The 115,343-nt window shown below is 61.8% G+C and carries 96 protein-coding genes (1 of these 96 running past the window's edge); 54 read left to right on the top strand and 42 right to left on the bottom strand.

From position 1 onward, the window contains the following. Positions 1-14, top strand: partial view of a nucleoside hydrolase gene (locus EOB59_RS01480; RefSeq protein WP_164895546.1) — the end only. 934 nt of this gene lie to the left of the window's left edge; the window shows 14 of its 948 coding nt (coding positions 935-948); its start codon lies off the left edge, out of view; its stop codon occupies positions 12-14. A gap of 185 nt (positions 15-199) precedes the next feature. Here the strand turns inward: EOB59_RS01480 and EOB59_RS01475 are convergent, their stop codons facing one another. The 5 genes from EOB59_RS01475 to EOB59_RS01455 are packed head-to-tail and all read right to left on the bottom strand — an operon-like array spanning position 200 to position 4,661. Beyond that, a complete protein-coding gene (locus EOB59_RS01475; protein ID WP_128287471.1) occupies positions 200-739 on the bottom strand; it encodes a prepilin peptidase in 540 nt (179 codons plus the stop codon). 1 nt (position 740) lies between these two features. Next, positions 741-1,280, bottom strand: coding sequence for a tetratricopeptide repeat protein (locus tag EOB59_RS01470; RefSeq protein ID WP_128287470.1), 540 nt, complete (start codon positions 1,278-1,280; stop codon positions 741-743). A gap of 54 nt (positions 1,281-1,334) precedes the next feature. Beyond that, complete coding sequence (locus tag EOB59_RS01465; RefSeq protein WP_128287469.1) at positions 1,335-2,285, bottom strand: type II secretion system F family protein; 951 nt, start codon at positions 2,283-2,285, stop codon at positions 1,335-1,337. Between the two features lie 19 nt (positions 2,286-2,304). After that, on the bottom strand, positions 2,305-3,237 hold the full coding sequence (locus tag EOB59_RS01460; RefSeq protein ID WP_245486497.1) for a type II secretion system F family protein: 933 nt from the start codon (positions 3,235-3,237) through the stop codon (positions 2,305-2,307). A 35-nt stretch (positions 3,238-3,272) separates the two neighbouring features. Beyond that, complete coding sequence (locus EOB59_RS01455; RefSeq protein WP_128287468.1) at positions 3,273-4,661, bottom strand: CpaF family protein; 1,389 nt, start codon at positions 4,659-4,661, stop codon at positions 3,273-3,275. 530 nt (positions 4,662-5,191) lie between these two features. On the opposite strand from EOB59_RS01455, the gene EOB59_RS01450 reads away from it, so the two are divergent. The 10 genes from EOB59_RS01450 to EOB59_RS01405 all read left to right on the top strand — a co-directional run bounded on the left by EOB59_RS01450 (position 5,192) and on the right by EOB59_RS01405 (position 13,390). Continuing rightward, on the top strand, positions 5,192-5,410 hold the full coding sequence (locus EOB59_RS01450) for a Flp family type IVb pilin (RefSeq protein ID WP_128287467.1): 219 nt from the start codon (positions 5,192-5,194) through the stop codon (positions 5,408-5,410). Positions 5,411-5,501: 91 nt separating this feature from the next. Next, positions 5,502-6,530 (top strand): Flp pilus assembly protein CpaB, encoded by a 1,029-nt coding sequence (gene cpaB, locus EOB59_RS01445; protein ID WP_127807806.1) that lies wholly within the window; start codon positions 5,502-5,504, stop codon positions 6,528-6,530. A 53-nt stretch (positions 6,531-6,583) separates the two neighbouring features. After that, complete coding sequence (locus EOB59_RS01440) at positions 6,584-8,029, top strand: type II and III secretion system protein family protein (RefSeq protein ID WP_128287466.1); 1,446 nt, start codon at positions 6,584-6,586, stop codon at positions 8,027-8,029. Between the two features lie 4 nt (positions 8,030-8,033). Beyond that, the gene (locus tag EOB59_RS01435) at positions 8,034-8,306 is read left to right on the top strand and encodes a hypothetical protein (RefSeq protein WP_245486495.1); all 273 of its coding nucleotides are present in this window, start codon (positions 8,034-8,036) and stop codon (positions 8,304-8,306) included. 71 nt (positions 8,307-8,377) lie between these two features. Continuing rightward, positions 8,378-9,907, top strand: coding sequence for a pilus assembly protein TadG-related protein (locus tag EOB59_RS01430; protein WP_127807809.1), 1,530 nt, complete (start codon positions 8,378-8,380; stop codon positions 9,905-9,907). Positions 9,908-9,912: 5 nt separating this feature from the next. Further along, entirely contained in the window at positions 9,913-10,434 is a 522-nt protein-coding gene (locus EOB59_RS01425) for a TadE/TadG family type IV pilus assembly protein (RefSeq protein ID WP_245486494.1), read from the top strand. 2 nt (positions 10,435-10,436) lie between these two features. Further along, positions 10,437-11,072, top strand: coding sequence for a TadE/TadG family type IV pilus assembly protein (locus tag EOB59_RS01420; RefSeq protein WP_127807811.1), 636 nt, complete (start codon positions 10,437-10,439; stop codon positions 11,070-11,072). Beyond that, positions 11,069-12,232: an AAA family ATPase gene (locus EOB59_RS01415; protein ID WP_127807812.1), complete on the top strand. Its 1,164-nt coding sequence runs from the start codon at positions 11,069-11,071 to the stop codon at positions 12,230-12,232. Before EOB59_RS01420 ends, EOB59_RS01415 begins: the two co-directional genes overlap by 4 nt. After that, positions 12,216-12,806 (top strand): L,D-transpeptidase, encoded by a 591-nt coding sequence (locus tag EOB59_RS01410; RefSeq protein WP_128287464.1) that lies wholly within the window; start codon positions 12,216-12,218, stop codon positions 12,804-12,806. The genes EOB59_RS01415 and EOB59_RS01410 overlap by 17 nt, the downstream gene beginning before the upstream one ends. After that, positions 12,803-13,390: a hypothetical protein gene (locus EOB59_RS01405; protein WP_128287463.1), complete on the top strand. Its 588-nt coding sequence runs from the start codon at positions 12,803-12,805 to the stop codon at positions 13,388-13,390. The genes EOB59_RS01410 and EOB59_RS01405 overlap by 4 nt, the downstream gene beginning before the upstream one ends. A 44-nt stretch (positions 13,391-13,434) precedes the next feature. Here the strand turns inward: EOB59_RS01405 and EOB59_RS01400 are convergent, their stop codons facing one another. The 6 genes from EOB59_RS01400 to EOB59_RS01375 all read right to left on the bottom strand — a co-directional run bounded on the left by EOB59_RS01400 (position 13,435) and on the right by EOB59_RS01375 (position 19,416). Continuing rightward, positions 13,435-13,968 (bottom strand): hypothetical protein, encoded by a 534-nt coding sequence (locus tag EOB59_RS01400; RefSeq protein WP_128287462.1) that lies wholly within the window; start codon positions 13,966-13,968, stop codon positions 13,435-13,437. A 59-nt stretch (positions 13,969-14,027) separates the two neighbouring features. After that, positions 14,028-14,942 carry a sugar ABC transporter permease gene (locus EOB59_RS01395; RefSeq protein WP_127395315.1) on the bottom strand — a complete coding sequence of 305 codons (915 nt, stop codon included), beginning with the start codon at positions 14,940-14,942 and terminating at the stop codon, positions 14,028-14,030. Positions 14,943-15,047: 105 nt separating this feature from the next. Then, the gene (locus tag EOB59_RS01390) at positions 15,048-16,343 is read right to left on the bottom strand and encodes a sugar ABC transporter substrate-binding protein (RefSeq protein WP_128287461.1); all 1,296 of its coding nucleotides are present in this window, start codon (positions 16,341-16,343) and stop codon (positions 15,048-15,050) included. Positions 16,344-16,438: 95 nt separating this feature from the next. Beyond that, positions 16,439-17,269 carry a carbohydrate ABC transporter permease gene (locus EOB59_RS01385; protein ID WP_013530271.1) on the bottom strand — a complete coding sequence of 277 codons (831 nt, stop codon included), beginning with the start codon at positions 17,267-17,269 and terminating at the stop codon, positions 16,439-16,441. Next, the gene (locus EOB59_RS01380) at positions 17,266-18,441 is read right to left on the bottom strand and encodes an ATP-binding cassette domain-containing protein (RefSeq protein WP_128287460.1); all 1,176 of its coding nucleotides are present in this window, start codon (positions 18,439-18,441) and stop codon (positions 17,266-17,268) included. The genes EOB59_RS01385 and EOB59_RS01380 overlap by 4 nt, the downstream gene beginning before the upstream one ends. Positions 18,442-18,615: 174 nt before the next feature. Next, entirely contained in the window at positions 18,616-19,416 is an 801-nt protein-coding gene (locus EOB59_RS01375) for an SDR family NAD(P)-dependent oxidoreductase (RefSeq protein WP_128287459.1), read from the bottom strand. Between the two features lie 165 nt (positions 19,417-19,581). Between EOB59_RS01375 and EOB59_RS01370 the strand changes: the two genes are divergently transcribed. The 6 genes from EOB59_RS01370 (at position 19,582) to EOB59_RS01345 (ending at position 26,003) form a co-directional block, all read left to right on the top strand. Further along, a complete protein-coding gene (locus tag EOB59_RS01370) occupies positions 19,582-20,442 on the top strand; it encodes a DeoR/GlpR family DNA-binding transcription regulator (protein WP_127329125.1) in 861 nt (286 codons plus the stop codon). 39 nt (positions 20,443-20,481) lie between these two features. Continuing rightward, the gene (locus EOB59_RS01365) at positions 20,482-21,282 is read left to right on the top strand and encodes a BtpA/SgcQ family protein (protein WP_023809131.1); all 801 of its coding nucleotides are present in this window, start codon (positions 20,482-20,484) and stop codon (positions 21,280-21,282) included. 162 nt (positions 21,283-21,444) lie between these two features. Continuing rightward, complete coding sequence (locus tag EOB59_RS01360) at positions 21,445-22,965, top strand: FGGY-family carbohydrate kinase (protein WP_128287458.1); 1,521 nt, start codon at positions 21,445-21,447, stop codon at positions 22,963-22,965. Further along, positions 22,965-23,594, top strand: coding sequence for an HAD family phosphatase (locus EOB59_RS01355; protein WP_128287457.1), 630 nt, complete (start codon positions 22,965-22,967; stop codon positions 23,592-23,594). Before EOB59_RS01360 ends, EOB59_RS01355 begins: the two co-directional genes overlap by 1 nt. Before the next feature lie 154 nt (positions 23,595-23,748). Continuing rightward, positions 23,749-24,735 (top strand): sugar kinase, encoded by a 987-nt coding sequence (locus tag EOB59_RS01350; protein ID WP_127395308.1) that lies wholly within the window; start codon positions 23,749-23,751, stop codon positions 24,733-24,735. Further along, positions 24,735-26,003: a D-tagatose-bisphosphate aldolase, class II, non-catalytic subunit gene (locus EOB59_RS01345; protein WP_128287456.1), complete on the top strand. Its 1,269-nt coding sequence runs from the start codon at positions 24,735-24,737 to the stop codon at positions 26,001-26,003. Before EOB59_RS01350 ends, EOB59_RS01345 begins: the two co-directional genes overlap by 1 nt. A gap of 57 nt (positions 26,004-26,060) precedes the next feature. On the opposite strand, the gene EOB59_RS01340 is transcribed toward EOB59_RS01345, so the two are convergent. Further along, positions 26,061-27,407: an FAD-binding oxidoreductase gene (locus EOB59_RS01340; RefSeq protein ID WP_128287455.1), complete on the bottom strand. Its 1,347-nt coding sequence runs from the start codon at positions 27,405-27,407 to the stop codon at positions 26,061-26,063. A gap of 175 nt (positions 27,408-27,582) precedes the next feature. Here EOB59_RS01340 and EOB59_RS01335 point away from each other — a divergent pair, with 175 nt between their 5' ends. Then, positions 27,583-27,885, top strand: a complete 303-nt coding sequence (locus EOB59_RS01335) for a hypothetical protein (protein WP_128287454.1) — start codon at positions 27,583-27,585, stop codon at positions 27,883-27,885. Positions 27,886-28,113: 228 nt separating this feature from the next. Here the strand turns inward: EOB59_RS01335 and tssH are convergent, their stop codons facing one another. Then, on the bottom strand, positions 28,114-30,894 hold the full coding sequence (tssH, locus tag EOB59_RS01330) for a type VI secretion system ATPase TssH (protein ID WP_128287453.1): 2,781 nt from the start codon (positions 30,892-30,894) through the stop codon (positions 28,114-28,116). A 312-nt stretch (positions 30,895-31,206) separates the two neighbouring features. Between tssH and tssA the strand changes: the two genes are divergently transcribed. The 18 genes from tssA to EOB59_RS01240 are packed head-to-tail and all read left to right on the top strand — an operon-like array spanning position 31,207 to position 51,258. After that, positions 31,207-32,379, top strand: a complete 1,173-nt coding sequence (gene tssA, locus EOB59_RS01325; protein WP_128287452.1) for a type VI secretion system protein TssA — start codon at positions 31,207-31,209, stop codon at positions 32,377-32,379. A 6-nt stretch (positions 32,380-32,385) separates the two neighbouring features. Then, a complete protein-coding gene (gene tssB / locus EOB59_RS01320) occupies positions 32,386-32,925 on the top strand; it encodes a type VI secretion system contractile sheath small subunit (RefSeq protein ID WP_128287451.1) in 540 nt (179 codons plus the stop codon). 3 nt (positions 32,926-32,928) lie between these two features. Beyond that, entirely contained in the window at positions 32,929-34,434 is a 1,506-nt protein-coding gene (gene tssC / locus EOB59_RS01315) for a type VI secretion system contractile sheath large subunit (RefSeq protein WP_023809141.1), read from the top strand. Between the two features lie 47 nt (positions 34,435-34,481). Beyond that, positions 34,482-34,943 carry a type VI secretion system tube protein TssD gene (tssD, locus tag EOB59_RS01310; protein ID WP_027035516.1) on the top strand — a complete coding sequence of 154 codons (462 nt, stop codon included), beginning with the start codon at positions 34,482-34,484 and terminating at the stop codon, positions 34,941-34,943. Further along, positions 34,930-35,685: a type VI secretion system baseplate subunit TssE gene (gene tssE / locus EOB59_RS01305; RefSeq protein WP_128287450.1), complete on the top strand. Its 756-nt coding sequence runs from the start codon at positions 34,930-34,932 to the stop codon at positions 35,683-35,685. Before tssD ends, tssE begins: the two co-directional genes overlap by 14 nt. 1 nt (position 35,686) lies before the next feature. Continuing rightward, positions 35,687-37,561, top strand: coding sequence for a type VI secretion system baseplate subunit TssF (gene tssF, locus EOB59_RS01300; RefSeq protein ID WP_128287449.1), 1,875 nt, complete (start codon positions 35,687-35,689; stop codon positions 37,559-37,561). Further along, on the top strand, positions 37,525-38,592 hold the full coding sequence (gene tssG / locus EOB59_RS01295; RefSeq protein ID WP_127380217.1) for a type VI secretion system baseplate subunit TssG: 1,068 nt from the start codon (positions 37,525-37,527) through the stop codon (positions 38,590-38,592). Before tssF ends, tssG begins: the two co-directional genes overlap by 37 nt. Further along, the gene (tagH, locus tag EOB59_RS01290; RefSeq protein WP_128287448.1) at positions 38,589-40,061 is read left to right on the top strand and encodes a type VI secretion system-associated FHA domain protein TagH; all 1,473 of its coding nucleotides are present in this window, start codon (positions 38,589-38,591) and stop codon (positions 40,059-40,061) included. The genes tssG and tagH (EOB59_RS01290) overlap by 4 nt, the downstream gene beginning before the upstream one ends. Before the next feature lie 3 nt (positions 40,062-40,064). Further along, the gene (tssJ, locus tag EOB59_RS01285; RefSeq protein WP_023809147.1) at positions 40,065-40,517 is read left to right on the top strand and encodes a type VI secretion system lipoprotein TssJ; all 453 of its coding nucleotides are present in this window, start codon (positions 40,065-40,067) and stop codon (positions 40,515-40,517) included. Between the two features lie 39 nt (positions 40,518-40,556). Beyond that, positions 40,557-41,891 carry a type VI secretion system baseplate subunit TssK gene (tssK, locus tag EOB59_RS01280; protein ID WP_023809148.1) on the top strand — a complete coding sequence of 445 codons (1,335 nt, stop codon included), beginning with the start codon at positions 40,557-40,559 and terminating at the stop codon, positions 41,889-41,891. A gap of 4 nt (positions 41,892-41,895) precedes the next feature. Beyond that, positions 41,896-43,218: a type IVB secretion system protein IcmH/DotU gene (gene icmH / locus EOB59_RS01275; protein WP_128287447.1), complete on the top strand. Its 1,323-nt coding sequence runs from the start codon at positions 41,896-41,898 to the stop codon at positions 43,216-43,218. 1 nt (position 43,219) lies between these two features. After that, on the top strand, positions 43,220-46,756 hold the full coding sequence (tssM, locus tag EOB59_RS01270; protein ID WP_128287446.1) for a type VI secretion system membrane subunit TssM: 3,537 nt from the start codon (positions 43,220-43,222) through the stop codon (positions 46,754-46,756). Continuing rightward, positions 46,738-47,277, top strand: coding sequence for a type VI secretion system-associated protein TagF (gene tagF / locus EOB59_RS01265; RefSeq protein WP_128287445.1), 540 nt, complete (start codon positions 46,738-46,740; stop codon positions 47,275-47,277). Before tssM (EOB59_RS01270) ends, tagF begins: the two co-directional genes overlap by 19 nt. Before the next feature lie 3 nt (positions 47,278-47,280). Beyond that, entirely contained in the window at positions 47,281-48,180 is a 900-nt protein-coding gene (locus EOB59_RS01260; RefSeq protein WP_128287444.1) for a DUF4150 domain-containing protein, read from the top strand. A 25-nt stretch (positions 48,181-48,205) separates the two neighbouring features. Next, a complete protein-coding gene (locus EOB59_RS01255; RefSeq protein WP_128287443.1) occupies positions 48,206-48,634 on the top strand; it encodes a hypothetical protein in 429 nt (142 codons plus the stop codon). Next, entirely contained in the window at positions 48,635-49,126 is a 492-nt protein-coding gene (locus tag EOB59_RS01250) for a hypothetical protein (protein ID WP_128287442.1), read from the top strand. A 3-nt stretch (positions 49,127-49,129) separates the two neighbouring features. Next, entirely contained in the window at positions 49,130-50,218 is a 1,089-nt protein-coding gene (locus EOB59_RS01245; RefSeq protein WP_128287441.1) for a DUF2169 domain-containing protein, read from the top strand. Then, entirely contained in the window at positions 50,206-51,258 is a 1,053-nt protein-coding gene (locus EOB59_RS01240; RefSeq protein ID WP_128287440.1) for a hypothetical protein, read from the top strand. The genes EOB59_RS01245 and EOB59_RS01240 overlap by 13 nt, the downstream gene beginning before the upstream one ends. A gap of 56 nt (positions 51,259-51,314) precedes the next feature. On the opposite strand, the gene EOB59_RS01235 is transcribed toward EOB59_RS01240, so the two are convergent. From EOB59_RS01235 to tssI, 3 genes are read right to left on the bottom strand one after another with little or no spacing between them, the layout of a single operon-like run. After that, on the bottom strand, positions 51,315-52,478 hold the full coding sequence (locus EOB59_RS01235) for a hypothetical protein (RefSeq protein ID WP_128287439.1): 1,164 nt from the start codon (positions 52,476-52,478) through the stop codon (positions 51,315-51,317). Positions 52,479-52,488: 10 nt separating this feature from the next. After that, positions 52,489-52,914, bottom strand: a complete 426-nt coding sequence (locus EOB59_RS01230) for a DUF6484 domain-containing protein (RefSeq protein WP_127383510.1) — start codon at positions 52,912-52,914, stop codon at positions 52,489-52,491. 7 nt (positions 52,915-52,921) lie between these two features. Next, positions 52,922-55,249, bottom strand: coding sequence for a type VI secretion system tip protein TssI/VgrG (tssI, locus tag EOB59_RS01225; protein ID WP_128287438.1), 2,328 nt, complete (start codon positions 55,247-55,249; stop codon positions 52,922-52,924). A 247-nt stretch (positions 55,250-55,496) separates the two neighbouring features. Between tssI and tagH (EOB59_RS01220) the strand changes: the two genes are divergently transcribed. The 8 genes from tagH (EOB59_RS01220) (at position 55,497) to EOB59_RS01185 (ending at position 69,991) form a co-directional block, all read left to right on the top strand. Continuing rightward, positions 55,497-56,543, top strand: coding sequence for a type VI secretion system-associated FHA domain protein TagH (gene tagH, locus EOB59_RS01220; protein WP_128287437.1), 1,047 nt, complete (start codon positions 55,497-55,499; stop codon positions 56,541-56,543). Between the two features lie 303 nt (positions 56,544-56,846). After that, positions 56,847-58,340 (top strand): type VI secretion system protein TssL, long form, encoded by a 1,494-nt coding sequence (gene tssL / locus EOB59_RS01215; protein WP_128287436.1) that lies wholly within the window; start codon positions 56,847-56,849, stop codon positions 58,338-58,340. Between the two features lie 22 nt (positions 58,341-58,362). Next, positions 58,363-61,878, top strand: coding sequence for a type VI secretion system membrane subunit TssM (gene tssM, locus EOB59_RS01210; protein ID WP_128287435.1), 3,516 nt, complete (start codon positions 58,363-58,365; stop codon positions 61,876-61,878). 159 nt (positions 61,879-62,037) lie between these two features. Continuing rightward, positions 62,038-62,820: a protein phosphatase 2C domain-containing protein gene (locus EOB59_RS01205; RefSeq protein WP_128287434.1), complete on the top strand. Its 783-nt coding sequence runs from the start codon at positions 62,038-62,040 to the stop codon at positions 62,818-62,820. After that, complete coding sequence (locus tag EOB59_RS01200; RefSeq protein WP_128287433.1) at positions 62,817-65,294, top strand: serine/threonine-protein kinase; 2,478 nt, start codon at positions 62,817-62,819, stop codon at positions 65,292-65,294. The genes EOB59_RS01205 and EOB59_RS01200 overlap by 4 nt, the downstream gene beginning before the upstream one ends. Positions 65,295-65,399: 105 nt before the next feature. Beyond that, positions 65,400-65,810 carry a DUF1036 domain-containing protein gene (locus tag EOB59_RS01195; RefSeq protein WP_164895545.1) on the top strand — a complete coding sequence of 137 codons (411 nt, stop codon included), beginning with the start codon at positions 65,400-65,402 and terminating at the stop codon, positions 65,808-65,810. Continuing rightward, complete coding sequence (locus EOB59_RS01190) at positions 65,807-68,164, top strand: M23 family metallopeptidase (protein ID WP_128287432.1); 2,358 nt, start codon at positions 65,807-65,809, stop codon at positions 68,162-68,164. The genes EOB59_RS01195 and EOB59_RS01190 overlap by 4 nt, the downstream gene beginning before the upstream one ends. A gap of 213 nt (positions 68,165-68,377) precedes the next feature. Beyond that, positions 68,378-69,991 carry a caspase family protein gene (locus tag EOB59_RS01185; protein WP_127321071.1) on the top strand — a complete coding sequence of 538 codons (1,614 nt, stop codon included), beginning with the start codon at positions 68,378-68,380 and terminating at the stop codon, positions 69,989-69,991. 37 nt (positions 69,992-70,028) lie between these two features. Here EOB59_RS01185 and EOB59_RS01180 read toward each other — a convergent pair whose 3' ends face one another. Next, positions 70,029-70,565: an OmpA family protein gene (locus EOB59_RS01180; protein WP_127321072.1), complete on the bottom strand. Its 537-nt coding sequence runs from the start codon at positions 70,563-70,565 to the stop codon at positions 70,029-70,031. A 161-nt stretch (positions 70,566-70,726) separates the two neighbouring features. On the opposite strand from EOB59_RS01180, the gene EOB59_RS01175 reads away from it, so the two are divergent. Continuing rightward, complete coding sequence (locus EOB59_RS01175) at positions 70,727-71,359, top strand: hypothetical protein (protein ID WP_245486493.1); 633 nt, start codon at positions 70,727-70,729, stop codon at positions 71,357-71,359. Here the strand turns inward: EOB59_RS01175 and EOB59_RS01170 are convergent. The 3 genes from EOB59_RS01170 to EOB59_RS01155 all read right to left on the bottom strand — a co-directional run bounded on the left by EOB59_RS01170 (position 71,341) and on the right by EOB59_RS01155 (position 76,846). Further along, complete coding sequence (locus EOB59_RS01170; protein WP_128287431.1) at positions 71,341-72,585, bottom strand: caspase domain-containing protein; 1,245 nt, start codon at positions 72,583-72,585, stop codon at positions 71,341-71,343. The two genes, EOB59_RS01175 and EOB59_RS01170, sit on opposite strands and share 19 nt — an antisense overlap. 7 nt (positions 72,586-72,592) lie before the next feature. Beyond that, entirely contained in the window at positions 72,593-73,699 is a 1,107-nt protein-coding gene (locus tag EOB59_RS01165) for an OmpA family protein (RefSeq protein ID WP_128287430.1), read from the bottom strand. Between the two features lie 597 nt (positions 73,700-74,296). After that, on the bottom strand, positions 74,297-76,846 hold the full coding sequence (locus EOB59_RS01155) for a caspase family protein (protein WP_128287429.1): 2,550 nt from the start codon (positions 76,844-76,846) through the stop codon (positions 74,297-74,299). Positions 76,847-78,036: 1,190 nt separating this feature from the next. Here EOB59_RS01155 and EOB59_RS01145 point away from each other — a divergent pair. Then, positions 78,037-79,428, top strand: coding sequence for a phospholipase D-like domain-containing protein (locus EOB59_RS01145; RefSeq protein WP_245486492.1), 1,392 nt, complete (start codon positions 78,037-78,039; stop codon positions 79,426-79,428). Between the two features lie 86 nt (positions 79,429-79,514). On the opposite strand, the gene EOB59_RS01140 is transcribed toward EOB59_RS01145, so the two are convergent. The 10 genes from EOB59_RS01140 to EOB59_RS01095 all read right to left on the bottom strand — a co-directional run bounded on the left by EOB59_RS01140 (position 79,515) and on the right by EOB59_RS01095 (position 91,611). Then, the gene (locus EOB59_RS01140) at positions 79,515-80,555 is read right to left on the bottom strand and encodes a sensor histidine kinase (protein ID WP_127329069.1); all 1,041 of its coding nucleotides are present in this window, start codon (positions 80,553-80,555) and stop codon (positions 79,515-79,517) included. Continuing rightward, positions 80,552-82,039 carry an ATPase domain-containing protein gene (locus tag EOB59_RS01135; RefSeq protein ID WP_127329067.1) on the bottom strand — a complete coding sequence of 496 codons (1,488 nt, stop codon included), beginning with the start codon at positions 82,037-82,039 and terminating at the stop codon, positions 80,552-80,554. The genes EOB59_RS01140 and EOB59_RS01135 overlap by 4 nt, the downstream gene beginning before the upstream one ends. 286 nt (positions 82,040-82,325) lie before the next feature. Continuing rightward, the gene (locus EOB59_RS01130) at positions 82,326-83,069 is read right to left on the bottom strand and encodes an amino acid ABC transporter ATP-binding protein (protein WP_127807823.1); all 744 of its coding nucleotides are present in this window, start codon (positions 83,067-83,069) and stop codon (positions 82,326-82,328) included. After that, entirely contained in the window at positions 83,066-84,040 is a 975-nt protein-coding gene (locus EOB59_RS01125) for an amino acid ABC transporter permease (protein ID WP_127332355.1), read from the bottom strand. Before EOB59_RS01125 ends, EOB59_RS01130 begins: the two co-directional genes overlap by 4 nt. A gap of 56 nt (positions 84,041-84,096) precedes the next feature. Further along, positions 84,097-84,930, bottom strand: a complete 834-nt coding sequence (locus EOB59_RS01120) for a transporter substrate-binding domain-containing protein (RefSeq protein ID WP_128287427.1) — start codon at positions 84,928-84,930, stop codon at positions 84,097-84,099. Positions 84,931-85,195: 265 nt separating this feature from the next. Further along, the gene (locus EOB59_RS01115) at positions 85,196-86,023 is read right to left on the bottom strand and encodes an alpha/beta hydrolase (protein ID WP_127811247.1); all 828 of its coding nucleotides are present in this window, start codon (positions 86,021-86,023) and stop codon (positions 85,196-85,198) included. Between the two features lie 2 nt (positions 86,024-86,025). Then, entirely contained in the window at positions 86,026-87,102 is a 1,077-nt protein-coding gene (locus tag EOB59_RS01110; RefSeq protein WP_127807824.1) for an LLM class flavin-dependent oxidoreductase, read from the bottom strand. A 27-nt stretch (positions 87,103-87,129) separates the two neighbouring features. After that, entirely contained in the window at positions 87,130-88,641 is a 1,512-nt protein-coding gene (locus tag EOB59_RS01105; protein WP_127807825.1) for an aldehyde dehydrogenase, read from the bottom strand. Positions 88,642-88,663: 22 nt separating this feature from the next. Next, the gene (locus EOB59_RS01100; protein ID WP_128287426.1) at positions 88,664-89,641 is read right to left on the bottom strand and encodes a flavin reductase family protein; all 978 of its coding nucleotides are present in this window, start codon (positions 89,639-89,641) and stop codon (positions 88,664-88,666) included. Positions 89,642-89,817: 176 nt separating this feature from the next. After that, positions 89,818-91,611, bottom strand: coding sequence for a helix-turn-helix domain-containing protein (locus EOB59_RS01095; protein WP_127807827.1), 1,794 nt, complete (start codon positions 91,609-91,611; stop codon positions 89,818-89,820). Between the two features lie 163 nt (positions 91,612-91,774). Between EOB59_RS01095 and EOB59_RS01090 the strand changes: the two genes are divergently transcribed. Further along, complete coding sequence (locus EOB59_RS01090; RefSeq protein WP_128287425.1) at positions 91,775-92,356, top strand: amino acid synthesis family protein; 582 nt, start codon at positions 91,775-91,777, stop codon at positions 92,354-92,356. 799 nt (positions 92,357-93,155) lie between these two features. Next, on the top strand, positions 93,156-93,473 hold the full coding sequence (locus tag EOB59_RS01085) for a metalloregulator ArsR/SmtB family transcription factor (protein ID WP_164895544.1): 318 nt from the start codon (positions 93,156-93,158) through the stop codon (positions 93,471-93,473). A gap of 188 nt (positions 93,474-93,661) precedes the next feature. Here EOB59_RS01085 and EOB59_RS01080 read toward each other — a convergent pair whose 3' ends face one another. Then, complete coding sequence (locus EOB59_RS01080) at positions 93,662-93,961, bottom strand: DUF1236 domain-containing protein (RefSeq protein ID WP_127266845.1); 300 nt, start codon at positions 93,959-93,961, stop codon at positions 93,662-93,664. 489 nt (positions 93,962-94,450) lie between these two features. Between EOB59_RS01080 and EOB59_RS01070 the strand changes: the two genes are divergently transcribed. The 3 genes from EOB59_RS01070 to EOB59_RS01060 all read left to right on the top strand — a co-directional run bounded on the left by EOB59_RS01070 (position 94,451) and on the right by EOB59_RS01060 (position 96,997). Next, positions 94,451-94,828, top strand: a complete 378-nt coding sequence (locus EOB59_RS01070; protein WP_127397593.1) for a low affinity iron permease family protein — start codon at positions 94,451-94,453, stop codon at positions 94,826-94,828. A gap of 806 nt (positions 94,829-95,634) precedes the next feature. After that, positions 95,635-96,378, top strand: a complete 744-nt coding sequence (locus tag EOB59_RS01065) for a DUF4142 domain-containing protein (RefSeq protein WP_127380194.1) — start codon at positions 95,635-95,637, stop codon at positions 96,376-96,378. Between the two features lie 22 nt (positions 96,379-96,400). Continuing rightward, entirely contained in the window at positions 96,401-96,997 is a 597-nt protein-coding gene (locus EOB59_RS01060; protein ID WP_127398531.1) for a general stress protein, read from the top strand. A 297-nt stretch (positions 96,998-97,294) separates the two neighbouring features. On the opposite strand, the gene EOB59_RS01055 is transcribed toward EOB59_RS01060, so the two are convergent. The 9 genes from EOB59_RS01055 to EOB59_RS01015 form a co-directional block, all read right to left on the bottom strand. Then, positions 97,295-99,067 (bottom strand): SLC13 family permease, encoded by a 1,773-nt coding sequence (locus tag EOB59_RS01055; RefSeq protein WP_127398529.1) that lies wholly within the window; start codon positions 99,065-99,067, stop codon positions 97,295-97,297. A 308-nt stretch (positions 99,068-99,375) separates the two neighbouring features. After that, complete coding sequence (locus EOB59_RS01050) at positions 99,376-100,452, bottom strand: ABC transporter ATP-binding protein (RefSeq protein WP_127396177.1); 1,077 nt, start codon at positions 100,450-100,452, stop codon at positions 99,376-99,378. Beyond that, positions 100,449-101,249 (bottom strand): ABC transporter permease, encoded by an 801-nt coding sequence (locus tag EOB59_RS01045; RefSeq protein ID WP_127320395.1) that lies wholly within the window; start codon positions 101,247-101,249, stop codon positions 100,449-100,451. Before EOB59_RS01045 ends, EOB59_RS01050 begins: the two co-directional genes overlap by 4 nt. A gap of 1 nt (position 101,250) precedes the next feature. After that, entirely contained in the window at positions 101,251-102,111 is an 861-nt protein-coding gene (locus EOB59_RS01040; protein ID WP_127320394.1) for an ABC transporter permease, read from the bottom strand. A gap of 59 nt (positions 102,112-102,170) precedes the next feature. Next, a complete protein-coding gene (locus EOB59_RS01035; RefSeq protein WP_127397116.1) occupies positions 102,171-103,175 on the bottom strand; it encodes an ABC transporter substrate-binding protein in 1,005 nt (334 codons plus the stop codon). 59 nt (positions 103,176-103,234) lie between these two features. After that, positions 103,235-104,704, bottom strand: coding sequence for an aldehyde dehydrogenase (locus tag EOB59_RS01030; protein ID WP_127397115.1), 1,470 nt, complete (start codon positions 104,702-104,704; stop codon positions 103,235-103,237). Positions 104,705-104,714: 10 nt separating this feature from the next. After that, on the bottom strand, positions 104,715-105,752 hold the full coding sequence (locus tag EOB59_RS01025; RefSeq protein WP_127319049.1) for an LLM class flavin-dependent oxidoreductase: 1,038 nt from the start codon (positions 105,750-105,752) through the stop codon (positions 104,715-104,717). Continuing rightward, on the bottom strand, positions 105,749-107,557 hold the full coding sequence (locus EOB59_RS37135; RefSeq protein ID WP_128287424.1) for an alpha/beta fold hydrolase: 1,809 nt from the start codon (positions 107,555-107,557) through the stop codon (positions 105,749-105,751). Before EOB59_RS37135 ends, EOB59_RS01025 begins: the two co-directional genes overlap by 4 nt. After that, on the bottom strand, positions 107,550-108,137 hold the full coding sequence (locus EOB59_RS01015; protein WP_127268589.1) for an amino acid synthesis family protein: 588 nt from the start codon (positions 108,135-108,137) through the stop codon (positions 107,550-107,552). Before EOB59_RS01015 ends, EOB59_RS37135 begins: the two co-directional genes overlap by 8 nt. A gap of 132 nt (positions 108,138-108,269) precedes the next feature. Between EOB59_RS01015 and EOB59_RS01010 the strand changes: the two genes are divergently transcribed. After that, entirely contained in the window at positions 108,270-108,947 is a 678-nt protein-coding gene (locus EOB59_RS01010) for a GntR family transcriptional regulator (RefSeq protein ID WP_127268588.1), read from the top strand. A 1,223-nt stretch (positions 108,948-110,170) separates the two neighbouring features. Further along, positions 110,171-110,761 (top strand): FAD-dependent oxidoreductase, encoded by a 591-nt coding sequence (locus EOB59_RS01000; protein WP_245486491.1) that lies wholly within the window; start codon positions 110,171-110,173, stop codon positions 110,759-110,761. Positions 110,762-111,147: 386 nt separating this feature from the next. Here the strand turns inward: EOB59_RS01000 and EOB59_RS00995 are convergent, their stop codons facing one another. Both EOB59_RS00995 and EOB59_RS00990 read right to left on the bottom strand, forming a co-directional pair. Beyond that, positions 111,148-111,483 carry a metalloregulator ArsR/SmtB family transcription factor gene (locus EOB59_RS00995; protein WP_245463759.1) on the bottom strand — a complete coding sequence of 112 codons (336 nt, stop codon included), beginning with the start codon at positions 111,481-111,483 and terminating at the stop codon, positions 111,148-111,150. Beyond that, positions 111,467-112,342: a DNA ligase gene (locus EOB59_RS00990; protein WP_128287422.1), complete on the bottom strand. Its 876-nt coding sequence runs from the start codon at positions 112,340-112,342 to the stop codon at positions 111,467-111,469. Before EOB59_RS00990 ends, EOB59_RS00995 begins: the two co-directional genes overlap by 17 nt. 1,682 nt (positions 112,343-114,024) lie before the next feature. Here EOB59_RS00990 and EOB59_RS00985 point away from each other — a divergent pair. After that, on the top strand, positions 114,025-114,318 hold the full coding sequence (locus EOB59_RS00985) for a helix-turn-helix transcriptional regulator (RefSeq protein WP_127319055.1): 294 nt from the start codon (positions 114,025-114,027) through the stop codon (positions 114,316-114,318). The last annotated feature ends 1,025 nt before the right edge of the window (positions 114,319-115,343 follow it).

Below are 115,343 nucleotides of genomic sequence, written 5' to 3'. Positions count from 1 at the left end.
TGCTGCGGGATTGAACGGAGCGCAGCGGCGCAGGCAGCGTCAGACGATAGGAATTTTTTCTTGACTCGCTGCACTCAGCTATGGTACATTTTTGCCTATGGTGCTGATTTGCGCCAGTGACCCGCCGCACAGGCGGGTTTTTCGTTGATGCTCTGTCAAATCTCCCACGCGACGAATTCAGCCGCGTGAGATGTCAGGGTCAGTTGAGCTGGTTGAGGATTCCAGAGCTGCTCGTGACCATCAAACTCCTGTAGATCAGGAACGCCAGCGTACAGATCGCGGCCAGCGAGATCGGCACGCCGAATGGCACCACGCCCTTGCGGTCCAGATGCTGGACGACAAGCCGAAAAGCACCCGCGGGCAGCATGAACGGGTTTTTCACGATAACCGCGGTGGCCAGGGCGAAAACCAGAAGCAGCACTGAAAACACCGCGAGGGCGCTGCCGCTGATCAGGAATGGCACGACGGCCAGCAGCTTGACATCGCCGGCGCCGATCTTGCGCAAGACCCAGAAGGGTAAGAGCGCAACGAACAGCAGAAGGCCGGCGAGAGCACTCAGCCCCATGTCCCACCACGAGCCGGACTGGAGCGACAGCAGCAGCAGGCCCCCGGCGCCCAGGCAGAGCAGCAGCAGCACGTCGCGATTGGAAATCTTCTGCGTCTTGAAGTCGATCCAGCCAATCCTTGCCAGCAGAGGGATGGCAAGCACCTTCAGCAGCAGCGCCTCGACGAGCAGCATGCTAGCGCTCGACGTTCTGCACGCTTGACGACAAAAGCTTCAGATTGTTGGCGACGGTCGGGTCGTTGGGCGCCAGTTCGTAAGCCTTGAGGAAGTTCGAACGCGCATCCTGCAGCTTGCCGCGCAGCAGGTAGGAATAGCCGACATTGTTGTAATATTCGGGCGTCGCGCCGACCAGCTTGAAGGCCTTGGCATAGGCCTTGTCGGACAAGTCGAAGCGGTGGATCCGGTCGGTGCAGGCGGCCAGTCCCATCCAGGCGTTACCATCATTGGGCGCCAGTTGCGTCGCCTTGAAGAACAGAGCGCCGGCATTGCCGTAATTTTCGGCACGGAACTGATTCTTGGCTTCGGCAACGGCCTGGTCCGAGGCATAGTATTCGACGTCGCTGACCGTTTTCAGCCCATCGAAAGCATCGCCAAAAGACGTCACGTCGCCCTTCGACGGCTCGTTGGTGCGAACGACACCGTCAGTGGCGTCCGTCTGGCAGCCGGCAAGCAAAACCGTCAACAGGCAGAACGCCGCCGCGATAGCCCTCTTCATACAGATTCCCCCAAGGGTCCCGGACCTCATATTAGAATCAGATCATACACGCAATTAGAAGATAATGCCCCTCATGCGGATGATCACCGGTAGCATGATAACCATCATAACCACAGGGAAGATACAAAGCCCCAACGGAATCATCATCTTTACCGGTAGAGAATTGGCGCGTTCCTCCGCACTCAGAATTCTCTGGCCACGCATCTCGGCGCTATAAACACGCAAGGCATCGGTGAGGCTGGTGCCGAGTTCTTCCGATTGACGGAACAGGACAGCCAATGCCCGCGCCTCGTCAAGTCCGATGCGATCCGAGAGTTCGCGCAGCGCTTCCCGCAACGGCTTGCCAGCACGCAACTGCAGATTCATGATCGACAGCTGTATTCCCAGCCATTTGTGGGTGGCGGCCATTTCATGGCTGACGCGTTCGACTGCCCCCTCCAGGCTCATGCCGGCATCGGCGCAGGTGATCATCATGTCCATGAAGTCGGGGAAAGCCCGGCGATAGATCTGTTTCTGGCTGCTCTCGAAACGGTCGAGCAGAATGGCGGGAAGCACGATGCAGGCGAGGCCGAACACGGCAGAACCAGCAAAGGTGATGAAACCTGGCAGGTGCGGCGGCAGAACCCGTGACAGGAGTGCATACATCGCCAGAAAACCGACGCAGACCGCGGCAAGGCGGCACAGCGTATAAATCAGCGGTGCGCTTGATTGATAAAAGCCGGCGCGAAACAGCTTCGCTTCCAAAGCGTTTGGCTCATCGCGCTCTTTCTCCATCGACTTGAAGTAGGCATCGACCGGCCGTTGCGCCGCAAGCTTGGCAAGCTGGTCTTGTCCGAGCATCGATCGGCGGTCTGTAATTCCTTCGCCCATCAGGCTCTGCGCGACTAGCTTTCGTGTCTGCAGAGCCGGGAGAAAGATAAGCGCACCGAACAGGAAGAGGGACACCGCCGCCACAAAGACGGCAATGGATACCAAGAAGCCCAGGTCCTGAATGTTCGAAAACAATTTCTTTCGTCGCTCCCGGTCAAAAATCGAACGTAACCATCCGGTACATGATGAAGTCGCCAAGCAGCGCCCACAACCCAAAAATCAGGAATATCGGGAAGATGAGCGGGTTGCTCCAGACGGCTCCGTAGTAGGCCGGGGCAAGGATTTGAAGTGCGAAGAACATCACAACAGGAAACAAGGAGATGATCCACGCGGAGACGCGACCTTCGGCCGAAAGCGCCCTGATTTTCATTCGTAGTTTCTGTCGTTCACGCAGAACCGAGGAAAGATTGGCCAGAATTTCGGTCAAATTGCCGCCCGTCTTGGCCTGGATCGACAGCGATACCGATAGCAGTTGAAGGCCCTCGAAGCCGACCCGCTGCGAAAGCTTTCGCACGGCCTGCTCGATGCTGAGACCAAAGGTGATCTCATCGGAGACGATGCCGAACTCGGTGCCGAGCGGATCGGGCATTTCGCGCGCGACCAGACCGATCGCGATCGAAGCCGGATGTCCGGCGCGCAGCGAACGAACGATCATGTCGAGCGCATCCGGAAGCTGTTTGGCAAATTTCCGAATTCGCTTGTTGCGGGCGCGCCGGAGGACGAGAAGCGGCAGGACAAGCCCTACGACCAGAAAGATAAGAAGCGACGCTAAGGCCGAAAAATTGAAGAATACCAGCAGCAGCGCCATCGCCAGCCCTGCGAGCAGAAATGTTGCGGCGAAGGTCAGGGGATTCCCGGTGATGCCGGACTGGGTATAGAGCCTGTTCAGCCAGACCATACCGAAAAGAAAATCGCCGGAGTCCGTGAGCCCGCGCTCTCGCAGCAATCCCTGCAACGTTTGTTCGGCCGGGACGTCGCCAGCGAGCCGCTTCAATCGGCGATTGACTGCTAGAGACCGGGAGCGGCGGCCGGCAAAGGAAAGATAAAAGGCTTCGCCGGCGAGAATGACCGAGGCTGCCGCCAGCATGTAGATGAAATAGAGCAGAGCTTGACCCGTCGGCATCAGAGGGCAACCTGCGGGTTGAAGGCGTCCTTGGCAAAATGGTGCCCCAGCGTCGCGGCCTCCGGAGCGAAGCGCGGACGAACGCCGGTGGCGCGAAAATCTCCGATGACCTTGCCCTCGGCTGTCACCTCACGGCGGACGAAATGATAGATTTCCTGGAGCTGCACGACATTACCCTCCATGCCGGTCAGTTCCGATATGGAGGTGACACGCCGGCCGCCGTCCGAAAGACGCTGTGTCTGGACGATGATGTCGATGGCGGAGGCGATCTGCGCGCGGATTGACTCATGCGTCATCGGCATGCCGGCCATGCCGACCATCTGCTCCAGCCGCGAGATCGCATCGCGCGGCGTGTTGGCATGGATTGTCGTCATCGAGCCTTCGTGGCCGGTGTTCATCGCCTGCAGCATGTCGAAGGCTTCCTCGCCGCGCACCTCGCCGACGATGATGCGATCCGGCCGCATGCGAAGCGCGTTCTTCAGCAATTCGCGCTGGCGCACCTCGCCCCGACCCTCGACATTGGGCGGGCGTGTCTCCAGCCGGCCGACATGCGGCTGCTGCAATTGCAGCTCGGCCGCATCTTCGATGGTGATCAGCCGCTCCTTCGAGGGGATGTAGCTCGACAACGCATTGAGCAAGGTGGTCTTGCCGCTGCCGGTGCCGCCCGAAACCAGGATCGATTTGCGCGCCTGCACGGCGATCCGCAGCAGCTCGATCATCGGCGGCCGGATGGAATTGAAAGCCATCAAACGTTCGAGCGAATAGGGATTCTTGGAGAATTTGCGGATTGACACCAGAGGGCCGTCGACCGAGACCGGCCGCACCGCAATGTTGACGCGCGAACCGTCTTCCAGCCGCGCATCGACCATCGGCGAAGATTCATCGACACGCCTGCCGATGGCCGAAACGATCTTGTTGATGACCCGCAACAGATGCGCCTCGTCGCGGAAACGGATTGCCGTCTCTTCAATCATGCCGCGCCGCTCGATGAAGACGCGCCTGTGGGTGTTGATCATGATGTCGGTGATCGAATCGTCCTTGAGCAGCGGTTCGATCGGCCCGAGACCCAGCATCTCGTCTGCGGTGTCGCTGGTCAGTTGGTCGAGTTCGCGCGCGTTAAGGGGAACGGTGCGACCGCGCACGAACTCCCGCACGATGGGGCGGATCTCATTCAGAATCTCATCCTTGGAAGCATTTTCAAGCGCGGTCAGATTGAACCGATCGATCAAATGGCGATGCAGCTCGACCTTGAGCGTCAAGAAATCGTCGCCATGCGATTCAATATCAGCGGCTGGCGAAAGAGCCGGAGCAACAGGCTGCACCGCCAGCTGATCGGTCTTTGCCGCTACCTGCTGTTCGCCAGGCCCCTTGATGAACCGCCCCAACATAGTCGCTTATACTCCCCCTAGTCCCTCATTAGCGGAAACTAACTGTTAACCACGGGAGGCACAAGCGCCCAGGTGGCTGTCGTACCCTCAATACTTTCTACATAGTTAAGATCAGAAGCCTGTAATAACGGCCTTATTTGGTGCAGCTGCCGGTTCGTGGTCAGAGCGTCGGCATCGCTTTCCAGCCTCGTCCGATTTTGGGGCCAAAACCGCCCGGAAGACACCGATAAACCCTTAGATATAAAGGAATATGCATTATTACTAATGCTTCCTCAATCCTGCCACATCCGCGGCCAAATTGTGAACGAATGGTTAAGGCGCTTGAAAAATGAAAGGAATCAAGCTGTTGTCTACATCCGGAACTGTAATATTCTTTCCGAATCATGTACATGAAAGTTAAGGAACCCTTAATCTCGTTTGACTCTGCGTTTTCTCGGGACCTAGGATCGAGATGACGGGGGATGCTTGGGTATGGATTTCATCCTTTGCTCTGTCTCGTCGGGTTCCAACCTCCAAAGGGAGAAATTGACATGAACAAGCTCATGACGATGACCCGGCAGTTCCGCGACGATGAGAACGGCGCTGCCATGGTCGAATATTCCATCCTTATCGGCATCATTGCCGTCGCCTCGATCATGACTGTCCTCGCCATCGGCGGATGGGTGAACGGCAGATTCGCCGGTCTCTGCACCGCGCTGGAAGCATCGACAGTTGGTGGCTGCAACGCCGTCACCGGTATCGGCAGCTGATTAGTTTGTGGATCTCAGGCCCGGACCAGATCCGGGCCTGAAATCACTCAGGTCACTTCGGTCGTTCTGCTGCCTTTTTGGGGTTTGGGCTATGCGCGCCAACACACTTATCATGATCGTGCTCGCCGGCGTGTTCGGGGTCCTGGCCGTGGTTCTGGTCAATATCTGGCTGGCTGGCCAGCGAAGCGCCATGGCCCAATCGGGCGCCATCCAGAGCAGCACAGTCGTCGTTGCGGCAATGCCGCTGAAGTTCGGCGATGCGCTGAGCGCGGATAAATTACGCGAGGTCGCTTGGCCTGCGGGTGCGGTTCCGGCCGGGGCGTTCAAGACAACGAAAGACCTGTTAGCTGGCGACGGCGCCAAGCAGGCACTGCAAGCGATAGGTGTCAATGAGCCGATTCTTGCTACCAAGATTACCGGCCCCGGCCAGCGCGCCACGCTTTCGGCGGTGCTCGGCGAAGGCATGAAGGCCGTGTCCATTCGCGTCAACGATGTGCTCGGTGTCGCCGGCTTCGTCTTCCCCGGCGACCGTGTCGATGTGCTGCTGACACGCACGGTGCGGGGTGATGATGGACAAGACAGGAGTTTTGTCGACGTGCTGCTGCAGAGCATGAAGGTGCTCGCCGTCGACCAGGTGGCCGACGAAAGCAAGGACAGCCCGACGGTGGTGAAGTCCGTGACGCTGGAGGCCAGCACCAGGGACGCGCAGAAGCTGACGCTGGCGGCCGGCGCCGGCCAATTGTCGCTGGCGCTGCGCCAGGCCGCAGCCAGCAAGGGCGAGACGACCGAGCGGGTGACGCTTTCCGACCTGACAGGCGAAACGCCGGCAGATGTCGCCGCAAGGCAGGCCGAACTCGACAAGAAGGCTGCAGCGGAAGCCGAGGCCGCGGCCGAGCGCAAGCGAGCCGAAGACAAGCTCGCGGGATTGGCACAGGCCGTGGACCGGGTGGGAAGTCAGCTCGACCAGTTGAGCAAGGTCAAGCCGGCTCCGGCCGTCGCGGCGCCGGAAGTCGTTAAGGAAGTGGTCAAATATGTCACACCCGAACCACCGGCGCGTGCTACTGTGGGCGTTTTTCGGGGCGTGAAGCTTGAAACATACGACGTGCCGCGACAACAATAACAGAGTGCGGCGAAACGGAACGAACTGCCGCCGGCAGCAAGTGGGGGACGGGGATGCGGGGATCTTGGTTAGAGATAGCGACGGCCGCGTTGTCGTGCATGGCGGCGCTGTTGCTGTCGAGCCTGGCGGCCGGTGCGGCCGACCGCTTCATCGACGTGTCGACCCCTGCCGTCCATCGTATTTTCCTGCCAATGTCGCAATCGGTAACGATCCAGGTCAGTGCCAATCTGGGTGACATCGTCGTCGGCGACGAGAAGATAGCCGACGCGCAGCCAATGACCGACCGCACGCTTTATGTCATTGGCAAGGGCGCCGGCACCACCACCGTCAACCTCTTTTCGACGGACAAGCGCTCGCTCGGCGCACTTCAGATCGAGGTCGGCGTCGATGTCAGCGACATGGCGCAGGCGATCCGCCAGGTGGCGCCCAAGTCGCGCATCGAAGTCGGCTCGGTCAATGGCAGGGTGAGGCTTGGCGGTCATGTCAAGGACGGCGCCACACTGGCGGCTATCATGGCGGTTGCGCAGCAATATGGCCCCGACGCCGTCATCAACTCCGTCATCGTCGACGACAGCCAGCAGGTCAATCTGGAAGTGCGCGTGCTGGAAGCCAAGCGCAACACCGGCCGCGACCTCGGCGTGTCGATCAAGAGCACGAACGGCAGTGGCACGACCCGTACCGGTACCGGTGTTGCTGCCGTCGACGAGGACGGACTGGTGCTCGGGCCGGGTGGCCTGCTCAGCGGCCTCCTGTCCAACTCGGCGCCCTTCGGAGCGCTGATCACGCGCGTCATCGACAGCAACATCAAGGTCGATCTGATCATCGAGGCGCTCGAGTCCAAAGGCGCGGTGCGTATGCTCGCGAACCCCAACCTCACCACGCTTTCCGGCGAGCAGGCCAGCTTTAACGCCGGCGGCGAAGTGCCTATCCGCACCCTCGACAAAGACGGCGAGATAAGCATCGTGTACAAGCAATTCGGCGTCAATCTGCTGTTCACGCCAGTCGTACTCGACGACGGCAAGATCCATATGAACCTGGCGCCGGAAGTCAGCGACCTGACCGGCTTCACCACCGCCGGCGACCCGATCTTCACCAACCGCAAGCTGGCAACCGTCGTCGAACTGCGCGACGGCCAGAGCTTCGCCGTCGGCGGGCTTCTTTCGAGCAAGACGACCAAGCTCCAGGACCAGGTGCCGTGGCTCGGCCAGGTGCCTGTCATCGGCACGCTGTTTCGCAGTTCGAGCAACCAGAAGGAAGAAACCGAGCTGGTGGTGATCGTCACGCCGCATATCGTGCGACCGGTGAAGCCCGGCGAGCAGCTGGCGACACCGTTCGACAAGACACGGCCCGCCAACGATCCGGAATTCTTCGTGCTCGGCCAGCTTGAAGTGACCAAGGACATGGTCCGCAAATATGAACTGGGCGAAGGCGTCACCGGCCCCTATGGCCACATGCTCGACTTCAAATCGAAGGACAAGATGCTCTATGTCAAGAAATAGCGGCTTGATCCTCATCCTCTGCGCCGGCGCGCTGTCGGGCTGCGCCGCGGACTATCTGAACCACTATGATTCGGTGACCCTGGCCGCCGGCGACACGCAGAAATTCAATTCGATGCTGCAAACGGTCGACCCGCTCAACCCGGCGTCCCGGAACACACATATCGAAGGCGACGGCGCGCGCGCCGCCGCTGTTGCAAATAACTACAAAATTCCACCACCACCGCCGCCACCACCAGCGATCACGGTCAATGTGGGTGGGTCGGGTGTGACGCAGTGAACTGAACGGAAGGATGCGGAGGGCGCCGGGCATGCGAGGGGCTCTGGCGCAAGAAAGCAGAGAGTAAGGTCATGTTGGGGACCATTCGTGCCTTCTGGAATGATCAGAGAGGAATAGCGCTCATCCTCGTCAGCATCACGCTGCCGGCGATCATCGGCTTTTCGCTGCTGGCGATCGACATGAGCCGGGTCAACAATTTGCACAATGATTTGCAGAAGGGCGCCGACAGCTTTGCACTTGCAGCGGCAGCCGAACTGGACGGAAGCAGCGGAGCCTGGGGGCGGGCCGAACGCGCCATGGACGTGCTTGTTCGCAATGAGAGCCAGTTCTCTACAGCAGGCCCAAGAATCCTATTGGCCGGCCAACCGGGAGGCACACAGCGATGCAATAGTGCCGAAAGTATCTCCTGGTGCTTTCTGAAAGCTATCCCTGCCGCGGACGGCACTCAGATAACAGTCGCCAACCAGGCGACTTATCTCGCGGACGCCGATCCCGCCGTGGGGGAAGGGCAAACGCGGTTCATCCAGGTGACTGTCACGCCGACTGGCTTTGATGCAATCTTCCCGGCTTCCTTTTTGTCGTCCGGCGCCAGCAACAGCTTCAACGTGGGGGCAGTCGCCGTCGCGGGCTTCACCTCTGGGGTCTGCGATTTCACGCCTGTCTTTATGTGCAACCCTTATGAGATGGTGAACGGGACCAATTCGGCGGGCGGATTTACATTGGCGCAGGCCGTTTCTGACCCGGTCGTGCATCGTCGGTTGATCGAACTGAGGAAAGTCGGTAGCGGGGCCGCCGCCGGGCCAGGTAACTTCGGCTTTTTAGAGCCCCCGTCAGGTGTGGGAAACGGCGCCCAAGCTCTTGCGCAAACCATCGCCACATCGAAGCCAATTGGCTGTTACAGTTCTGCGAGCGTCTCGACCAAGACGGGTCAGAACGCTGGCCCTGTGCAAGACGCCTTCAACGTCCGTTTTGGGATTGGAGCCGGAGGCACCTTCAATAGCCCCGAATACGGTCCTTCCGCGAATGTCCGAAAAGGGGCAAAACAGGTCAAAGGCAGCGTAAACCAATGCCCTGCCATGAACCAGCTTTCGTTCACGGAGGCTGGAACAAAGGGCCTTCCGCGCGATGCGACAACTCCCTATCAGGGGGGCCGTATGGGCGACGGAAATTGGGATTTCGCCGGCTATTGGAGCACCAACTTCGGTTCCGCTGCCTATCCATCTTCATGGGATACGACCAAACCGACGCGCTATGAGGTTTACCGTTACGAGATATCAGCCGGGTTAGTGGGCACCGCGTCGACAGGTGGAGAGCTCGGAACACCGTCGGCTGGTTGCCAACCACCTGTCACGTCGGTGGACCGGCGTCTGCTCTATGGTGCAATCCTGAACTGCAATGCACTCGAAGCTGCAGGCAAGGATTTGTCCGGGCATAGTACCGATCTGCCGGTCGAAGCCTTCGGCAGCTTCTTCCTTACGGAACCGGTCATGTCAGCGTCGGATGATGCTTCCGTGATGGTTGAACTGGTCGACATCACCGGTCACGATGGTCAGAATACGCTTGATAATTTCCTCCGCGACGAAGCCCAGCTTTACCGGTGAGGATGATGATCGCAACGCTAGGCCATCATCTCAATAGATTTCAACGCGATGGGCGCGGCACAGCGCTCGTCGAAATGGCGCTGATCGCGCCGCTGATGCTCATGTTGTCGGCAGGCGTGTTCGAGTTCGGAAATCTTATCCACGAAAAGCTGCTAATGGAGGCCGGGCTTACGGATGGTGCCCGTTTCGCCGCACGCTGCAACAGCAAGTTGTATACCGATGCCGGGCTGGCGGCAATCGACTGTGCGGGCGTTGCAACAAACATCGCGGTATTCGGCAACGCGACTGGAACGCCACCCGCGCGTCTCATCGGCTGGAAGAAATCGGATGTCACGGTGACCTTGAACAACAAATGCCAAGAGGCCGTGGTGGCCGGCGTGACCAAGTATCGCTCCACGACGACACAAGTCTGCGTCGTCCGCGCGGTCGGCACCTACCCATACACCGGGATCGGGATGCTCTCGATCATCGACGTCGGCCCGATTATCCTCGGCGGCCTTCACGAGGAGCGGCTAATCCGGTTCTGATCATGATGAGGAGCTTCGCAAAATCCGAGGACGGCGCGGCGATGGTGGAGATGGCGATCGTAACGACTCTGCTGTTTACGCTTGTGCTCGGCTTCGTCGATTTCGGTTATGCGCTGTATCAATGGAACGCGGCGACAAAAGCCGTTCAGCTCGGCGCCCGTCTGGCGTCGATCTCCGATCCGGTTGCAACCGCGCTTGCGACAGCCGGGCCGACGACGACACCGGGCGCTCCGGTGGTGGCGGCCGCCTATGGCCCATTCGTCTGTACATATACCTCTGGGACCGGAGGTTGCACCAACGGCGGCGCCTTCAACGCCGCCAATTTCAGCCGGATCTTTCGCGGCGACACAGCGGTTACCAACGACGACGCCTGTCCTGCTTTGGCGGCAAATCAGCGGCCCGGCATGTGCCATTTCTTTCCGCGCCTGCACCGCGACAACATAGTGGTCACCTACAGCGCCACAGGCCTTGGCTATCAGACCCGGTTGGGGGGGCCGGTGCCGACAATTACCGTTAGCCTGAAGACTATCGACTTCGAGTTCTTCTTTCTGGGCGGACTGCTTGGGTTCGACAATCTCACAATGCCCTCCATGCTGAGCACGGTCACGGGCGAAGATCTGAAGAGTACCGCGTCATGAATGCCATCGACACCAAGGTTACGCCGACCAAGCGCAAGCAGGTGGCGCTGTTTTCGTCGGATCCGAATTTCAAGCGCGATGTGGCGACGCGGCTCGATGCGCTGGCGATCTATGACGTCAGGGTTTCCGAGACGAGCGACTTTCTCAAGGGGCCGCCGGCGGATACGCGGCCAGGCATCGTCATCCTCGATCTCGGCAATGGCGAGTTGCTCGGCAGGCCCGGCATCGTCGAGGCGCGCGCGCTGTGGGCCAGCGTGCCGCTGATCGCGGTTTCCGACGAGCTGAGCTCGGAGCAGACGCGTGTGCTGGTGCGCATGAACGCCTCGGACTGGCTGCACAAGCCGCTCGACGGCAAGGAGCTGCTCAATGCGGTGACCTTCCACGACACCGGCAACCAGGGAACGAAGAGCCGGATCATCACCTTCATCAGCGCCAGCGGCGGCGCCGGCGCGACGACGCTGGCGTTGTCGGCGGCCGAATTCCTGGCGTCGAAATCGGCCGAGCGCGCAGCGTCCACCTGCCTCGTCGACCTCGATTTCCAGAGCGCCAATTGCGGCGCCTATCTCAATTTGTTCAACCAGTTCGACCTTGCCGGCATCATCGGCCAGCCGGAACGGCTCGATGTCGAATTGATGGATGTCATCAAGCTTTCGCGCCCGTCCGGCCTCACCCTCTACGCGTTCGAGCGGCCGCAACTGCCGTTCGAGCCGCATGGCAGCGATTTCGTCTTCCGGCTGCTCGACCTCGTCGCCTACCGCTTCGACGACATCGTCATCGACCTGCCCAATCTGGAAACGCCCTGGCACGATTCCGTGCTGTCGACGAGCGACGAGATCTTCATCGTGTTCGAACTCAATGTCGCGTCGCTGCGGCAGGGCAAGCGGCTCTACAAGAAGATCCGCGAGCTGCGCGGCAATGCGGTCAGCATCACGCTGGTCGCCAACAAGCACAAGCGCAAATGGTTCGGGAACCATTTTTCGCGCAGCGAGCTCGAAAAGATCTTCAAGGCGCCGCACATCAAGTCGGTCGCGCTCGACAACGCGCTCCTGACCGATGCGCTGAACAGGGCTATCCCGCCTTCCGAAGTGGATGGGCGGGCGCGCTTCAACAAGGATCTGAAGCGGATGTTCAAAGAGCGGCTCGATGACGCTGCCCGATAGATATCGGATCGCCCCGAAGCTCGCCGGCGCCTGCGTGCTCGGCGTGGCGCTGGCGCTGTCCGTCCACGACTTCGCCGAGGCGCGATCAGCGCTTTCGGAGCGGCCGCCGCTGCCGGCGATGGGACCCAGCCTGCGCAAGGCCGTTGCCTTCGCGACCGCCGAGCAGCCGGGCACGATCGTCATCCGCAAGGACGAGAAGGCGCTTTACCTGGTGACCCGCCAGGGCCAGGCGCTGCGCTACCAGATCAGCGTCGGGCGCGACGGGTTCGGCTGGACCGGCATCGTCAAGGTCGGGGCGAAGACCGAATGGCCGGAGTGGCGCCCGCCGCAGGAAATGCGGGCCCGCCAGCCCGAGCTGCCGAAAATGGTGCCCGCCGGCCCTTACAACCCGCTCGGCGCAAGGGCGCTCTACCTGTCGCGGGACGGGCGCGACACGCTCTACCGCATACACGGCACCAACGACCCGTCGGGTGTCGGCTTCGAGGGGACATCGGGCTGTTTTCGTCTCACCAACACGGATGTGATCGATCTTTTCAAACGCGTCGCGGTCGGCGCAAAGGTGGTGGTCCAATGACGATGATCAGCGAACCGGACATGCCGGCGATCGATATCGGAAACCAGGAACAGCGCGAACCGGTTGCCACCGAGAAATTCAGCAAGGCAAAGACGATCGGCGTCATCGTCGCCGGTGGCGCGCTTCTGATCACCGGCATCAACATGGCGGCCGCGGTCTATCTTTATCGGGGCATGAGCGACCTGCGTTTCGTCGAAGCGCGGCTGGAGCAGCTCGGCGCGTTCGAGCAGCGGATCGCGGCCCGGCTCGACACGGTCAACAACGGTTTTCAGAGCCGGTTCGAGAAACTGGACAGCCAGTTGCAAGGCAGCTTCAACGAGATCGATGCCGGCATTGCCCGGCTGGGGCAGAGTATGCCGGTCGCCGGCGGCGAGGCCATGCCGGGCGCGGAAGAACCGTCCGAGATCGCCACCAGCACGCTGGCGCAAGCGCCCGAGGCCCTCGACGGCGAGAGCGAACCCGGCGTCATCGAAGCGCCCGCACCCAGGAGGAGAATCGCGTCGGCGTCGCCCCCTGCCCCAAGCTCCAACTACCAGCGCATCCAGCAGCCCGACGGCAAGGTCTATTATCGCCGGATCAACTAGACGCGGCAGAGCCCGGAGCGGGCGGGTTGCAGGTGGCGATCGGTTTACAGATCGCGCTGCAGCGCCAGGATGCGGATGGCCCGGACGGACCGCTCCCGCGCCTCAGTGAGGAAGGCGATGTGGCAGTAGGCACAGGCCACGATGCCAAAAAGCAGCACCAGGCTGTTCTTCAAGGTGAAATCGACGGCCAGCGAATATGGAAGACCCTTGGGCGAGGTGAATTCGGCAATCGTGCTTGCCGTTTCCGAATGGCTGCCGACGGCGATCATCAGGCCAGCGAAAATCAGGGCGACGTGGTTGGCGAGGAACGAGGATGCCGATCTTTTGGCGTGGCATGCCACCCAGCAGACGATCGCTGCGGCGGCAAGAATGACGGCGTCGATAGCCATGGAGCTGCCCAGCCAGACATCGACCTGCTGCCAAAGCACCGTCGACAGAGGGCGCAGTTCAAGCCATATCCACCATGCGGTGGGGCTGGCTGGATAGGTGCCCAGCAACAAGGTCGCCATGCGCTCCCCTGCCAGGACCGCCAGAATGAGAAACGGAAAGGCGAAAAGCAGAAGCGGCTTGCGTTTCATGTTCCCTCGACAATCTGCAAGCCAGGATAGGCCGTATAGATTGCTCAAGGCTTAACAGCCTACTTACGGCCCTCTCCCGATTGCGAGCGTTCGAGGACGGCAAAGAAGATCACGGTGAGCAGAAGGACGATCAGCAGCAGCACGAACGCGGCGGCCGCGCCTTCGTTGAGCGAAAGGCCGAGAAAGGCACGGCGATAGGCAAAGAAGCTCAGCACTTCGGTCGCGTTGCCAGGCCCGCCCTTGGTCAGGACATAGGGCAGATCGTAGGTCCGGAACTCGTTGATCAGCTGGATGATGATGGTGATCGCCGCGACCGGCCGCAGCATCGGCAGGGTGATGTAGAAGAATTGCTGCCAGCCGCGTGCGCCGTCCACTTCAGCCGCCTCATAGGGATCTCGCGGCAAAGCTGCGAGCCCCGCGGCGAGGATCAGCACGACGAAGGACATTTGCTGCCAGATGTCGATCGCCGCCATCGTCCAGAGCGCCATGCCTGGCGTGCCTAGCCAGTCGAGGCGCGGCAGGCCGAACGTTTCCATCAGATGATTGGCGATGCCGAGATTGGGCTGGAGCAGCATGCGCCAGATCAGGGCGACGCTGATCGGCGACATCGCCATGGGAATGGTCAGAACCGCGAAATAGACCGGCTTCATCCGGACCGTCCGGTTGAGCATCAGGGCAATGCCGAGCCCGATCACGAACTCGCCGACCACCGTCACCGCCGAATAGCGCACGGTGAGCCAGAGCGCGTTCCAGAACAGCTCATCACCGATCATCGAGGCGAAATTCTTGAACCCGACAAGCGGCAGAAGCTGCGGCTTGATCAAGGTCATCGAGGAAATCGAGAGGATGCAGGCATAGGCCAGCGGAAAGCCCATCACGATCGCCAGCAGCAACAGGCCGGGCAAGGCAAAGGCCCAGCCGGTCCGCCACTCGCGGCCACGGGCAGCCCATCCTTTTTTGATCGCATTGTGCATCGTGGCCGAGCCTTGGTCGGTTGCTGATCTCGTCAAGATCCGGGGTCTGACAAGATCCGGCGCGGCTGGCACCGCCGCGCCGGATCTCCTTGCCGAGCCGGACCGCTATTTGTCGAGGAGCCCCTGCAAGCCGTCGGAAGCCGCCTTCAGCGCCGCGTCCGATGTCGCCTGGCCGCCAGCCGCCAGCGAGAGCTGGGTACCGAGCAGATCCTCGTATTGCGCCGAATAGGTGAAGATCGGAAACGACTTGCCGGTCGCCACCACATCCTCGGCGGTCTTGTAGAAGGGATATTTCGCCAGCACCGCCGCATCGGCATAGACATCGCTGCGCACCGGCGCGTGGCCCTCGAGCGCGCGCTTCACCGAAACATCCTTGCTCTGCACCCACTGGATGAAGGTCCATGCGGCTTCCTGCTCTTCCGGCGACGTGTTCTTGGGAATGCCCCAGCCCCAACCGCCGCTTTCGCCATGGCCACCCGGCATCACCGACAGGCCGACCTTGCCGGCGACCGTCGGACACTTCACGGCATCGTCCATCTGCGGCAGCATCCACCAATAGGTGACCATGCTGAAGGCGGAACCGCTGCACATCAGGCGCATGGTGTCATCGAGTGTCGCCGATATGGCACCCTGCTGGGCGCCATGCTGGATGTTGTCGACATAGAGATCGAGCGCCTTCTTGGCCTCTGCCGTGTCGAGGCTCGCCTTGCCGTCGGCATTGAGATAGCTGCCGCCGGCGGAGAACAGGTAGTTGGAGAATTCCATGCTGTTGGGATCGCCGCGCTGGCCCTGCATCGCGGCTCCGGCGACGCCGGCATTGGCCTTCATAAATTTGGAAATCGCCACATAGTCGTCGAGGGTCGTCGGCAAAGCGAGTTCCTTGCCGGTTGCCGTCTTGTAGGCGGCCTTGAGCTTCTCGTCGCCAATCAGGTCCGTGCGGTAGAGGAGGCCCATCGAGTAGTTGTACATGGGCACCAGGAACAGCTGATCCTTGGTCCGGCCGAGCAGGTCAAGCGTCGAGGGAATGAAGGGGCCTAGATCGTATTTGGATTTCTCGACGAAGGGTTTCAGATCGGCGAGCCAGCCGGCGGCCGGAAATTCGCCGGCCCACAGGAAGTCGACCTCGAGCACATTGTAGTAGCTCTGCGGCGCGGTCAGCTGGGACACCAGCTTGTCGTGCATGTCGGGATAGCCGATCTTCTCGAACTCGACCTTGATGCCGGTCTGCTTCTCGAATTCGGGCAACAGCGCTTCGATGATCTTGGTTTCCGGCACGTCCTCCATCAAGGCGTGCAAGGTGATGGGCTCAGCCGCCCTGGCCGGAAGCGATGCACTGACAACAGCTGCCCCGCTCACGGCCGTCATCAGCATTTTGATCAAGGTCTGCTTGTTCCAAGTCATAACTCTCTACTCCTCTTTCCCTCTGGACGCGGCGGTGATCCCGTCACGATTTCATAACCGGCTAGCGAGCCATGTCGGCTCTCGGAGCGGCCGGCCTATTTCACGCTGCCGAACGTCAAGCCCTGGACGATGAAACGCTGGATGAAGCGGGAAGCCACGACCAGCGGCAGGATGGCAAGGACGACGCCGGCAGAGACCTTGGCGATCTGGACGCCGTTCGAGGTCTGCAACGCGGCGAGCGCAACCGGTATGGTCGCCGTCTTCGGCCCGCTCAAAACCAGGGCAAACAGAAACTCATTCCACGCCAGGATGAAGCCGAGGACGCCGGCGGCCGCGATACCGGGCATCGACACCGGCAGCACAATGCGCCAGAAGGCGCCCCAGGCGGTCGCGCCGTCGGTCATCGCCGCCCACTCCAGATCGACTGGAATGCCTTCGAAGAAGCCCATCAGGATCCAGGTCAGGAAAGGCAGGTTGAGCGCGGCATAGACGATGATCAGCCCGGTCAGCGAATTGCTGAGCTCCAGGCTTCGGAACAGCGTGAAGGTCGGCAGCACCAGCGCCACGGGCGGCAGCATTTGCGTCGCCAGAACGGCAAAACGCGCCCACCGACCGCCCGTACGGAAACGGGCGAAGGCATAACCGGTGGTGGCGGCAAAAGGCAATGCGAGCAGAACCGAGCCGAGCGCGACGATCAGGCTGTTGAGGTAGGACTGACCGAAGCGGCTCGACAGGAGCGCCGAATAATTGTCCGTCGTAAAGGCCGGCATCAGCTCGTTGCTGTAGGATAGCTGCTCGGGCACGAAGCTCGTCCGCAGCACCCAGAGCGGCGGCAGCAGCACGATGGCGCAAACGACAATCAGCCCGAAATGCAGGCCGAAGCGGCGACGAAAGGCCGGCCGCTCGTTTCTGTCCATGCTGGTCATCGAGTGGCCCCCATGAGGCTCGGCCGCGCGATCACCAGTTCGGTTTCGGGATCAAACAGGTGCATCGGCAGCGGGTCGATGTAGAGTTCGACGATCGAGCCGACGGGCGCCGTGAAATAACGGCTCAGGCGGGCGGCGATCTCCAACGGCTTGCCGCCTCCGGCGGGGTGGGCATCGTCCGTGCCGGTGGCCTGACCGGCAATCTGGCCGATCAGGACGTTCTCGGCGCCGAGAGCTTCGACGGCCACGACCCGTACGGAAATCTTTTGCCAGTCCGGCTTGTCGGGGCTTTCGTGGAAATCCTCGGCCCGCACGCCCAGAATGACGCGGCGCCCGACACGCTCGCCATAAGCGTTGCGGTGGCGGGCGGGGACGGCAAGCACGGCACCACTATCGGTCAGGACGGAGAGCCCTTCGCCAGGTGCGGCCTGAAGCGTGGCCGGAATGAGGTTCATCGGCGGCGTCGCCAGGAAGCGCGCGACGAAGGTGTTGACCGGGTCGGCATAGACTTCAAGCGGCCGGCCGGCCTGGACCAGGCGACCATCGCGCATGATGCATATGCGATCGCCCATGGTCATGGCCTCGACCTGGTCGTGCGTGACATGGACGATGGTGCGGCCGAGGCGTCGGTGCAGCTTGACGAGTTCGAGCCGCATCTCGGCACGCAGCTGCGCATCGAGGTTGGACAGCGGTTCATCAAGCAGGAAGGCCGCCGGTTCGCGAACGATCGCCCGGCCAAGCGCGACACGCTGACGCTGGCCGCCCGAAAGCGCTGCCGGCTTGCGGCCGAGAAGATTCTGCAAACCGAGCAGGTTCGCGGCGTCGGCAATCTTGGCATCGATCACTGCTGCGTCGGTGCCGCGCATCTTCAGCCCGAAAGCCATGTTCTGCCACACCGACATATGCGGATAGAGCGCGTAGCTCTGGAAAACCACCGCGACGTTTCGGTCGCGCGGCGCGACATTGGCGACGCTCTTGCCACCGATGCGAAGATCGCCGGAGGAGATACTCTCCAGGCCGGCAATCATCCGCAGCGTCGTCGACTTGCCGCATCCCGACGGGCCGAGAAAGATCACGAATTCGCCATCGGGAATGGTGAGATCGACCTCATGCACCCCGTAATTGCCATTGCCGTAGAGCTTGGAAACGCGATCGAGCTCGATAGACGCCATAGACATTCCTCATGAACCCGTCTGACCCGGCTGTACGCCGAAGGCCGAAGTCGAGCGAACGGTCATCTTAGAGAACAAAATGTAACATTGAAAGCCTGCCTTCTGATCATATGTGTTCACTTTTTTGGATGGCGCGTGCCAGCATCAGGATCCGGTTACAGCCGCCAAAAGCCGTCAGGTCATGTAGACGCCGCCGGTCACGTTGACGCCCTGGCCAGTCATGAAGCGGGCTTGATCCGAGCAGAGGAACACGACGACGTCGGCGACATCCTCCGGCAGTTCGAGCCGGCCGAGCGGCGTCTGCGCGATATAGTCGGCGACCACCCGTTCGGGCGTGACCTGCCGCAGATGCGCCTCCCATTCGACTTCGCGCGATTGCATGCCGGTCTTGACGAACCCCGGGCAGACGGCATTGACGCGGATTCCCTTTGGCGCGAGCTCGCGGGCAAAGGCCTGCGTCCAGCCGAGCACGGCGAACTTGGATGCCGAATAATGCGCCAGGAGCGGCGCACCGACCTTCGCGGCAAGCGAGGCGGTGTTGACGATGCAGCCCGTGCCTTGCTTGACAAAATGCCGTCCAGCGATCTGATTTGCGAGGAATACCCCGCGCGCATTGACCGAGAAGTTGAAGTCCCACTCCTCGTCGGTCAGATCGAGCGCGTGCTGCATGGTGGACACGCCGGCATTGGCAATCAGGATATCGCAGTCGCCTAGCGCTTCCAGCACAGTGGCAAAGGCCGCCTCGACGGAATCGCGACGGCGAACATCGACCGTGACGGCGGCGGCACCGCCGCCAATCTCCTCGGCCGCCTTGCGCGCCGCGTCGGGATCCAGATCGCCGATCGCCACGGCGACACCCTGCCGCGTCAGGGCGGTCGCGATCGCGCGACCGATCCCCGCGCCGCCACCCGTCACAAAGGCACGCTTGCCCGCGAGTTCGGCAAGCACTGGAGGAATGACGGAGGCAGCCGGCATGGTCGTATTCTCTCTGCTTGGTGGCGGAACGCGTTCTGTTAATATCGAGATGCATACCAATAAATTCGAACACTGCAAACATATTTTTGTTTGAAAATGTTTGATCATGCGGTAGAGTTGAAGTTGCAGACCGCTTCGTCAGCGGCTTACCCACCGGATACATCGATGGCCGACGACACCGCCTCTCCTCTATCGTCCACGCATGGCGCACCGCGTGATGCCGACCGTCAGCGCCTTCTCGCGCACGATCGACAGGCACGCATCCTGGCTTTCCTGCGCCGCACGGGGTCGCTCACCGTCGCTGCGGCAGCGGCCGAACTCGCCGTTTCCGACATGACGATCCGCCGCGATCTCGTCGAACTGGAACGCGAGGGCAGGCTGGTGCGAATCCATGGCGGCGCGATCGAGGCCGAGAACCCGCCGCTGGTCGCCATGGACAGTGAGGAGCCGAGTTTCGATTCGCGCTTGCGCCAGCGCCGTGACCCGAAGGCCGCGATTGCCGCCGCCGCGGCCGCCTTGGTTTCGGGATACCGCACGATCGCATTGGATGTCGGCACCACCACCTATCTGATGGCCGAGCACCTCAAGGACCTTCCGCACGCCAAGGTGTTCACCAACAGCCTCAGGATCGCGGCGGCGCTGAACGGCGGTGTGCCCGAAGTCTATGTTGCCGGCGGCCGCGTACGAGCCGACGAGATGTCGACCGGCGGACCCGCGGCCATCGCCCAGTTCGAGGCGCTGTGGTTCGATGTCGCCGTGATCGGCGTCTCCGGCATCACGGCGGACGGCCTCTTCGACTATTCCTTCGATGATACCGATATGAAGCGCGCCTATCTCAGACGCTCAGGCACCAAGATCGTGCTCTGCGATTCCGCCAAATTCCTGCGCATGTCGCTGGTGCGGATAGCGCCACTGTCGGACGTCGACATCCTCATCACCGATGCCGAGCCGCCGGCCAAGATCGCCGCAGCGCTCGCCGCGGCCAAGGTCGACCTGCGCATCGCGCCGCCGCTGACGCGCGACTGAGGCGCAACATTTTCACTTTATCCCCAAGGAGACGACTCGATGGTATTTGAATTTTTCGGCGACAAGAAGAAGGCTGTCATCTCGATGGCACATATCGGTGCCCTGCCGGGAACGCCCCTCTATGATGCCGATGGCGGCCTCGACAAGCTGATCGATGGCGTGCTCTCCGACATCCGCAAGCTGCAGAGCGGCGGCGTCGATGCCATCATGTTCGGCAACGAGAACGACCGCCCCTATGTCTTCAAGGCGCCGCCCGAAGGCATTGCCGCCATGACCGCGATCGTCCAGGCGGTGAAACCCGAGCTGAAGGTGCCGTTTGGCGTCAATTATCTCTGGGACCCGACTGCCAGCGTCGCGATCGGGGCGGCCACCGGAGCCCGTTTCGTGCGCGAGATCTTCACCGGCCTGTTTGCTTCCGACATGGGCCTGTGGGAGCCCGATTGCGCCGCCGCCTCGCGCCTGCGGCACAATCTTGGCCGCGACGACATGAAGCTTCTCTTCAACATCAATGCAGAGTTCGCACACTCGCTCGACCAGCGTCCTATTGAATTGCGCGCCAAGAGCGCGGTGTTCTCGTCGATGGCCGACGCCATCCTCGTTTCCGGTCCGATCACTGGCCAGCCGGCCGACCAGTCCCACCTGCGCAGCGTCTGCGAGACGATCAAGGACGTGCCGGTCTTCGCCAACACCGGCGTGAACATCGACAATGTCCGCGATGTCCTTTCGCTGGCGAGCGGCGTCGTGATCGGGACCCATTTCAAGATCGATGGCAATACCTGGAACGCCGTCGACGGCGATCGGGTCAAGCGCTTCATGGACGTTGTCGCCACTTTGCGCTGAGGACGGCTTCCACGGCGATGCCGGCCATCGCGCCGGCTCGCGGTGATCATATCGATCGTTGCGGGCCGGCGTCCGGAATGATCGACTGGTATCGAGCAGCGGGACACGACGAGGCAGACAGGTTCGCCCGCCTGCCCTTCCCGGCATTTCAATGGATTCGACATGGCGTTCGTTCTCGGTCTCGATATAGGCACCACCTCGACGATCGGCATTCTGATCCGGCTTCCCGATCAGGTGCTGGGCCTCGCCTCGCGCCCCGTCACGCTGCATTCCGAGCATGCGGGCTGGGCCGAGGAAGATCCCGCGCAATGGTGGACCAATGTCCGCGACATCGTGCAGGAGTTGCTGAGGACCAGCGGCATCAAGGCCGAAGAGATCGTGGCGATCGGCACCACCGGCATGCTGCCGGCGGTCGTTCTTCTGGACGAGCAGGGCGAGGTGCTGCGACCGAGCATTCAGCAGAGCGACGGCCGCTGTGGCGCCGAAGTGGCCGAACTGCGGACCGAATGCGATGAGGCGGCTTTCATCGCCAAGGCCGGCAACGGCATCAACCAACAGCTGGTCACCGCAAAGCTGCGCTGGATAGAGCGTCACGAGCCGGAGGTGTTCAGCCGCATCGCCACCGTTTTCGGCTCCTATGACTATATCAACTGGCGCCTCACCGGCGAACGTGCGGTCGAGCAGAACTGGGCGCTGGAGGCCGGCTTCGTCGATGTTTCGACGCACCGGATCGACGACGATCTGGTGGCGCTCGCTCACATACCGCGCTCGGCCGTGCCACGAAAGATCGCCTCGCATGAGATCCTCGGCTCCGTCTCGGCGAAGGCCGCGGATGAGACCGGCCTGATGGCGGGAACATCTGTCGTCGGTGGTGCGGCCGACATGATCGCTTCCGCGCTCGGCGCCGGAGTTGCCAAAGCAGGCGATGTCCTCCTGAAATTCGGCGGCTCGGTCGATATCCTGATCGCCACCGATCAGATCAAGCCAGATCCCCGCATGTATCTTGATTACCACCTGGTGCCGGGCCTGTTCATGCCCAATGGCTGTATGTCGACCGGCGGCTCGGGCCTCAACTGGTTCGTACGCAATTTCGCCGGCGGCGAGATGGCCACGGCACAGGCCGATGGTATTTCGATACACCAGCGGCTCGATGCGCTGGCGGCAGAGCGTCCCGCCGGTGCCGACGGCCTCACCGTCCTGCCCTACTTCCTCGGCGAGAAGACGCCGATTCATGATCCAGCGGCTCGTGGCGCGATCGATGGGCTGACGCTGTCGCACGATATCGGCCATGTCTGGCGCGCTTTGCTCGAGGCCTATGCCTTCGCCATCGCGCATCATATCGAGGTGCTCAACGACATGGGCCACCGGACCGAGCGCTATCTCGCCTCCGACGGCGGCTCAAGCAGCAAGGTCTGGATGCAGATTGTCGCGGATGTCCTGCAAAAGCCGGTCCAACGCCTGACCGGGCACCCCGGTTCTTGCATCGGCGCTGCCTGGACGGCGGCGATCGGCGTCGGCCTGACCGACGACTGGTCGGGCGTTTCCGGTTTCGTCAGCTTCGCCGACCGGCTCGATCCCGACCTGCGCAAGGCTGACATCTACCGCGACGGCTATCGCCGCTATCGCGATCTTTATGCGCGCCTGTCGGCTCATGGCGCGACCAGAGCGGGATCGTCATCGTGATGTATCGCGCCGTCGCCTGGGACATCGACGGAACGCTGATCGACAGCGAGCCGTTGCATCATCAATCTCTCCTCGCCGGCTGCAGCAACTGGAACGTCGATCTTGACGACCTGCCCGACCAAGCCTTTCGCGGCATCCATATGGGCGACGTCTGGACAATGCTGCGTCCGCGTCTCCCGGGCGGGCTCGACCAGGCGGAGTGGCTCGCCGCTATCAATGCCCACTACGTCGCGAACCGGGCGAACGCCGTCCCGATCCCCGAGGCGGTCGAGACGATTCGGACCCTGGCTGACCGCGGCGTCCCGCAGGTCTGCGTCTCGAATTCCGGCCGGCAAGTCGTCAATGCCAATCTCGATGCGCTCGGCGTGCTCGACCATATGAGTCTCACAATCAGCCTCGACGACGTGTCGGCCGGCAAGCCCGACCCCACGCCCTATCGCGAGGCCTGCCGGCAGCTCGCCATAGCTCCAGGGTCGGTGGTGGCCGTGGAAGACAGCCGCACCGGTACCAAGGCAGCACGGGCCGCCGGTCTGTTCGTGGTCGGCTATCTCCCCAGCGGCGTCCTGCTCGGCGACGTCGATCTCAGCACCAACCGCCTGTCGTCGATCCTGGACCTGTTTCCCGGCTGAGGGTTTGCGCGTCGTTCCAAGTGTGCGCTTGACCATGCATGCAGGTTTGTAGCGTGATGGCAGCTGATCGATTCACATCGATCCGGTAGGAACTCCTCTTGCGCCTCGGCGTCGTGAAACCGCGAACGACACCACACCCAGGATTGGACGCTTGATGAACGACCTCCCCCAAACACTTGCAGCGGACTCGCTCGGGCCAACCGTGACGATTGGAGAAATCCTGGTAGAGATCGTCGCGAGGCAGACGGGCACCGGCTTCCGGGAACCTATCGACCTCATTGGTCCCTTTCCGAGCGGCGCGCCCGCCATCTTCATCGATCAATGCGCACGTATGGGCGGAGCGGCCGCAATGGTGGGCGTGGTCGGCGACGACGATTTCGGCGTCGTCAACATGGAGCGCCTGAAGCGGGACGGCGTAGACACTTCAGCCATCGCTGTTTCCCCGGATTATCCGACGGGCAGCGCCTTTGTTCGCTACCGCACGGACGGAAGCCGCGATTTCGTCTACAACATCGCCAAATCCGCCGCCGCCCGACTGGAATGGAGCCCGCAGGTCGAGGCGCTGATCGCGCGTTGCGGGCATATCCATGTCATGGGAACGGTGTTCGCAAGTCCCGCAGCCTGGGCGATCACCGAACGCGCGATCCCGCTGATCAAGGCACGCGGCGGCACGATGTCGCTCGATCCGAACCTGCGCAAGGAACTGCTGGCGCACGGCCAGACCGAGGAGAAATTCGCCGGTCTGGTGGACGAAGCGGACCTGCTGCTGCCGTCGGGCAATGAATTGTTCCTGGCCGCCGGCACGGACGGGGAGGAACGCGCGATCGAGGCGCTGTTCAGACGAGGGGTCAAGGAGATCGCCGTGAAGCGCGGCGAACATGGCGCGTCAGCCCGTCAAAGCACCGGAGCCCGCGCCGATTGCCCCGGCCTCATCGTCGAGGAAACGGACCCCACCGGCGCCGGCGACTGTTTCGGCGGAGCCTATGTCGCATGCCGGCGGCTGGGGATGGCGCTGCAGACGGCGCTCGAATTCGCCAACGCGGCAGGGGCGCGCAACGTCACACGCCTCGGTCCCATGGAGGGAGCCGGCACGCCGGCCGAGCTGGAGGATTTCATGGCAAGAACGGCGAGAAGAAATTGATGCGTGTGGCGATCGAAGATTTGCCGGCCCTGCACAGGGACGGGAAGAAAATCGGGGTGACCTCTGTGTGCTCGGCGCACCCGCTGGTGCTGAAAGCCGCACTGCGCCACGGGCGGGAAACCGGCACCACCGTCCTGATCGAGGCGACGTGCAATCAGGTCAATCATCTGGGTGGTTATACGGGCATGACGCCGGCCGATTTCGCGGCGATGGTGGAAGCGCTCGCGGCAGCCGAGCAGTGCCCGCAAGAGCTGATCGTGCTTGGCGGGGATCATCTCGGCCCCAATCCCTGGAAAGACCGGCCCGCCGAGGAGGCGATGGCGCAGGCCGGGACGATGATCGATGCCTATGTCCGCGCCGGCTTCCGCAAGATCCACCTTGATGCCTCGATGGGCTGCGCGGGTGAACCGGCGGCGCTAGACGACCACACAGTGGCCGGGCGCGCGGCCAGGCTGGCAGGCGTCGCGGAGCAGGCGGCAGCGCAGAGCAGCGGGGCAAGCCCGGTTTACATCATCGGCACGGAAGTGCCGCCGCCCGGCGGCGCCGATCACACATTGGATGCGATCACCCCGACCAGTCCGGAGGCGGCTCGCCAGACACATGCCGTTCATGCCCAGGCATTCCACACCGCCGGGCTTGAAAGCGCATTTTCCCGCGTCATCGGGCTTGTGGTGCAGCCGGGCGTGGAGTTCGGCAACCAGAATGTGATTTTCTACGATCGGGCAAAGGCCCGCGACCTGGCGGCAACCCTCGACAGATTGCCGTCGCTCATTTTCGAAGCCCATTCGACGGACTATCAAGGTGAGAGGCCGTTGCGTGAACTCGTCGAGGACGGCTTCGCCGTCCTCAAGGTCGGACCCGAGCTGACCTTCAAGCTGCGCGAGGCGCTGTACGCGCTCGACCTGATCGCTTCCGACCTGGTGCCTGGCTATGGCGAGCGGCCGCTTTACCACGCAATGGAAGAGCTGATGCAAGGCGCCCCCAAGAATTGGGCAAGCCACTATCATGGCAGCGATGCCGACAAGCGGACGCTGCGCCACTACTCCTATTCCGATCGCGTCCGATATTATTGGGCGATCCCGCAAGCCCGTGCCGCCTGCAACCGTCTCTTCGATACCTTGTACGGCCGCAAGGTGCCGGTGACGCTGTTTCTCCAGCACCTGCCTTCTGCAGTCACATGGGCTGACCGCGCCTGCGACGTCGAGGAGATCGCGATCGGTCACGTCCGGCGGAGCATCGAGGCCTACGCCGGGGCATGCGGCACCTGAGATCCTCGTCCGGCACTTCAAGGCCAGAGCGGATGGCCTGGCGGGCGGCAGGAACGCTTACAGCGATGGCCCCAATCGGATCGGACTGCCGTCGCTGAAACGGGATTGACGGAACCTGTAGAGATTGTGCCCGGTCTCGTTGCCTTGGACGAGGTCGGACAGCACACGGCCGATGCCGGGTCCGATGCCGAAGCCGTGACCACTCATCCCGGTCGCTATGACGAGACCTGGGATCGCAGCGGCGCGATCGACGATGGGCACGACATCGGGCATCGCATCGATCATGCCCGCCCAGCTCGCCTTGATCGGCACAGTCGTGAACTGAGGGAAAAGCTCCCTGAACCCGCGGTCGATGGCGCGAAGCGCCGACGTCTCGGGAGCGGGATTGAGGACCCGCATCCGTTCGAAAGGGCTTTCTTCATCCGCGTTCCATCTGCGCGGCGTCGACCAGCCATCCGGGTATCCTCGCGGCGCGGCCGGCACGTAGCGCGTGCCGAAGGGATTGGCCATCAGGGCGCTGAAATATTTGCCCGCGTGGCGAAATGCGTCCGGCCCTATGTAGAGTTGGCTGCTGCCTCCCGATGCGAGCGTATACCCGCCATCCTGCCTGCGCCGGAAAGCGATGCGTTCATCCGCGGCGGCACCGGTGTGGATTTCCGGCATCGGTGCTGTCGCGGCGACGGTCGCCCTGACGCTGAGCTGTGGAATCGAGATGCCGTGGGCGCGCAGAAAGAGCGACGTCCACGCGCCGCTGGCGACGACGACGCTCGAGGTCGCGATGTGCCCTTTCTCGGTCCAGACGCCACTGATGCGTCCCGCGGAGATGTCAAGCATACGTGCCGCGCAATTTTCGATGATCGTCACACCTTCGCGGGCCGCCAGGCGAGCAAGCGCGGGCACCGCGACCCAAGGTTCCGCCCGCATGTCCGATGGGGTGATCATTGCGCCTTTGAACGGTCGCGACATGGCAGGGATCAGGCTTGCCAACTCACCTTGATCGAGGAGACGCGTGTCGACGCCATGAGCCTGGGCAATCTCGAGAAACTTCGCGAAACCGGCCATCTCCTTGTCTGTCCGCGCAAGATAGGTAACGCCCGTCTGCTTCAGTCCTATGTCCTCGCCACATTCCTGCGCCAGTTGCCGCCAGAGGCGCTGCGCTTCGATGACGATCGGCAGTTCGTCGGCATCGCGGCCCTGCTGCCGGATCCAGCCCCAATTGCGCGAGGATTGCTCGGCGGCGATGCGGCCCTTTTCCAGCAGCGTCACCGAGACGTTCCGTCGCGCCAGGAACAGTGCCGTGCTCACGCCAATGACCCCGCCGCCGATGATCACGACGTCCGAAGTCTTCGGCAGGGGATGCTGGAACTGGATCGAGGTGGCTTCGGTGAAGGGGAAGATTGTCAAAGAGCACCGTCCTTCTTGGTATGCTGCGGCGACATCCGGTCCACGCTGGCAGCGATATCTGGGCAGCGATATCTGGCCGCCGTGAAATGTCGATACCACGCGAGGAGATTGATCGTCAGCTAGTGCTTGCCGACAAGGACGGCGGCAGATCGCGGGTTTGGAAGAGCCCTGGACAATGAGTCCTGAAACCGCCGGCCTGGCGAGTGTTGCAAGCAGTTCCCGAGAAATCGTTGGCGAGCATGCTTATTCGCAGGCCGGCCCAACTGGTCTGAACCTTGAGCGCGAAGGCCGGAATGCAATAGGTATCACAAAACCGCCAAAATGGCTCAAGGGCCAGAGCAATTCCGTAAAATCGTCCAACCAATCAATTACTTACAGGAAAAACCCGATGGTACCGTTGGCTGGGATCTATCCCCGCATCAAGCTATTGTTTTTATTATTTTTTTTCTGCTCCAACGTCCGATTTGTATCACAATAGGTATCACAATCTGTAGCACCTTCTCCGCGACCCTTGGATGCCTTCGCCCACAGCGGCCGCAGCGCGTTTGACGCCCACTCGCAAATCCGGTGTCGTGGCAGGTAAAAGAATACCGTCATTCTTCTAACCGATTGCGTCATACGAGTTCACCGCCACCGGCCGCTCCCCGGCTAGTCGCTCAGCTTGCCTATGCACGAAGAAGCCGAAGCAAACCGTCATCAACATTCCTTACTCGAAGGAATAGGTGAAGCCCTCCTTGGAGGCGCCGACGGTTACCCTTGTCATCCTTTCGCCCTCGAGCGAGCGGTTCAGCACGCCGCGGCTCAATTCCGGCAGCAGCGTGTTTGTCAGGATGGCATCGATCATCCGCCCGCCGGATTCGATCTCGGTGCAGCGGGCCTTGACTAGGTCCATGACGCCATCGCCGATCACCAATTCTGCGTCGTTGGTCGCACGCAGCCGGCGAGCGATCTTGGCAAACTGGTGACGGGTGATCGCTTCGATCATCGAATCCGAGAGCGGATAGTAAGGAATGGTCACCACCCGGCCAAGAAAGGCCGCAGGGAAGACCTTCAGCAACGGGCTGCGCAGCGCGGTGTCCAGATCGTCGAGCCCTGCCCGCAGCGTGCCATTCCTGGTCCGATCCATGATGACTTCGGAGCCGACATTCGAGGTGAGCAGGATCAGCGTGTTCTTGAAATCGATGCGCCGGCCCTCGCTGTCGTCCATCATCCCCTTGTCGAAGACCTGGAAGAAGATTTCGTGCACGTCAGGATGCGCCTTCTCAACCTCGTCGAGCAGGATCACCGAATAGGGTTTGCGGCGGACCGCCTCGGTCAGGATGCCGCCCTTGCCGTAGCCGACATATCCGGGCGGCGCCCCCTTCAAGGTAGAGATCGTGTGCGCCTCCTGGAACTCGGACATGTTGATCGAGATCAGGTTCTGCTCGCCGCCGTAGAGCGTCTCGGCCAAGGCCAATGCGGTTTCGGTCTTGCCAACGCCCGAGGGGCCACAGAGCAGGAACACGCCCACCGGCTTTTCCGGCGCGCCGAGCCCGGCGCGGCTGGTCTGCACACGCTTGGCAATCATCTCCATGGCGTGATCCTGGCCGACCACGCGTTCGGACAGAGTGCTGGCCAGCCGCAGCGCTTTTTCGGTCTGGCTCGACAGCATCCGCCCCGTCGGGATGCCGGTCCAGTCCTGAACGACCGCCGCCACGGCGTTGCGGTCGACCGACGGCAGGATCAGCGGCGTCTCGCCTTGCGCCTCGGCCAGTTCGACCATCAGTTCGCGCAACCGGGTGAGATCGGCGGCCGGATCGGGTGGAGGGGCATTGGCAGCCGCCGGTGCCTCCATATTGATTTTGGCCGTTTTGGTCTTGGGCGTTTCGACCTTGGGCAGCGGAGTCTCAACCGAGTCCGCGCCTGCTGTTTCGCTATTGGTCTCCGGCGTCTCCACCGCATCGAGCGGCACACCTTCGCCGCGCAGCCTGGCGCGCAGTTCAAGTATTTCGGCAACGAGTGCCTTTTCCCGGTCCCAACGCTCCTGTGCGGCGGCGAGCATGACTTCGGTTTCGGCTAACCCGGTGTCGACCCGTGCCTGCCGGTCGCTCACCTCGATGCCGATCGCGGCCTCGCGACCGATGATGCCGCGCTCGACCTCCAGCGCTTGGCGTCGGCGCATGATGTCCTCGACCTCCGCCGGCGTGGCGTGCTGCGATATGGCGACACGGGCGCAAGCGGTGTCGAGAAGGCTCACCGCCTTGTCAGGCAATTGCCGCGCCGGGATATAGCGATGCGAGAGACCAACCGCCGCCTCGATCGCCTCATCCAATATCTGCACCTTGTGGTGCTGTTCCAGAACGCCGGCGACACCGCGCAACATGAGAACGGCCACCGCCTCGGACGGCTCGTCGATCTTGACCACCTGGAAACGGCGGGTCAGCGCCGGATCCCTCTCGATGTGCTGCTTGTACTCGGCCCAGGTCGTTGCCGCGATCGTGCGCAGTTCGCCGCGCGCCAGCGCCGGCTTCAGCAGATTGGCCGCGTCGCCTGTTCCAGCCGCGCCGCCAGCGCCAATCAAGGTGTGAGCCTCATCGATGAACAGGATGACCGGCGTTTCGGAAGACTGCACCTCATCGATGACTGCCTTCAGCCGCTTTTCGAACTCCCCCTTTACGCTTGCACCCGCCTGCATCAATCCGACATCGAGCATGCGCACACTGACCCCTTGCAGTGTCGGCGGCACGTCGTCCGCAGCGATACGCAAGGCAAAGCCCTCGACGACCGCGGTCTTGCCGACCCCGGCCTCACCGGTCAGGATCGGGTTGTTTTGCCGGCGTCGCATCAGGATATCGACGATCTGCCTGATCTCTGGATCGCGGCCGACAACCGGATCTATCTTACCGTCGCGGGCGCGCTGGGTCAGGTCGGTGGCGTATTTCGCCAGCGCCGAATCCCCACCCGGAGGCCGCCGCGGCGCCTCTGCGGTGGAGACCGTGGTCGAGGCGCCGGCTTCCAGCGAGCCCTCCATGGCATCGGCGAATCGTGCGATGACCGCGGCGGCGTCGATCTTGTCAAACTCGCCGCTGATCTTCGACAGCAGGCCTTCCAGGACCGGCGTCTTCAGGCAGGCAAGGAGAATGTGGGCGCTACGGACTTCCTCGACGCTGAACTCCAGCGTGGCCAGGTTCCAGGCTTCCTGGATGGCATGGAAGATATGGTCGGAAAATTCCTCGATCGACGTTGCGCCGTAAGGCAGCTTGTCGACGGCGCGGGTCATATCGGCCGTGAGCCGGCTCGCATCAAGGCCCGCATCGGCGATTATCATTTGCACATCCGAACGGTCGGAAAGTACCAGTTGCTCGATGAAGTGGACGAGCTCGACGTAAGGATTGCCGCGCAGTTTGGCGGTGTCGGCCGCAGCCTTGAAGGCGCGCACACCGACAGGATTGAGCTTGCCGACCAGTTCCTTGCGTTTGAAGGTCTGCGATGACCGGCGCTGTTCCATCGAACGTGCTCCTGCAATCTGCCAGCCGATAACCTGCCACATAAGCCGTCACTTGACAAAGCGCGATGAACAGCGCCCCTTCCACTTGTGGAGAGTGCCGCACCATCAGATGCAAACAACCACGCAATTGTCCGCCTCGGTGTAATGCATTTCACATACAGGGTCAGCACTCTGGCCAAGGGTTCCAGCACCCAAGACGCGGCTTGGTCAGCTTTCGTTAATTTTTTGAGCAGTGCTTGAATTGTGGTAAAGTGCAACCGTGTGATACCGTAGGGTCACGTACGGTTTGAGGGCCGATCGCTGGGGGTTGGTGTGATTGATGTCGCACTCTGGCTTGCTCCGCTCGACGGTGAAAATCCGTCAGGGGAGGATTTGCGCAACGACCCGGCTTTTCATGAGCTGGAGCGCCTGACGGAACCCGAGATCAAGGTCGTCCACGACGGCCAGAACAAACCCGCCTCGCAAAGCACCATTCCGGTCGACTGGCCCGCGGTGCTCGCCAAGGCGGAGGAATTGCGTGCGCATGGCCGGGACCTGCGCCTGCTCGTCGTCGTCACGCGCGCGCTGGCCAATGAAGAAGGACTGGCCGGGCTCGCGCAGGGGCTGGCCCTTATTGCGCAGACCTTCGATCAGCATTGGGAAACAATGCATCCGGCACTGCGGCCCAACGCTTTGCCACGCGATGCCGCCTTGCGCCGTATCAACGCGCTGCTCGACCTCCAGAATGGTCAGGAGGGGTTGTTGGCGAACCTGCGGCAAATGACGTTCTTTGCGCCACGTGCGATCGGCCCGATCCGGGGCAAGGATCTGGAAAGGTGTGCGCTCGACGACCGTGTCATGCTCCAGGAAGCCGCCTCGGGATTGAACGCGGCAGAAAAGGCCGCACTGGTCAGTGCGCACGGACAATTGTTGAACCGGGTGCGTGCCGGATGTGCGGCACAGATGGATCAAGCCAACGCAGAAATGGTCTTGCTCGTCGCCGACGCCCGGGCAGCGATCGCAGCCCTTGATGCGGTCGAGACCGCTCTCAACGCCCGTCTCGAGGGCGGCGGCGCTCCTGTTCCGGAATTGAAGCGGTTTCTGCAGCGCCTGCTGACGACTCTCGAACGGAATTCGGCAGCCGGCGCCTTGGCGAATGGCGCGGCCAAGCCGCCCACGCCGGCAGAACCGGCAACGCCTGCTCGAAACGGTCATGGAGCCGATACTATGGCAAGTGCGGCAAGCTACGCGGACTCGAGCACGGGGCTTCCCGACCGGATTTCCTCGCGCGACGACGTGGTGAAATGCCTCGACCTCGTCGTCGCCTTTTATGACCGCACTGAACCGTCGAGCCCGATTCCGCACCTAGCGCGGCGCGTGCGCCGGATGGTGCACATGGATTTCGTTGAACTGATGGAAGATCTCGCCCCGTCGGGGCTGAAGGAATTCCGGCTCCTTGCCGGCGTTCCCGATGTCAAGAAGACGGCTCAGAAGGATGAAAGGTAACAGCACATGCCAGCCGAAAGCAAAGCGAAGGTCATCGAACGAAATCGCGCACCGCGGGTGCAGATCGCCTACGACGTGGAAACCTACGGTAGCCCGACGACGATCGAATTGCCGTTTGTCATGGGCGTGATGGCCGACCTTTCCGGTGCTTCGCAGACCAAGGAAGCGTCAAAGTCAGTGCTGGACCGTTCCTTTGTCGAGACCGACGCGAACCGCTTCCCCAAATTCATGGAGGCGCTCGGACCACGAGTGAAAGCCCGCGTGAAGAATACGCTGCCTCAGGCTGAGGGCGCCGAGCGGGACGAGGAACTGGCGCTCGACCTTACATTTTCCAGAATGGGCGATTTCGCCCCGGACAAGATCGCCGAGCAAGTTCCGCAACTGGCCGAGATCCTCAATATGCGGCGCCAGCTCGAGGAGCTGCTTGGCTTCATGGATGGCCGCGTCGACGCCGAAAAACGCATCGCGCAACTTCTGAACAACGAACCACTTCTTGGCAAGATCGCCAGCCAGGCGCTGGCCGACGACGACAAGGTTGGGGAGTAAATCATGGCCGAACAGCAAAAGACCGCCGCCGTCGCCGCCGAGGCGGAAGCCATAGATCTTGGAGAATTCAGCGGGCTTCTCGAGAAGGATTTCAAGGTCAAGAAGGACGACAGCGAGAAACTGCAGCAACTCGTGCGCAATCTCGCACTCGCGGCGCAGTCCCGTTCCGAGACCACCACCATCTCCTCCAATGCGATCAAGTCGATCAAGTCGCTGATCGCGGGCATCGACAAGATGCTGACGACACAGGTCAACGAGATCCTGCACGCGCCCGAGGTGCGTGAGATGGAAGGCACATGGCGCGGCCTCTGGTATCTCATCAACAACACCGAGACGGATCAGAAGCTGAAGATCCGGGTGATGAACATCTCCAAGGAGCAACTGGCCGACACGCTCGAAGACTATGAAGGCCAGATGTGGGATCAGAGCCCGATCTTCAAGAAAGTCTATACGGACGAGTATTCGATGCTTGGCGGCGAGCCGATCGGCTGTGTGATTGGCGCCTACGAATTCTCGAACCATCCGCGCGACGTCGGTTTGTTGCGTAACATCTCCGGCATCTGTGCTTCAGCACACACGCCGTTTATCGCAGCCGCCTCGCCGCGCCTGTTCCGCATGGACAGCTGGCAGGAATTGCCGAACCCGCAAGATCTCCAGCAGATCGTCTCCAACCCGGCCTATGCCTCGTGGCAGTCGCTGCGCGAGAGCGAGGACGCTCGCTATATCGGCCTGACCATGCCGCGTGTTCTGGCGCGGCTGCCATACGGCACGGATACCGTTCCGGTGAAGGGCTTCACCTTCGAGGAAGAGGTGCAGGGCGATCACAACAAATATGTCTGGATGAACGCCGCCTTCCCTATGGGCGTGAACATAAACCGCAGCCACAAGCTCTATGGCTGGGGCACGCAGATCCGCGGCGTCGAGAATGGCGGCACGGTGCTTAACCTGCCGGTGCACAGCTTCCCGACCGATGACGGGTCGATCGCGATGAAATGTCCGACCGAAGTCGCCATCGACGACCGGCGCGAAGCGGAACTGGCCAAGCTGGGCCTGATGCCGATCCTGCATCGAAAGAACACCGATCTCGCGGCCTTCATCGGCGCACACTCACTGCAGGACGACGAGACGCGGGCGGGGCGGCTGGTCGACCCCGACGCGCAGTCCAATGAGCGGCTGAGTGCCAACCTGCCCTATCTCTTCCCGGTCTCGCGCTTTGCGCATTACCTCAAGGCCATTGCGCGCGACAAGGTCGGCTCGTTCAAAGAGCGCTCCGACATGCAGATCTGGCTGACCGAATGGATCAACCGATATGTGCTGGCCAACCCGGCCTTCGCCGACGACAAGGCGCGCGCCAAGCGCCCGCTTGCCGCGGCCGAGGTTCAGGTTGACAGCGTTGAGGGGCGGCCGGGCTATTACAACGCCCGCTTCTATTTGCGTCCGCATTACCAGCTCGAGGGCATCAATGCCTCGCTCCGACTGGTCTCGGAACTACCGTCCGTGAAGACTTGAATTGCAGCAACACCATCTTGGTTTTTTGAAAGCGGTGGAGAAAGACAATGCCCACAGGTACGAAGATTGATGGCTTTCTAAAAGTTCCGGATATCAAAGGCCCAAGCGTTCGTGATGGCCACGAGGACGAAATCGAAATCCATGGGGTCGATTACAAGATAGTCGCGCCATACGATCCGAATTCGCTCTCGCGCCGCGGCCGTGTCTCCTTGGGAATGATCAAGTTCACCAAGCACTACGACAAGTCCTCGCCCTATCTGAAGAAGGCACTGTTCGAGAACAAGGCGCTGGACGAAGTGGTGTTCTCGGCTCGCCGGACCATCGATGGCGAGACGAATGATTACCTGGTCGTCACCCTCACCGACGCCTCGATCATGGAATACGACCTGTCGCAGGCGGAGGATGAGGAAGACCTGATCGAGGAAGAGGTCAGCTTCGCCTACAAGAAGATCAAGTTCGTCTATGACGGCAATGACGAAATCGAAATGGATGTCTATGTCGGCAAGTGAGGGCCGGCGGCCCGACGCGGACAAGCTGCAGGTTACCGCTGGTTCGCGAGCAAAACGCGAAGCGGTCCAGCCCTCTCTCTGGGACCGCCTCGTAAACGACCTGCCGGGCATGACCTCCGAGATAGACGGGCTGCGCCAGGCCTTGCAGGACGAACTCGGCGCGGACCAGCTGGAGGGTCTGGTTGCGGGCAGCGCGCGGCTCATCGATGCCGATGCGGAGCTGACGGCCGATCAGAAGCGGCGCCTGCACCGCCTGGCCTTTCAGATCCAGCATCGCGTGGAGATGGAAAGCCGCGGCGTGGTCGTGTCGGCCCGCGTGCTCCGGGAGGCCGTGCGGCGCGATATCGAGGCCCTGTTCAACACCGAACGTTTCGAGGCTGTTCCGCTTCTTTCCGATCTCGAAAGCGAGCAGGCAGCGGACAACCCGCCGTCGCTCGCCGATTTCCCGGAGGTGCGCCGAAGCGTGATCAACTACGGCGTGCCCTCCTTTTCGGGCCGTTCCTCCCGCGATTTTGATCGCGAGGCGCTCGCCCGCGAGATCCGCTCGGTGCTTGCTACCTTCGAGCCACGCCTCAAGGAAAGTACGACGAAGGTCACGGTGACGCTTGGCGACAAGAGCGTGGGTTTGAAGATCGAGATTGACGCGGTGCTGATCATGACGCCGACGCCGGAACGCATGCGCCTGCGCACCACGATCAATCTCGACAACGGCTTGGCGCGGACCGAATTTAGGGAGGCCTGAGATGGATCGGGTCTTCGTAGAATATTACGAGGAGGAACTGACCCATATCCGTGCGCTGGCGGCGGAATTTGCCGACCTGCATCCGGCGGTGGCGCGCAATCTCTCGCTCGACACGGTGCCGTGTCCGGATCCGTATGTCGAGCGGTTGCTTGACGGCGTCGCTTTTCTCGCGGCGCGCACCCGGCTGAAAGTCGATGCCGAGCGCTCGCGGTTTTCACGCAGCGTGCTGGATGTCCTCTATCCCGATCTGGTCACGCCGGCGCCGGCAACGGCTATGGTGGTGCTGAAACCCGGCCAGCAGGTCCAGACGATGGTTGCCGGCCATGTCGTCAAGCGCAACACCCGGCTGGTCTCCGGCCTGCAGCCCGGCCTTTCGACGCGCTGCACCTTCACCACCGCCCAGGACGTCACGCTGTGGCCGATAGCGGTGACTTCGGTAAGCTATTTTCAAGATCGCAGCGCGCTGGCGGCGGCCGGCATAGGGCCGATCGGCGGTGTGGCCGGCGAGGCGGCGCTCCGCATCGTGCTGGCCCGAACCGGAAAAGGCAGGCTCGACGAATTGTCGCTCGACAAGCTTGATCTCTATTTTTCCGGGCGCACCAAGGCACCGTTAATTTTCGACGCGATTTTCGGCGCTTGTTCGGCCGTTGGCGCACGCGCGGAAGGCAAGACCAACCTCGCATCGCCCTTGCCGGAACCCGAAATGATCGGCATCAGCGACGACGAAGCCCTGATGCCTCGGACCCGTCCGACATTCGAGGGGTACCGTCTGCTGCGCGAATATTTCATGATGCCCGAGCGCTTTCACTATGCGCGGGTTTCCGGACTGCAGCCCGTCGTGCGCCGATGCGCCGCCGGGCTCGAGATCATCTTCATGTTCAGGCGTCCAGTGCCCGAGCTTGCCGACTTGACCCCGGCCGATTTCGAACTTTTCGCAACGCCGATCATCAATCTCTTCGAGCGTGAGTGCAACGTCATCGAGCTTGATCCGCGCAGGACGCGCCAGGTGCTGCATGCCGACCGAACGCGGGCGCGTGACTTCGAAATCTATCGGGTCATCCGCGTGGAGGACGCCGACACCGGGGGCAGCGATGCCGAAATTCCGGAGCTCTTCAGCCTGGGTCAGAATCGTGGCAGTGGCTGGGTCTACTCGACCGAGCGGCGTCCCCGTCGCGCGACGGAAGACGAGCGGCGCGACGGGCTGACCCGCACCTCCTACGCAGGGGACGATGTTTTCCTGGCAATTTCACGCCCGGTGGAAAGCCAGGCGAACCGGTCGCTGAGGCGTGTCGACATCGTGGCGCTTTGCACCAACCGCGATCTGCCGATCCTCGATGACAATCCCACTTTGACGCTGGAGGCCGGCGACCCGGTCGAAACGGTGCTGCTTCTCGGCGCGTTGCGTCCGCCTCGCCCGGCCATCCCCGCGGCGCTGCCTTCGGGCGCGGCGGGCGAATCGCGCGACGACAATCTCGCCTGGCGGCTGGTGGCGCAACTGGCGCTCAATTTTCTCAGCCTTGCCAAGGAAGGCCGCGGCGTCGATCCGCTGCATGCGCTGCTTGATCTTTACGCCGACCGGGGAGATCCGAGCCTTGCCCGCAACGTGCATTCGATCGTTCGCATCGACTCGCGGTCGGTCATCGAACGGCTGCAGATCGACGGCCCGATGTGCTTTGGACGTGGCACGGAAGTAACATTGCATGTCGACCAGTCGGTCCTGGCAGGGCAAAGCACATTGCTGCTTTCGGCCCTGCTGGCACGGCTGTTTGCCCGGCACGCCGGAATAAACGGCTTCGTGCGAACCCGTACGCGGCTGCTGCAGAAGCAGGAGGATGTGCCATGGCCGATGACGCCCGGCAATCGCTACCTGATCTAGACACAGTCGACCCGAACCATGCCGAGGCGCTGTCCGGGACCTTCGACTTCTTCGAACTGTTGCGCCGACTCGAACGGAGGGGCGGGCTGTTCGGCTATTCCGGCTCGCCAGAGCGCGAGCCTGCAAGGCTCGGACAGCATGTGCGTCTTAGCTTTTCGGCCAGGGACGTGGTTGAATTCCACGACGCGAAGGACAAGGCTCCGGCCAGGGTCACCGTCGCAAATCTCGGCCTGATGGGACCCGAAGGTCCGCTGCCGCTGCATCTGACACGCTGGGTGCTCGATCGTCTGTCGCAGCGCTGGTTCACCGGCGCCGATGCCCAGCAAACCAGCGACACGACATTCGTGGACTTCGTCAACATTCTTCAGCACCGCATGATCGCCCTGTATTATCGGGCATGGGCGGATGCGCATCCGGCCGTACAGGTCGAACGCGCGGTCGGCGGGCGCGTTCGCGCCATGCTCGAAGCCATGGCGGGAATAGGACTTCCGGGCACCCAGAACACCGATCTCGATACGGTGAAGCTTCGCCAGGCGGCTTCGCTCGCCAGCCAGGTCGACGGCCCGGAACGGCTGACGCTGTTCCTAGCGGAAGCGTTCAAGGTGCCGGTTCAGATTAAGGAGTTCATCGCCGCCTGGATAACCATCCCAACCGGGCTCCAGACCCGTCTTGCAAAAGCCTATGCAGGGCTTGGCCGAGGAGCGACGATCGGCCCGCGCGTTTTCAACCGCCAAAGCCGAATCGAGCTCCGTGTCGGCCCGCTGGGGTACGAGGACTTCAAGGCGTTCCTGCCCGGTGGCCAGCGGTTCAAACTGTTCAAGCAAGCCGTTCGCGACATGGTCGGGGAATCGCTCGACGTCGATCTGCGCATCGTGCTTGCGCGGGAAGCCGTGCCGCCGCCCCGTCTCGGAGCGGTACAGCTCGGCCGAACTGCCTGGCTTGCGCGGCCTGTTGAAAGGGGCGATGCTGACGATCTGCGGCTGCGCACAATCGTCGGATGGCAGCCGGAAATGGCGGGGGTCGCGGCATGAGCCTGCTGCTGACGCTGGAGCAAGGGCCACGCACCCAGGCCGTACGGCACACCCGGCTGGACGAAGGCGAGCTGGTGATCGGCCGCAGCGCGGACGCAGGCTGGCAGATCGACGATCCCGACATGTTCGTTTCGCGAGCTCATTGCAGGATCTCGGGTGGGCGAGATGGATATTTCGTCACCGACACGTCAAGCAGCGGATTGTTCATAAACGATTCTGACAGCCCGCTCGGCGCCGGCAAGTCGACGCGTCTTCAAAGCGGTATGCGGCTAAGACTGGGCGACTACGTCGTCTATGTCGATCTGCAGACGCCAACCGCCCAAGCACCCACAGCCGGCCAGCCGGCTCCGGAACGCCTGCCGCCGGCATCCCGGGCGCCGGTGAGCATCGGCCACGACGACTTCTTTTCCGCCACGGTCGAAGAAGAGCCGCGACGGCCACGTCCGGCGGATTTGCCGGACCCGTTCGAACGGCCGGTTCCAAGCGCGTTCGAGCGTGCCACCTCCGGCCAGCGCAGTTCGCCTGGTTTCGATGACCCGTTCAGCCTCGATCCGGTTTCAACGCCTGTGTCGAAAAATGCCGCCTCTTACCGCGAACCGGGCGGCGCGGCGAACCAGGCGGACCCCTTCGGCCCCGACCCCGTGCCGTCTCCCAGCCGGGGAGCCGAACCCGCTCATGGAAAGCCGTCCGATTTCAAGGATGATTTTGGTTTCGGATCGGCCGCGGCGCCCGGTTCGGCAAACGGCACCGGCTCGGCCGGACAGCGCGAGCGCATCGCCCAACGACCACAATCCGCCAATCCCTGGGATTTGCCCGCGCAAGCGGCTGACGTCCCGCCTCCGGCGCGGGCAGGTGCTGCTGCCAAACCCGCCCGCCTGCCGGCAGCGCCGCAACTGGGGGACATGGCGCTCCGCTCCGCATTCCTGCATGGCATGGGTGTCGAGGAAGCCGATTTCCCCGAGCGCGACAGCATTGCGGAAATGGAGAAGTTTGGCCGCGAATATCGGTTGATGATGGAAGGCCTGATGCAGCTTCTGCGCAAACGGGCCGAGGAAAAGGGAAACGCTCGGGTCGCCCAGACCATGGTTGGGGCTTCCGAAGTCAATCCGCTCAAGTTTCTGCCGACGGTCGACGACGCCATCGTCACGCTTCTCGCCGAGCGCAGCCCCGGATTTCTCGCCGGCGAAGCGGCAATCGCCGACGCGGTTCGCGACCTCGCCCAACATCACGTGCGCGCCTGGCGCGGCGTACAGGGCGCCTTGCGGCGGATGATTGACCGTTTTGACCCGACAGCGATCGAGGAAGAGCTGAAATCGAATTCCGCGATCGGCACGCTGCTTTCGGGCGGGCGTAGCGCCAAGCTGTGGGAGCTTTACCAGAAACGCCACCGTGAAATCGCCGAGAGCGCGGAAAAAAGCTTTCTGGGCGAAATCGGCGCTGATTTTCGGGATGCATATGAGGAGGAGTGAGACATGATCGATCGACGCGAATTCATTGTCGCCTTGGGCGCAACCGGGCTGCTTACGGCTTGCCAGAGCGGGCCGCCGAAACCATCGGTGATCACCGTCAAACTGACCGGCGGGGCCGGTATGAACCCGGGACCGGGCGGCGGCGACCGGCCGGTGACGGTCCTCGTCATGCGGCTGCGCAGCACCGGCAAATTCAATTCCGCCGACTACTTTGCCTTGCAGGGGGATGCCGGTTCGGCACTCGCAGGCGACCTCATCGGATCCGACCAGATAGCCGTCGGGCCGGGAAAGACCGCGTCCAAGACCATCACGGTCGAGCCGGACGCGACGGCGCTGGGCTTCGTTGCACTGATCCGCGAGCCCGGCGGCCGGAACTGGCGGACGACCAAGTCAGTGTCGGCGGGATCACAATTTACGGTCAACGTCTCGCTTGGCAGCGGCGGCATTTCCGCCTAACGGCCAGGGCAAGGGGAGCTCGATGCAGAGAGTAGCGGCATGAGCGATGCAAACAGGGTGCTGTGGTCCGAAGGTCTGTTTCTCCGGACCCAGCATTTCCAGCAGCAGGATCGCTTTTTCGAGGCGACGGTGCGCGGCGCGTTGCAGGCCGGGCAGTTGCATACGTTCGGCTTCCAGCAGCTGACGCTGGATCAGGCATTGCTGGAGGCCGGCCAAATCTCGATCCTGTCCGCACGGGGCATCTTTCCGGACGGAACACCTTTCTCCATTCCAGACATGATGGACGCGCCGCGACCATTGCCGGTCACCCCGGACACGAGCGCCGGGCCGGTGCTGGTGGCCTTGCCTCTGGAGCCTCCGGGAGGTGTCGGCTTCGATCCGGCACACGCAGCCGCCTCGGGAGCACGCTATCACGGGCGGGTTGTTTCGGTGCGTGACGCCGTCCAGGGCGGTTCAGATCCTGAAGAAATCGAGATCGCCCGTCCGCAGGCGCTGCTGCTTGCACCCGGCAAGTCGGTCGGTGGCTACACAGCCTTGCCGATAGCCGACCTCAAGGGGGTTCGAGCCGATGGTGGCGTCTCTCTGGACGAGACCTTCCTGCCGCCGACACTGATTACCGGCGCGGTGGCCTGGTATCGGCAATTGCTTCTGGAAGTTGTCACAGGCCTCGAGCAGATCGCCGAGGCGCATGGCAAGATGGTCATGGGCGGGCCTGGGCGCAGCGTCGAAGATCTGCTGATGCTCAATCTCGCCAATGCGGCGCGTCCGCGGCTCGCCCACATGCTGGCGCAGGATGTCTTCCATCCGGCCGAGCTTTACCTGGAACTTGCCGGGCTCGCTGGTTCGATGGCGACCTACGGATCGAGCGCGCGGCGCCTGGGCGAATTACCCGCTTACGATCACATGGCGCCAGGCCCCGCCTATTCGGCGCTGGCGGATGCGCTGCGCTCGCTCATCCTCAGCCTGCGTTACATCGAGCCTAAATCGCGTGCGCTGCCTGTCATGCGGCATTCGACCAATGTCTGGAAAATCCGCATCGACAACCCCAAGCTGCTGGTGGCCAGCCGGATCGTCATCCGGGTCGGCTCGGAGCTGTCGGAGGACGCGCTGCGCAAGATCTTCGTCAATCAGGCGACTGTCGGCTCGGCCGACCAGTTCGAGGGCCTGTGGAAATCGCGTTTGCCCGGCATTCCGCTGAAACCGCTTCATTCCCAGCCGCGCGAGATCCCCTACGATGGCGATCGGCTGTGCCTCGAGCTGGACCAGAAAAGCGAGCATTGGGCCTCGCTGCTCGATGCTCCCGGCTTTGTCATCGGCGTTTCGGGCGTGTTGCCAAGCGAGCCGCAGGTGGACTGCTATTCGGTGAACAGGTGAGATCATGAGCCGCGATGATCCGTTCGGACTGTCGGATGATCGCGAACGCACCCGCATACGACTGACCGGCGCGCCAACGCCACGACCGATGGCGCCGCTCTTGCCGGGCGCAGTGGTAAAGCGGTCTCGCACCCACCCGAACGCGCTTGTCAACGCATTCGCGCCCTTGCTCGAGTTCGCTCCCGAGCTTGAAAGCGCGCTGCCGCCGGAGAATCCGGAAACGTTGCGCACCCGATTGCTCGAAGAACTGGTTCGGGCACGCGACATGGCAATGTCGACGGGATCCTCGATGGAGAGGGCCGACCAGGCAGCCTGGAGCGTGGCGGCGTTGCTCGACGATCTGGCTTTGAATACGCCATGGGGCGGGGCCAGCGCCTGGCCGCGGCAGCCGCTCGTGGTCATGCTGCACGGCGACGTCGATGCCGGCACGCAGTTCTTCACGCGTCTCGACGAACTGGAACGCCATCCCAACCGTGATCGCGAATTGCTGGAACTGCAATATGACTGCATGGCGCTCGGCTTCCGCGGCAAATATCGCGTGCCTGGGCGGTCAGGCGACCGATCACTCAATGCCGTACGAGTGGCGGCGGCACGCTTCCTGCGCGATGCCGACGCTGAAGGCGCGCCACTGTCACCAAACTGGCAGGGCGTGATCGCATCCGACGAACCGCAGCGCTTCATCGTTCCGATCTGGGTTATGGCGCTCGGTGCGGCGGTTGTTGCCACTGCCATCCATATCGGACTCTCGATGGGACTGAGCAGCCAGGCGGTCGAGCTTTCCGCACTTGTGCGCACGTTGCCGCCGCCTGCACGCGGCGACATCAGCCGTACGTCGCCCAAGGTCGATGCCCCGCCGCCGGAGAAGGTGGATTTTGCGCTGTTGCCGGAATTTCAGGCCGGAGCGCCGGCCGACCTCAGTTCCGCCCTCAGCGGCACCGAGAGCGTTTCGCTGGCCAAGCTGATCATCCAGGCCTCCAACCCCGAACTGTTCCAGTCGTCGCGGCCACAACTGACCGAAGGTTTCGAGCCCCTGATCGGTTCGATCGCCAAGGTGATCCTCGCCAATCAGGAGCTGATCGGAAACATCACGGTGATCGGTCATACGGACGGCGTTCCTCTGCAAAAGACCAATCCGCTGTCGACCAACCAGCGGCTGTCCGAGGCTCGCGCCCAGACGATTGCCGACATGCTGGTCCAGAACGGAGTGCCACGGGACCGCGTCCATTCCGAGGGCCGCGCGGCCACCGATCCAGTGGCCAGCGACAACACGCGCCAGGGGCGAGCCTTGAACCGCCGCGCCGAGGTGCTTGTCGAAAAGAGGCTGTGAGATGTTCATCCTGCGCTTCCTCTGGGCGGTTCTGACATCGCGCTGGCTGTGGACGCTGATCGGCATCACGCTGCTTTCCCTGGTCATCTGGGTGTTCGGTCCGATCGTCAGGGTCGGTGCCTACGAACCGTTTGTCTCTGAAAATGTGCGCATCGTCATCATCGCGCTGCTGGTCATCTTCTGGCTGATCTGGCTGATCGTCGCCCAGCGCCGGGCGATCCGCGCCAACCGCCTGTTCGTCGCTGAGATTGCCGCCCCTGCGGTGGAAAAGCCGCTGAGCCCCGGCGAAGAGAACGTCGCCGCCGTGGGTGCCAAGTTCACCGAGGTGATGGCCGAACTGAAGCGCCGCAAGCTGGGCGGCCGCAAGTTTCTGCGCGACATGCCGTGGTATGTGATCGTCGGGCCGCCGGCCACCGGCAAGACCACGGCTCTGCGGCAGTCCGGACTGAATTTTCCGATCGACCTCACCGACGACCTGCAAGGGGTCGGCGGCACCCGCAACTGCGACTGGTTCTTTTCCGAAAACGCGGTTCTGATCGATACCGCCGGCCGCTATGTGCAGCAGGAGAGCCAGCCCGATGTGGACGCGGCGGAATGGCTGGGCTTCCTCGACCTTTTGAAGAAGCATCGCGGCCGCCGCGCGCTCAACGGCGTCATCGTGGCGCTTTCGATCGACGTGCTTTCGGAGGGCGACGAAGCCATCAAGGCGCACGGCCGCAAGATCCGCCGCCGGTTGGCCGAGCTCAACGACCGGCTCGAAATCCGCCTTCCGGTCTATCTGATGCTGACAAAGGCCGATCTGATCAAGGGTTTCGAAGCCTTCTTCGGCGGTCTGTCCACCGCCTCGCGCGAGCAGGTGTGGGGAACGACCTTCGCGCTGGATGCGCGCGTGGATGCCAAGACCATCGAACGCGAAATTTCGACGCTGGCGACGGAACTCGAGCGGCGGCTGGTGCCGCGCCTGGAGGATGAGGAAAAACTCGCCGCCCGTGCAGAGATCTTCCGGTTTCCTGCCCAACTCGCAAGCCTGTCCGAACCGATCCAGGTGCTGGTCGAGGCGATGTTCGGCGAAAGCCGGTATGAAGAGGCTGCATGGCTGCGCGGCCTCTACCTGACATCGGCGACTCAGGAAGGGGCGCCTATCGACCGACTGACCGCGGCGCTGTCGTCGTCTTTCGGTCTTCCGCCACGGCGGGTCCTGCCCGCACCAAGGGTCGAGAAACGCAGCTTCTTCCTGAAGAACCTGCTCACCGAAGTCATCTTCAAGGAAGCAGGCCTGGGTACGTTCGACCCGCTGGCGCAACGCCGCCGCGCCTGGATCTGGCGGGGCGCGGCGGCTGCCTGTGCCACAGCGGGCTTGCTGGCCAGTGCGGTGTTTGCCTGGTCCTACTACGACAACCGCAATGCGATCTCGGCCCAGGCAAGCCAGTTCGAAGCGCTGCAGACGCCGTTGACCTCGGCTGCCGCAAACCCGGCATCGGTGCAGCAGCCTGCCATCGACGGCGCGCTCGAGGCAATGGACGCGGTCTCAAATGCCCGGACAGCACCGCCGGCCGCTGTCCAGGATCTGCTGGGGCCATCGGCCTCGGCGGAACTGGTGCGGGCTCAGGCCGACACCTACGATCACGCCTTGCGCAACGTGCTTGAGCCGCACATGGTGGCCCTTCTCGAGGCCACCATGTGGCGGCAGATCCGCGATCCGGATTTCATGCTCGGCGCTCTCAAGACCTATCGTATGATGACGGGTCTGTCGCAGATGGATCCCGACTACACCCAGGACTGGTGGGTCAACAGCCTTCCCGAATTCGCGGCCGCAGCACCATTTCCAACCGCCGATGCCGAAGAGCATCAGCTTGCGGCCATCCGCCGGATGACGGTCGACGAAAGCTATATCGAGCCCGACCAGGCGCTGGTTGCCGAAGCGCTGAAAACGGTATGCACGATTTCATTGCCGGCGCGTGCCTACAAGCAATTGCTGGCCGATCCGGTAGTAGCCGGGCTCAAAGAATGGATTCCGGCGAATTTCGCCGGTCCCAACGGCGCCAAAGTTTTTGCGCGTCGCTCCGGCAAGACGCTTCGCGTCGGCATTTCGGGAGCATTCACCTATGCAGGCTTCCATGACGCCGTTCTCGACCGGATCGAGGATGTGGCAGCACAAGCGGCGCTGGATCGGGCGGTCTTCGCCGGGGGCTGCTCCGAGAACTCCGAAACGTCCGTGTCGGCGCTGTCCGAGGACATCCTGAAGCTCTACTACGACGACTATATCGCACAGTGGGACAGCTTCCTGCGCGATATGAGGCTGGCGCCGTTGAGCGACCTCAATATCGCCAGTGAGAATCTGAAGGATCTTTCCAGCGCCGATTCAGCGCTGAAACGCCTGCTCACGGCGGTCGTTCAGGAGACCGAGCTTACCCGGTCCGATGAAGCGCCGGCCGACGACAAGGCGGCGGCCAAGGGCGGCTCGAAACTGCTCGGCAAACTCGGCAAGCTCGGCAAGATCGTCAAAACGGGGGCAAAGCTGCTTCCACGCGCGGGCTCAGCTGACGAGGTGGATCTTACCGGCAACCTGGTGGCCGAACACTTCAAGCCGCTCAAAGGTGCTATTGCCGAGGTCGACGGCCAGCCGCCAGCACTCGACGCCGCGGTGGTGGCTCTGACGGCGCTGTCCAACGTTTTGCAGACGGTCACGGCCAATCCCGATCCCCAGGATGCCATCAAGAAGCAAGGCGGCCTCGCCGAACTGACGGGGGCGGTCGCCAGGCAAGCGCAAATCCTGCCCGACCCGGTCGACGACTGGCTCGGCGGTGTCGCCGGCGACACCAGCGGGTTGACGCAAAAGGCGGTCACCTCGGAGCTCAACGCCATCTGGCGCGCCGACATCCTGCCCTTCTGCCAGGCGGCGCTCAACGACCGCTATCCGTTCAGTCCCGAAAGCGCGGTGGACGTCAATGTCCGCGACTTCGCCCGCCTGTTCGGACCGGCGGGCCTGATCGACGCGTTCACCAACGACCATTTGATCAGCTATGTCGACACCGCCAGCCAGCCGTGGAAATGGCGTGCCGATTTCGGCCTCTACCCTTCGGCGCTGGCGGCTTTCGAGCAGGCCAGGCGGATACGCGACGATCTCTTTCCCGGCGGTACAGGACCGGTGATGAGCTTCACGCTGGAACCCAAGGACCTGTCTCCGAACGTCACGCGCGTAACGCTCAATCTCGATGGCCAGACCCTCGTCTACTTCAACAACGCGACGCGGCCGCAACCGATGACCTGGCCCGGCAAGGACGGCACCGGGGTCATCTCGCTCGCCTTCCAGCCCATCGATGGTTCGCCCGAAATCATGCTCAACGAGACCGGCAGCTGGGCGTGGCTGAGGATGCTGCGCAGCGGCCGATTCACCGGCACTTCGCTGTCGGATGTCTACAGCCTGCGCCTGGGGACGAAAGGCATGTACGCCGATTTCGAGCTCAAGGCCGCCAGCGTCGAAAATCCCTACAACCTGCAAATGTTCAAGAAATTCTCATGTCCGCCGCAGATATGAGCACCGGCTTCTTCGGCAAGATTCCGGCGACCGGAGATTTTGTCGCCGCGAACTTGCCGCGAGCGTTCATCGACCGCTGGGACCGGTGGATGTCGATGGAACTGCGCGAGAGGCCAGACGAGGGGGAATTGGATTCGCGTGTCTGGCGCTTCATCGTCAAGGGCGGCATTTTCGGCGACCAGCCCTGTGCCGGCGTCTGGCGCATGAGCGAGGATCGCGTCGGCCGCCGTTATCCGTTCGCCATTGTGCGGCTGGGCCCGCCGCCAGATCTCAGCGATCCGTGGTTCGATGCGGTGGTCAATCTCATCGACGGTTGCGTGGAAAAGCACTGGCTTCAAGCGCGGCTGCTTGAGCGTCTTGCCGAAGTGCCGCAGCCGGGCACCGGGTCCGCTCCGTGCGAAACCGTCTTCTGGTGCGAGGATTGGGAAGTCAACGAATTCAGGTTCACCGATATTCACGATCTGGCGGCGAGCGGGTTGCTCGCGATGCGCGCCCCAAGACGCGAGACAGAGGCGCGCTAGGCCATGGGCAACAGCGTCTACGCGGAAGGCATGGGATTTTTCCACAAGGGAAGCGGCGGTCAAGGCGTCGCGCCCGGCGACGTTTGTCTCAGTCCGCCACCGCCGCCAACCGGTCCAGTGCCTGTGCCTTATGTCAACATGCTTTCCGCCAGCGACCTGACCAAAGGCAGCAAGAGCGTCAAGATACAAGGCAATCCGACAGCGCTCGAGAATGCGTCCGAAGTCGCTACCAGCACCGGCGACGAAGCCGGCACTCAAGGTGGTGGCGTTATCACCCACAAGACCAAAGGAAAGGGTACGTTCAAGCTTTGGTCGTTTGTCGTAAAGGTCGAAGGCAAGGGTGTCGCGCGCCATGGCGATACCATGGGTCAGAACGAGATGAGCGACCCGCCCAACTGCGTCGATGCGCAGGCAATCGTGGATTTCAACAAGGTTCTGGGAGACAAGGCCGGAGTACCTTGTACGGTACCCTACGATCAAGAAAAACACCGGGCGCCGCTGAACAAACCGCACTATGATAAGACGATGGGCGGGCCTTGCTGGGAGTGCGCGAAGCTTCCGACCAATCCCGGTGTCTGGGACACGTTGATCTCAAAGGTGAATGGCGCGAACCAGTACTCCAATGGCACTTTGATTGTCGTCGACCGCAAACGCGGCAGGGTGCACCAGGAATCGAAATTCGCCGAAGATGGCAGCGTGGAGCAAGAAGCCTTCACACCTGATCACCAGCCTCCATTGTCCGTCGCCTGGGCAATGGGCGGATGCCATATGGAAAAGTCGCCGGATGCGTTTCTCAAACACATGGGCGAGACGGATCGCGTTAAACCGCATTGTCGCAAGCATGCGCAAAGCCAGGGCAGCCAAGCCGACGCATATGCCCGGTCAAAATATCCTGGAGCATAGCCAAGCCTGTTGAGAGGGAGATGTGATGCGTTCGTTTGAGGAGATCCAGCAGGCTTACATCGATGAGCTCAGGCTTCTGCAACCGGAACTGATGGAATGGTGGAAGAAGCTGGCAGGCATCAAGAAATTGGGCGATCCGGTTCCGGCCGAGATCTCCAACCGGTGGCCAACCGGCTATTCGGGCCATCCGCGCGTCCTGGCCGTCTTTCGAAACTACTATCTGGAAATCGACGATCTTAACCACGACGCTCTTCAAGTCGCCGGAGAGCCGCCGCCCGAAAAGCATCCGGAAGAGCTTTGGGGAACCAATGACAATGGCGAGCCGGTCGACTATCGCCGCCCGGTCGATCTGCTGATCCTGGACATTAAGACGAAGGCCCCCGACCTGCATAAATTGGTCTCCGGCATCGTCTATATCCCTGTTGGCCTCAATCAGTTCGAGGAGGCGGTGTAGATGGCTCTCCTCACGCTTCATGATACCCAGGCCGGCATCAAGCGCCTGCTCACCGCGATGTTCGATGTGGACGGTCATTCTGGCTGGCACACAACGGACAAGTCGCATGACGAAGCCGCAGCAGACTATCAGCAGTTGTTCGACGCTTATCGCCAGCTCATTCAGCAGGCATACAACGAAGCCGCCCCGTGGTGGGAGGGGACAGTCGAGGCCGAGCGCAACAAGGGTCTCTCGGAGGAGGATGCGCTGGAAGCGGCCTTCAACAATCGGATGGCCGGCCCCGCATCCGACCCGCGCGTTGTGTGGATCGTTCGCGTCATCTGGCTGGAATGTGCCAACCGCAATGCGATGATGCCCGACACGGAGAAAATTCGGCCAGAATATCTCCTGCTTCAATGGCTGATCGATGCCGGCGAGACCGAACTTGTCCGTTTGATCGCGTGCATGCCTTATTGGCCTGTCGGGCTCGACGAGAACGGCAATTGGTGCTGAGCGATGGCATTCAACGTCTGGGTCGAAAACCGTACTCCTTTCGCTGCTGCCACGCATGTGCAGCCGGACGCGGAGGGGCAGGAGGTGCTCGTCGCAATGTTTTCGGCGAGCTTCGAGGCGCCGAAACAGAGCGCCGAGTTGTGTCCTGCCGATGAACAGCTGCCGGTAACCTTTGGCGACGTGCCTTTCGGCGATCCGGCTTTGTCGTCGAACCGCTACGAAGCCGACATCGTTGCTGAGAAACCAGTCGCCGAAGTGATCGTCAACGGCACCGCCTATGCGCCAAACGGCAAGCCGGTCCGCGAAATGCAGGTGGGGCTGAGCATCGGCGGCATTCGCAAAGTGCTCAACGTCGCCGGCGACCGTATCTATGACGCCGGCAGCTACAGCGCGCCGCATCCTTTCAGGACCATGCCGATCGTCTACGAGCGCGCCTATGGCGGAACTGCAGCGGACGGCAAGATGGATCAGCGAAACCCGGTCGGCGTCGGGTTCCACCATGCCCGTTCGGCCGATCCGACTGTCAAGACGCAGGCACCCAACATCACCTATCCGGGAGAACCTTTCCTGAGTCCCTCCGACCGACCGAAGCCTGCCGGGTTTGGCGTGCTCGGTCGCGGCTGGCAGCCGCGCATCGGCTTTGCCGGCACCTACGATCAAGCGTGGATTGACACGCAGTGGCCGTTGCCACCAAAGGATTTCGATCCGCGATATCGTCTTTGTACCCCGGCAGACCAACAATTGGCACAGTTCAGCGGTCGTGAAGACGTATCCCTGGTCGGCCTCACTCCGACCGGACGTTGGGATTTTCGGCTGCCACATGTCGTTGCGCCGTTGCGGCTGATCTACGAGGATCGCATTGAGGATCGCGCGTTTCGGGCAGATACCGTGATCATCGAGCCCGATATCTGGCGCATCACGCTCAAGGCGCGCCTTTCCTTCGTGACCAGGCGCAATGCGCCGGCTCTGCGCGAGATCGTTTTCGGCCATGTTTCGCCGGCCCTTCTGGTCGCAAGGCGCAAACGCAAGGACTATTTCAGTCAAAGAGGCGGCGACGGCACCTTGCAGGACCTGCCCGTGTGGCAGCCGTGAGGCGGCCGCTCTATGTCGCCGGCGCCGGCGCGGTGACACCTGCCGGGCTCAACGCGCCGCAAACCATCGCGGCGATCAGGGCGGGTCTTTCGGCTTTCGAGGAGAAGATCCTGACCGAGCCCTTTGGTGCCGTTCAGATTGTCGCGCGCATTCCTACGCACTACCAGTTGCGCCGCAACGACGGCGAATGGCTGATCAACATGGCGGCGCGTGCCATCGGCGAGGCGCTCCGGACAGGAACGGTCTCTGCCGAGGCCAGCGCGATACTGCTCACCCCGCCCGAAAGCTTTCGCAATCACCCGGCCTATCGCGACATCGCGCCACCGGACTTCCTCGCCGCGGTGATCAAGGCGACCGGCCAGAAATTCCATGCCACATCGCGAGCGATCGACGGCGGCGCGGCTGCAAGTATTTCCATGCTGGAGCGCGCGCTGGAGCTGATGGAACAGGAGGGCGTCGAACAGGTTCTGCTCGGAGGGGTCGACAGTCTCGTCAATGACACGGACTTCGCTCGACTGGGGCAGGCGGGGCGCCTCAAGGGAGCAGACAACGCGCAAGGACTTGTTCCGGGCGAGGCGGCAGCCTTTGTCCGGCTGACCCGCGGCCCGGAAGGGAAAGCACATGTCCATGCGGCCATCCATGGTGTGGGATTGGCCCAGGAAAAGGACAGCGTGCTGTCGGACCGCTACAGCCAAGGCCGCGCCCTGCTCGGCGCCCTGCGCGATGCAGTGAACGGATCGGGTCCGTCCGAACCCGATATCGATTTCGTCGTCAGCAACGGCAATGGCGAACGCTACAGCGGCTGGGAGCAGCTGATCGCACGGCCGCGCTTCTATCGCACGCGCCGGGAAATCCTGCCCACCGCCTATCCCGCCATGACGATCGGCGATGTCGGAGCGGCCGGTGGGGCACTTGCGCTGATGCTGGCAACCGACAGTTTTCTCAAGGGCTATGCACCTGGCCCGACCGCCATATGTGAACTCGCCTCCGAAAACGGCCTACGCGCGGCTGCCGTGATGGCCCGCATGACCCGGCGATAGAGTGTCAAGCCCTCCAGTTGAACCGGTCGCCGCTTTTGGATCCGATGCTTCCGAATTTAAATCCAAGCCGGAAAGCGGCGCGTGACACGCCAGTCGGCGAGTGGCGCGTCGGTCGTCGTGAATGCCGCGCGCACTGCGTCGAGCCGCAATCGGCGCATCGACCGGAAAGGACGGTGACTGCGCCCGCCCCGCCCCGCGTCCCACCATGCCTCGACGCGTTCGGCCACTGGCAGCGAACTGTCGTCCAGATGCGCGAAGTCCTTGCCGATAACAGCCGGGTCGACGACAAAAAGGTCGGTGTCACCGAAATCGACCTCGAACAGATCGCGAAGTGCCGCACCGGCAGCGCCGGCAAGTTCCGGTTCACGCATTTTCTCGATCAGCCAGGGCATCACCGCGCGGTCGCTGAACAGACCGACCGAAGCTGTTGCCAGACCGCGAAGCGCCGGCTGTTCCAAATGCTTCTGCAGCCAGCCCTTGCCGGCCTTCGTCGCAGTCGTCAGCAAGCGTATCTCGATCGCTGCCTCGGCAAGCCCCGGTTCCGTCAGTACGATCTTGTCGACCACGGGGTGGGCGGACCGCGTCTCGCCAAGCAGGCAACATGCCAGGGCCGCCGTCAAACGCTCCTTGGGCGTCTCGCCATCCAGGCCGGCCAGCACCGCGGGAAGAAGGTCGCGTCGCTTGAGCGCGCCGGCGAGCCTGACGGCTCGACTGCGCACTCTTGCATCGGAATGGTTCGCTAAATCATGAAGACGCGGCCCCGGATCGACGCGATGGTGCCAGAGCGCAGAGAGCCCAAGGCAACGCCGTGGCGCATCGTGGGTGTCCAGCCATTTCGCCACAAACGGCCGCAGTTTTTCACGCGGTGTGCGCGCGACTGCGGCGGACAGGCTCGACAGGCCGGCCTCACCGAGGCTCGCCGCGGCGTCGATCGCGATCGCTACCAGATCAGCATCGCCCCAATGCAATGCCAGCGTGCCAAGCGCGAAAAGCTCCCCCGGCTCGGCATAGTCTGTGAAACGGGCCTGGGCCGCATCCCAGCCGGCCTTGCCGGCAGCCATGAGCCCTTCGATGTTCGCGTCGAGACGCTGGTCAATGCGGCCGATGTCCGTCTCATCGAGAATTGAACCATCGATTTCCCGGCGGCGGCGAAGCCAGAGGAAAGCGGCATCTTCGGCATGCTGATCCACGATCGCCGCAATGGTCGCGATGCTGTGCATCGGCAATGCCTCAATTGAGATGCACGGCCCCGCCGCGAATACGGTTGGTCCCGCTGGCCTGGCTCGTCAACTGGCTGCCGCGAATGGTCACGCGGCCATTCTTTTCCAGAATGATCGACGCAAGGCCGCAGCGCAGTTCTATGCGCTCGTCTCCGGTGATGACGACACGGTCGCCTTCGCGAGCGACTTTCAGCTCCTTGTTCTTGTGCGCCGGATCGACGATGCGTCCAACGACCAACGGTCGCGTGGGATCACCCTCCTCGAACAGAAGGGCCAGTTCTGACCCGATCGCCGAAATGTCCAGTTCGGTCAGGCTGCGCGCCGCAATCGCCGTCTCGTGCGGATTGCCTACGAAGACAACAAGCGGCGCCCCGCCCTCGAAACCGATCAGCAGGCCGATCACGACGCCGTCGATACGATCCAGCACTTCCATGATGACGCCCTCAGTTGTTGTTGATGGTGCTTCCCTTGACGATCACGTCGCCGTCGGCCTTGACGGTAATCTTGCCGCTGCCCTTGAGCGTTATGTCCTTGCCGTCGGCAACAATGGTGCCGTCCTTTTTCATCGTGATCGACGCCGAGCCGCATTTGAGTGTGATCGAGTCACCCGCCTCGATCACCAGGTTCTTGCCGACCTTGATCGAGCTGTCGTCCGCAATCTGGATTCCGCTGCCCTTGCCGACCTTGAGCGCGTGCCCGCCTCCGACATCGGTTGCGTCGTCAGCGCCGATTTTTGCCGACCTGCCTTTGCCGATTTGCGACGACTGCGCGCCGCCGATGGCGAAACTCTGGTCCGCCCCGACTTTCACGCTCTGCGCGGCGGCGATTGTCCAATTGTCCGCCGCTCCGATGGTGTGAGTCTGTCCGGCCCCCACTGTCACCGAGCGCGATGCGCCGATCTGATTCGTCTGAACGGCGCCAACGCTTCGGGTTTCCGCCGCGCCCACTGAATCCACTCGCGCCGCGCCCACGGTGATCGTCTGGATCAACCCGACGGTCTGCGTGTGATTGGACCCGATCGTCTCCGTCGAGTTCGCCCCGATGCCGATCGTTTCGTTCGAGCCGACCGTCAGCGAGCGGTTGACGCCCACCGTCTCGGTATCGTTCTTGCCGATGTCGGTGGTCTGGTCGACGCCGACCTTGACCGTCTTGTTGTTGCCGACGTCCTCGTCGAGGTTGTGGCCGACGGAATGCTTGGCGTCGTGGTCGATGCGGTCCGACTGATCGTGCTGCACCAGCTTGGTGCGGTCATGCTTGATCAGAAGGTTGTGATCCTTCTGCGCCTGGAAATTGACCAGTTCGGAGCCGGCCTTGTCCTCGAACATCAGCTCGTTGTAGCCACCGCCGCCGAGCGAGGAGTTCGACTTCCAGCCGGATTGCGTGGCATTCGCCGGCAACCCGTATGGCGGCATCTGCGAGGCATTGTAGACCCGGCCGGTGATGATCGGCAGGTCAGGGTCGCCTTCGATGAAGTCGACGATCACCTCCTGGCCAATGCGCGGTATCTGGATGAAGCCCCAGCCGCTGCCGGCCCAGGTCTGTGAGACCCGCACGAAACAGGAGCTGTTCTCGTCCTTCTTGCCCAGGCGATCCCAGTGGAATTGCACCTTCACCCGGGCGTATTTGTCGGTGAATATTTCCTGGCCTGACGGACCGACCACCGTTGCCGTCTGCGGCCCACGCATGATCGGCCGTGGCGTGATCCGCGGCGGACGATAGGGCAAGGCGGTCGGGGCCACGCCGAGAATCACCTTGAAGTTCTCGCTGTCGACGTCGGCATGGCTTCTGTATCCCGGATCGAACAGCCTGTATTCGGCACTGACCACCAGATACTCCTGGTTCTGGTCCTCGCGCGGAAAGCCATCCAGCTTGAACGTACAGCCCGAAAACAGGCCGCGCACGGTGCCGACCGCGGCGATGCGCTGGTGGACGGCCTGGATTTCCTCGCGCCGGATCGCGGCCAGGTTGTCGCCCCGGCCGACTTCGAGATGCGCGCCGGGCTGGCGATAGTTTTCGCCGGCGGCCAGTTTGTGGCTGAACGGCTGGGCCGATTTGGCCATAAGGTCGGCGCCCGGCTTCTTGAAGTCATAGTCGGTGTGGGCATAGGCGCCCGGGCGCACCGAACTGCCCGGGATCCATTCGGTGATGTATTCGACATCGCGCCGGGAGCCCTGCCCTTCAAAATGATAGGGTACTTTCTCGTAGCCCGGCGCGGGCTTCAGCTTGCTTATCGCATCGGTCAGCACAAGCGTGTGTTTGCCCTCGTCATGCTCGAAAAAATACAGGATGCCTTCATGCTCAAGCAGCCGTTGGACGAAATCCAGATCGGTCTCGTCATATTGCACACAGTATTCGCGCGGAGGGTAGGATCCCTGCAGACGCAGATCGAATTCCGCCGTGCTGTATTTCTTGAAAACGTCCTTGACGATGTCGACGACGCTCTTATTCTGGAAAATACGGCAATCGGTGGTGTTGCCGAGAAACCAGAGCCATGGCCTGACGACCGCTTCGTAGTAGGCCAGCCGATCCTCGATGCGGGTCAGGCGAAACTCGGACACGAGGCCGCTGAACCAACGTTTCGGATCGGATTCACCTTCGACCGAAACGACGCCCCCCAGCATCTTCAACGGATCGACATCGGGGCTGGGGCTGACGAACCCGACCGTATAAGCCAAACAACGGCTGATCTCATCGCGACCGACAAGATGCGTGAAGGTCAACAGATCGGCGCCAACCGGTGTCTGCACAAGCGTGGCACGTTCGTTCGGCATGGGTCGTGCCCCTCCTGGACGCGGCCGCCGGCGCGGTGGATTTGAAGTTCCCACATCCGTCCAGGAACTTTCTAGGCCCGCCGCACCAGACTATGTTGAGCCTACCACATGTTGTCCGGCCGACCAAAGAGGATGCACAGCGGAAAACCTTGCCCTATCGATGCATCGGCTCGAAACGCCGCTGTCCTGTGGGATGTGCAAACTGCTAGAATGTGGAGTATCGATCAGCGTTCGACGGCGATCCTCGATGTATATCAGTCTGCAAATCAACAATGTCGACGCCCTGCCTGCGGGCATCTCGACCGGTTACGCGGCGCGCGATCGCAGCTTCGAAATCGGTCGTGAGGCTTGTGATTGGACCTTGCCGGACCCCGACAAGTTCATCTCCGGCCGGCATTGCGAGGTTCGCTACGAGGCAGGCGCTTTCTGGCTGCACGATGTCTCGCGCAACGGAACCTACATCAACGGATCGAGCCAGCGCATGACCGGCCCGCATCGGCTGAGCCATGGCGACCGGGTGCTGATCGGCCGCTATGTCATCTTTGTATCGATCGACGATGAGCGCGCCACGACAGGCCATATCAGTTCGACACAACGAGAAATGCCGGCCGCGACAGGCCGGCCGCTCGAATTCGCCGCCGAGCCGTTCTTCACTCCTTCGGAGCAACAGTCCGGGCAGCGGGTTCCGGCTCCGGCGTTCTCGTCGCAACCGCCTCTCCCCTCGACCAGAGACGAAGTGCTGCGGGAAATCGCGATCGCGGCCGGCATCTCGCCGGAATTGCTTCAATCGCGCGATCCGCATGAAGTTGCCGCCGAAATCGGCACGGTCCTGCGGACTGTGGTCGAGGAACTGACCATGCTTTTGAAAGCGCGCGCGGCCGCGAAAATACTGGCCAAGAGCACACAACGGACGATGATCAGCGCCGCCGACAACAACCCCCTGAAGTTCGTCCCGGGAACCGACGACATCCTCGAAATCATGTTCGCCCGCCGCAGGGCCGGCTATCTGGATGCCAGGCGCAGCATCGAAGATGCATTCCGCGATCTCAAAACGCACGAATTCGCCACCTATGCCGCCATGCAAGCTGCGCTGTCGCGGCTGCTCGACGATCTGTCGCCCGCGGCGATCGGAAAGAAACTCCCCCCCACATCGTTCTCGTCGAAGAAAAGCCAGGCCTGGGACGCTTTTGTCGCGACCTGGCGAACCATGGAGGAAGCCCACGAGAACGGCATGCTGGACATATTCCTGGCCTATTTCAGCGAGGCCTATGCCAAGGCCGACAAGCAGAAATAGACAGGCCCAAAGGGGGATGCGAGGCTGAAGTCGACGAAGAAAACCTCTTTGGTGCGCGGCATCCGGTTCCAATCGCGAGTTTGTGAGATTACGATCGCATACGACAATTCGCTAAGCGGCTAAGGCTGATCGACCTGGGGGTCTGCGGCAAATGTCATCTTTCGGCGGGATAGTAAGATATGGCCTACCTTCCTCCGGACACGGTCAGGGTCGGCAGGGGTTGCGTTTCCTTCACCTGACGAGAAACCGTTTTGCGCCTGTCTCACCCAGTCGCGGGCACACCGCCTGCACGGACGATCGTCCATGAGTTCGAAGGACGATCCTTTCGGCCCGGCGGGCAAGACCGTCATTCGCGCCCCTCCACGGCGTGAGCGAAAACCGGCGCCGGTCCCTCAAGTGCCCGTCGCGGATGACGGGCAAACCTCGCTGATTAAGAATTCGACCGTATTCGATCCCGGCGTCGGCCGGCACACACCGCCGGGCTGGACATCCGGGACCGTGATCTATCCGGGAGTTCCTTCCGCACCCGCGGCGGCACCGGCGTCAGCTCTGCGGCAGGAGACCCTGCTCAATGTCATGGACCGTGTCAGATATTCCACGACAAACCCGATCCTTGCCGCGGCCGCACCGTTGCTGATGCTGTTCGGCCAGTTCAGGCTTATTGCCATCGAGAGACAAGCCGAGCCGTTGGCCGAACATGTCACCGAGGCGATTGATAGATGCGACAGGGCACTGGAGAAATCAGGCGTTGCCGAAGAGGATGCGCGGATTGCGAAATTCGTCCTCTGCGAAGCCACCGACGATCTCATCGGCAACCTGCCTTGGCCACAGAAAGACGCTTGGGCGCAGCACAGCATGCTGTCGCAGTTCTTTCACGTCGAGCCCCGCGGCACGGGCTTTTTCGAAGCGCTGAACAAGATCCTGGCCAGTCCCGAGGCACACTACGATCTGCTCGAACTGATGCATGCCTGCCTGTCGCTGGGCTTCGAGGGCCAGTACCGGGGCCTGACACGCGAAGACAGCAATCTCGAACGCGTCCGGCGCGACGTCTACGAAACGCTTCGCTACTTCAAGGCACGTGCGGACGCGGACATCTCGCCCCGCTGGCAGGGCCTGGCGTCGACCATGACGCAATCGTCGACACGCGTGCCGCTCTGGGTCGTCGCGGCAGCTGCGTCGGCGCTGGTGACTGCTGCATTCTTCGCACTGCGGGTCTTCATTACCAACGAAGGCGACGCCACCGCTGGTGAATTGCTGGCGCTCACCCCATCGACGCCGATCGCCATCGAACGGGCCAGCGTGGCGCCGTTGGCGGAGCCGGCGAAAGTCGTCCCACCCGTCGCCACAACCACGCAGATCGATCGCATCCGTTCGGCACTGGCCAAGGAAGTCGAAGGCGGCGGGCTGACAATCGGCACGAAGGGCGAATTCATTGTTGTGGAAATCAACAATCTCCTGCTGTTCCAGTCCGGCAGGGCCGAGGCGAAGCCAGAGTTCCAGCCCATTGCCGCCGATATCGCCGCGGCCCTGGAGCCCGAGCGCGGACCAATCAGGATCGTCGGCCATACGGACAATGTGAAGCCGCGAAAATCGAGCCCGTTCAAGTCCAACTTCGATCTTTCCGTCGCCAGGGCGAAGGCCGTCGAAACATTGATGGCACCGAAGTTCAGCGATGCTTCGCGACTAACGGTGGACGGCAAGGGCGAGGACGAGCCAATCGCCGACAATGCGACGCCGGAAGGCCGCACCAAAAACCGCCGTGTCGATGTGATGATCGCCAAGGAGGAAACATTGTGAGCACGGCCAGTCGGGAGCGGCCATGACGCGTTGGCTGCTGCGGATATTCAGCATGATCGCGCTGGCCGGCTTTGCGGCGGCAGTGTGGTTTGCCGGACCCTTGATCCGCTTCGCCGATACCCGTCCTCTCGGGCCAGCCTGGCTGCGCGCGACTATCATCGGGGTGATCGTGGCAGCGCTCGCGCTTTTCTACGGCCTGCGTTTCTGGCAAGCGAGAAAAGCGCAAAAAGAGCTGGAAACCGTGGTCGCGCGCAATGACGACCGCGATGACGACTCGCGTGTGCTCGAAGCCCGCATGAATGAGGCCGTGGCGGCGCTCAAGCGGTCGAGCGGCAAACGCAATTTCCTTTATGAGATCCCCTGGTACATCGTCATCGGCCCGCCCGGCGCCGGCAAGACAACGGCGCTGGTCAATTCGGGTCTGAATTTTCCGCTGGCCGGTTCGGGTGATGCCCAGCCAGTTGCGGGCGTTGGCGGAACACGCTCCTGCGACTGGTGGTTTACCGACCAGGCCGTCCTGATCGACACAGCAGGACGCTACACGACGCAGGATTCCAATGCCGAGACCGACAAAAAGAGCTGGCTTGCCTTCTTGTCACTGCTCAAGAGAGCCCGCACGCGGCAACCGATAAACGGCGTCATCCTGGCCATCAGCCTCGCCGACCTCGTCAGCCTCGACGATCAGCAGCTTGACGCTCACGTCGTCGAGATACGCAGTCGTCTGCGGGAAATCCACGAGACGCTGAAAATCCAGTTTCCGGTGTACCTGCTGTTCACCAAGGCCGACCTGGTTTCAGGGTTCATGGATTACTTCGGCGGCTTCGACGAGCCCCGCCGACGCAAGGTCTGGGGTGCGACATTCCAGACCACGGATCGCAACAAGAATATGGCCGCCGAGGCTCCGGCCGAATTCGATACACTGGCAAGACGCCTGGCAGAGGAGATACCTGACCGCCTTCAGGAAGAGGCTGATCCGGTCGCGCGCATATCCGTCTTTGGCTTTCCGGCGCAGTTTGGCGCACTGAAGGAGCGAATTACGAATTTCAATTCCAGCCTGTTCGATCCGACCCGCAGCCAGGTGAATGTCAGCCTGCGTGGACTCTATTTTTCTTCAGGCACGCAAGAGGGAACGCCAATCGATCAGGTGTTGGGCGCGATCGGCCGCAATTTTGGCAGCAATCCCCGCGCCCATCTTTCCGGAACCGGCAAGAGCTTCTTTTTGCACGATCTGCTGACGGACGTCATTTTTGCCGAATCCGGATGGGTTTCGTATGACAAATCAGCCGTAAGACGTGCAACGATCGCCAGGTTCGCTGGCCTTGGCGCCATCGCGTTGATCGCTGCGGCGGCCCTCGGTACCCTGGCCCTGAGCTTCACAGCCAACAGGTCGCTGATCGCCTCCACCACGCAGGCCGTGAGCCAGTATCGCCAGACGGCGGACGCGCTGCTCAAAAGCACCGAGGTCACCGATGTCGACCTCGAAAACGTTATTGGCCCGCTCGACCAGTTGCGCAATCTGCCGGCTGGGTTCGAAACCGGCGACGCGCCGACACCGATCGAGGAGACGTTCGGCCTCAGCCAGCGGGAGAGACTTCTTTCGGCATCCAAGACGGCTTACCGGGAAGCGCTGGAACGAATGTTCCGATCGCGCCTGCTGATCCAGGCCGAGCGGACGATCCAGGCCAGGATGGCTGATCCCGCCGCGCTCTACGAACCGTTGAAAATCTATCTGATGCTTGGCGGCAAGGCGCCGAAGGTCGACGACGCGTTGATCATCTCCTGGATGAAGCAGGATTGGGAGCAGAACCGGTATCCAGGTGAAAACAACCGCGAAGGACGCGAGCAGCTCGAAAAGCACCTGCGCGCCATGCTTGCCTTGGACGATGCCTACGATCCGGTTTTCGAACTCAACCAGCCGCTCGTCGAAGCCGCCCAACGGTCGCTCGGGCGCATGAGCCTTGCCGACCGTGCCTCCGCTTTGGTCAAGTCCGCAGTATACGCGGCAGCGCTGGATGATTTTTCTGTTTCCCTGAAAAGCGGCCCGGAAGCGCAGCTGCTGTTCGAGCGTGTCGATGGCGGCGATCTGTCGAGCCTTCGTGTTCCCGGCCTCTATACCTATGCCGGCTTCAATACCTTCTATCTCGGGCAACTCTCCCGCATTGCCCAGACGCTCGTCGACGACCAGTGGGTCCTCAGTGGCGGCGGCGAGCAAGGCGGCATCGATCAGGAGTTGCCCAAGCTCGGTCCCGAACTTCTCGATCGCTATGGCAAGGAGTTCGCAACGGCGTGGAACAGCGTTCTCGACGGGTTGAAATTCAAGGCGATGCTGAAGGACAAGCCGCACTATATCGCGCTTTCCGCCGTCGCCTCGCCAACCTCGCCGATCGAACAGCTGTTTACGGCGATCGCCGACGAAACAGCTCTGACGCGGGACGCTGTTCAAGGCCAGTCACAAGACGCCGCAAACATGGCCAAGGGTCTGGCTCGCATCGGCATTCAAATCGCCACCGGAAAATCGCAAAGCCGTGCCGGCGCAGGATCCGCAAACGCGGAAAACCAGAATCCCGGGGCCAACATCGAAGCACAATTCAGGTCATTCCAGGCCTTGGTGAGCGGTCCTGCCGGACACCGCCCGATCGATGCCTTGACCCAGAATTTCCGCGATATCTACCAGAGCCTGCAACTGGCGACCGACGTTCCCTCCCAGACGGAACGCGTCAACGCAAACCTGCAGCTCCAGATAGCCACCCTTCGCGCCAATGTCTCGCGACTACCCAAGCAGCTCGGTCGGATGGTCAATGCGACGGCGGACGAGTTTGAAGGCAACGTCACCGAGACCTCGGTGGCAAATTTGAACCAGATGCTCGACCAGACGGTCACACAGCCCTGCGAGGCGGCGGTCAACGGCCGTTATCCTTTCGCCGGCAATGGCACCGAGGACATCGCGATGGCGGATTTTGCCAAACTGTTCGCTCCGGGCGGGCTGATGGACCGGTTCTTCGCACAGAACCTCGCATCGTTGATCGATATGACCGGTCAGGACTGGAGCTGGAAACAGGATGCGCGCTTCGGCCGCGACCTGTCGAAGTCGACGCTGAAAAACTTCCAGCTGGCGGCCGAAATCCGCAGCGCCTTTTTTCCCAAGGGCGGTTCGGTGCCCTCGGTCAGCGTGACCTTCACGCCGTTCTCGCTGCATGGCGATGCCGATGCGGCGGTGCTCGATGTCGACGGTCAGACCGTCCAGAGCAACCAGGCGGGCAACGCGCCAAGCACCGTGACCTGGCCGAGCGGCTCGGCCTCCGGCTCCGCCAGCCTGAGCCTGACGCCGGAAATGCCAGGCCGCGAATCCACCATCAAGTTCGAAGGGCCATGGGCGCTGAAGCGGCTCATGGACAAGGCGACCATCACCGGCACCGACACCAATGTCGAAGCGCGCTTCGTGATCGGCGGGCGCGACGTCACCTATACGATCCAGAGTGGCTCAGGCCCCTTCTTCCTTTCCGCACTTTCCGGATTCAGCTGTCCGAAGGCATTTTGAGATGGGCTTCGAGTTTTTCAATGCGGTGACACCCTGCATGAGCCACAGGCGCCCGGACCTTAATTTCGATACTCTAATGTTCGTGCCTGTGGCAAAGTGGCTCGAGCGGGCACCCGGCGGTGCGCCGTGGAGGGCGCTTGAGAAGCGCTTGGTGGCAAATTGAACGATGTCGCCCTTCTCTTCGAGAGCTTCGGCGTGAGCCACAAAGGCTGTGTCCGCGAGCTCAATGAGGACAGCTATCTGCTCGAGCCACGAACCGGCCTTTGGGCGGTGGCCGACGGAATGGGCGGGCATGAGGCCGGAGAGGTCGCCTCAGCCAGCATTGTCGACCATCTGGCCACGATCGGCATCGCAAGCTCCGCTCCGGATCTGAGGGCGCGCTTCGAGGACCGGCTGAGCCGCGCCAATGCAGAGATCCGCGGCATATCGGAATCTCGCGGCATAACCATCGGTTCCACGGTCGCCGCCCTGTTGGCGATGGACGGACGGTTTGCCTGCCTGTGGGCGGGCGACAGCCGGATCTATCTGATCCGCAACGCCTCGATCTCGCAGATTTCGAAAGACCACACCGAAGTGCAGGAACTCCTCGATCGAGGCATGATCAGTGCAGCCGAGGCGCTCACCTGGCCACGCCGCAATGTCATCACGCATGCTGTCGGCGTCAGCGAGGAATTCGTCATCGATTTCCAACAAGGCGAACTGATGCCAGGGGACATTTTTGTGTTGAGCACCGATGGGCTGACGGCGCATGTCACCGACGCTGAAATCGAGGCCGCGGTCGTATCGGCGCCCCCTCAGGCGGCGTGCGAAAATCTGCTCGAAACGGTGCTGACGCGGGGCGGAACAGACAATGTCACCATCGTGCTGGTGAAGATCAAAAAAGGGCGCAACGGACAATCGCTCCACCCTGATTTGTCCGGAGCGGAGGGCCGAGGCCGATGAGCGCCGACGACAAGACGCGAATATCGCCGCAGGTGGCCAATACCGCCGTAGGCACGCAGCTCAGCGGCATCTATGAACTTGACGAGCGGATCGCATTCGGCGGCATGGGCGAGGTCTACCGTGGCCACAACATCCAGACCGGAGACCACGTCGCGATCAAGATCGTCCTGCCCGAGTTTGCCCGTGACCAGACGATCTTGTCCTTGTTCCGCAAGGAGGCCTCGATCCTCAACCACCTGTCGCATGACGCAGTCGTGCGATACCACGTCTTCACCATCGATCCCGGGATCGGCCGTCCCTACCTTGCCATGGAATTCGTCGACGGCGCGTCGCTGTACGACATCATGCGACGTGGCCCGATGCCGACGGAAGAGGTGCGCAAGCTCTGCCATCGCCTCGCATCCGGCCTGAGCGCCGTGCATCAAGCGGGAGCAATCCATCGCGACCTCTCGCCGGACAATATCATCCTGCCAGGGGGCCGGGTCGACCGCGCAAAGATCATCGATTTTGGCATAGCGCGATCAGCGACCGTAGGCGGGGAGACGCTGATCGGCGGGAAGTTCGCGGGAAAGTACAACTACGTTTCACCCGAACAGCTCGGGCTGTACAGCGGCGACGTCAGTGAACAGTCCGACATCTACAGCCTTGGACTGGTGCTGGCTGCCGCTCTGCGCGGGAAGCCGATCGACATGAGCGGATCGCAGCTCGAGATCATCGAAAAGCGCCGGGCCGTGCCTGACCTCTCCGACATCGACGACGATTTTCGTGACATTGTCGAAGCCATGCTGCAACCGGATCCGCGAGACCGGCCGGTCAGCATGGCTGATATCGCCAGGATGACGCGTGGCGAAGACGAAGAAACAAAGCCGCCGACGTCCATCACACCCCGCAACCGGCCGGCTTTGCCGCCAGCCGGGCAAACCCTTGCTACTGATCCCAAGGGCCAGCCCCAGCCATCCAATGTCGCGGGACATAACGCGCCGACGGCAACGAGCCCGGGCGAGCAGCGCTTCGTCCCGCATGTCCGGCCCGCGCATTTGTCCGAACCGCAGCCTTCGCCGGTCGCCGGCCCGCCACGCGCGGTCACGGCGGATATGCCCAAGAAATCCACAAAGACCCGAACCATCGCGATCGCTGCCTTGGCGACGCTGGCTGTCGCCTCAGGCGCGGGCCTGTATCTGAGCGGGTTCATGACGCCGGCGACGCCGACTGCCGGCGAGACATCGCTTTCCGCGCCCGAACCATCAAAGCCTGCACCGGAAACGTCAAAGCCGACCTCCGCCGACAAAGTCGCGAACGCCCCTGAGCCGGCAAAGCCAGTTCCGCCCGTGCAGCCGGAGGTCGGCGTACCGCCGGCTGAAAACCAGCCAGATGCCGCGGCGGCTCAAAAGCCGCAACCGGCCAAGCCGGCCGAACTCCCTTCGCAGACCGAGGAACCCGCGAAGCCACCGGCAATGGAAGCGCAACCGCAAACAGAGGCGAGCCTGCCGCCGGCTGGAAGCCAGGCTGATGCCAGGGCAGTGCAAACGCCGGAGCCGGCGAAGCCCACTGTCCCCTCGCAGGTCGAGGCCCCCCCGAAGTCATCGGCAACGGACGCGCAGCAGCCGTCCGAAAAGGCGCCGCCGGCCCAGCCGGAGGTTGTGGAGAGCCAAAAGCCCGAGCCAAAGATCAGCCAGCCGGCAGCGCCCCAGGTGGCCGCGCCGGCCCCCAAACCCACTGCAAGCCAGACGGATATCGCGGACGCCGAGAGCCAAAAGACCGTGCCACCGGCGGCCAAACAGCCGGACCAACCTGTCGTCGTGTTGAACGTGCCCAAACCGACGGTTCCCCCGGCCGTCGACGACATCGCGCAACGAATCTCCTGGGTTCGCGACTTCGGCGGCGGCGACTGTTTCTATGCGAGCATGAATTCGGCAACCGACACGGCCGCCGCGATCGAAGGCTTTGGAACGGCGGTCCAGCCATTCGAACGCATGCTGGGCGATTTCCAGGCAAAATTCCATGTCGAGCCGGACATCAGCGTCCGCCTCATTGAGCCGAGCCAATGCGAAGTCACCAATTTTCTGCGCTTTCTGGGGCAGACCGCGGCCGACAAGCCGCAGCTTGTTCTCGACCGGACATCGGTGCCGAACGGTACGCCGATCAGCGGCACGCTGGTGACGCGTGGCGGGCTCATTTCCAGCGTGTTGCTGATCGATCACAAAGGCATGGTGTTCAATCTCGACGACCGCATCGTCGCACAATCGGACAAGGCTACCTTCAGCATCCCGATCGGCCTCGGCGCCGCCGACAAGGCCGCCGGAAAGGCTGTGCCGCAGATCATAATGGTGATCACGGGGCCCCAGGATATTCAGGCGGCTGCGTTCTCCACGCCGACGTCGGCCTCAGTGCTGCTGCCCAAGATTCTCGAGGAAATCGAGACCGACGGATCTCAGTTCTCAGCCACTGCCAAGTATTTCCGGCTCGGCGGATAGCATGGGCGCCCGATGGAACGCTGCTCGTGTTTGCCCCACTCGTCCGCCGACCTGCCCATAAAGCAGTGTGATCCGGTTCGAGCCCTGCTTGCGCTCACGGGCCGCATGAAGCTTGCGGTCATCGCGGGCGCCGCGCTGCTGGCCGTGCTGTCATCGGGCGAAGCGCGAGCCGAATTCACGGTCTGCAATCAGACACTCGACGTCGTCAATCTCGCAGTCGGCCAGAAGATCGACAATGCGGACCAGACCGACGGCTGGTGGACCATCGGCGCAAATCAATGCGTGAACGTCATCCGCGAGGAACTGACGAACCGCTACATCTACATCTATGCCACGGACGTGTTTGGCCATGCGATCCTCACCGGATCGACCGAAATGTGCATCGAGCGGCGGCGTTTCTCGGTCCGCGGCATCGACGAATGCTGGCAGCGCGGCCATATCGCGGCGCAATTTCTCGAAGTCGATACGCTCGAACAGGTGCGGTGGACGTTCTTCCTGACCGGAAGCAGCCCGTGACGCACAGTATCGACATGAGCTTCAGACAGAAGAAGCAGGAGCGCCTTGCGCTTCGCAGACGCAAGCTCTGGCGCCGGCTGCTTGCCGGTCTTGCCGCGATCATCATGCTGTCGATCGCCGTGGGCTTCTACCTCACCGCCGATTATTGGTCGTTCGGCGACGAAGACGAAGAGCTTCACGCGGTCGAAGGGGTGGACGACGTGCCGGCCGATGCATCGGTCTATGTGCCTGCCATTATCGACCTTGCCGGGGACCCGATGTGGATCACCCCTGCCCCCGACGCCGACGCCACGTCGAGGGGCCGTTCGATCGCGAAGCCGGCGGATCTCGATCAGGCCGGGATTTCTCCGCAGATCGAAATCCTGTCGGATGTGATGCTCAGCGCCAGCGAAAAATTCATGACGACGATACCGTCGACGCAGGAAGACTTCGCATTCTTCCAGGCGCAACGGCAGACCGCCCCGCCGCCGTCCAACGATCTGCAGGACGATCTTCAGCCGCCGGCGGGGGATCTGCAGAACGATCTTCAGCCCTCGCCTGCCCCCAACGAGGCTCCGGCTGCTTCGGGGCAGCAGATGGGCACCGACGATCCCGAAGCCGGCTGGGGTGAAACAATCGATGCAGGCGAAGCAGCCCTGCCCGCATTCCAGAAGACACAGATCGAAAACAACACGAGTGTCGCAACCGTCACGAATGAGTATCAGCGGTTCGAGGCGACCGAAGACACGTTCGTGAAAATCCTCAACGACCGCAGCCTGGACAGCGTTGCGCTCGATGCGCATTTCTCCGTCGAGGACGCCAGGCGGGCGGGCGAAGCGCTGAAGGCGCTTTTCAACCGCGAAGGCCTGGAACCGGGTTATGTCGTCGCCATGCGTGGTTTCAGGCCGACGCGCGAGACGACAACAATGTCGCTCATGCAGGTGTCGATCTACGCCAAGAACGTCTTTGTCGGCACGCTGACGCGCAACGCCGCGGGTGCATTCGTATCGGGTGTCGATCCCTGGGTCCGCGAAGATCTGTTCAACTATTCGGGTGCACCGGAAGAAGGCACGCACAAGCGGCAATATCGCCTGCTCGACGCAATCTATTCGACGGCTGCGCGCAACAAAGTTCCGACCGGCGTGATCGGCGAAGCGATCATGTACCTGTCGAGAGGACAGGATCTGGACGCCTTCGCCAGCGAGGACCAGCGCCTTGTCCTGCTCTATTCGCAAACGCCCCGCGGCAAGGGCGAGACCGACGGACGCGTGCTGTATGTCGGTGTGCAGGGTACTGAAAAGAGCCTCGAATGCTTCGTCTTCCAGCAGAGCGACGGTCAGTTTGCGTGCGTTACCGGCGACGATCAGGTTCGCTCGCTGACGGTCACCAACGGCATGGTCACGCCGGTCAACGGGGTCATGACGTCCACCTTCGGTCCGCGCAAGCACCCAATTCTGGGCGTGGTTCGCATCCACAAGGGCGTCGATTGGGCAGCCCCCTCGGGTACGCCGATCGCAGCCGCCTTCGACGGCGAGATCGCCTTCCAGGGCGACGGCGGTGGTTACGGCAACCTGGTGAAGATTGCGCATGCCACCGGACGCGAGACGCGCTACGCGCATATGCAGAAATTCGCAATCGCAAGCGGTGTCGGCACAAAGGTGAAGGCCGGCGACATCATTGGCTATATCGGCACCACCGGCCTGTCGACCGGGCCGCATCTGCATTTCGAGCTCTATCAGAATGGCGGGGCGATCGACCCGCTGGGCACGGTGACCGCCGCGGTCGCAACGAGCGATCCTGCTGTCGAAACACTGACCGACCGTATCGTTCATGTCGAAAGTGGTGGCAGCGCCCGCGCCAAGAACCCGCTTTCTTCAGCAACCGGTGCCGGCCAATTCATATCGAAGACCTGGATCAGGATGATGAACACCTACCGTCCCGAACTGGCGCGCACACTTTCAAATGCGGATCTCCTTGCTCTGCGCTACGACTACACGATCTCGCGCGAGATGGTGCGCAATCTTGCGCGCGAGGGTGAGGCCTATCTTCGGGCGCGAGGCCACCAGATCACAGCCGGCCGGCTCTATCTCTGCCATTTCCTGGGCATGGAAGGCGCGCATCAGGTGCTGTCGGCGTCGGGTTCGGCGCAATTGAGCGCCGTGCTCGGGTCGGCCGTCATTCAGGCCAACCCGTTCCTCACCGGCAAGACCGCCGGCTATGTCGTGGACTGGGCCGAAAGGAAAATGGGCCGAAAGCTCAGCCCCGCGGGGACCGGCGCAGGCCAACCGGTATCGACCACGACGGAAGTCCGCCAGACATCGCCGGAGTTCGAAAAATACAAGCAGGCGATTACGACTCTAATAGGCTCGATTTGACCCGCCCCGCGCGGCGCGCGTTTCGCTCCAGACCATTGGTGTTCCTGCTGCCAAGTGTTACAATAGCAAACTTTTTCGGGTCCTTTGTGAACCAAGACTGTGGTCAGGATCACAAAAGCCCAAGAGCCATTTTGGCATAAGCGACCTTGTCGCTGACGAAATTTAGCATGCGCAGACATCAACAGTGCGCCCTGGTGGGCGGAGGGCTGGTCCATGAAAGCGTTGACCGTATTTCTGAGGGGATTTTTCCTTTTTGTCCTTGCCGCGTTCAGCGCCGAGGCAGCCACGCCCGACGCCAAGCGCGTTGCGCTGGTCATCGGCAACAGCAAATACATTCATGCTGTCGCTTTGCCCAACCCCGCCAACGACGCGCACCTCATCGCCTCCACGCTGCGCAATGCCGGCTTCGAGGTGATCGAGGGGATGGATCAGGACAATGCCGGCATGCACAGCCTCATCAGCCGGTTCACAGAGCAGTCTTACGATGCCGACCTCGCCGTCATCTTTTATGCCGGGCACGGCATGCAGGTCGACGGCAAGAATTTCGTGATACCGGTCGACGCCGAGTTGACGTCGCCGGCCTATCTCAAGACCCGCACCATTCAGGTCGACGACTTCTTGGCGGCGCTGCCGCCCGATCCGGCGGTCGGCGTGATCATACTCGATGCCTGCCGCGACAATCCGCTCGCCAGGACGCTGGCCGCCTCGCTGCCGAAGTCGCGTTCGTTGGGGTCCGGTCTGGCACCGATCGAAGCAAGATCGGACGGCGTAGGCACGGGCGGCATCCTGATCGCCTATGCAACCGATCCGGGCGCCATCGCTTTCGACGGCAACGGCGTCAACAGCCCTTACTCCACGGCGCTCGCCAGGCACCTGACCGAACCCGGCATTGAGATCCAGAGCGCGCTGACGCGCGTGCGCGGCGAAGTGACCGAGACGACGCAAGGTCGCCAGAGGCCTTGGCACAACGCGTCGCTGGGGCGCGAGGTCTTCATTGGAAAACCCGTTGTCGTGGCGGCGCCTGAAGCACAGCCTGCCAATGCCGGGGCGGCAACCGCCCCCACGCTGGTGGTTGGTGACCCGCCTTCCTGGGAAGTCGAGCAGCGGCTCTGGGATGAAGCCTCCAAGCGCAACTCGGTGCCGTTCTACGAGGCCTATCTCGAGCAGTTCCCAAACGGCCGCTTCGCCACGGTGGCGCGGCTGAACATCGACGAATTGAACGACCCGGAAGCCCAGAACCGGCAGGTCGCGGCACTCGATACGGACCAGGCGAACGCCAGTTCCGGCTCCGCAGTGCGCACCTCGGTCGGCGTCCCCGACGAGGTGAAGCAAACACCGGGCACCGAGTTGACGGAAAATGCCATTGGCCTCGACCGCCAGGGTCGCATCGACTTGCAATTGCGCATCGAAGCGTTGGGCAACGAGCTTGGCCGCGTCGACGGAAACATAGGCCCACAGACCCGCCAGGCGATCGGTATTTGGCAGGTGGAGAACGGCCTGCCGCAGACCAGCTATCTGACACGCGAGCAACTTGCATTCCTGGTGATCCAGACTGATCCGATGATGGAAACCGTGCGCGCCAGATATGCTGCCGATCAGGCCCGTGCGACGCAGCCGAAAAAACAGGTGGTAAAGAAGGTCCGCACGCAGAGACCGGTGGCACAGAAACCCCGCAAACAACAGCAGGTCGTTCAGAAGCGGCGCAACCGGGACACAGTGGTGCGGCAGGATGATGATCTTCCGCCGCCCCGGGATAACAACGACTTCCTCACCAAGGCGCTGATCTTCGGCACCGGTGTGGCTGTGGGCGGCGTGCTCAAGAACTGACCGCCGGCGTTCCTGGAACAGTGGCACGCGGTAGGTGCTATTGCGTCTTTATCCGCATTTCCACGCGGCGGTTAGCCGGATCGTACGGGTTGGGGCTGCGCGGATTCTTTTCGCCCATGCCGATCGGGTTGATGCGGGCGGCCTCGACACCATTGGCCGTCAGGAAGGCTGCCACCGATTGCGCTCGCCGTTGCGACAGGCCTTCGTTGTAGTGGACCGTGCCGGTGGCATCGGTGTAGCCTTCGACAACGAAGTTGAATGTGCTCAGCCGCCTGTCCTTCAAGGCCTTGGCGAACTCGTCGAGTTCACTGCGCGCTGTCGCGTCGAGTTCGGCCGAATCCAACCCGAAATTGATCAGCATATCGAGGCTGGATTTTTCGGCCGGCGCGTCTTTTGCCTTGGTCTTGCTCTTGCACTCTTCCTCGGTTCCTACACAAATTCCTCGCGACTTACCGAGGTCGGCGGCGCCGGCAAAAAACTTCACGATGTCTTCTGATTTCTGAACAGGGTCGGCGGAAGCGTGAGTCGAGAAAAACACGACTGCCAACACCAAGGCTGAACTGCCCCACTGCATAGCGGTTACTCCTGCTTGAGCATCCGATTTCGATGGTGGTGATCATACCAAATTCCGGGGCAATTGTCTGTCGATAAACGCCAGGGGATGCGGCGGTGCCGGCAGTTGTTGCAGCGTCACCGGTTGAGACTTGACCCGCGCCGCGCCTGGGGCTTGAGTGGTTGGAGCTTCTCGATGAAGGCGTGGCGGTCATGGCCAATGAGCTCCGATTCAAAACGGCACAGGATCTCTTCATGGCTTGTCCCGCTATTGCCCGGGACATGAGAGCCCTTCCAACCGAACAGCAATCGATCGAATTTTGCCGCGACCTGCTCGCCGGGCGCGTTCCCGAAGAGGCGATCACGTTCTGTGCCTACCTGCTTCCCGATCGGGCTGCGGTCTGGTGGGCGCATGAATGCCTGAGCCATCTGAGCGAGTTGCTCGATGGGACTGATCACGAGTTGCTCGCCTATGTTCGCGACTGGGTTGGTGAACCGGACAGCCCCCACCATCGCGCCGCAGTGAGCCAGGCAGAGGCAACGCCGCCAACAACCCCGGGAGCCTGGATTGCCCGGGCGGCGGGATGGCGTGACAACGGTTCCTTTATTGTCGGATCTGTTGTCGGCGCAGAAGCACCATCGGCCTTAACGTTTCCTGCCGCCCATGCAGTCAATGCCGGTGTTCTGGCCGGGCTGGCGCGTGTCGCACTGGTGGACCGCTTTGCCGTTCTTTCCGCGTTTGTCGAAATGGGCATCCAGATGGCCGAGATCGAGGCGCTGCGCCAATCGGCGGATGCTTACTTGCAGCCACCTTGAGCCCATTTGGCAAGCGCCACCTTGAAGCGCGTTCCAAGTGGATGTTGCAGGCGCAAAACGGAAGCATCGTTGGTGGCGAAATTTTTCGCCTGTTCGCATAGCCGTGCCTCGTCCCATTCATGGCAGCCGTCGCAGCGTTTGTCCTCCCATACCGACTTGTCCAATCCCTCCACCGGGCTGAACAGGGGTTTGCCCTTGATTAGCTGGGCGATGCTCTTGCCGTCGATTGCCGGATCGCCGAAATCGATCGGATGGTCGAAAAAGATCGGGGCGTCCGACCCCAGCCTAGGGATCTTCTGACGCAGCACATCGAGCGCAAGCTGGTCGTCGCTTTGGCCTGATGCGCTTGCAGCGCCGGTGTTGCGCGCGTCGGATCCGCCTTCGGCCTGAGGCGCGCTCGCCTCGCCCACGATCAATGGCGCATTGAGATCGACCTTGTGCAGAACGACCTCCGTGGTCAGCGAGACGCTGATCCAGGGATGTTGCTTGCCGGTGGTTGCCTTCAAGACGTCGCTGGTGACCCCGTTCATGGCCTCGGTGATGGGGACGTTCGGTGCGCCGATATGCTTGAGCAGCGCCGAGGTGAAAGGCGAATGTTCGCCCGACCCGTCGTAGGCGAGTTGATTGGGACTGGCGGCGAAAGCGACGAGCGTGCCGGCGCCGCCCTTCTCTATCGGGATTTCGGCAAGGCCGCTGCTTGCGCCTTTGCCGCCAGCGGTCTTGGCCAGCATCTCCGCGAGGGAATTGTCGCGGCAAGCGTCGAGAAATACCAGCCTGATGCTGGTCTCTCGCGACATCTGGTGCAAAATGAGGTCAACCGACACGGCCTCGAAGTCGAGGGAGGTTTCGTCCTCAAGCGTGGCGTCGACTGGAAGTAGGTAGTTCTTGCCCGAAACCTGCAAGCCGTGGCCGGCGTAAAAGAACAGGGCGATGTCGGCACCGCGCCCCTGCTTTGCGAACTGGGCGATCGTTGCCTGTGTTTGCAGCTTGGGCAGGTCGAAGCCGGAAAAGACCTCGAAGTCGAGTTTCTTCAAGCGTTCGGCCATGGCCTGGGCGTCGCGCACCGGATTGGCGAGCGGCGCCGCGTGCTGGTACTGGGAATTGCCCAGAACCAGCGCGATCCGGCGCTCGGCACTGGCGGCTGTTACAGTCAAAAGCAAGGCAAGCGCGGCAAGCCCGGCGGCACGAAAGAGGCCACCGCAACAGGCGATCAGATCGGACCTCACCGGAACCTCAGTTCACGAGCTTGGAGGCGGAAAACTCGATCCGCCGATTGAGCGCCTTGTTCTTCGGCGTATCGTTGGCGGCAACCGGCCGATCTTCGCCATAGCCGGCGGCGCTGATCTGATTGCGCGGAATGCCCTCGGCAATCAGGGCGTCGGCAACCGCCTGGGCTCGCCGCTCCGAGAGCAGCTTGTTCGCGTCCGGCGACCCGTCGGAATCGGTGTAACCGGAGACCTCGACCTTCAAGCTTGGGCATTTGCCGACGACACCTTCGACCTCCGTCAGCAACGGCCGGCTTTTCGCATCGAGCCGCGCGCTGGCGGGACGGAAGTAGATCGCACCAGTGCGCGAGAGCACGGTAAACCTGTTCAGGCATTCCTCATCGCTGAAATTCGCCTTCGCGGCATCGGTGGCAACGGGGCCGACGTCGGCTGTGCTTGCAGCGACGGTCTGGGCGGCGGCGGGCTTGCTGCCGTCAGCGGTGAAGACGAAATCGAAGGACACCGACGCGGTCGGAACGATGTTGGTCACATTGGCCGCCTGCTGAAGCTTGTCGACATTCGGCAGCAGGCCGAAATCCTCCACATGAACCGCGACCGGAGCCTCCGAAGCGACGGAGACCATGTTGTCACTGATCATGGTGACGACGATGCTGGCCTCGAGGTCCTTGTCGACGCCGTGCAGATTGAGACGGAAAGGCAGCGTCGACTTCACCCTGCGCTTTGTCGCGAGATCGGCGAATGCGGCGGGATCCACCTTGGCCGTCAGCTCGGCCGTCGGGTACTTGAATGTCTCGAAGAACAGGAAGCGCATGCGGACGTTGCGCAAGTCGACGCCGGTATCGACCGAATTGAGGTCGAATGTGACCTTGGCATCACCCGCCGAATTAAGTGTGCCGGTGATGTTCCTGATCTTGTTGGTCTCGACGATCGTGTTCTTCTTAACCGACTGGTAGGTGATGACTGATGCTGTGGGATCAAGCGTCCAGTTCGGCGCGGCGTTGGCGGTTTGCGATCCGAGCAGCAGCAAGCCGGAAAGCGCGACGATCAGGCCTAGACCTCGTGTGGCGGGGTCTTTCAGCCTCGTCTTCCACCAGAATGCGACGACTTCGAACATGGAATGCCCCTGCCCAGGACCACCGTATCGACACGACACCTGGCAGGAGCATAGAGTACTTGCACCCGCTTGGCGAGCAGGTGCGCCGGTCGTCGCGAAAGCGTGAAAATGTCGCTCGCGCTCAAGTTGCGGGATGGTGCGCTAAGGCGGGTACAGGGATGCGGAGGCTGCATCCGGGGTAGCAGCGCTTGTTGGCGGATCGGTGTGATTTGGCGTCTGGATTTACTGATTGCGGCGGAAACGCCTCCCCCTTTACACCTACTGGTTAACCTCCTCCCCAGCCGCCGCCACCGCCGCTGCTTCCCCCTCCGCTTCCGCCTCCACCCGCAGTGGGAAAGACAGGCGGCTTTACAGGGACCCCTTCAACCGGCTGGACCTCCTCAACCGGTTGGACCACTTTCTTGACGATCTTCTTCTTGACGACCTTTCGCGGCGGCGCCGTGCGAACGACCTTCGGCTGGGGCTTCGCCACAAGCGGCGTAGGTTCAAGCTGGGGCACCAAGGACGTGCAGCCCATGAGCCCCGCCAGGACGCCGGACAGAATTGTTCCGATGATTGCTTGCTTCGATATCCTGCCCATCTTTGCCTCCCAGTTGATCAGAACAAGTCCCGACGCGGATTGGCTTCTTCCCAGACTCGCCTGGCCACGCTGACCAGTTGTGCGTCCAGCGAACCGGACGCGGGAAGCTTCGACTTGAGTTCTTGGCGCAGCGCTTTCAACGCCGCCGTTTTCGGCTTCGCCCCGAATTGTGCCAGTATCTTCTGGGCGTCCGGCAGTTCCTTGCGAAAATCGAGCGCGACCGCGAATGCAAGGAAACGCACGGCGACGGCCTGGTCGGCCTTGTCGGCCTTTTGCATTTCGAGGGCCGCGCGGTCATAGGCACTCGACTGGTCGCCCCGCGCGGTCGCCAGTTCGAACAGCCTTTGCGCTTCGGCGACGTTCTGCTCGACCCCGACGCCGTCCCGGTACATGCGCGCAAGGCTGCCCGGAGCGTAGGGCTGGCCGAGGTCCATGGCCTTCTGGAAGAGCCCCAGCGCCGTCTTCGGATCCTTCTCAACGCCCTGACCGTTGAGATAATTGCGCCCGAGCAGGTTCATCGAATACATGTCCTGCCGCTGCACGCCGGCCTCGAGGAAAGCAACGGCCCGGGTCGCATCGGCGGGCACGCCGTTGCGGCCCTCGGTGAAGATCGCGGCGAGATCGTTCATGGCATAGGTGTGCCCCATCGCCGCCGCCTTGAGCAGCAGGTCCAGGCCCTTGGCGGTATCGGGCTTGACGCCCCTGCCGTTGAACAAGATACGGCCCCAGGACGTCATGCCGTAGGGATCGCCCTTGTCGGATGCTGCTGCGTAAAGAGCGTTGGCTTGCGTGCGGTCGATGGCCATACCGGTTCCCGTCGCATACATGTAGCCGAGCTCGAACACGGCGCGCACATGTCCCTTCTTGGCGGCCTCCTCGATGGCTGTCTTCGCTTCCTCGACCTTGCCGGCTGCAAGCAGCGCGCGCCCCAGTTCGTAGCGGAAGCGTGGGACATCGGGGTAAGCCTTCACAGCGGCTTCGCAAACCTCCACGGCGCTGGCGCCGATTTCGTTCGGCAGCAGGCCGGGAACGACGCCTTGCAGGTCCAGAGGCTCGCCGGCGGCGGAGTCGCACGGATCGACGCTTGGCGACAGCTTCATCGTGGCGGGCTTGGACGAAGCGCTGTCCGCACGGATTTCGAAGCCGACCTCGACCGGCGCGACGACTCCGATCTGAGGTTCGTAGCGCAGCCGGTCGACTTCAGCGGCCATCAGGCTGGACTGAGGTGACAGGGTTCTGTCGGGGAGCGAAAGGGTTCCTGTCGCGGGATATGCCGAAACTTTGAGACTGACCGCGGGATCGTCGGTCGGGAAATCCAGGTTAAGCGCAACCGGGCCCACGCCAACGGGAACATCAATGTCGCGGTTTTCGATCGCCTCGGCGGCACCTGTGATATGAATGCCGCGCTCCACCACCTGTTGCTTTTGCTCGGCCGCGAGCGAGGCCATGACCTGTTCGCCATGGGCCCCTTCGCCGCTTTTGACCCGGAACACCAGGATGCCCTGGCTTTGACCGCCCCAATTGTCATGCGTGGCGTAGGCCAGCATATCCACCTCGTCCTGCGCGTCGACCCCCTTGGGCACATCCATCTGCAAACGCGGCAGGTCCTTGCCCTGGATCGGTTCGCCAACCTCGACAGGATTCCCGTCCAGCATGAGGCGGCCGAGAGCAGGTGGTCTCTCGATGCTCACGGTGATCGTTCCGCCGTCGACATCGACCGGTTCCGGCAGGCCTAAATCGACCGGGCCGACCCCCGACAACACGACCTTTTCAAGCACCGGCGGCAGCGAGGGGCGGTTGCTGCGGCGCATCAGCACCACTTCGTCGATCAGCGACGAGTTCTCCCAGGGAACCTGCAGGCCTTTTGTTGCCTCCACCACATCCCGGCGCACCGCCGCCATGACCGTGCGGATCTCCTGGTTCGGGGCCAGCGCGCGACGGGAAAACGCCGCCGAAAACGGACTGAGGTCGCCGCTGCCGTCATAGGCCGCCGCCCCAGGCTCGGTGGCAAAGGCAATGAGTGTGTTCAGCGAGCTTCTGACCTGCGCGAGCCCGGCGTTGCCTCCGGTGATAAGCTGGTCTCTCAGCCAGTAATTCTTGCGCGGGAACGGATTGTTGCGGCAGGCATCGAGGACGATCACCTGGATCTTCGATTTCGAACGCATCTGTTCCAGGACATCGTTGAGCTTGATGGCCTGGACCTCGATGTCCGCAGCCTGCTTCAACGAGGCATCGACGGGAATCAGGAAGTTTTCGCCGCCGATCTGGAAACCGTGACCGGAATAGTAGACGACGGCGAGGTCGGCGCCATCGATCGCGGCAAGATAATTGCGGAACTGCTCTTCGAACTGCAGCTTGGTGAGATTGCTTGCAACGAAAACTTCGAACCCTGCCAGTCGAAACGTCTTGGAGACGTCCTCGGCATCCTTGACCGGGTTCTTCAGCGCCGGGAATTGCCGGTAGTCGGAATTGCCGATCACCAGGGCGACCCGTCGATCGGCCGACGCATCGAAGGTCGTAAGGGCCGCTACGAAGAAGACCGCGATGAATCCGCAAAGTCGGAGCATGGCCTGTTTCCACCGTCGCTACCTGATGACCACAAGCCCCCAAGGTTGCGGTATCAAGGCTGTTAAAGAGCTCACAATCAGCCGAGACAGGAACAGAAAACAAAAAACCGTCGCGACAGCAGGCACTTTCCCATCCGATCAGGATCTAAATTACCTCAGAGCCGAGCCATCCGCAATGAGTGTCAAACGGCACCGGCATGGCTGTCTGGATGGGACGCACCCGCCAAGTCCCAATCCAGCGACGGGTGCGCCTGATGCCATCCATCGGCTCCCACGGTAGACGGGAAGCGGCCCATCGAAGCCTTTCCGGTGCGATTTTCTTCGCCAAGACTGGCGGTTTCCGACAATGATCATCGCGTGTCGCAAAAAACTTTTTGGTATCAATCACTTCGCGTCGCGTTCCGAGCGCGCCCAATTACTATTTATGATAAATATTGTGAGACCTACTGTGATACAAATTTTGTCGCCAAGGGTAAACTTTCACAATAAATTCAATTACTTACTGGAAAACCGATGGCACCGTTGGCTGGGATCACTCAGCCCGTCACTAGCTGTTTTTGTTACATTTTCCATCTTGCGGGGTGTCGTTTGTATCACAATAGGTAACACGATCTCGGCAGCGGATATTCCGCCGGCGACACGGACAGACGCACCTTGCATCGCGTACGAGGCTGCGCAATTTTTGCAAAAGCAGGAACATAGCTGCATCGCCCAAGTTAAATACCGACGGCATTGGACCACGAATTCATTTTCGCATTTTCCAGGCTGCCAGAATGCTCCGGGATTTTTGATGCTCGAACGAATGGGCAGGACAATGTATCGCTGTCACAATGGCACGCTCGATTTTGGAACGGAGCTTTTGACGAAACCCTACACGATCGACAAGTTGGCCGAGAAGGTCCGAAAGGTGCTCGATCGAAAGTAACGACTGGCCAGAGGCGATGTACTCAAGTGGCCTACCCATAAGCCACTGTAGGCACGGCGGGGCGGTATGATGCCTCATGGGAACCAGGGGCACTGCCGCGAGTTCTTTGGAATGGCAAATCATACGGTCACAAGCGTGCTTAACTCAATTGGCACATTGACCTCTCGTCCCGCTGCGTTCCTGATCTTGTTGGCTTACGCAATTCTTTGGATGATCTTCGAGCGACAGAGCTTGGATTGGCACGGAGCCGCAATCACGCGGATCGATGATGAAGAGCCCGAGGAGATCGAAAAGCATCGCCATCGCCAGCAGCGGGGCGATTGACGTGCAGCCTTTCGGTTCCGTCGCGTCAGGCGCCCGCAAGAAGACCTCCGGCATTGAGCTTTGGCGAAAGGTGCTCATCTATCTGGCCATCGCCACCATGGCCAGCCTGCTCACGGTGTTGATCATAAATCTTACTCCAGAGCCGCGCGTTCTACGATCAATCGTCCCCCATCGGTTCGACGCTACGGATCCCCAATTTTCCGAGACGATGAGCAGCTATTCGCAAGGGCAGATGTTCGATTCCAACGCGGTCCAAACTCTCATCAACGGAGACGAAATATTTCCCTCAATGCTGCAAGCAATCGGGGCGGCTCGATCCAGCGTCGACATGGAGACATATATTTATTGGTCAGGAGCCATCGGCTACGAGTTCGCGATCGCATTGGCGGCGAAAGCCAGCGAAGGCGTCGAAGTCCGTGTGAACGTCGACTGGGTTGGCAGCCTTCCCTTCGACGAGGACTTGATCCACATCATGACCACTGCCGGTGTGAGGTTCGAACGCTATCGGCCTTTACGCTGGTATACGTTGGACCGTGTAAACAACCGAACTCATCGCAAGCTGCTGATCGTCGATGGCCGGATAGCATTCACTGGCGGCGCCGGCATTGCCGATAATTGGCGCGGGAACGCACGCAACTCAAATGAATGGCGCGACACGCACTACCGGATCGAAGGACCCGCCGTGTCCGCATTCCAAGCGGCGTTCGCGGAAAACTGGCTCGAGACGACCGGCGAGACATTGCAGGGCGGAAAGTTCTACCCTGCAGTTGCGCCCGCTGGTGGGCTCGATGCCCAGTTGATACTTTCTTCGCAGCCAAACGGCTCGGAGAACATGGAGTTGATGATGTTGGCAGCAATAGCCGCGGCCAAGGATCATCTGCGCATCGGCATGGCCTACTTCGTGCCCGACGACATAGCCCTGCAGCAGATTCTTGATGCAAGGAAGCGAGGCGTCTCGGTCGATGTCATCGTTCCCAATTGGCTGACGGATGTGCCCATAGTGCGAAAGGGTTCACGTTATTTCTGGGGCGAATTGCTCAAAGCCGGTGTGCGCATTTTTGAGTTTCAACCCACAATGTACCACCCCAAGCTTTTGATCGTCGACGATGTCTGGGTGAGCGTTGGCTCGGCCAATCTGGATGAGCGTTCCTTGCGCCTCAACGATGAGGCCAGTCTGAACGTCTACGGCATGGAATTCGCGCGAACGCAAATAGACATCTTCAACGAGGACCTGAAACGATCAAGGCAAGTCAGGCTGGAAGAGTGGCAAGCACGTCCGGTGAGCGAAAAGGTCACCGACTACTTTGCCAGCAGGCTACGCTCCCAGCTCTAATAGTGTGGAGATGCAAAGTCCCCGCGATTGCTCGCCAGATAGGCCTTTTGCCGCCAATAGGGCGCCCCCGAAACGGCCCGCGCAGACTAGTAGGCAGGGACAAGCCTGGTGTCCCGAAGGGGCAAGTCCATTGCAAATCTTAACCCCTTGGGGTGGTATTGCAGCTCAACCTTTGCGTCGCACTGCACGGCGACAACCCTCTCTAGCAAGGTTGTGCCAAAACCACTTCGCTGGGGCGGGTGCACCTCAGGGCCATCGCGTTCACGCCAGTCAAGATGAACCACTTGAGCATTTTTGAATTGCGCCACCGACCAGCGTACCTCAAGCCGTCCCCGAGGCCAGGACAACGCTCCGAATTTCGACGAATTCGACGCCAGCTCATGGAAAGCCATGCCCACGGGTATTGCGAGATCCGCGACAAGCGCGACATCAGGCCCTTCCAAGAGAATGCGTGACCTGTCCGTCGTGTCGTAATGCCGAAGCTCGGTTTCCAGCAATTTGTGCAGAAATGCGGTCTGCCAATAATCATCTGTCAGCATCGAATGGGTGTCAGCCAGAGATACCAGCCTGGCCGAGAAATTGCGCACGAAATCATCCACATTGCTGCTTGAGCGGGCTGTTGCCCCCATCATCGCTCTCACATTAGCGAGAGTATTCTTGACGCGGTGATGAAGCTCCCGGATCAACAGCTTCTGACGATGCGCCACTTCCTCTTTGTGCTCGAGCAAGGATTTGACTTCGAGCTGCCGCGTGCGGGCGCGCAGCGCGGAACGCACGGAGTTGGCTAGACTTGATGCCAGAAACGGCCGCTCCAGAACGATGAGATAGCGGTCGAGAAATCTCAGCCGCTCGTCGAACTCAGCGCCACGCATCGTGAGAAGAACGATCGGAAAATCAGACCAGGCCGGCTGGCTTTCAAGCCAGGCGGCGAATGGATTGCGATCCGAAGTGAGCAATGCTTCTTCTGCAACGACTAGGCACTGTGCCATATCCAGCAGCGGCAACGTCTCAGCAAGAGTGCTGCAGATATGCGTTACAATGCCCTTCGACGCGAGGATTGATGCCGCGATTTTTGCATCACGGCCGGTCGGTGAGAGGATGAGCACTCCGGGATCCGTTGCCATCACGATGATTTATCTTTGAGAAGATCGCCCTGCTTGCCCTGATAGGAGGGCACCCCCGTCAGGATGCCTCGGAACTGTTCAAGAGGTTCCCCCACGGCGAGGCCGGCGGGGCTGATCTTGAATTCGCGAATGGTGTCTTCGTGGGCGCCGACGCGCTTTTTCACTACTGAGATCGCGCGCCTCAACCTCCCGTCATTCTCAAAGAAGCGCAACAACATGACCGAATCGCAGAGGTATGTCATGTCCACGGGCGCCACCATTTGCCCGAGCAATCCGTGGTTGGCGAGCAGAAGGATTGTGACGACGCCTTTTTGATTGAGGTAGGTAAGGATCTCGTGCATTTGCAACACCAGATGCTGTTCCTCGGACATCGCATTCAAGTAGCCGGTTAGGCTGTCGATCACCACAAGCCGCGCATTCGAATGGTCCACGGCGGCTTGGATCCGAGACGACAGCTCTCCGGGTGACAGTTCAGCAGGCTCGACTTTCTCCAGGAGAAGCATGTCACTCTTGATGAACGGTTCCAGGTCCAATCCAAGCCCGGCTGCGCGCGCCAGGAAGATACGCTTCGTTTCATCGAAAAGAAGCACCAGCACCGTCTCGCCGCGCAAAAGCGCTGCGTGGCAGAATGTTGAAGCAATCGTAGACTTGCCTACACCTGATGGCCCGATCAACAAGGTGCTGGTGCCTCGTGACAGCCCGCCGCCCAATAGATTGTCGAGGGAAGTGCCACTTAGGGCTGGCGGGCCCTGCTTCCCTTCGTCGTGTTCGCCGGCCACGAGCCGGGGGAAGACCGATACCCCACCTGGCCGGATGACAAAGTCATGGTATCCGCCACGAATTTCCACACCTCTCATCTTGATGACCCGCAAGCGGCGGCGTTCCCCCCCATACACGGGTGACAGCTGCTCCATGCGAATGACCCCATGGCTGATAGAATGCAGGTTCAAATCGTCAAATTCGGCGGTCAGGTCGTCAAGGAGCAGAACCGTTGCGTCGTTAAGAAGGAAGAAGCTCTTCAACGCCAGCACCTGCCGCCGGTAGCGCAAGGAGCCCTGGGATAGGAGGCGTATCTCCGACAGGGAGTCGAAAACGACACGATCCGGCTTAAGACGGCCTATTTCATCCAGTGCGGATTGGACCGTTTCACCCAGTTCAAGGTCGGAGGAGTGCACCAGTGTCTGGCGTTGAGACGGATCGAGGCTGAGCTCCGGGGGTACCAGTTCCAGAATGTCTACGCCGTCTAGTGACATCCCATGACGATTGGCGACCGACAGAAGTTCACGCTTGCTCTCGGAAAGTGTGATGTAAAGGCACCTGTCTCCGTTCTGCGCGCCGTTGATCAGAAACTGCAGCCCGAGCGTCGTCTTGCCGGATCCAGGCCTGCCCTCGATCAGGTGTGACCGGTATTTGGCATAACCACCTCTCAGGATGTAATCGAGACCCTCGACGCCAGAAGTGATCGGTGATGCATCATCTGTTTCCAAAGTGCCCTCTCGCGCGGACCAGGACCACCGTAACGGCCAGGATTTTCAATGGTTCCCCGGCTGACTTGCAAGGCATCGGCAACACTGTGGGTACGCAAAATCCGGCGCCTACCGCATCGATATTGTTGAGCAGCTTGGTGATTGGCATTGAGGCTAGCAAAGCGTCCGACGTCAGCGTCGCGCTGGCAGACACGATCCGCAAGGATCGGCGGCACCCGCGCGCTGCTGGTTGAGGAAAGGCACGGGCCGTTCGTCCAGCGCATCCACGCAGCTTTTTTCTGGAAGTTTAATGCTTCAGTATCTGGCTGAGGAACAACTTGGTTCGATCATGGCGCGGGTGGCCGAAAAACCCGTCGGGCGTGCCCTCCTCGACGATCTGCCCAGCGTCCATGAAGATCACCCGGTCGGCAACCGCACGCGCAAAACCCATCTCATGCGTCACACACACCATGGTCATGCCGTCCCGAGCCAATCCCGTCATCGTCTCTAGCACCTCGGAGACCATTTCCGGATCGAGGGCGGAGGTCGGCTCATCGAACAGCATGACAGCCGGTTCCATGCACAGGCTGCGGGCAATCGCCACGCGCTGCTGCTGTCCGCCGGACAGCTGGATGGGGAACTTGTTCGCCTGCTCGGGAATGCGGACCCGCTCAAGGAACTTCAGTGCGGTCTTGCGCGCCTGCTTTTCCGATACGCCCTTCACCCACATTGGGCCGGCCATGCAGTTCATCAGCACCGTCATGTGCGGAAACAGGTTGAAGTGCTGGAAGACCATGCCGACGTTGGAGCGCACGGCGGCAACGTTGGTCATCTTGCCATGTAAGGCAACGCCGTTGACGACGATGTCGCCCTCTTGATGCGCCTCCAGGCGATTGAAGCAGCGGATGAGCGTTGATTTGCCGGAACCCGAGGGCCCGCAGATCACGATCCGCTCGCCCTTGTGGACGATCAGGTTGATGTTCTTCAGCGCCTGGAATTTGCCGTACCATTTGGAAACGGACTTGGCTTCAATGATGGCCGGAGCGCTCATCGCACCTTGCTCCTGTGGTAATGCCGTTCGATCCGCGATTGGACCAGTTCGAGGCAGATCGACAGCATCCAGTAGATCATGGCTGCCGAGATCAGCATCTCCATGTGCTGGAAGGTCTTCTGTCCGAGGGTGCGCGCCAGGAACATCAGCTCCCACACGCCGATGACCGAGACCAGCGAGGAATCCTTCAGCATCGAGATGAACTGGTTGCCCGTTGGCGGAATGATGACCGGCAATGCCTGCGGCAGAATGATGCGACGCATGGTCAGCGTGAAGCCGAAGCCCATGGAGCGCGACGCCTCCCACTGGCCGCGATCGATGCTCTGTATGCCGGAGCGGAAGATCTCGGTCATGTAGGCGCCGTAGCAGAGCGATAGCGCCAGGATGCCGGCCGGAACCGCATCAATGACAAAGCCGAGCTGCGGCAGCCCGAGATAGATCAGATAGACCTGCATGAGTAGCGGCAGGCCGCGGAAGAAGGAGGTGTAGAAGCTGGCGATGGCGTAGGCGAAGCCATTGCTGGAAAGCTTGGCCACCGCACCGGCGACGGCGATGACGGAAGCGATAACGATCGAAATGGCCGAGACGTAGAGTGTGGTGACAACGCCCTGGCTAATCAGGAACGGCAGCTTCTCCCTGATAAAGGGCAGGCTGAGATGGAACGTTTCGAAGAAGGCGATGAACAGGAGCAGCAGTTCGAGCCAGACGATGCCGATCTGGAACTTGAGCGGCGCGAAGCCGATCAGCACGACGTTCAAGGTGAAGATCACCGCTATGGCGAAAGCAATGGCAAAGCGGCCGTAGAAGCCACTCACCGACGGTTCGCCGATCACGGGGCGCATCAGTTCGGCAAAGCTGGTGCTCGACATGTTGAAAGCCATGAAGAGAAGCAGAACGACGCCGAACATCGTAGCCACGAACCAGGGTTTGTGGACGAGGATTTCGGCTTCGACGGTATCGGGATAGAGCATCTTTGAGCACCGGCTGTTCGGCGGCCTGCCGGGGGGCAGGCCGCCTTTGAAAGGGGCTAGTTGGTCTTCGAATAATCCTGCCCGTACCACTTTTCGGAGAGCTTGCTCAGCGTGCCATCCTCCTTCATCGCTTTCACGGCGTCGCCGATCTTGGCGGAGAGTTCGGGATCGCCGCGTTCGATGGCAATCGCCAGCGGCTCGTAAAACACCGGATCGCCTAGTTGCTTGATCGGGTAGCCGGCCTTCTCGGCGTCGAGGATCGACGGTAGCGAAGAGACCACCGCGTCCAGGCGCACGCCGTCGCCGAGGCGGAGGTCGTCAAAGGCGGTCGTCGAATTCCCGTAGGAGCGGACCTCCTCCGGGTTGAGCTTGTACTCGAATGGCGGCGCGCCGGCGGCGTCGAGCGTCAGATCCTTCTTGGCATAGGCCTCGAAAGTGGAGGTGCTGGTGGCGCCGACCACCTTGCCGTCGAGATCTGCCAGCGTCTTGGCCTTGCTGTCCTTGTGCACGGCAACGGCCGCCGGCGTGTAATAGTAGACCGCCGGAAAATCGAAGATCTCGGCGCGTTTCTTGGTCGGCGTCATCGAGCCGGCATGCATGTCCCAGCGCCCCGCCCAATGGCCGGCGGTGATGATGTCCCAGCCGGGCGTGATGAACTCGACCTTGACGCCGAGGTGCTTGCCGATGGCCTTGGCGACGTCGACATCGAAGCCGTCCAGCTCGTTGCTGGAATTCACGAAGGACTGCGGCGCCCAGTTGGCATCGGTCGCCACCTTGAGCGTGCCGGCCGCCAAAACGCGGTCGAGCACCGCGCCTGCGTGAGCAGGATATGCGCCAAGCGCAAGCGCCATCGCGGCCAACGTCAGCTGTGGTCTGTTCCAGAATGTCATATCCGTATTCCCCTGTTGTTGTTCAGTTCCTTGCAGTCACTTCCGTTCAGCCGGTCGTGACGTCCCAATTTCGTGCCGACCTGGTCGGCGTCCTCTCCCAAAGGCCCGCCGATTTAGCGACGTCGTGGCCGGTCCGGTCTTCCGATGTCGCGGAGGATGTTAGCCGTCGCCATTCCCCCGATCACAGGGAAGGTCTCGGCCCGCTCCCTGCGAGGGGTCGTGCAGCCAGTGGTGTCCGGCGTTCGCTTTCGCATCGCGAAGGCTGCTATTCATCGGCGCCGCCCCCTTTCCCGCGGTCAGCGTCCATCAGGAAATCGCCCATCAGGGTGGCAACCCGAGCCGGCGCCTCGATCAGGATCGAATGACGAAGTCCGGGCAGGATGGCGAGTTGCGACCCTTGCACCTGTTCGTGCATCAGCCGTGCCATCCGCGGGCTGGAGCCCTGATCGTCCTCCCCGGTCACGATCAGCGTCGGGCAGGTGATGCGGTCGAGAATGCCGCCGAAATCGGTCTCGGCCAGAACGCGATAGGCGGCCGCATAGCAGTCGCGGTCGTTTTCAGCGTCACGCCGGCGCAACTCGGCGATGACCTCCGGGTTGCTGTCCTGAAAATCCTCCGTCAGCCAGCGCGACAGCGAGGCTGCATGATGCACTGAGGCATCGCTCGCCATCAGCGCCGCCAGCCGGCCACGCACCGCGTGCCGTTCCTCGGGCGTGCGGCCGGCGACCGTCGACAGCAACACCAGTTTTTTCAGGCGCTCGGCATGCGTCAGCGACAGGCGCTGTGCGATCAGGCCACCCAGTGAAAACCCGGCCAGATGGAAGGTGGCAAACCCGACATGGTCGGCCAGCGCCAGCGTTTCCTTGACGAAATCATCGATCTCGTAACGGCCCTTGATCCGGCTGGAGCGGCCATGGCCGCGCAGGTCGAAGGTGAGAACCGAGAAGCGATCTTTCAGTTGGCCCGCCACGCCACTCCAGGCTTCGAGATAGGAGCCGACTCCATGGATGCAGACCAGCGGCAACCCACCCTCACCCTCAAGGCGCCAGTTGAGCAGTACGCCCTCGACATCGAGCTGGCCGGAGCGCGCCATGGTCACGCCCTCGCCGCCTGGCGCGCCCTTTCGCGCTCGCGCGCGGCGAAGACCGGCATCACCTCGTCGACCCACAGCTTGATCGTCTTCTTCTGCAGCTCGAACGGCAGGTTGAACGTCAGGCCGAGGCAGTACTGGTCAACGCCCGCGGCTTCATAGTCGAGCAGCTTCTCGATCACCTCGTCGGGCGTGCCGAACATCAGGTTGCGACGGATGTTCTCGGGATTGTAATTGTCTTTGCCCTTGACGCTCTCGTAGGGGATAGCTTCGGGAAAGCCGTTTTGCACGGTGCCGATGTTCTGGAACAGGTTCTCGAACGCGCGGCCATAGTCAATGGCATGCCCGACCGCGATCTCCCAGTCGTGCGCTCGTTCGTAGACGCAGGTGCGCCGCTGCATCATCAGGCGCGGGCGCGGCACCTCTGGATGATCGGCGACGGCCTTGCGGAATTTCTCGCCGAGCACGGCGATCTCGGCCGCCGGCGCCGACAAGGGCGTCGACAGGATCGAAGCGCCGATGCCGACCGCCCAGTCGAAGGTTCCCGGGTCCCGCGCGGCCACCCAGATCGGCGGATGCGGCGTCTGCAGCGGCTTCGGCACGCCGGCGGCGAGCGGGAACTTCCAGTAATCGCCGTCATGGGCATAATCCTGTGCCCACAGCTTCTTCACCGCCGGCACCAGCTCCTTCAGATAGGCAACGCCTTCCTGCTGCGGCATGCCGCCGGCCATGCGGTCGAACTCATATTGGTACGAACCGCGCGCGATGCCGAACTCCAGCCGCCCGCCGGTCAGGTGATCACAAAGTGCCGCCTCCCCTGCCAACCGGATCGGGCTCCAGTAGGGCGCGACCAGCGTCGAGGTGCCGAGGCGGATCTGCTCGGTATGCTGGGCAAGCCAGGTCAGCGTCATCAGGGGGTTGGGCGAGATCGTGCATTCGATCGTGTGATGCTCCGCCGTCCACAGCGTCTCGAAGCCACCCTCGTCGGCCAGGCGCGCCAACTCGAGGAGATTGCTCTTCACCTTCGACATCGGCATGTCGGGCGAGAAGCGTTCCATGGTCAGCGAAACGGCGAATTTCATGTCGGTCTCCCCAGTGCGTCGGGTTGGTCAGCGAAGGCGGATAATGAAGGGGTCCTGCATGGCGCCCGAGTAGTCGATGACGACGTTCTTCAGGCGCGAGAACTCCTCCATGGCGTCGAAGCCGCCGCGCCGCCCGTAGCCGCTCTCCTTGAAGCCGCCATTGGCGGACATGAAGGACGAGGCGCGGTAGGTGTTGATCCAGACGGTGCCGGCTTCGACATTCCTGGCGAAACGCAGCGCGCGGTTGATGTCCCGGGTCCAGATGCCGGAGGCGAGGCCATAGCGGGTGTCGTTGGCGAGACGGATCATCTGGTCTTCCGACGAGAACGGGATGACGCCGACGACAGGACCGAACAGCTCCTCCTGCATGAAGTCCATGCCGTTGTCGGCATCGGTCATCACGGTCGGCTCGAAGTACCAGCCGCCTGCAAGCTCATCCGCCTGCGGCCGCTTGCCGCCGGCCGCAATCCGCGCGCCCTGGCGCACGCCCGAGGCGACGTAGCCTTCCACCTTGGCGAGTTGCACCGACAGCGCCAGCGGTCCGACGTCGGTTTCCTCCAGCATCGGCAGCCCGACCCGCACGCGCCGCGTGCGTTCGACCAGCGCCTCGACGAACCGATCGTAGACGCTGGCCTCGACGAAACAGCGCGAACCGGCGACGCAGGTCTGCCCAGCCGCCGCGAACACACCGGACACGACGCCGTTGACGGCATGGTCGATGTCGACGTCGTCGAAGACGACATGTGGCGACTTGCCGCCGAGTTCCATCGAACAGGGGATGAGGTTCTCAGCCGCATTGGCGGCAATCCGCCGGCCCGTCGCCGTCGAACCGGTGAAGACGAATTTCGCGATGCCAGGGTGCCGGGTCAGCGCGTCCCCCGCCACGGCGCCGGTGCCGGTCACGACATTGACGACGCCGGCCGGGAAGCCGGCCTCCATGATCAGCTCGGCCAGCGCGAGCGTGGAGGCACTGGCATGCTCGGACGGCTTGACGACCACCGTGTTGCCGAGCGCCAGGCATGGCGCCAGCGTGCCGGTGAGCAGCATCAGCGGCGAGTTCCATGGCGTGATCATGCCGACGACGCCGATCGGCTCGCGCAGGTTGAAATTGAGCATGTCGAGCTTGTTGACCGGAATGGTGTCGCCGAGCAGCTTGTCGGCCATCCCTGCGAAATAGGTGTAGCTGTCGGGCATGGCGCGCATCTGCGCCCGCATTTCCTTGAGCAGCTTGCCGTTGTCACGGGTCTCGATCAGCGCCAACTCGTCGGCGTGCTCCAGCACCAGTTCCCCCAAACGGCGCACCAGCGTGCCGCGGTCGGTCTGGGTCATGCGTCGCCAGACTGGATTGGCAAAAGCTAGGCGCGCCGCCTCCACGGCCGCGCCGACATCCTCGGCATTGGCCTCTGCGAATTGGTACCAGGGCTTGCCGGTGGTCGGATCGAAACTGTCGATGTACTGGCTACCTTTCGGCGCCACGAACGCGCCGTTGATGAACAGGTTCTGGCGTGAGCCTTCGAGCGATTCGACCGTCGTTTTCATGCTGTCTGTCCTGGGTGAAGCATCATTCGGATGCGGCTTGCGTCCACGATTGCGACTGGCCGTCGATCATGGCGACGCGGCCGCCGTCGCCGGTGTCGATGTAAATGCCGAAGCGCTTGTCCTGGCGCTCCCGCGCATAGCGGCGCAGCATGGCGCGCAATTCATGGGTGGCGACCCGCTCATAGGGCAGCACGTCGACGGAAAAGAAGGCGTGGCCATCCGGAAGTGCTGCTTCAGCGCTCTCACGGCTCAGTTCGGCGCGGTAGATGAGATAGCCCGGGTCGCTGTCGGCGACGTCGAAGACCGAATAGAGGAAGGTGTTTTCAGGGACGAGGGTCAGCGCCTCGCCGCCATCGAGGACGAGCTGACTGTCGGCCTTGCGGCGCCGCGCCGTCGGCAGCACCCAACTTCCCTTGCCATCGGTGCGCAAGAGGATGCGGTCGCCGGCTTCGACAAGATAGCCGATGATCATGTCCTGCGAGGCCAGCCAGCCGGCAGGCAGCGGATCCTTTACGCTGGCGTAACGGCCGCGGCAAAACCCGAGCGGCGCCGATGGGCTGGTTCCGAAAGCCTGGACCTGGCCGATCAGGATGATGTGGTCGCCGGCCTCGATGCGGTTGTGAACGGTGCAGTCGAACCATGTCAGGCTGTCGGTGAGGATCGGCGCGCCGGTGTGGGCGCGGTCATAGTTGACCGACTGGAATTTGTCCGCCGCTTTGGATGCGAACACCGAAGAAACGTCGACCTGGCCTTCATGGAGGAAATTGACCGCGAAGGACCGTGTTTCGTTGAATGCGGGAAAGCTCGCCGCCGCCTTGGCGACGCAGACCAGGAGCAACGGCGGGTCAAGCGAGACCGAGGTAAAGGAGTTAGCGGTCGTGCCGCGCGGATTGCCGTCGCAGTCGCGCGTGGTGATGACGGTCACGCCGGTGACGAAGGTGCCGAAGGCACGACGCAAGGCGATCGGGTCGATCGTCCTGTGTACCACCGCGTCCGCCATTGCTTTCCTCCCATAGTGTCGGATGAAAGCTAGGCAAGAGACGGCCGGCCTTCTTCCTCCGGTCTGTAGGAAAGATGTCGGGGCGTGCTGCTGCCATCCCGAGCAAGTGCAGGCGCAGCGCGCCTGCACTTGCGGCGGCTGCCGCGTCGAAACAGTGGTGGCGAGGTCAACAGAGTCTAACGGGCTGTCGGCGTGCGGCTGTCGATGATGCCGCTGAGACGGATCGCGAGTTCAACCGCGAAGCGCTGTTCGGGCGTGTCGAGACGGATGCCGAACAGGTCCTCCATGCGCGACAGGCGATAGCGTAAGGTGGTGACATGCAGGCCGATGGCGTCGGCGCAGGCCTGGCTGCGGCAGCCCTCGCGCAGATAGGCAAATAACGTCTCCAGATAGGGCGTGCCGTGCTCGCGGTCATGCGCGATCAGGGCGCCGACACTTTCGTCGACGAAGCCGCGCACGTCCGGAGCGTCGGCAGCGGCGACCAATATCGGCAACGGACCGAAATCCTGGCCGGCAAAAACGCCGGTGCGTCCGAAGGAACGGCCGATCCGGATCATGCGGCGGCACCGCTCCCAGGCGATGGGATAATCGACCAGCGCGGCACAGGCCTCGGAAAGCACAACCACCGGCTCACCTTCGAAATAGCGGCCAAGCCCGGCCGCAATCTTGTGCGGCAATTTCGCGAAGCGCGCGCCATCCTGCCCGGTATCGGCCGGGACAAGACAGACAAGCCCATCCTCCACCGCGATTGCCGTGCCGGCAATGCCGGCCTGCTGCAGCAGACGCATGACCTCATGATGCGGATCGGCAAGGCCGATGGCACCGTCCTGTTCGGCGAGGTCGACGACGATCATCTTCTGTGCAACGGTCAAGTCGAGCCCCAGCCGGCGGGCGCGATTGACGATATCGGCCTCGTCGCGCCAGCGGCGCTCCGCCACCTCCAGGAAAAGCTCGGTCAGCGAGCGCGTCTCGAAACGGAAGCGCACGAAGCTGCGCATCATCTGCACACTGAGGGCGAATTTGGTGCTGTCGAGCAGCATCTGATCGAGTTGACCAGACTCGTGAGGCGTCGGGAAAATCATCAGTGCGCCAACCACTTCGGCGTCGATGCTAAGCGGCTCGATGCGCACCGAAAGCTTGAGCTGTCGCTTGCCGTCATCGACGAACAGCGTCTCGGTGTGACGCCCGTCGGACGCGCCGCGAGCTATCTTGAAGATTTGCCGGCTGAGCGTTCCGCTCACCGCCTGCTGCCAGGAGGCGGTGTCGAAATGCGCCTCGCTCGGGGAACGGCCGGCGACAACCAGATTGGCATGGAAATCGATCACCACCACAGGATTGGGTAGCAGCTCGCTGACTTTTTCGGCGAGCGAGGCCACCGATCCGTCCGACAAGGCTTGCTGGAGAAGCGAGGTGTGCGCCGAGAGGGCGCGCTGCAGACGCTCGCCGGCCTGCTTCTCCTGGCGCAGCCGATGCTGCTTCTCGACCGCGATCTCACCCAGATGCACGATCATGCCGATGAAGGCGATATCCTGCGCCGTCACTTCGGTGATCTCGCGGGAAACGACGGTCAGCACCATCGGCCGGCCGTCTTCGTCGACGCAGTTCATCGGCATGACCAGAACACTGCGGTAGTCGCGCTCGAAGGCTTCTCGGCGGTAGCCCGGGAACTCCTCCGATACGCGCGCGTCCCTGATGTAGACCGGCTCGTTGCGGTTGAGCGCGACGATCGAGGGACTGGTGGCCAGCTCCCAACGGTCCGGCAACGTGCGGTGAATGAGCGTCGGGTCGTGGCGCACGATGACATAGGCGTGGCCGTGGGGGGCGTCGATGCCCATGATCGAGCCTAGAGTCCATTGGGCATGACGACAGGCCGCCAGCACGAGATGGCGCAGCACGGACTGGAGATCGCCGCCCGAATTGATGAGGCTGGCGGCATCCCGCAAGGAGAGAATTTGCGACTCGTGGTCCACGCCTGATCTTCCGCCGCTCGCGAAGGGCGAATTTATAGCCGTCGCGGATATACGAACGCTACACCGCTTCCAAGCGGGACGCACGCCGTTTCTTCCTACGAACCGGAGGAATACCCGATGGTTGGCGTGCATTAGCTTGAGCTTCCACCTGGAGAGGCAAATCATGGAATTGCGAAAAGTCAGCACCTTCATCGAGGAAGTGCACATCGAAGGCGGCAAAGCGGGTGCAAGGCCGGTAACGTCGATCGTGGTGGCAGCCGTCCTGCGCAACCCATGGGCCGGGCGCGGCTTCGTCGAGGATTTGCAGCCGGAGATTGTCGCCATAGCGCCCCGGCTGGGGCAGGAACTCACGAGCCGCCTGATTGGATTGATGCAGGCGGAACGCGTCGAAAGCTACGGCAAGGCGGCCGCCGTCGGAACCGCCGGCGAGATCGAGCATGCCTCCGCCATGATCCATACGCTGCGCTTCGGCAATGTCTTCCGCGACGCCGTCGGCGGCACGACCTATCTCGAATTCTGTAACACCCGCAACGCGCCGGGCGCGCTGCTATCGCTGCCGATGATGCACAAGAGCGAGAACGGTCGCCGCTCGCATTTCATCACCGCCAACTTCCAGATCGCCGACGGCCCGGCTGCCGACGAGATTGTCGTTGCCATCGGTGCTGCGGACGGCGGCCGGGTTCACCCACGGATTGCGGACCGCTTTCAGGACATGAAAGAGATGGAGCAGGAAGCAGCGATGTGAGGCTTGCGCTGGGTTCCACAACATCACCGTGGGTTCCACAACATCACCAATGTTCAGAGCCGGCGAATGCTGATGACGATCTCGCGGCCTGTTTCGAAGAGCTTGCTAGGCTGCAGTGCAGGCTCTCCGGACCCGAAGGTGCTTGGCGAACTGCACAGGGGTCCTTGCCGTTCATCTCCGGCCCATCGATGCTGTCGGCATGCGGCGTTGCGATCCGGCACCTTTGATGCCGGAAGCACTGTGGCGGTACCTAGTTTGTCAGTACCCTCCAATTGCCTGCCTCTTCAAGAGCCCGCTACGCCGGTGGCGGTGTTTTGCTTTGTTGGTGCCGCAAGCGTCAGGAAGGCAGTCGCCGAATTGACGGGAACAATTTAGCGAAAAGTAAATTCAACGGTCTTCTGGTAGGAGGCCAAAGTGTCCCAGCGAAGCATCGACAAAGACCGATTGGATCGCGCAGACCGCGAGGCAAAAGTTGCTAACGCGGCCGAGAGAGAGGCGCGTTTTTTAAAAACTGCGCGACTTCGAGAACAACGCCTTGCTGCCGAAGCCAAAGGTTCCCAGGCTTCGAAGAAGGGTCGATCCAGGAGCTAAGGCGCTTAGCCGCCGACGCCGGCCGTCAAACAGCGACGCCCTTCTGATGGAACATTACGCTACGCTAATAGTTCTAACGCGCCGGAGCGCCCGACGATCCCGGCACGTCATCCTTGGCCCGCCGCTGCGGTAAATGGGAGGCGAGTTCAGAGTTCTTTACATTTCGGCCTGCGCAAGGCCCGCTCGACGCGTGAGTGAGGGAGACATCATGGATCCCGAAAACCACAGCATTTATGCGCCGTCCGCCGAGCTGCTCGCTGCCATGGCTAATGAAAAGCGCCTTCTCGCTCTAGTCATTCTTGCCAACGGAGAAATATCCCTTTCTGATCTGGCGTCGCGCTTAGGGCTTAGCAACTCCGCACTCTCCCAACACCTTAGCATAATGCGAGAATTTGGGCTGGTCACGCGGAAGCAGGAGCGTCAAAAAGCGTATTACTCGTGCACAGATCGTGCCCTGAAGGTCCTTGAACTCCTGGACTGGCTTGCTGAGCGGAAAACTCTGCCTGGCCGCGACCATCATCCATAAAGCCCGAGACCTTTGGAGGGGTTTCCTCTCGGCCTTCGCTCTAACGTGCTTTCCGCATTCGTGCCGGAGAGGCGTGCCAAGAACGCTTGCGATGTCGCGACTTTAAGGCTCATCATCTTCGTCCGTACGTGGAGATTTATAGCTTCAGCCCCGCCGCCAGCGATGGCGGCGGGGTTGGATTGGTTCGTTCAGTCGTAAACCTTGATGATTTTTCGGGTGCCCGGGTCCACCAGCACCGTGCGGTTGTCGACCACCACATAGCGGTATTTGACGTTGGGGACCTCATGTATCTCAACCGTGTCTGGCAGAGCTGTCCCGACATTCAGTTCCACGCCGGGGAGCTTGACCGACGCCAGGGGCTGCTGCTTCACATATTCGCGGATGACGGTGTCTTGTTCCGGCTGGATAATGATGTCGTCCGCGGCGGCTGAGCCGATCCCAGCCAAGAGCAACATCGCTGCTGCGGTGTTCTTTAGAAGCATGTTCATATCTGCACTCCCGTGGGGACGGGCGCAACACGATCATCGTCCCGCGCCGCCCGGCAACTTGAACATGGAGCCGCCCTAAACGTTCCGCCTTAGGCACTTAGGTCTAGTCCTTTTGGGGCCTAAGTCTGGTCCTAGAACACGCATTGGTCCTGTCAGAGACAGCGACTGGAACGCCTCCCCCCCCGCGGCTGTTGTCTCTCGAATTTGGGAGAAACCCAGATGGATAAAGTGCTGGCCAAGCACGCTTCTCGTGATGGCACTCGTGCTTGGCTGACATGTGGTGGATCGGCGCAGCAACGTCCCTTCCGACGCCGATAGCAGGGTTCGCGAGCCGCCCAGCTGCTCGCGAACCCTATATCTTTAACTTGGAGTAGGTGACCTGATGTTGCGCGACAAAGAGAGTCGGATCTTAGAGGCAGGCTTACTGGCAGCAGTGCCTATCTGTGTGGCCATTACCGCACTGGTCGCCTTGATGACTTTGGCCCGGATATGAATCGGTTCCTTTTCGCGGCCTCCGACTTCCTATCTCGGCCGCCGGGCTTCTATGTCATTCTCATAGCAATGGTTTTTTGCACCGCCCTGGTGCCCTTTGGTCTCACAAGTGCGGTTACCTACGCCCTGTCGGTTGCCGCCATCGTGATCACTGGTGTTGTCCTTCTACAAGGCTATCGCGACACCGCCGCCATTCACGCCAAACTCGATGAGATCATCGTTTCACTGAATGAAACCAGAAATGACGTTGTCGGATTGGAGCACGCCGAGCCGGAGGAGATCAGGGACAAGCTTGTAGAACTCGAAGCAGAGGCGTCCCGAACGATCGGCGCTGCCAGGCGCGAACTTTCGAAAGCAACAGGAGAGAGATCATGAACAATATCATTTGGCTCGTCGGTGCGGTGGTCGTCGTCTTGGCGATTTTGAGTTTCTTTGGCCTTCGGTAGGGCGGCCATTTCCGCCGACAACCTGAAGGATTAGCGGGACCAAACTTGGCATCGCAAAATTGCTTATCATGAATGACAATCATCCGCCCCCGACAAGTTGGTGTCCGATCCACCGCCAGATTCGCAGGGCGTGCTTTTTGCCACCGCTGCCCTCGTCTCATATGCGCCCTGCTGCTGGCATTTTGGATGTCTGTTTTGATCGCTGTCGGACAGGCCCATTGTCCTATAGAGAGCCAAAAAGGTTTGGCATCAAAGTTGCATTGAGGTTGGGGCGGATGAAGCCCGCCGCTTCGCAAATGGGGCGGCGGGCTTTCATAAGTTTAACCCTCAGAAACGAGCAGCGGCGGGTGCTTTGGCCGTTCGCGCGATCACTTGGCGGAGGTCACGCATGTCGACCTGCCTACCCGCCGGCATGCCGGTTAGGCGGAGTCTGGGGCGCGACCGACGTCTTTCCGCCTTTGTGGTGCTTTTCTGACCGGGCGCGTCTGCTTCAGGCTCTTGCCGGATCGCACACCGAACTTTTCACCGTTGGATTTTTCGCCATCAGGCTCCCTCTGCGCGCAATGGCAACTCTTCGATCGGTCTGAGGTCCCGGACAATGGGATCGGTGACGCTCCGCCAGCTTCACGACGACGGGAACGGCGCCCCGAAATGTCCGACATTTGTCAACGTCCGGAACAAAGGTAGCGCCAGGAGATTGGGGTTCATCGTCCTCCTCAACCAAGGAACCTCAGCATGAGAACCAAACTACGCATGGCATCGCTCTCGATCGCGACCGTAATGACCGCTGTACTGCCTGCCTTGTCAGCAGAGACGGCACAGGACTTCGTCACGAAGGCCGCGATCGGCGGGATGTTCGAAGTGCAGTCCAGCAAGGTCGCTCAAGACAAGCTCCAAGATCCGACCCTTAAGGATTTCGCCCAGAGGATGATCTCCGACCATGGCACTGCGAACGCCAAGCTCGAGAGTATTGCCGGCGAACAGAAATTGCAGGTGCCCGCCGACCTCGACGCTGCCCACAAGAGCGACGTCGACAAGTTGCAGTCAGCTGCGGCGCCAGTCGATGCACCCTATGCCGACATGCAGAGGACGGCGCATGCCGACGCTGTGAGCATGTTTGAAAGTTACGCCAAGGATGGCGACAATTCCGCTCTCAAGTCGTTTGCAAGCGAGACGTTGCCGACACTTAAGATGCATCAGGAGATGATCGGCAAGGTCGCGGCTGCCGCTCCTGCCCCCGACAGTTCCGCGCCAGCCGCCTCCGATGCGGACACCACAAATTCTGCGGCGCCGGTGCCTGGTGCCAACAGCTTCACCGAGGACCAGGCCAAGAGCGCCATCGAGAAGGCGGGTTACTCGGACGTCTCCGCCCTGACGAAGGACGACAAGGGGATCTGGCGTGGAACCGCGAGCAAGGACGGCAAAGCAGCACCCATCGCCCTCGACTTTCAAGGCAACGTCGTTGCCGGCAAGAATTGATCACCAAGCAAGGAAAAATCAGATGAAAACCGTAACAGGACTCTTCGACAATTACGATCAAGCAAGCGACGCTGTGGGTGAGCTTGAAGCCACCGGCGTTCCGCACGACGATATTAGCATCGTGGCGAGCAATTCGAGCGGCCGGCTTACGGGCGAAGCGTCGGAGGCTGGCGAGGATGCGGCGGCGGGGGCTGGTGTCGGCGCCGTTATCGGAGGGGCCGGCGGCCTGCTCACCGGCCTCGGCCTGATGGCCATACCTGGTGTCGGCCCCGTGGTTGCCGCGGGCTGGCTGGCAGCGACTGCGGTCGGCGCTGTCGGCGGTGCCGTGGTCGGTGGCGCAGCTGGTGGCATCATCGGCGCGATGACAGAGTCCGGTGTGCCGGAAAACGACGCACATGTTTATGCCGAAGGCGTTCGGCGTGGGGGAACAATGGTCACAGCCAGGGTCGAAGACGACCTAGTCCCCGACGCGGAAGAGATACTGAAGCAATATAATTCCGTCGACATAGCCCGCCGTCGAAACGAATACGAAGCAGGCGGTTGGACCGGCTTCGATCCAACGGCTGATGTCTACACAGGTGATGACCTGGAGGGGGCCAGAGGGCGTCGCAACGTGTGAGATGAAATGACTGGGCGGCTAACAGGCCGCCCTCGTCCGCCCTGCGCGATGTGCAACGCTCGTATCTCAGGTTAGCGGCAAGATCGAATGTCGTTGTGACGGCTTGCAGTTCACCATGGCCCTGCCGCTGCGCAAAACACGCCTTGTGCCGACTTTTGCTTGCTTTCCCTTCGCCCCGATAAACGGCTGGAACAAAGTGTCTATCGCCGCGGGCGGGACGAGAGGGCCACCGTTGGCGACACCAACCGGAATGTAGTGTCATGTGGGATTTCCAAGGAGGGCATCCGAATATCGATGTCAGTCCACTGGCCAAACGATCATAAGCATCGGCACGGCAACAATGACTACGAGAAAAGATAGGGGCAGTCCCAGACGGGGATAGTCGCTGAAGCGGTAGCCACCCGGCCCCATGACAAGCGTGTTGCACTGATGTCCGATCGGGGTGAGAAAGTCACAGCCGGCGCCAATGGCGACAGCCATCAAAAATGCTTCCGGCCGGTAGCCCAGATCACTAGCAAATTCGGCGGCGATAGGCGCCATGACAAGGACGGTGGCGGCATTGTTGAGGAATGGCGTAACGGCCATGGCGGCGACAAGGATGAGCATCAGTGCGCCGGACGCCGGAAGAATGGTCCCTAGTTTGGCAAGCTCGCCGGCAACTACTCCCGTCGCCCCTGTACTGCGTAGCGAATCGCTTACTGGAATGATAACGGCCAGCATCACGAGGATAGGCCCATCGAGCGATTGGTAGACGTCGCGGAGCGGAATGACCTTGAAAAGCACAACCGCGACAGCGGCCGCGAAGAAGGCGACGGAGACTGGCAGCAGCCCAAACGCCGTCGCCACCATGGCGAGAGCAAGGATTACTACCGGCACGATACCCTTGCGGACGCTACCAAGAAGGATAGCTCTTTCTGCCAGCGGTAAGCAGCCGAGTTCACGAAGTATCTCGGGCATCCTGGCTGCACTGCCCCGCAAAACGACAACGTCCCCGAGCCTCAGCTCGACTTCGGCCAGCCTGCGGTCGAGGCGCTCCCCGCGACGGCTGACAGCCAGGAGGTTGACATTGAAGCGATCGTAAAGGGCAAGGCGCTGGGCGGTCCAGCCGATCAAAGAGGAGCTTTCACCGATTACGGCTTCGATAGCGACCATTTCGTTGGTGGTGTCGTCGCCACCAACCCTATCCCCGGTCACGCTGAGCCTGCCCTGGGAGACAAGGCGATCCAGCGCTTCTGGGTCGCCCTCGAGCAACAGGATGTCATTCACCTTGAGGATCGCGTCGGGCAGTGGCGTCATCCGCATCGTGCGATTGCGCAGAATCGACGTCACGATTGCATCGCCGCCGGCGAGCTTCATGAGGTCTGCGACGGTTTTCCCGAGCACCGTGGAGTCGGCGACAATTCGAGCCTCCGTAAGGTAGTTCTTGATGTCGAGGGCTTCGTTCAGTGATCCGCCAAGCTTTTCGCGCACCGGCAACAACCAATAGAAAAACAGAAGGAAGATCGTTCCGGCAGCGGCTATGGCAGCTCCAACAGGTGTGAAGTCGAACATTGTGAAGGCGGTTCCGGTCAGTTCCTCTCGTACTCGGGACACAACGATGTTGGGAGATGTTCCCACCTGCGTCATTAGGCCGCCGAGCAGTGACCCGAACGCCATAGGCATCAGAAATATCGAGGGTGAAATGTTAGACCGGCGCGCGAACTGGAAGGCGATCGGAATCATGATAGCGAGCGCCCCGATATTCTTTACAAAGGCAGAGAGGATCGTGACCACGATCACCAGCAGCGCCAGTTGCGACCGAACTCCCGATAATTTCGGAGCAAAGCGCTTGATGGCGGCCTCCATGATACCCGAGCGCGATATCCCTGCGCTCACCAGCAGAGCGCTGCCGACAATAACCACGATATCGTCGCTGAACCCGCTGAAGGCTTCGTCAAGAGGCACAATGCCAACCGCGAGAGCAAGCAACAGTGCCGCGGCCGCGACCAGATCATAACGATAGCGACCCCACACGAACGCTGCCATCATCGCGAAGGTTACGGCGAATGACAAAATTTGCTGCGTCGTCATGTCTTCGAATGCCCCAGCCGCCAATGCGACTGATCAGAACGGCCAAACCGCCCCTTTTGTTGCTTCGCTGATTGCGGCTTTGCCAGCACGATCCTGAACGCCATCGGGCGATGGTCCCACGGCTTCCAGCGCAGTCGCCTGCGATCGTCAGCTTTCAGGCGATGGCAAAACCGACCTTACGACCATGAGGCGCAAAGCAGTCCGGCGGCGTTGGGCCAGGAGCGGATCGGCAGCGTTCAGACACGGATTTTAAGAAGCGGTTCTTCGGGCCTTCACAGACATCGACGCGACCTGACCAATCCGGCCCTTCAGGCCGGAAACAAGAAGGCCGATCCGGGATCAAAAAAGATACGCTTGCCTGATGTTGTGGCGCTGTCTGCTCCCTCCGCGTCAGAGGCTGGCCTGACATCAATTTCGTCGCCGGCGGCCGTGCGCGCCATGACGCGCCGGCGGTCGCCAAAGAACGCCGTGTCGATGATCTCGACGGCGAGCGCCGCGCTCATGGCTCCAGGCGCGAGGCGGAAGGCTTCCGGGCGCACCATCAGCCGGACCCTCTGACCCTGGCCGAACGATGTTGTCGTTTTGATACCGGTCACGATCGAGCCGTCGGCCAGGCGGATCGTGGATGCGCCACGCGCGGTTTGCAAATGCTCAGCCGGCAGAAAATTCGAGTTGCCGATGAAGCCGGCAACAAATTCGCTCGCCGGCCGGAGGTAAAGATCCTCGCCGGTGCCGATCTGTTCGATGCGGCCTTCCCTGAACAGCGCGATTCGATCGGATAGGTGCAGCGCCTCCTCCTGGTCGTGCGTGACATAGAGGATGGTGACGCCTGTCTCCCGGTGGATGCGGCGGATCTCGGCCTGGATTTCCTGGCGTAGCTTCTTGTCAAGCGCCGATAGCGGCTCGTCCATCAAAAGGATCGGCGGGTCGTAGGCGAGCGCGCGGGCAAGCGCCACGCGCTGCTGCTGGCCGCCAGACAGCGCGCCCGGATGGCGGTCGGCGAAGTTTTCGAGACGCACCAGCGCCAGCATGTCGGCAACCTTGCGCTTGATCTCAGCATCGGGCCGGCGGCGCACGCGCAGCGGAAAGGCGACATTCTCGGCGACGCTCAGATGCGGAAACAGCGTGTAGCGCTGGAACACCATGCCGATGTTACGCTTGTGCGACGGCACCGAAAGCAGCGACATGTCCTCCAGAAGCACATCGCCTGAGCTCGGATCCTGGAAACCCGCAATAGCGTAGAGCGTCGTCGACTTGCCGGAGCCGGACGGGCCGAGGAATGTCAGGAATTCACCTTTGGGCACATCGATGGTCACGTCGTGGACGGCGACGAAGGCGCCGAACGTCTTTCTTAGCGCGCGTATGGACAGGAAGGACCGGGTCATCTGGACAATTTTCTGCGAAGGAGTGCGGTCACAATCATCAGGCAAAACGTCAGGCCCACGAGCAGGCTGGAGGCGGCGGCGACCACCGGGCTGAGGTCTGCGCGCAGGCTGCCCCAGATCTTAACCGGCAAGGTCTGCAAGGTCGGACTTGCCATGAAGATCGCCACCACGACCTCATCCCACGAGGCCAGGAACGAGAAGATCGCGGCCGAGAAGATGCCGATCCTGATCGACGGCAAGGTGATCCTCAGCCGCGCCTGAAACGGACTTGCGCCGCAGACGATGGCTGCATCCTCGATCGATTTATCGAAACCTTCGAGCGCCGCGGTGATCGGGATGATGGCGAAGGGAAGCGCCAGGATGGTGTGGGCGATGACGAAGCCGACCGTGGTGCCGGCGAGGCCGATGCGCAGGAAGAAAGCGTAGATGGCGATGGCGAAAACGACGACCGGCAGCACCATCGGCGTCAACAGCAATCCGCGCAGGACCTGGCGTCCGCGGAACTCACCCCTGACCAGGCTGAAGGCAGCGAACAGGCCGATGATGACGGCCAGCATAGCGGCCATGGCGGCAATTCGGGCACTGGTCAGCGCGGCATCGATCCAGGTCGGGTCGCCCAGCAATTGCTGATACCATCTCAGCGTCCAGCCGGGTGGCGGAAAGGCCAGCCAGCGCGACGAACCGAACGACAGGAGCACGATGAAGACCACCGGCAGCAGCAGGAATGCCGCGACGGCCGCCGTGAAGCCGACAAGCGCCACCCGCAGCCATCCGAGCCGTTCATAGTCGAGCAGCATGTCAGATCCCTCCCCCGGCGCGCCTGGCACCAACCAGGCGAAGCTGGATCGCGTAGAGCGCCATGGTGACGACAAGCAGGACGAAGGCGGCCGCACTGCCGAGCCCCCAGTTGAGTAGCGACTGCACCGTCTGGGCGATCATCTCTGCCAGCATCATGTTCGATGTGCCGCCGAGCAGGGCCGGTGTGACGAAGTAGCCGAGCGACATGACGAAGACCATCAGACCGCCGGCGGCGACGCCCGGAAGAGACAGCGGTAAGAGGATGCGGCGGAAGGCCTCGAACGGGCTTGCGCCGCAAAGGGCGGCGGCGCGCAGCGTCATAGGGTCGATGGCGCGCAAAGTGCCCACCAGCGGCAGGATCATGAAGGGCAGCATGATGTAGACCATGCCAATGGTGACCCCGGCCAGATTGTTGATAAGCGGCAGCGGCTCGTGGATGATGCCGAGCCCCATCAGTGCCCGGTTGATCACCCCCGTACGCTGCAGCAGCACCATCCATGCATAGGTGCGGGTGAGAAGGTTGGTCCACATCGACAGCACGATGATGCCGAAGACGATCGATCCCATGGCCGGCGGCATGATCGCCAGCATCCATGCAACGGGAAAGGCCACCAGGATGGTGACGGCGGTTACGACCGATGCGACCAGGAAAGTGTTGAGGAACACCCGCACATAGGTGCCGCTGCCGAACAGGGTCGCGTAGTTCTGCAGGCCCGGTTCAGGATCGGTTACGCTGCGCAGCAGCAGGGCCACCACCGGCATGATGAAGAACAGGCCGACCAGCAGCAGAGCCGGCAAGGCGCTGCCGCTGCCGGCCGGCAGGCCGGCGACTGAGCTGCGTCTGAAAGAAATTCCTTGCATCGAGCGGTCCTGTCCCGAAACGGGGCGCGCAAGCCGCGCGCCCGTCACCTGCAACGGCGTTACTTGGTCTGCCAGGCATACCAGCGCGTGGCGATCTCATCTCGATGCTCGGCCCAGTAGTTCATGTCGAGGTTGATCTGTCCCTCAACATGGGCATCGGGGAGTGCTTTGACGGCATCGGCGGGCATCTCAGCCTTGGCCTTGGTATTGATCGGCGCATAGCCGCTTGCCTCGGCGAATTTCGCCTGGCCGGTCGGGCTGGACGCAGCGGCAAGGAACTTCATCGCACTGCCCTTGTTCTTGGCGCCTTTCGGCACGACGAGCACGTCGGCGGCGGTGAGGTTCTGGTTCCAGGAGACTCCGACATCGGTGCCATCCTGCTGAAGGGCAAAGACGCGCCCGTTCCACAGTTGCCCGAAGGCGGCCTCCCCGGAAGCGATCAGCTGCTGTGACTCAGCACCGCCGCCCCACCAGACGATGTCGGACTTGATGGTGTCGAGTTTCTTGAAGGCACGGTCGAGGTCAAGCGGATAGAGCTTGTCCGCCGGCACGCCGTCGGCGAGCAGCGCGATCTCGATGACGCCGGGCGCCGACCATTTGTAGAAGGTCCGCTTGCCGGGAAACTTCTTGGTGTCGAACATGTCGGCCCAGCCGGTCGGTTCGCCCGTTACGGCACTCTTGTTCCACGCGAGCACGAAGGAATAATAGAAGCTGCCGACGGCATGCTCATTGCTGAAGCGCGGGTCGAGATCGGCCCTGGGCACCAGGGAATAGTCGATCGGTTCCAGCAGCCCGTCCTTGGCGGCCTTGATGGCGAAGTCCATCTCCACGTCGACGACATCCCAGGTAACGTTGCCGGCATCGACCATGGCCTTGAGCTTGCCGTAGTCGGTTGGTCCGTCTTGCAGGACCTTGATGCCGGAGTTGTCCTCGAAGGGGGCTGCCCAGGATTTCGTCTGCGCCTCTTGCGTGGTGCCACCCCAACTTGTGAAGGCCATTTCATCGGCCTTGCCAGCGGTGGCGGCGAGCAGTCCGGCCAGCAAGCCGGTCAGAAACAATTTCATGATATTCTCCTCTGTTGGTCTGTTCTTGTTTTTCTCAATGCACCTGCGCCCCACACCCCTCAGCGCATGACGAAGGGATCCGGGATCGGCTCGTCCGACGTCTTGATCCAGACGGATTTCGAGCGCGTGTAATCTCTGATGGCGTCGAGCCCGCCTTCGCGGCCGAGACCCGACAGGCCGTAACCGCCAAACGGAACGAGCGGCGATACGGCGCGATAGGTGTTGACCCAGACAACACCGGCATGGATGTCACGCGCCATGCGATGCGCCTTGCCGAGATTGCTGGTGAACACGCCCGAAGCCAGGCCAAAGGGCGTATCGTTGGCGAGCGCCAGTGCCTGCGCCTCGCTGTCGAAGGCAAGCACGCTGAGCACCGGCCCGAACAATTCCTCGCGCACGCAAGGCAGGTCGCTGCCGCCGGCGTCGATGATAGTCGGCGCGTAGTAGAAGCCGTCGCCGGTTGGCCGCGTTCCACCGGTGACCAGTCTGCCGCCCGCGGCAAGGCTCTCCGCGACCACCTTCTCGATCCAGTCTCGCTGGCGCAGCGTGGCGAGCGGCCCCATTTCTGTGGCCGGATCCTGTGGGTCGCCGATGCGGATCGCTTCGGCCTTGCGCTTCAGCCGGACGAGGAACTCATCTTTTACCGAACGCTCGATCAGCAACCGTGACCCGGCGACGCAGCTCTGGCCGGTCGCGGCGAAAATGCCGGCGACAACCGCATTGGCGGCGCTGTCGAGGTCGGCGTCGGCAAAGACGACGATCGGGCTTTTGCCGCCGAGCTCCAGCGTCGTGTAGGCAAGGTTCTCCGCCGTATTCCTGACAATGGCGCGCGCCGTCGAGGGGCCGCCGGTGAAGGCGACGCGCGAGACCAGTTTGTGGCTGGTCAGGCGCTGGCCGCACTCATGGCCGAAGCCGGTGAGGATGTTGACGACGCCGGAGGGAAAGTCGGCTTCCTCGACGAGTTCGGCAAAAGCGAGCAGCGGCGCCGGACCATCCTCGGAGGCCTTGAGCACGATTGTGCAGCCCGCGGCCAGCGCCGGGCCGAGCTTGACGGCCGAAAGGAACAGCTGCGAATTCCACGGCACGACGGCGGCAACGACGCCGATCGGCTCGCGACGAATGGTGACGTCGAGATCCGGCTTGTCGATCGGCACATGCGCGCCTTCGTGCTTGTCGGCGAGCCCGCCATAATAGCGGTAGTAGTCGCCGACATAGGCGATCTGGGCGCGCGTTTCGCGGATGATCTTGCCGGTGTCGCGTGTCTCGAGTTGGGCAAGGCTCGCGGCATTGGCGGCGACGAGGTCACCGAGCTTGACAAGCAGCTTTCCACGCTCTGTCGCTGTCATCCTTCGCCATGGGTCTGAGCGCAATGCGCGGTGCGCCGCCTCGACGGCGCGGTCGACATCGGCTTCGCTCGCCACCGGCATCCTGGCCCAGGCCGCGCCGGTCGACGGGTCGACGCTGTCGAACGTGGCTGATGGCTCGTCGAAGCGGCCGTCGATGAAGTTCCTGAAAACAGCGTCGGTCATGGGCTCGCGATCAGAGGAAGGCCGGCATTACCCGGTCGATGAACAGTTTCAGCGATTTCGTTTTGCGCTCATGCGAAAGCCCGCTGTCGATCCAGATCGAATACTGGTCGTAGCCGAGCGCCTCATAAGCCTTCAGTCGAGCGAGGACTTCGTCGGCTTCGCCGATCACCAGATTCTGCCTGATCCTGTCCGGCGCGTATTGCGGCATGGCCGCGATCTCGTCCTCCGTCAGCGGTTCCAATATGCCTTGGTGCACCGGCTTCTTGTTTTGGAACCAGGCGCCGAACTGGCAGTAAAAGGCCGACAGGTCCTGGGTGAGGCGATCGGCATCGGCTGCGTCCTCGGCGACGAAGGTGTGCATCAAAAGCATGATCTCCGGCCGTTCGATCTCGGGATGCGCGGCGCAGGCTCCGTTGAAGCGCTGCATCAGGCTCGCCACCTCGTCGTCGCCAGAAGCCAGCGGCGTCACCTGCACCTTGCATCCATGGGAAACGGCAAAATCGTGCGAGTTCGGATCGCGCGCCGCCACCCAGATCGGGGGGTAGGGTTTCTGCAGCGGCTTGGGCGAGGAGGTGGTGGGCGGGAACTGCCAGAACTCGCCTGAGAGCTCGAAGTCGCCTTCCCAGAGGCCGCGGATCGCCGGTATGATCTCACGCATGCGCTGGCCGGCGCCCCAGGCGTCGAGGCCTGGAAAGATACGCTGATATTCATAACTGTAGGCGCCGCGCGCGATGCCGATGTCGAGCCGACCACCGCTAATGACGTCGGCCATCGCCGCTTCGCCGGCAAGTTTGATCGGATGCCAGAAGGGCGCGATCACGGTTCCGGTACCGAGACGGATCCGGCTGGTTTTGGCCGCGAGATAAGCGATATTGATAAAAGGATTGGGCGAAATGGTGAATTCCATGCCGTGATGCTCGCCGATCCAGGCGGTCTCGAATCCGGCCTGTTCGGCCATCAGGACCAACTCCTCGAGCTCGGTCACGAGCTCGGAATGCGGCTTGGCGAGGTCCGACCGTTCCATATGCACGAAGAGCGAGAATTTCATCGCTGGTCACCTGTGTTGGGTGCTGTGGAACCGGCGGTCCTGGCGAGCGGCCGGACCTCGCCTTCGACATCGTTGCCGACATAGACGCCGAATGCATCCACTGAGCATTCCTTGACATAGCGTGCGAGCATCGAGCGGATCGCCGGATCGGCGATTTTCAACTCCTCGATCGCGTGGATCTCGACCAGCCTGATGCCGCGATCGCTGGAAGCGGGCACGTCGAACGTGCCGCGATAGTAGACATGTGTGCGCGAAACATCTCTGGCATCGTCCCAGACGGCGAAAAGGAAGCCCAGCTTGGCCTCGATGGCCCTCGCGGCAAGCACCCCTCGCAGGCTTTTCCCATCGCCAGCCGCACCCAGACCCCGACCGCGCGGCAGTTCAAAACCATCCGCCGTGTCCAGGAACAGGATTCGGCCGCCATTCTCGAGGATGGCGCCGACATCGGTGCCGGGCTGGGTGGCTGCCAGCGCGTCCTGGCTGAGGCCGGGCGCGACATACGCGCCGCGGCAATAGCCGAGCGGCTGCGCGGAATTGTGCTCGAAATCGCGGACGCGGCCAATGAGGATCGAATGATCACCGGCATCGACCAGCCGCTCCATGTCGCAGTCGAAGGATGCGACGGAGCCGTCCAGCACGGGGCTGCCCGTTCGTCCCGGTCGCCAGGCAACGGCGGCGAACTTGTCGGCCGCTTTCGAGGCGAATATGCCGGACGCTGCCTTCTGATCCTCGTTGAGGACGTTGATGGCGAAGCTTTTCGATGTCGCAAAGACAGGATGGCCAACCGCCTTATGAGCGATGCAGACCAGCACCAAAGGTGGATCAAGCGACACCGAGGTGAAGGAGTTGGCGGTGAAGCCGCGCGGCTCGCCTTCGGGCCCGATGGTGGTGACGATGGTGACGCCGGTGAGGAAGGAACCCAGCGCACGGCGGAACTCGCTGCCGTCGAACCCGGTGTTCGCCGCGGCAGCGCTGTCTTGCTCGATCGCTTCGCCTTCTTTGAGGAAGTCGACGATATGGCGCGTCGTCAGGCCGGGATCCGCCACCGCCATCATATGCCGCTCGCCTGAGAGCACTGTGCAGCGGCCATGCGGCGCCAGCCGCGCCATCGCGGCCGACATTGCCGGCGAAGAATTCCTGTCCTCGGAACCGGTCATGAACAGGGCCGGTACGGCTAGCCTCGGCAGGCGGTCAGCGTGGTCGCTGTCGGCACGAGCGAACAGGCGATAGGTGCGAGCATAACCTTCCGGGTCGACGGCACCCAGTACGGCGGCCGTCTTCCGTGCAGCCGCCTCGAGCTCGACCGGCACCGGATCTCCGAACCAGCGGGCAATGGTCTGTGCCGTGCCGGTCACGTCACTCTTGCCGGTAAGCGCCACCGCGCGCTGGCGAACAGCTTCGGCCAGTTCAGGTGGCCGCCGGAACACGGCATTCAGCGAGACGATGCGGCGGACGCGCTCGGCTGCGCGTAGCGCGAGTTCCTGGGCAACGAGCGCGCCCATCGAGTGGCCGATGACGGATACTTTGTCGAGGCCGAGATGGTCGAGCAGGCGAATGGCCTGATCAGCATAGTCGGCGAGTTCTGGGTTCTGCGGCGGCAGCGGCGACTGACCGTGGCCGAGCATGTCGATGGCGATGACGTCGAAGCTATCGGACATCCGCTCGATCTGCGGCTGCCAGATCGCGGCGTTCATACCAACGCCATGAATAAAAAGCACCGGTGCGCCCGCGCCGACACGGATGAAGCCGGTGCCGTCGGGCGCCGCACCCCGTCGAACCCATGCCGATGCGGAAGCGTCAGCCATGCACGTCCCCAAGCTCTTTGAGGTCCTGGTAGCGGTCGCCGATTCGATGATGCGGGCGGCCGCCGATCGAGGCGCCGAGCGCCACAACCAGCTCGTCGGGCGCCGGTGCATCGCCGATCTGGAAATGCACGGTGAGGTAATGCGAGCGCCGCCCTTCGTCATTTTTGTCCATCAGCGGAATGATGATCGGGGTGTTCGGCCCGCCGCGCAGATTGGTGAAGGCAAGGTAGGTCTTGGCGCTTACGGCACGCCGATAGTGGTTGCCGAAGTGCAGCGTATGGATCAACGCCGACGCATGCTCGATCTCGCCCGACGTACCGCAGATGGCGGCCTTGCCATAGCCCTCGATAGCCTCGCCGGAACCGGCGGCGGCAACGATCTCGTGGGTCAGGATCTCTCCCAGCACCGGCGCACAGGCTCGGATTTGGGGCGACAGATCGTCGGTGAAGCCGCGACCGGCCCAGGGATTGGTCAACACCGCTGCGACGCCGATAAGGCGCAGCGGCCGGGGGGCGGCCTTGCCGCCTTCGATCAGCGTGTTCTCGGTATAGGTAACGATCTTACGAATGGCGGGCTGCATGGAATTCCTCGGTAGGTGGTGCCTCGGGACATCCAATCCCGCTATCATCTTATGGTATACCATGCTATGGAGCGCCAAGTACCTTGTCAACCGGGCATCGAATCTGTTTTCGTAGCGGCGCAGGAGGCATACATGCCAGACGACACGCTTCGCATCGACCGCAGCTCCAAGACCTTGAGGACGCTGGCGCTGGAGCGCATGCGCGAAGCGATCATGGATTTCCATTTCCAGCCTGGCGAAAGGCTTGTCGAACGGCCGCTTTGCGACCAGCTCGGCGTCAGCCGTTCCGTCGTGCGTGAGGTCCTGCGGCAGCTGGAGGCAGAGGGGCTCGTGCAGATGATCCCTGGGCATGGGCCGGCCGTCGCCAGGCCGGACCTCGGCCGTACCGACGAGATCTACGAGCTTCGGGCTCTGCTTGAAGGCATCGCGGCCCGAGCCTGTGCCCTGTCGGCCACCGGCGAGCAGTTGGCAACGCTCGAAGGGGCGCTGGCGGATTTGTTCGATGCGTGGGCGTCGGCGACGCCGCCTGCGGTGATGCGGGCGACGACCAAATTCTACGAGGCACTGTTCGAGGCCGCCGACAAGCGTGTCGCCTGGGAAATCGTCTCCGGGCTGAATGTCCGCATCAACCAGCTTCGTTCGATGACAATCGTCTCGACCAACCGGCGCGAAGCGGCGATCGCCGAGATGAACGAGATCATGGATGCGATCCGCGCACACAAGCCGGAAGCGGCGGAAGCAGCAGCGCGGCGGCATGTCGAGTCCGCCTGGAAGATCGCCCGGAACACACTACGCGTCGATTGTCCTTAGTCTCACCACCAAATTTCCAACAGAGCCGATCGCCCACGAATCGGGCTGCGTGCGGAAGCTTTACCTCACCTTAAGAGTGCCGCAGCAACACCCCGCTCTATACAGAGGGTGCCTCTGGGGCTCGTCGCGTGGAGCGAGCGGTTTTCTTCGCTACTTCGATTCTCAGGAAGCTAATCACGCGGCCTCTCTTGTGTCATCGTAGCTGACAGCAGACTTCTCGAAAGCCAGATCACTCCGTCGAGCCCAGTTCCTCTCAGCATCGAGCAGCTCATTCTCCCCACTCAAACTGTTCATGAACAGCCTGAGTACGTGCGCAGCCGTGCGCTCTCCCGCCCGCGAAGCAACAGGTACGCCGCGCTCTTTGCAGACCGTCTCACAAACACGGGCAAGCATCACAATGTCGCTCGGTTCTAAAAATCCACCTGGATACAACATACCGTCCTCTGTTGGAAAGCTACGTGAGCCTTTGATTACGCTAGGTCACCGGCAGCAACAATCAACTATGATAGTCTGCACCTCGACTGGTCAGAAAATCTGAGCGGCCTTCAGACGGTGGGCATCGCGCCACTCCGAGTCGGAAGGACAGAACTATCAGGCTAGGTTTTCCCGTTAGGTCGATTCGGTCCAATCGCGTGGGCCCGGGTAATGCGAACGGTCGCTCGTCTAATGGCAAGTTGGCCGGTGAAATGCCATGTCGGCATTTTCGGGCACCTGGAATTGAAGCCTTGCAAAAGCTGGAACCCCTCGGTGTCGCAGACCGCGCAAATCAAATCGAGGCGCGCACCGCCGCCCGGTGAGAGACACCTCGACGAGTTGCCGCGAAAATCCACCTTGAAGGCCTGACCGTCAGCTACTCATCCCCCTGCCAAAGCAGGGAACAAGATCCTTTGGGCAATGTTAGGCGCAATGCCAAGTTCTTCCTCCGGTCATGTGTTTGACGTGGCGATTGTCGGCGGCGGCCCCGCAGGACTTGCGGCAGGCATGTATCTGGCGAGATTCTTGCGTTCGGTGATCTTGGTCGACGCTGGCGACGCACGAGCCAAGCTCATTCCAAAATCGCATAACTGTCCTGGCTTCCCGGACGGCGTAGGCGCGCCAGAGTTGCTCGGCCGTCTCAAAGCCCAGGCACGGTGCAGGCGTTGTGGACGGTCGTGTAGCGGGCGCCGAGAAGCGCGACGGGACCTTTCCTGACGACCACCTTCGGGACCATCCGAGCACAGCGCATGGTTCTTGCAACCGGGATTGTGGACAAGGCCCCGGCAATAGAAGAGCTGGAGGAGGCGGTGGCGGCCGGCACCGTCCGACTGTGTCCGGTCTGCGACGCCTACGAGCCCGTGGGCAAGCGCATCGGCGTCGTAGGCCCAGTGCATCTGGCACTCAAGGAGGCCCTGTTCTTGAAGGAGTACAGGGGTCAGGTCACCTTGCTCGCCAGCTATCCGGAGGATATTTCCGAGGACGCTCGCGGCATGGCCTCGGCAGGCGTCATCGAATCTGGGACACCGTCGAGAATCTGGTCGCTCGGGCAACCGGGTTCGACGTTGTCATGGCCGACGGTGCGCCAATGCGGGACGTGGATGTGGTGTACCCCGCAATGGGCTCTGATGTGCGCTCTGAAACTTGCCGTCGCACTCGGTGCAGGGTGTGACGCGCAAGGATATGTTCTGGTCAGCCGACACCTCGAAACGTCCACTGCGGGCCTCTATGCCATTGGAGACGTGGCTGAGGGCCTCAATCAAATTGCCGTTGCGTTTGGTCATGCCGCCACCGCAGCAAGACATATCGACAACGCACTTCAGTCTAGGCCGGGAAGCTGACCGGCCACCCTGCCATGGGGTAGCGTCTGACCTAACGAAGGCCGGCACGGTTGCGAATTTGGGGGTGGATCACGCCGTGCCGGCCAGTGCTGGACGCCCCAGCTCAGTTACGCTACCGGCACAATAGGAATCCAGCAATTAAACCTGATGGTCTAGGTAGCCCGTCGGCCATTCCGCGATAGCGCCTCCCCTACGATCCGTCGCTGTCAAAATGTGCACTGTTGAGCGCACACGTCGTCGCGACGGGGCGCCCACGATCTGCCCCGGTTCGCGATAAGCGCGGCGTCAAATTTCAAACTGATACGCTGCCGTAATGCGCGGTCCAACTACTTGCAAACGAACAGTCGAACTCCCTTGCCACAGGCCATCACCAAACCGACTGGCTGTCACGGATTGAGGTCAGAAAGCATGTCGTTTTCTACCCATCTTTCCAAAAGCTGAATGAGCTTCAGAGCCCGGTCGGTGCACGAATAAAAGGTTGTGTTCCTTTCGCGTCTCTTGGCAACCAAATCAAATTTCCGCAACATGACAAGATGCTGAGAGAGAGCGGGTTGGCTCAGTCCAACCCGAAATGCCAGATCGCGGACCCGTATCTCGCCTTTGGCCATTATGAACAGAGACAGAAGTCGCTTCTCGTTGCCCATGGCCGCGAGGAGCCCGGCCGCGGATGCGGCATAACTGGGCAACTTTTCCGATCTGTCTTCCTCAGCCAGCGCCACCACTGTTGATCTCCCACAGATCCTGCACGGGAGCATTGCGCAGCTTGGGCGCGCCGCGTAGCGTCCGGACGCGAGCGTTGATGTCCGGCTTCACCCATTCGACCTCAGGCGTGACCTGCGCCGTGGGAACGCCATTCGGTGGCCCGGCCTTGGCCTTCTGCTCGCGTGTCCAGAGCCAGTTCTTGATTGCATCGGTTTTGGCGATCACCGCCTTGCCGACATTCTTGACGTGTCGTGCGAACAGCCTCTCTGTCCACTCGCCGGGCTGCCGCTTGATCCCAATAAGTTCAAAATCAATGTCCCAGCACTTCAGCCAGACTGCATCCTTTGCCCCGCTGCGGTAAGGGGTGACCTTGCGCTTCGAGACGATACCTTTGAGGCTCATCCGATCGGCCGCTTCGTAGATCTCGACACCGCCTTCGACATGCTGGCTGCACTGGACGATGCCTTCGGCCGGCTGGATGAGTTCCCGCAGGATTGCCTTGCGCTCGACTGCTGGCCGCCAGCGCAGATCTTCGCCACTTTTGTGCAGGATATCGAAGGCGACGAAGGCGAGCAGCTCGGCATTCCACGCCATGCGCGAATACATCGCGTGAAAGTTCGGCCGGCCGCCCGGCTGCGGCGCGATCATCTCGCCGCCGGGAATGAAGGATTTCGCTTTCAGCTGCTCGGCGGCAGTGACGACAGGCCGGTGACGTTTCAACCGGTCTATCCCCATGCGGGTGAAGGTGAGCGCGCCGGCCCAATCGAAAATGATCTGGGTGCAACAGCCATCATCTTTGATTTCGCACAGCCAGCCGTTGCTAACCGGCGGCTTCAGCGCCAGGACAGGCTCCTGCGGCTTGATGAACTTCAAACGCATGAACTGACTCGCAAACTGCGATTCAATTTAGCACACGCTTAATTAGTCTCGTAGCATTTTAACGGGTCATTGACCGCGCTGTCCCATTATAGGACGGCGCGGTCAAAACCCAACCGGACTGCGCAGGCGGCTCCGGCACTGAAGCGCCCGCCCGAATGCCGGAGCCGCCACTCACACCTAATTTACCAGCAATGGTTGAATCAACCGTTACCGCACGTGCTTTCCTCTGCGCTTCCCTGATCGTTACACTGTTGACCGAGCGGACCGAACGCTTCTAGACGATGAAAGTTCGATGGAGAGGACGAAGCTACCCGATCGTGGGCCCGTAATCCCGGCAAGCGGCATGCAGGATAGCTCTAACCTGCCTGACGTGCGGTGAGCAGACAATGCGAGAGCTTCGCTAAGCGATCTGGCACATTGACCCTCTGAGCGGTCGATCCCCTATGGACCGCTTATACAGGGTCCGCCGCCGGCGCCTCAATAGGCGGCGGGCCGCAGGTCCCAGGGCGCTCAAATCGAACGCGAAACAGCCGTCTCGCACTCATTTGCCGATGCCGCGAGAGGGGCTGCGGAAGCTTCCACCTAGTACGAGGCTTCCAGCGTTCCGAACCTTGGCTGCTGAAGATTGCTCCGTTAGCTTTTGCTGAAGCGGGTACTTGTTATGCTGCGGTGATTTTTCGTCGCCATGAAAACTAGCTGCCTCGGACAGGAACGGCTTGGCCCGAGCGGCTGGAGTCGCAAGACCCGTGGGAGGATAGTCCAGTTTCCGGATCCCGGAAACAGTATAAGTCGAAGCCGCGCTACTCGGAACTCCCAGGCCCCGCCAACCATTCCCGTAGATCTTCTTCGATTTTCGCCAAGACATAGCGAATAATTGGCACTCCGCACGCAGGATCTCCCCTTCGATGGGAAATTGCTTGAACGAGATCGTCCAGGCGATCTAGATAAGGTAGGCGGCTCATCAGCCTTCACCACGCTGCACCTCACATGCGCTCTCCATGAATGAGTACCCACCACGCCACCGAGCCGTGGCGGGTACTCAGCCAACCGCCGACGAAGGGATGATGATCGACGGTCACATTTCCAAATGTAGAAAAGGCTCCGTTGTTTCAGGGTCGGACCTTTGCGAGTCCATGTCGGGCTTCAGTCGGGCCCAGACACGATAGAGTGCCTGCAAGGGTGTGTAGCAGCGCCAGCGCGAAGGCCCCGTCACTGACCAGCAATGATGGATTTCGGAAACCAGGTTGCCTGGTCCGCAAGACTCAGTGGGTCCGCCCCCACTTGCGGGTAGAGGCGGACCCGACCGAGGCTTGGGGGCCTCGACCGGCAGCGGGGGACGCTGCCGCTTGTTCAACCTGCCGCAGCATATCAGGTTCCGCTGATTCACAAAAAGCCCACCGGAAGATGGCGGGCAGGTTCTGGAGTGTGCTGGGACCAACCAGCATAGGTCAACAAGCCGCGACAGGGTTGGTCCCGATAGCGGGCGGACGCCGCCAAGCCGCAGCCCTCGTTTCACCCGCCCGCTGCTTGCCCCACACTCTCGTCCCGGCGCCGCCTGTAGCCTGTCACATGCATCGCTGAGACATCGCTCGTAACGACCGTCCCCCTCGCGGGGAAGATCGATCATCCGATCGTCGCACAGATCGAAGGAACATTTTAGAGTTATCGAATGTTCACATCCTATGGACAGCCGAACCCAACTCTCAGCAGCTCAATCGAGAACAGCACGCGCCCTGCTGAACTGGTCGCGGGTGCGCCTTGCCGCAAAAGCCAGTCTCAGCGAAATGGCGATCAGAGATTTTGAGAACGGTATTCGAAATCCGCGTCCCCACAAGATCGCGGCCATGCGCCAAGCGTTTGAGGACGCGGGAATTACTTTCACCTTCGAAGGCGCTCAGTCGCTAGCCCGCCCTGAAGGTCATAGCGGTCTCGCCACCACCAATAGAATGTGGCGCCGCCGGCAGAGACAAGCATAACGATAAGAGTCCTTCATCCGCGTAGAGAGTATGTGTCTAGTGCGCGTGCCTGAGCATCGGTCTGCCGGCGACGACGCGCTCAAGCTGCTGGCACGCTTCGGCATGGTCGGCATCGCCGCCACAATTCTGTATGCCGCTTTGGTTACCGCTTTTATCGGAACGGCTCGCTGTCACCCCATCCAGCCCTCGCTTGGGGCATATGCCGCAGCCACCCTGTATTCGGACCTGGCTTACAGATCCCTGACGTTCGTGTCGGGCCCATCGCATCGAACTGAAGCTCCGCGTTTCCCGGCGATTCTTGACGCGCTCAGATAACATCGCGCCGTGTGACGGCGAGTCCTAGCCGCCTGCGCGGACGTCTCAATCGAGATGCCGGCCTTTCGCAGAATCGCCAGGAGTCTGGCAGGGGCATTGTTGTATTTGGTGGGTCATAAAGTTTTTGCGCCGGCCTTAGGAACATGCATCCGGAATCTAAGTTGGGAACGTGCTTGGTGTGAGAACTCCCTCCCTCAAGTCCAAGCTCTGGTGCAGGGCCCGTCGCTGTGACCTCAGCGGCGGGCCAACCTGGAGAAACCCATGCAACCTTTTCGTAAGGCTGGAACCCGTTTGCAGCTCGGCTTCGGGCAGGTCTCAAAGCCAAGGCCCCCTCTAGTCGTGCCTTCAGCGGCCGGTCTACTCGTCAGACGCTCCACGGTCTCAATGATGGCCTTCGCCAGCGGCTCGGGTTGTAGTGACCAGTCAGCCCAATCCTCGGATGGTAGCACGCCAAGGGCGATATTTGCGGATCCGCGCCTGGACAGTTTGGCCTCCTACCAGAATACCGTTGAATTTACAGTTTGGTAAAAAATTCCCCATCAATCGTAGACTGATTCGCGGCCGCCAGTGAGGAAGGAGGGTGACGGCCTTCCGGTGTCCTGCTCGGCTAGGAAAACCAAGCGCGATCCAAACTTCCATCCTGGGAGCAAGGTTGCCTTGAATCGAAAGTGGGTCCGCCCCACTGGCAGGCAGAGGCGGACTCGGCCGAG

The sequence above is a fragment of the Mesorhizobium sp. M7A.F.Ca.MR.176.00.0.0 genome (assembly GCF_004023165.1).
Taxonomy (GTDB): domain Bacteria; phylum Pseudomonadota; class Alphaproteobacteria; order Rhizobiales; family Rhizobiaceae; genus Mesorhizobium.
The sequence above is the reverse complement of the archived record's forward strand: the minus strand, read 5'-3'. Positions and strand labels throughout refer to the sequence as shown.

Coding starts and splice junctions, on each gene's coding strand:
- EOB59_RS01475 (WP_128287471.1), bottom strand. CDS start 739: ATGCTGCTCGTCGAGGCGCTGCTGCTGAAGGTGCTTGCCATCCCTCTG.
- EOB59_RS01470 (WP_128287470.1), bottom strand. CDS start 1,280: ATGAAGAGGGCTATCGCGGCGGCGTTCTGCCTGTTGACGGTTTTGCTT.
- EOB59_RS01460 (WP_245486497.1), bottom strand. CDS start 3,237: ATGCTGGCGGCAGCCTCGGTCATTCTCGCCGGCGAAGCCTTTTATCTT.
- EOB59_RS01455 (WP_128287468.1), bottom strand. CDS start 4,661: ATGTTGGGGCGGTTCATCAAGGGGCCTGGCGAACAGCAGGTAGCGGCA.
- EOB59_RS01450 (WP_128287467.1), top strand. CDS start 5,192: ATGAACAAGCTCATGACGATGACCCGGCAGTTCCGCGACGATGAGAAC.
- cpaB (WP_127807806.1), top strand. CDS start 5,502: ATGCGCGCCAACACACTTATCATGATCGTGCTCGCCGGCGTGTTCGGG.
- EOB59_RS01440 (WP_128287466.1), top strand. CDS start 6,584: ATGCGGGGATCTTGGTTAGAGATAGCGACGGCCGCGTTGTCGTGCATG.
- EOB59_RS01430 (WP_127807809.1), top strand. CDS start 8,378: ATGTTGGGGACCATTCGTGCCTTCTGGAATGATCAGAGAGGAATAGCG.
- EOB59_RS01425 (WP_245486494.1), top strand. CDS start 9,913: ATGATCGCAACGCTAGGCCATCATCTCAATAGATTTCAACGCGATGGG.
- EOB59_RS01420 (WP_127807811.1), top strand. CDS start 10,437: ATGATGAGGAGCTTCGCAAAATCCGAGGACGGCGCGGCGATGGTGGAG.
- EOB59_RS01415 (WP_127807812.1), top strand. CDS start 11,069: ATGAATGCCATCGACACCAAGGTTACGCCGACCAAGCGCAAGCAGGTG.
- EOB59_RS01410 (WP_128287464.1), top strand. CDS start 12,216: ATGACGCTGCCCGATAGATATCGGATCGCCCCGAAGCTCGCCGGCGCC.
- EOB59_RS01405 (WP_128287463.1), top strand. CDS start 12,803: ATGACGATGATCAGCGAACCGGACATGCCGGCGATCGATATCGGAAAC.
- EOB59_RS01400 (WP_128287462.1), bottom strand. CDS start 13,968: ATGAAACGCAAGCCGCTTCTGCTTTTCGCCTTTCCGTTTCTCATTCTG.
- EOB59_RS01395 (WP_127395315.1), bottom strand. CDS start 14,942: ATGCACAATGCGATCAAAAAAGGATGGGCTGCCCGTGGCCGCGAGTGG.
- EOB59_RS01390 (WP_128287461.1), bottom strand. CDS start 16,343: ATGACTTGGAACAAGCAGACCTTGATCAAAATGCTGATGACGGCCGTG.
- EOB59_RS01385 (WP_013530271.1), bottom strand. CDS start 17,269: ATGACCAGCATGGACAGAAACGAGCGGCCGGCCTTTCGTCGCCGCTTC.
- EOB59_RS01380 (WP_128287460.1), bottom strand. CDS start 18,441: ATGGCGTCTATCGAGCTCGATCGCGTTTCCAAGCTCTACGGCAATGGC.
- EOB59_RS01375 (WP_128287459.1), bottom strand. CDS start 19,416: ATGCCGGCTGCCTCCGTCATTCCTCCAGTGCTTGCCGAACTCGCGGGC.
- EOB59_RS01370 (WP_127329125.1), top strand. CDS start 19,582: ATGGCCGACGACACCGCCTCTCCTCTATCGTCCACGCATGGCGCACCG.
- EOB59_RS01365 (WP_023809131.1), top strand. CDS start 20,482: ATGGTATTTGAATTTTTCGGCGACAAGAAGAAGGCTGTCATCTCGATG.
- EOB59_RS01360 (WP_128287458.1), top strand. CDS start 21,445: ATGGCGTTCGTTCTCGGTCTCGATATAGGCACCACCTCGACGATCGGC.
- EOB59_RS01355 (WP_128287457.1), top strand. CDS start 22,965: ATGTATCGCGCCGTCGCCTGGGACATCGACGGAACGCTGATCGACAGC.
- EOB59_RS01350 (WP_127395308.1), top strand. CDS start 23,749: ATGAACGACCTCCCCCAAACACTTGCAGCGGACTCGCTCGGGCCAACC.
- EOB59_RS01345 (WP_128287456.1), top strand. CDS start 24,735: ATGCGTGTGGCGATCGAAGATTTGCCGGCCCTGCACAGGGACGGGAAG.
- EOB59_RS01335 (WP_128287454.1), top strand. CDS start 27,583: ATGAGTCCTGAAACCGCCGGCCTGGCGAGTGTTGCAAGCAGTTCCCGA.
- tssH (WP_128287453.1), bottom strand. CDS start 30,894: ATGGAACAGCGCCGGTCATCGCAGACCTTCAAACGCAAGGAACTGGTC.
- tssB (WP_128287451.1), top strand. CDS start 32,386: ATGCCAGCCGAAAGCAAAGCGAAGGTCATCGAACGAAATCGCGCACCG.
- tssC (WP_023809141.1), top strand. CDS start 32,929: ATGGCCGAACAGCAAAAGACCGCCGCCGTCGCCGCCGAGGCGGAAGCC.
- tssD (WP_027035516.1), top strand. CDS start 34,482: ATGCCCACAGGTACGAAGATTGATGGCTTTCTAAAAGTTCCGGATATC.
- tssE (WP_128287450.1), top strand. CDS start 34,930: ATGTCGGCAAGTGAGGGCCGGCGGCCCGACGCGGACAAGCTGCAGGTT.
- tssF (WP_128287449.1), top strand. CDS start 35,687: ATGGATCGGGTCTTCGTAGAATATTACGAGGAGGAACTGACCCATATC.
- tssG (WP_127380217.1), top strand. CDS start 37,525: ATGGCCGATGACGCCCGGCAATCGCTACCTGATCTAGACACAGTCGAC.
- tagH (WP_128287448.1), top strand. CDS start 38,589: ATGAGCCTGCTGCTGACGCTGGAGCAAGGGCCACGCACCCAGGCCGTA.
- tssJ (WP_023809147.1), top strand. CDS start 40,065: ATGATCGATCGACGCGAATTCATTGTCGCCTTGGGCGCAACCGGGCTG.
- tssK (WP_023809148.1), top strand. CDS start 40,557: ATGAGCGATGCAAACAGGGTGCTGTGGTCCGAAGGTCTGTTTCTCCGG.
- icmH (WP_128287447.1), top strand. CDS start 41,896: ATGAGCCGCGATGATCCGTTCGGACTGTCGGATGATCGCGAACGCACC.
- tssM (WP_128287446.1), top strand. CDS start 43,220: ATGTTCATCCTGCGCTTCCTCTGGGCGGTTCTGACATCGCGCTGGCTG.
- tagF (WP_128287445.1), top strand. CDS start 46,738: ATGTCCGCCGCAGATATGAGCACCGGCTTCTTCGGCAAGATTCCGGCG.
- EOB59_RS01260 (WP_128287444.1), top strand. CDS start 47,281: ATGGGCAACAGCGTCTACGCGGAAGGCATGGGATTTTTCCACAAGGGA.
- EOB59_RS01255 (WP_128287443.1), top strand. CDS start 48,206: ATGCGTTCGTTTGAGGAGATCCAGCAGGCTTACATCGATGAGCTCAGG.
- EOB59_RS01250 (WP_128287442.1), top strand. CDS start 48,635: ATGGCTCTCCTCACGCTTCATGATACCCAGGCCGGCATCAAGCGCCTG.
- EOB59_RS01245 (WP_128287441.1), top strand. CDS start 49,130: ATGGCATTCAACGTCTGGGTCGAAAACCGTACTCCTTTCGCTGCTGCC.
- EOB59_RS01235 (WP_128287439.1), bottom strand. CDS start 52,478: ATGCACAGCATCGCGACCATTGCGGCGATCGTGGATCAGCATGCCGAA.
- tssI (WP_128287438.1), bottom strand. CDS start 55,249: ATGCCGAACGAACGTGCCACGCTTGTGCAGACACCGGTTGGCGCCGAT.
- tagH (WP_128287437.1), top strand. CDS start 55,497: ATGTATATCAGTCTGCAAATCAACAATGTCGACGCCCTGCCTGCGGGC.
- tssL (WP_128287436.1), top strand. CDS start 56,847: ATGAGTTCGAAGGACGATCCTTTCGGCCCGGCGGGCAAGACCGTCATT.
- tssM (WP_128287435.1), top strand. CDS start 58,363: ATGACGCGTTGGCTGCTGCGGATATTCAGCATGATCGCGCTGGCCGGC.
- EOB59_RS01200 (WP_128287433.1), top strand. CDS start 62,817: ATGAGCGCCGACGACAAGACGCGAATATCGCCGCAGGTGGCCAATACC.
- EOB59_RS01195 (WP_164895545.1), top strand. CDS start 65,400: ATGAAGCTTGCGGTCATCGCGGGCGCCGCGCTGCTGGCCGTGCTGTCA.
- EOB59_RS01185 (WP_127321071.1), top strand. CDS start 68,378: ATGAAAGCGTTGACCGTATTTCTGAGGGGATTTTTCCTTTTTGTCCTT.
- EOB59_RS01180 (WP_127321072.1), bottom strand. CDS start 70,565: ATGCAGTGGGGCAGTTCAGCCTTGGTGTTGGCAGTCGTGTTTTTCTCG.
- EOB59_RS01165 (WP_128287430.1), bottom strand. CDS start 73,699: ATGTTCGAAGTCGTCGCATTCTGGTGGAAGACGAGGCTGAAAGACCCC.
- EOB59_RS01155 (WP_128287429.1), bottom strand. CDS start 76,846: ATGCTCCGACTTTGCGGATTCATCGCGGTCTTCTTCGTAGCGGCCCTT.
- EOB59_RS01145 (WP_245486492.1), top strand. CDS start 78,037: ATGATGAAGAGCCCGAGGAGATCGAAAAGCATCGCCATCGCCAGCAGC.
- EOB59_RS01130 (WP_127807823.1), bottom strand. CDS start 83,069: ATGAGCGCTCCGGCCATCATTGAAGCCAAGTCCGTTTCCAAATGGTAC.
- EOB59_RS01125 (WP_127332355.1), bottom strand. CDS start 84,040: ATGCTCTATCCCGATACCGTCGAAGCCGAAATCCTCGTCCACAAACCC.
- EOB59_RS01120 (WP_128287427.1), bottom strand. CDS start 84,930: ATGACATTCTGGAACAGACCACAGCTGACGTTGGCCGCGATGGCGCTT.
- EOB59_RS01115 (WP_127811247.1), bottom strand. CDS start 86,023: ATGGCGCGCTCCGGCCAGCTCGATGTCGAGGGCGTACTGCTCAACTGG.
- EOB59_RS01110 (WP_127807824.1), bottom strand. CDS start 87,102: ATGAAATTCGCCGTTTCGCTGACCATGGAACGCTTCTCGCCCGACATG.
- EOB59_RS01105 (WP_127807825.1), bottom strand. CDS start 88,641: ATGAAAACGACGGTCGAATCGCTCGAAGGCTCACGCCAGAACCTGTTC.
- EOB59_RS01100 (WP_128287426.1), bottom strand. CDS start 89,641: ATGGCGGACGCGGTGGTACACAGGACGATCGACCCGATCGCCTTGCGT.
- EOB59_RS01090 (WP_128287425.1), top strand. CDS start 91,775: ATGGAATTGCGAAAAGTCAGCACCTTCATCGAGGAAGTGCACATCGAA.
- EOB59_RS01085 (WP_164895544.1), top strand. CDS start 93,156: ATGGATCCCGAAAACCACAGCATTTATGCGCCGTCCGCCGAGCTGCTC.
- EOB59_RS01080 (WP_127266845.1), bottom strand. CDS start 93,961: ATGAACATGCTTCTAAAGAACACCGCAGCAGCGATGTTGCTCTTGGCT.
- EOB59_RS01070 (WP_127397593.1), top strand. CDS start 94,451: ATGAATCGGTTCCTTTTCGCGGCCTCCGACTTCCTATCTCGGCCGCCG.
- EOB59_RS01065 (WP_127380194.1), top strand. CDS start 95,635: ATGAGAACCAAACTACGCATGGCATCGCTCTCGATCGCGACCGTAATG.
- EOB59_RS01060 (WP_127398531.1), top strand. CDS start 96,401: ATGAAAACCGTAACAGGACTCTTCGACAATTACGATCAAGCAAGCGAC.
- EOB59_RS01055 (WP_127398529.1), bottom strand. CDS start 99,067: ATGACGACGCAGCAAATTTTGTCATTCGCCGTAACCTTCGCGATGATG.
- EOB59_RS01050 (WP_127396177.1), bottom strand. CDS start 100,452: ATGACCCGGTCCTTCCTGTCCATACGCGCGCTAAGAAAGACGTTCGGC.
- EOB59_RS01045 (WP_127320395.1), bottom strand. CDS start 101,249: ATGCTGCTCGACTATGAACGGCTCGGATGGCTGCGGGTGGCGCTTGTC.
- EOB59_RS01040 (WP_127320394.1), bottom strand. CDS start 102,111: ATGCAAGGAATTTCTTTCAGACGCAGCTCAGTCGCCGGCCTGCCGGCC.
- EOB59_RS01035 (WP_127397116.1), bottom strand. CDS start 103,175: ATGAAATTGTTTCTGACCGGCTTGCTGGCCGGACTGCTCGCCGCCACC.
- EOB59_RS01030 (WP_127397115.1), bottom strand. CDS start 104,704: ATGACCGACGCTGTTTTCAGGAACTTCATCGACGGCCGCTTCGACGAG.
- EOB59_RS01025 (WP_127319049.1), bottom strand. CDS start 105,752: ATGAAATTCTCGCTCTTCGTGCATATGGAACGGTCGGACCTCGCCAAG.
- EOB59_RS37135 (WP_128287424.1), bottom strand. CDS start 107,557: ATGGCTGACGCTTCCGCATCGGCATGGGTTCGACGGGGTGCGGCGCCC.
- EOB59_RS01015 (WP_127268589.1), bottom strand. CDS start 108,137: ATGCAGCCCGCCATTCGTAAGATCGTTACCTATACCGAGAACACGCTG.
- EOB59_RS01010 (WP_127268588.1), top strand. CDS start 108,270: ATGCCAGACGACACGCTTCGCATCGACCGCAGCTCCAAGACCTTGAGG.
- EOB59_RS01000 (WP_245486491.1), top strand. CDS start 110,171: ATGGTTCTTGCAACCGGGATTGTGGACAAGGCCCCGGCAATAGAAGAG.
- EOB59_RS00990 (WP_128287422.1), bottom strand. CDS start 112,342: ATGCGTTTGAAGTTCATCAAGCCGCAGGAGCCTGTCCTGGCGCTGAAG.
- EOB59_RS00985 (WP_127319055.1), top strand. CDS start 114,025: ATGGACAGCCGAACCCAACTCTCAGCAGCTCAATCGAGAACAGCACGC.